Annotated in this window: 106 protein-coding genes, 1 tRNA gene and 1 CRISPR repeat array (1 of these 108 only partly in view); of the genes, 67 read left to right on the top strand and 40 right to left on the bottom strand. The window is 41.5% G+C overall.

Features of this window, described 5'->3' with window-relative positions; translation table 11 throughout:
- Together purL and F952_RS17135 are read left to right on the top strand one after the other, a co-directional pair.
- Positions 1–1,374: the end of a phosphoribosylformylglycinamidine synthase gene (gene purL / locus F952_RS13620; RefSeq protein WP_004928805.1), read on the top strand. 2,463 nt of this gene lie to the left of the window's left edge; the window shows 1,374 of its 3,837 coding nt (coding positions 2,464–3,837); the start codon falls outside the window, past its left edge; the stop codon is at positions 1,372–1,374.
- A gap of 123 nt (positions 1,375–1,497) precedes the next feature.
- A complete protein-coding gene (locus F952_RS17135) occupies positions 1,498–1,614 on the top strand; it encodes a KGW motif small protein (protein ID WP_004928803.1) in 117 nt (38 codons plus the stop codon).
- Here the strand turns inward: F952_RS17135 and F952_RS13615 are convergent.
- A complete protein-coding gene (locus tag F952_RS13615; RefSeq protein ID WP_004928801.1) occupies positions 1,611–2,807 on the bottom strand; it encodes a YbfB/YjiJ family MFS transporter in 1,197 nt (398 codons plus the stop codon). The genes F952_RS17135 and F952_RS13615 overlap by 4 nt on opposite strands.
- A gap of 125 nt (positions 2,808–2,932) precedes the next feature.
- On the opposite strand from F952_RS13615, the gene F952_RS13610 reads away from it, so the two are divergent.
- Positions 2,933–3,253, top strand: coding sequence for a YqfO family protein (locus F952_RS13610; RefSeq protein WP_004928799.1), 321 nt, complete (start codon positions 2,933–2,935; stop codon positions 3,251–3,253).
- A 1-nt stretch (position 3,254) separates the two neighbouring features.
- On the opposite strand, the gene F952_RS13605 is transcribed toward F952_RS13610, so the two are convergent.
- The gene (locus tag F952_RS13605) at positions 3,255–4,043 is read right to left on the bottom strand and encodes a nitroreductase family protein (RefSeq protein ID WP_004928796.1); all 789 of its coding nucleotides are present in this window, start codon (positions 4,041–4,043) and stop codon (positions 3,255–3,257) included.
- A gap of 108 nt (positions 4,044–4,151) precedes the next feature.
- Complete coding sequence (locus F952_RS13600) at positions 4,152–4,952, bottom strand: enoyl-CoA hydratase-related protein (RefSeq protein WP_004928795.1); 801 nt, start codon at positions 4,950–4,952, stop codon at positions 4,152–4,154.
- A 99-nt stretch (positions 4,953–5,051) separates the two neighbouring features.
- Here F952_RS13600 and F952_RS13595 point away from each other — a divergent pair, with 99 nt between their 5' ends.
- Positions 5,052–5,618 (top strand): nicotinate-nicotinamide nucleotide adenylyltransferase, encoded by a 567-nt coding sequence (locus F952_RS13595; protein ID WP_004928791.1) that lies wholly within the window; start codon positions 5,052–5,054, stop codon positions 5,616–5,618.
- Positions 5,619–5,666: 48 nt separating this feature from the next.
- Positions 5,667–6,242 (top strand): YceI family protein, encoded by a 576-nt coding sequence (locus F952_RS13590; RefSeq protein WP_004928790.1) that lies wholly within the window; start codon positions 5,667–5,669, stop codon positions 6,240–6,242.
- A 63-nt stretch (positions 6,243–6,305) separates the two neighbouring features.
- Here the strand turns inward: F952_RS13590 and F952_RS13585 are convergent, their stop codons facing one another.
- The 5 genes from F952_RS13585 to dapD all read right to left on the bottom strand — a co-directional run bounded on the left by F952_RS13585 (position 6,306) and on the right by dapD (position 9,576).
- Positions 6,306–6,767 (bottom strand): peroxiredoxin, encoded by a 462-nt coding sequence (locus F952_RS13585; protein WP_004928788.1) that lies wholly within the window; start codon positions 6,765–6,767, stop codon positions 6,306–6,308.
- A gap of 61 nt (positions 6,768–6,828) precedes the next feature.
- Positions 6,829–7,239, bottom strand: coding sequence for a hypothetical protein (locus F952_RS13580; protein ID WP_004928785.1), 411 nt, complete (start codon positions 7,237–7,239; stop codon positions 6,829–6,831).
- A 13-nt stretch (positions 7,240–7,252) separates the two neighbouring features.
- Positions 7,253–7,924, bottom strand: a complete 672-nt coding sequence (queC, locus tag F952_RS13575; RefSeq protein ID WP_004928782.1) for a 7-cyano-7-deazaguanine synthase QueC — start codon at positions 7,922–7,924, stop codon at positions 7,253–7,255.
- Between the two features lie 27 nt (positions 7,925–7,951).
- Positions 7,952–8,662 (bottom strand): 7-carboxy-7-deazaguanine synthase QueE, encoded by a 711-nt coding sequence (queE, locus tag F952_RS13570; protein WP_004928781.1) that lies wholly within the window; start codon positions 8,660–8,662, stop codon positions 7,952–7,954.
- Between the two features lie 92 nt (positions 8,663–8,754).
- Positions 8,755–9,576, bottom strand: a complete 822-nt coding sequence (dapD, locus tag F952_RS13565; protein WP_004928777.1) for a 2,3,4,5-tetrahydropyridine-2,6-dicarboxylate N-succinyltransferase — start codon at positions 9,574–9,576, stop codon at positions 8,755–8,757.
- 306 nt (positions 9,577–9,882) lie between these two features.
- On the opposite strand from dapD, the gene carO reads away from it, so the two are divergent.
- A complete protein-coding gene (gene carO, locus F952_RS13560; protein WP_004928775.1) occupies positions 9,883–10,623 on the top strand; it encodes an ornithine uptake porin CarO in 741 nt (246 codons plus the stop codon).
- A 59-nt stretch (positions 10,624–10,682) separates the two neighbouring features.
- Here carO and F952_RS13555 read toward each other — a convergent pair whose 3' ends face one another.
- The 6 genes from F952_RS13555 to F952_RS13530 all read right to left on the bottom strand — a co-directional run bounded on the left by F952_RS13555 (position 10,683) and on the right by F952_RS13530 (position 16,164).
- Positions 10,683–11,606 carry a CysB family HTH-type transcriptional regulator gene (locus F952_RS13555; RefSeq protein WP_004928773.1) on the bottom strand — a complete coding sequence of 308 codons (924 nt, stop codon included), beginning with the start codon at positions 11,604–11,606 and terminating at the stop codon, positions 10,683–10,685.
- A gap of 52 nt (positions 11,607–11,658) precedes the next feature.
- Positions 11,659–12,720: a sulfate/molybdate ABC transporter ATP-binding protein gene (locus tag F952_RS13550; protein ID WP_004928769.1), complete on the bottom strand. Its 1,062-nt coding sequence runs from the start codon at positions 12,718–12,720 to the stop codon at positions 11,659–11,661.
- Between the two features lie 9 nt (positions 12,721–12,729).
- The gene (cysW, locus tag F952_RS13545) at positions 12,730–13,620 is read right to left on the bottom strand and encodes a sulfate ABC transporter permease subunit CysW (protein WP_004928763.1); all 891 of its coding nucleotides are present in this window, start codon (positions 13,618–13,620) and stop codon (positions 12,730–12,732) included.
- Positions 13,617–14,450: a sulfate ABC transporter permease subunit CysT gene (gene cysT / locus F952_RS13540; RefSeq protein WP_004928758.1), complete on the bottom strand. Its 834-nt coding sequence runs from the start codon at positions 14,448–14,450 to the stop codon at positions 13,617–13,619. Before cysT ends, cysW begins: the two co-directional genes overlap by 4 nt.
- An 80-nt stretch (positions 14,451–14,530) precedes the next feature.
- Positions 14,531–15,136 carry an alpha/beta hydrolase gene (locus F952_RS13535; RefSeq protein WP_004928755.1) on the bottom strand — a complete coding sequence of 202 codons (606 nt, stop codon included), beginning with the start codon at positions 15,134–15,136 and terminating at the stop codon, positions 14,531–14,533.
- 26 nt (positions 15,137–15,162) lie between these two features.
- Positions 15,163–16,164: a sulfate ABC transporter substrate-binding protein gene (locus F952_RS13530; RefSeq protein ID WP_004928752.1), complete on the bottom strand. Its 1,002-nt coding sequence runs from the start codon at positions 16,162–16,164 to the stop codon at positions 15,163–15,165.
- 162 nt (positions 16,165–16,326) lie between these two features.
- Between F952_RS13530 and pabC the strand changes: the two genes are divergently transcribed.
- Genes pabC through tmk form a run of 3 tightly spaced genes read left to right on the top strand, consistent with a single transcriptional unit; the run spans position 16,327 to position 18,823 of the window.
- Positions 16,327–17,139: an aminodeoxychorismate lyase gene (pabC, locus tag F952_RS13525; protein WP_026056817.1), complete on the top strand. Its 813-nt coding sequence runs from the start codon at positions 16,327–16,329 to the stop codon at positions 17,137–17,139.
- A gap of 1 nt (position 17,140) precedes the next feature.
- Positions 17,141–18,205: an endolytic transglycosylase MltG gene (mltG, locus tag F952_RS13520; protein ID WP_004928746.1), complete on the top strand. Its 1,065-nt coding sequence runs from the start codon at positions 17,141–17,143 to the stop codon at positions 18,203–18,205.
- Between the two features lie 9 nt (positions 18,206–18,214).
- Positions 18,215–18,823: a dTMP kinase gene (gene tmk / locus F952_RS13515; protein ID WP_004928742.1), complete on the top strand. Its 609-nt coding sequence runs from the start codon at positions 18,215–18,217 to the stop codon at positions 18,821–18,823.
- A gap of 20 nt (positions 18,824–18,843) precedes the next feature.
- Here the strand turns inward: tmk and nadB are convergent, their stop codons facing one another.
- On the bottom strand, positions 18,844–20,484 hold the full coding sequence (gene nadB, locus F952_RS13510) for an L-aspartate oxidase (RefSeq protein ID WP_026056818.1): 1,641 nt from the start codon (positions 20,482–20,484) through the stop codon (positions 18,844–18,846).
- Between the two features lie 224 nt (positions 20,485–20,708).
- On the opposite strand from nadB, the gene F952_RS13505 reads away from it, so the two are divergent.
- The 11 genes from F952_RS13505 to miaE all read left to right on the top strand — a co-directional run bounded on the left by F952_RS13505 (position 20,709) and on the right by miaE (position 30,018).
- Entirely contained in the window at positions 20,709–22,091 is a 1,383-nt protein-coding gene (locus F952_RS13505) for a Do family serine endopeptidase (protein ID WP_026056819.1), read from the top strand.
- Positions 22,092–22,199: 108 nt separating this feature from the next.
- Entirely contained in the window at positions 22,200–22,649 is a 450-nt protein-coding gene (locus F952_RS13500) for an acyl-CoA thioesterase (RefSeq protein WP_004928733.1), read from the top strand.
- A gap of 255 nt (positions 22,650–22,904) precedes the next feature.
- Positions 22,905–24,722, top strand: a complete 1,818-nt coding sequence (lepA, locus tag F952_RS13495) for a translation elongation factor 4 (protein WP_004928731.1) — start codon at positions 22,905–22,907, stop codon at positions 24,720–24,722.
- An 18-nt stretch (positions 24,723–24,740) separates the two neighbouring features.
- Entirely contained in the window at positions 24,741–25,568 is an 828-nt protein-coding gene (lepB, locus tag F952_RS13490) for a signal peptidase I (RefSeq protein ID WP_004928728.1), read from the top strand.
- Between the two features lie 24 nt (positions 25,569–25,592).
- Entirely contained in the window at positions 25,593–25,970 is a 378-nt protein-coding gene (locus F952_RS13485; protein WP_004928724.1) for a DUF4845 domain-containing protein, read from the top strand.
- On the top strand, positions 25,942–26,634 hold the full coding sequence (rnc, locus tag F952_RS13480; RefSeq protein WP_004928722.1) for a ribonuclease III: 693 nt from the start codon (positions 25,942–25,944) through the stop codon (positions 26,632–26,634). Before F952_RS13485 ends, rnc begins: the two co-directional genes overlap by 29 nt.
- Positions 26,635–26,645: 11 nt before the next feature.
- Positions 26,646–27,677: a GTPase Era gene (gene era, locus F952_RS13475; RefSeq protein ID WP_171056927.1), complete on the top strand. Its 1,032-nt coding sequence runs from the start codon at positions 26,646–26,648 to the stop codon at positions 27,675–27,677.
- A gap of 12 nt (positions 27,678–27,689) precedes the next feature.
- On the top strand, positions 27,690–27,890 hold the full coding sequence (locus F952_RS13470; RefSeq protein ID WP_004928719.1) for an NF038104 family lipoprotein: 201 nt from the start codon (positions 27,690–27,692) through the stop codon (positions 27,888–27,890).
- Positions 27,891–27,901: 11 nt separating this feature from the next.
- Positions 27,902–28,612: a DNA repair protein RecO gene (recO, locus tag F952_RS13465; RefSeq protein WP_004928716.1), complete on the top strand. Its 711-nt coding sequence runs from the start codon at positions 27,902–27,904 to the stop codon at positions 28,610–28,612.
- A 13-nt stretch (positions 28,613–28,625) separates the two neighbouring features.
- Complete coding sequence (gene pdxJ / locus F952_RS13460; RefSeq protein ID WP_004928715.1) at positions 28,626–29,351, top strand: pyridoxine 5'-phosphate synthase; 726 nt, start codon at positions 28,626–28,628, stop codon at positions 29,349–29,351.
- A 10-nt stretch (positions 29,352–29,361) separates the two neighbouring features.
- Positions 29,362–30,018: a MiaE family protein gene (gene miaE, locus F952_RS13455; RefSeq protein WP_004928713.1), complete on the top strand. Its 657-nt coding sequence runs from the start codon at positions 29,362–29,364 to the stop codon at positions 30,016–30,018.
- Positions 30,019–30,124: 106 nt separating this feature from the next.
- On the opposite strand, the gene F952_RS13450 is transcribed toward miaE, so the two are convergent.
- Positions 30,125–30,200: transfer RNA gene (locus F952_RS13450), tRNA-Asn, on the bottom strand.
- Between the two features lie 238 nt (positions 30,201–30,438).
- Between F952_RS13450 and F952_RS13445 the strand changes: the two genes are divergently transcribed.
- Entirely contained in the window at positions 30,439–30,864 is a 426-nt protein-coding gene (locus F952_RS13445) for a hypothetical protein (RefSeq protein WP_004928710.1), read from the top strand.
- A 108-nt stretch (positions 30,865–30,972) separates the two neighbouring features.
- Here F952_RS13445 and F952_RS13440 read toward each other — a convergent pair whose 3' ends face one another.
- Entirely contained in the window at positions 30,973–32,205 is a 1,233-nt protein-coding gene (locus tag F952_RS13440) for a pyridoxal phosphate-dependent aminotransferase (RefSeq protein WP_004928707.1), read from the bottom strand.
- A gap of 213 nt (positions 32,206–32,418) precedes the next feature.
- Between F952_RS13440 and F952_RS13435 the strand changes: the two genes are divergently transcribed.
- Positions 32,419–32,601 (top strand): hypothetical protein, encoded by a 183-nt coding sequence (locus F952_RS13435; RefSeq protein ID WP_004928706.1) that lies wholly within the window; start codon positions 32,419–32,421, stop codon positions 32,599–32,601.
- Between the two features lie 323 nt (positions 32,602–32,924).
- Here F952_RS13435 and F952_RS13430 read toward each other — a convergent pair whose 3' ends face one another.
- Complete coding sequence (locus tag F952_RS13430; protein WP_026056820.1) at positions 32,925–34,349, bottom strand: sensor domain-containing diguanylate cyclase; 1,425 nt, start codon at positions 34,347–34,349, stop codon at positions 32,925–32,927.
- Between the two features lie 148 nt (positions 34,350–34,497).
- Positions 34,498–35,292, bottom strand: a complete 795-nt coding sequence (locus F952_RS13425; RefSeq protein ID WP_004928701.1) for an A1S_2505 family phage non-structural protein — start codon at positions 35,290–35,292, stop codon at positions 34,498–34,500.
- 221 nt (positions 35,293–35,513) lie between these two features.
- Here F952_RS13425 and F952_RS13420 point away from each other — a divergent pair, with 221 nt between their 5' ends.
- The 9 genes from F952_RS13420 (at position 35,514) to proB (ending at position 45,867) form a co-directional block, all read left to right on the top strand.
- A complete protein-coding gene (locus tag F952_RS13420; RefSeq protein ID WP_004928698.1) occupies positions 35,514–36,206 on the top strand; it encodes an SDR family NAD(P)-dependent oxidoreductase in 693 nt (230 codons plus the stop codon).
- An 86-nt stretch (positions 36,207–36,292) separates the two neighbouring features.
- Positions 36,293–38,314 (top strand): excinuclease ABC subunit UvrB, encoded by a 2,022-nt coding sequence (gene uvrB, locus F952_RS13415; protein WP_004928695.1) that lies wholly within the window; start codon positions 36,293–36,295, stop codon positions 38,312–38,314.
- 127 nt (positions 38,315–38,441) lie between these two features.
- Complete coding sequence (locus F952_RS13410) at positions 38,442–39,032, top strand: lipocalin family protein (protein WP_004928694.1); 591 nt, start codon at positions 38,442–38,444, stop codon at positions 39,030–39,032.
- A gap of 112 nt (positions 39,033–39,144) precedes the next feature.
- Positions 39,145–40,077 (top strand): EamA family transporter RarD, encoded by a 933-nt coding sequence (gene rarD / locus F952_RS13405; protein ID WP_004928692.1) that lies wholly within the window; start codon positions 39,145–39,147, stop codon positions 40,075–40,077.
- Between the two features lie 246 nt (positions 40,078–40,323).
- Positions 40,324–41,781, top strand: a complete 1,458-nt coding sequence (locus F952_RS13400) for a glyceraldehyde-3-phosphate dehydrogenase (protein ID WP_004928690.1) — start codon at positions 40,324–40,326, stop codon at positions 41,779–41,781.
- Positions 41,782–41,938: 157 nt separating this feature from the next.
- Positions 41,939–42,676, top strand: coding sequence for a hypothetical protein (locus F952_RS13395; RefSeq protein WP_004928688.1), 738 nt, complete (start codon positions 41,939–41,941; stop codon positions 42,674–42,676).
- An 8-nt stretch (positions 42,677–42,684) separates the two neighbouring features.
- Positions 42,685–43,365 carry a hypothetical protein gene (locus F952_RS13390; RefSeq protein WP_004928686.1) on the top strand — a complete coding sequence of 227 codons (681 nt, stop codon included), beginning with the start codon at positions 42,685–42,687 and terminating at the stop codon, positions 43,363–43,365.
- Between the two features lie 147 nt (positions 43,366–43,512).
- The gene (cgtA, locus tag F952_RS13385; protein WP_004928683.1) at positions 43,513–44,715 is read left to right on the top strand and encodes an Obg family GTPase CgtA; all 1,203 of its coding nucleotides are present in this window, start codon (positions 43,513–43,515) and stop codon (positions 44,713–44,715) included.
- A gap of 18 nt (positions 44,716–44,733) precedes the next feature.
- Positions 44,734–45,867: a glutamate 5-kinase gene (gene proB, locus F952_RS13380; protein ID WP_004928679.1), complete on the top strand. Its 1,134-nt coding sequence runs from the start codon at positions 44,734–44,736 to the stop codon at positions 45,865–45,867.
- Positions 45,868–45,894: 27 nt separating this feature from the next.
- Here proB and F952_RS13375 read toward each other — a convergent pair whose 3' ends face one another.
- Entirely contained in the window at positions 45,895–46,548 is a 654-nt protein-coding gene (locus F952_RS13375) for an HAD family hydrolase (protein ID WP_004928675.1), read from the bottom strand.
- Positions 46,515–47,726: a DUF1615 domain-containing protein gene (locus F952_RS13370; protein ID WP_004928672.1), complete on the bottom strand. Its 1,212-nt coding sequence runs from the start codon at positions 47,724–47,726 to the stop codon at positions 46,515–46,517. The genes F952_RS13375 and F952_RS13370 overlap by 34 nt, the downstream gene beginning before the upstream one ends.
- 82 nt (positions 47,727–47,808) lie before the next feature.
- On the opposite strand from F952_RS13370, the gene dusB reads away from it, so the two are divergent.
- Positions 47,809–48,834: a tRNA dihydrouridine synthase DusB gene (gene dusB / locus F952_RS13365; protein ID WP_004928667.1), complete on the top strand. Its 1,026-nt coding sequence runs from the start codon at positions 47,809–47,811 to the stop codon at positions 48,832–48,834.
- Position 48,835: 1 nt separating this feature from the next.
- Here dusB and F952_RS13360 read toward each other — a convergent pair whose 3' ends face one another.
- On the bottom strand, positions 48,836–49,876 hold the full coding sequence (locus F952_RS13360; protein ID WP_004928664.1) for an NAD(P)H-dependent flavin oxidoreductase: 1,041 nt from the start codon (positions 49,874–49,876) through the stop codon (positions 48,836–48,838).
- A 354-nt stretch (positions 49,877–50,230) separates the two neighbouring features.
- Between F952_RS13360 and F952_RS13355 the strand changes: the two genes are divergently transcribed.
- The 7 genes from F952_RS13355 to F952_RS13325 all read left to right on the top strand — a co-directional run bounded on the left by F952_RS13355 (position 50,231) and on the right by F952_RS13325 (position 57,692).
- Complete coding sequence (locus F952_RS13355) at positions 50,231–50,464, top strand: hypothetical protein (protein ID WP_004928660.1); 234 nt, start codon at positions 50,231–50,233, stop codon at positions 50,462–50,464.
- A 260-nt stretch (positions 50,465–50,724) separates the two neighbouring features.
- The gene (purU, locus tag F952_RS13350; protein WP_004928657.1) at positions 50,725–51,591 is read left to right on the top strand and encodes a formyltetrahydrofolate deformylase; all 867 of its coding nucleotides are present in this window, start codon (positions 50,725–50,727) and stop codon (positions 51,589–51,591) included.
- Positions 51,588–52,481 carry a bifunctional methylenetetrahydrofolate dehydrogenase/methenyltetrahydrofolate cyclohydrolase FolD gene (folD, locus tag F952_RS13345; RefSeq protein ID WP_004928654.1) on the top strand — a complete coding sequence of 298 codons (894 nt, stop codon included), beginning with the start codon at positions 51,588–51,590 and terminating at the stop codon, positions 52,479–52,481. The genes purU and folD overlap by 4 nt, the downstream gene beginning before the upstream one ends.
- Positions 52,482–52,522: 41 nt before the next feature.
- Positions 52,523–53,761, top strand: coding sequence for an FAD-dependent oxidoreductase (locus F952_RS13340; protein ID WP_004928650.1), 1,239 nt, complete (start codon positions 52,523–52,525; stop codon positions 53,759–53,761).
- A 12-nt stretch (positions 53,762–53,773) separates the two neighbouring features.
- Complete coding sequence (locus F952_RS13335) at positions 53,774–54,100, top strand: sarcosine oxidase subunit delta (protein ID WP_004928646.1); 327 nt, start codon at positions 53,774–53,776, stop codon at positions 54,098–54,100.
- Positions 54,097–57,018 (top strand): FAD-dependent oxidoreductase, encoded by a 2,922-nt coding sequence (locus F952_RS17130; RefSeq protein ID WP_004928642.1) that lies wholly within the window; start codon positions 54,097–54,099, stop codon positions 57,016–57,018. The genes F952_RS13335 and F952_RS17130 overlap by 4 nt, the downstream gene beginning before the upstream one ends.
- A 2-nt stretch (positions 57,019–57,020) precedes the next feature.
- The gene (locus tag F952_RS13325; protein WP_004928639.1) at positions 57,021–57,692 is read left to right on the top strand and encodes a sarcosine oxidase subunit gamma; all 672 of its coding nucleotides are present in this window, start codon (positions 57,021–57,023) and stop codon (positions 57,690–57,692) included.
- A gap of 125 nt (positions 57,693–57,817) precedes the next feature.
- Here F952_RS13325 and F952_RS13320 read toward each other — a convergent pair whose 3' ends face one another.
- Complete coding sequence (locus F952_RS13320; RefSeq protein ID WP_004928637.1) at positions 57,818–58,111, bottom strand: DUF1330 domain-containing protein; 294 nt, start codon at positions 58,109–58,111, stop codon at positions 57,818–57,820.
- 16 nt (positions 58,112–58,127) lie between these two features.
- Complete coding sequence (locus tag F952_RS13315) at positions 58,128–58,802, bottom strand: GntR family transcriptional regulator (RefSeq protein ID WP_026056822.1); 675 nt, start codon at positions 58,800–58,802, stop codon at positions 58,128–58,130.
- 151 nt (positions 58,803–58,953) lie between these two features.
- Here F952_RS13315 and F952_RS13310 point away from each other — a divergent pair, with 151 nt between their 5' ends.
- The 12 genes from F952_RS13310 (at position 58,954) to F952_RS13255 (ending at position 73,608) form a co-directional block, all read left to right on the top strand.
- On the top strand, positions 58,954–59,556 hold the full coding sequence (locus tag F952_RS13310; protein ID WP_004928631.1) for an amino acid synthesis family protein: 603 nt from the start codon (positions 58,954–58,956) through the stop codon (positions 59,554–59,556).
- A complete protein-coding gene (gene tgnD, locus F952_RS13305; RefSeq protein ID WP_004928629.1) occupies positions 59,525–60,316 on the top strand; it encodes a (E)-2-((N-methylformamido)methylene)succinate hydrolase in 792 nt (263 codons plus the stop codon). The genes F952_RS13310 and tgnD overlap by 32 nt, the downstream gene beginning before the upstream one ends.
- A gap of 29 nt (positions 60,317–60,345) precedes the next feature.
- A complete protein-coding gene (gene tgnA / locus F952_RS13300) occupies positions 60,346–61,278 on the top strand; it encodes a flavin-dependent trigonelline monooxygenase reductase component (RefSeq protein ID WP_004928626.1) in 933 nt (310 codons plus the stop codon).
- 2 nt (positions 61,279–61,280) lie between these two features.
- The gene (gene tgnB, locus F952_RS13295) at positions 61,281–62,363 is read left to right on the top strand and encodes a flavin-dependent trigonelline monooxygenase oxygenase component (RefSeq protein WP_004928624.1); all 1,083 of its coding nucleotides are present in this window, start codon (positions 61,281–61,283) and stop codon (positions 62,361–62,363) included.
- Positions 62,338–63,804 carry a (Z)-2-((N-methylformamido)methylene)-5-hydroxybutyrolactone dehydrogenase gene (gene tgnC, locus F952_RS13290; protein WP_004928621.1) on the top strand — a complete coding sequence of 489 codons (1,467 nt, stop codon included), beginning with the start codon at positions 62,338–62,340 and terminating at the stop codon, positions 63,802–63,804. Before tgnB ends, tgnC begins: the two co-directional genes overlap by 26 nt.
- 366 nt (positions 63,805–64,170) lie before the next feature.
- Positions 64,171–65,574, top strand: coding sequence for a purine-cytosine permease family protein (locus F952_RS13285; RefSeq protein WP_011182548.1), 1,404 nt, complete (start codon positions 64,171–64,173; stop codon positions 65,572–65,574).
- Between the two features lie 26 nt (positions 65,575–65,600).
- Complete coding sequence (locus tag F952_RS13280; protein ID WP_004928616.1) at positions 65,601–66,764, top strand: TonB-dependent receptor; 1,164 nt, start codon at positions 65,601–65,603, stop codon at positions 66,762–66,764.
- 152 nt (positions 66,765–66,916) lie between these two features.
- The gene (locus F952_RS13275; protein WP_004928612.1) at positions 66,917–68,368 is read left to right on the top strand and encodes an NAD-dependent succinate-semialdehyde dehydrogenase; all 1,452 of its coding nucleotides are present in this window, start codon (positions 66,917–66,919) and stop codon (positions 68,366–68,368) included.
- Entirely contained in the window at positions 68,368–68,754 is a 387-nt protein-coding gene (locus F952_RS13270) for a carboxymuconolactone decarboxylase family protein (RefSeq protein ID WP_004928609.1), read from the top strand. Before F952_RS13275 ends, F952_RS13270 begins: the two co-directional genes overlap by 1 nt.
- Positions 68,755–69,126: 372 nt before the next feature.
- The gene (locus F952_RS13265) at positions 69,127–70,428 is read left to right on the top strand and encodes an acyl-CoA dehydrogenase family protein (protein WP_004928606.1); all 1,302 of its coding nucleotides are present in this window, start codon (positions 69,127–69,129) and stop codon (positions 70,426–70,428) included.
- Between the two features lie 162 nt (positions 70,429–70,590).
- On the top strand, positions 70,591–71,982 hold the full coding sequence (locus tag F952_RS13260; protein WP_004928604.1) for an LLM class flavin-dependent oxidoreductase: 1,392 nt from the start codon (positions 70,591–70,593) through the stop codon (positions 71,980–71,982).
- 153 nt (positions 71,983–72,135) lie between these two features.
- A complete protein-coding gene (locus F952_RS13255) occupies positions 72,136–73,608 on the top strand; it encodes an MFS transporter (protein ID WP_004928601.1) in 1,473 nt (490 codons plus the stop codon).
- A 93-nt stretch (positions 73,609–73,701) separates the two neighbouring features.
- Here F952_RS13255 and F952_RS13250 read toward each other — a convergent pair whose 3' ends face one another.
- Complete coding sequence (locus F952_RS13250) at positions 73,702–75,012, bottom strand: ammonium transporter (protein ID WP_004928600.1); 1,311 nt, start codon at positions 75,010–75,012, stop codon at positions 73,702–73,704.
- A gap of 184 nt (positions 75,013–75,196) precedes the next feature.
- A complete protein-coding gene (locus F952_RS13245; protein ID WP_004928593.1) occupies positions 75,197–76,063 on the bottom strand; it encodes a LysR family transcriptional regulator in 867 nt (288 codons plus the stop codon).
- Between the two features lie 98 nt (positions 76,064–76,161).
- Here F952_RS13245 and F952_RS13240 point away from each other — a divergent pair, with 98 nt between their 5' ends.
- A complete protein-coding gene (locus F952_RS13240; RefSeq protein ID WP_004928590.1) occupies positions 76,162–77,313 on the top strand; it encodes an MFS transporter in 1,152 nt (383 codons plus the stop codon).
- A 97-nt stretch (positions 77,314–77,410) separates the two neighbouring features.
- Here the strand turns inward: F952_RS13240 and F952_RS13235 are convergent, their stop codons facing one another.
- The gene (locus F952_RS13235; protein WP_004928588.1) at positions 77,411–78,007 is read right to left on the bottom strand and encodes a helix-turn-helix domain-containing protein; all 597 of its coding nucleotides are present in this window, start codon (positions 78,005–78,007) and stop codon (positions 77,411–77,413) included.
- 288 nt (positions 78,008–78,295) lie between these two features.
- On the opposite strand from F952_RS13235, the gene glnT reads away from it, so the two are divergent.
- From glnT to F952_RS13210, 5 genes are all read left to right on the top strand, one after another.
- Positions 78,296–79,687 carry a type III glutamate--ammonia ligase gene (gene glnT / locus F952_RS13230; RefSeq protein WP_011182542.1) on the top strand — a complete coding sequence of 464 codons (1,392 nt, stop codon included), beginning with the start codon at positions 78,296–78,298 and terminating at the stop codon, positions 79,685–79,687.
- Between the two features lie 47 nt (positions 79,688–79,734).
- The gene (locus F952_RS13225; protein WP_004928583.1) at positions 79,735–80,658 is read left to right on the top strand and encodes a class II glutamine amidotransferase; all 924 of its coding nucleotides are present in this window, start codon (positions 79,735–79,737) and stop codon (positions 80,656–80,658) included.
- A 30-nt stretch (positions 80,659–80,688) separates the two neighbouring features.
- A complete protein-coding gene (locus F952_RS13220; RefSeq protein WP_004928580.1) occupies positions 80,689–81,417 on the top strand; it encodes a GltB/FmdC/FwdC-like GXGXG domain-containing protein in 729 nt (242 codons plus the stop codon).
- A 27-nt stretch (positions 81,418–81,444) separates the two neighbouring features.
- On the top strand, positions 81,445–82,779 hold the full coding sequence (locus tag F952_RS13215) for an FMN-binding glutamate synthase family protein (protein WP_004928578.1): 1,335 nt from the start codon (positions 81,445–81,447) through the stop codon (positions 82,777–82,779).
- A 426-nt stretch (positions 82,780–83,205) separates the two neighbouring features.
- Positions 83,206–84,387: an ABC transporter substrate-binding protein gene (locus F952_RS13210; protein ID WP_004928576.1), complete on the top strand. Its 1,182-nt coding sequence runs from the start codon at positions 83,206–83,208 to the stop codon at positions 84,385–84,387.
- Positions 84,388–84,402: 15 nt separating this feature from the next.
- On the opposite strand, the gene F952_RS13205 is transcribed toward F952_RS13210, so the two are convergent.
- Positions 84,403–85,404, bottom strand: a complete 1,002-nt coding sequence (locus F952_RS13205) for a GntR family transcriptional regulator (protein WP_004928573.1) — start codon at positions 85,402–85,404, stop codon at positions 84,403–84,405.
- A gap of 276 nt (positions 85,405–85,680) precedes the next feature.
- Between F952_RS13205 and F952_RS13200 the strand changes: the two genes are divergently transcribed.
- The 6 genes from F952_RS13200 (at position 85,681) to F952_RS13175 (ending at position 93,133) form a co-directional block, all read left to right on the top strand.
- Positions 85,681–86,610 carry a LysR family transcriptional regulator gene (locus F952_RS13200; protein ID WP_004928570.1) on the top strand — a complete coding sequence of 310 codons (930 nt, stop codon included), beginning with the start codon at positions 85,681–85,683 and terminating at the stop codon, positions 86,608–86,610.
- A 362-nt stretch (positions 86,611–86,972) separates the two neighbouring features.
- Positions 86,973–88,199, top strand: a complete 1,227-nt coding sequence (locus F952_RS13195; protein ID WP_004928569.1) for an NRAMP family divalent metal transporter — start codon at positions 86,973–86,975, stop codon at positions 88,197–88,199.
- 12 nt (positions 88,200–88,211) lie between these two features.
- Entirely contained in the window at positions 88,212–88,976 is a 765-nt protein-coding gene (locus F952_RS13190) for a LamB/YcsF family protein (RefSeq protein WP_004928566.1), read from the top strand.
- Positions 88,977–89,789: a putative hydro-lyase gene (locus F952_RS13185; protein WP_004928559.1), complete on the top strand. Its 813-nt coding sequence runs from the start codon at positions 88,977–88,979 to the stop codon at positions 89,787–89,789.
- A gap of 27 nt (positions 89,790–89,816) precedes the next feature.
- Positions 89,817–91,406 (top strand): 5-oxoprolinase subunit B/C family protein, encoded by a 1,590-nt coding sequence (locus F952_RS13180; protein WP_004928556.1) that lies wholly within the window; start codon positions 89,817–89,819, stop codon positions 91,404–91,406.
- Positions 91,403–93,133 (top strand): acetyl/propionyl/methylcrotonyl-CoA carboxylase subunit alpha, encoded by a 1,731-nt coding sequence (locus F952_RS13175; protein ID WP_004928552.1) that lies wholly within the window; start codon positions 91,403–91,405, stop codon positions 93,131–93,133. The genes F952_RS13180 and F952_RS13175 overlap by 4 nt, the downstream gene beginning before the upstream one ends.
- A 124-nt stretch (positions 93,134–93,257) precedes the next feature.
- Here F952_RS13175 and F952_RS13170 read toward each other — a convergent pair whose 3' ends face one another.
- From F952_RS13170 to F952_RS13150, 5 genes are all read right to left on the bottom strand, one after another.
- Positions 93,258–94,436 (bottom strand): thiolase family protein, encoded by a 1,179-nt coding sequence (locus F952_RS13170; protein ID WP_004928551.1) that lies wholly within the window; start codon positions 94,434–94,436, stop codon positions 93,258–93,260.
- Between the two features lie 56 nt (positions 94,437–94,492).
- Complete coding sequence (locus F952_RS13165; protein WP_004928545.1) at positions 94,493–95,902, bottom strand: short-chain fatty acid transporter; 1,410 nt, start codon at positions 95,900–95,902, stop codon at positions 94,493–94,495.
- Positions 95,903–96,009: 107 nt separating this feature from the next.
- Entirely contained in the window at positions 96,010–96,654 is a 645-nt protein-coding gene (locus F952_RS13160; protein ID WP_004928542.1) for a 3-oxoacid CoA-transferase subunit B, read from the bottom strand.
- A 2-nt stretch (positions 96,655–96,656) separates the two neighbouring features.
- Positions 96,657–97,361, bottom strand: coding sequence for a CoA transferase subunit A (locus tag F952_RS13155; RefSeq protein WP_004928540.1), 705 nt, complete (start codon positions 97,359–97,361; stop codon positions 96,657–96,659).
- Between the two features lie 178 nt (positions 97,362–97,539).
- Positions 97,540–98,442 (bottom strand): LysR family transcriptional regulator, encoded by a 903-nt coding sequence (locus F952_RS13150; protein ID WP_004928539.1) that lies wholly within the window; start codon positions 98,440–98,442, stop codon positions 97,540–97,542.
- Between the two features lie 464 nt (positions 98,443–98,906).
- Here F952_RS13150 and F952_RS13145 point away from each other — a divergent pair, with 464 nt between their 5' ends.
- Both F952_RS13145 and F952_RS13140 read left to right on the top strand, forming a co-directional pair.
- On the top strand, positions 98,907–100,325 hold the full coding sequence (locus tag F952_RS13145; RefSeq protein WP_004928537.1) for a GntP family permease: 1,419 nt from the start codon (positions 98,907–98,909) through the stop codon (positions 100,323–100,325).
- A gap of 74 nt (positions 100,326–100,399) precedes the next feature.
- The gene (locus F952_RS13140; RefSeq protein ID WP_004928534.1) at positions 100,400–101,185 is read left to right on the top strand and encodes a 3-hydroxybutyrate dehydrogenase; all 786 of its coding nucleotides are present in this window, start codon (positions 100,400–100,402) and stop codon (positions 101,183–101,185) included.
- 53 nt (positions 101,186–101,238) lie between these two features.
- Here F952_RS13140 and F952_RS13135 read toward each other — a convergent pair whose 3' ends face one another.
- From F952_RS13135 to F952_RS13110, 7 genes are all read right to left on the bottom strand, one after another.
- Positions 101,239–102,285, bottom strand: coding sequence for a dipeptidase (locus tag F952_RS13135; protein ID WP_004928533.1), 1,047 nt, complete (start codon positions 102,283–102,285; stop codon positions 101,239–101,241).
- Entirely contained in the window at positions 102,282–103,442 is a 1,161-nt protein-coding gene (gene pqqE, locus F952_RS13130) for a pyrroloquinoline quinone biosynthesis protein PqqE (RefSeq protein ID WP_004928529.1), read from the bottom strand. Before pqqE ends, F952_RS13135 begins: the two co-directional genes overlap by 4 nt.
- Positions 103,439–103,714 carry a pyrroloquinoline quinone biosynthesis peptide chaperone PqqD gene (gene pqqD / locus F952_RS13125; RefSeq protein WP_004928524.1) on the bottom strand — a complete coding sequence of 92 codons (276 nt, stop codon included), beginning with the start codon at positions 103,712–103,714 and terminating at the stop codon, positions 103,439–103,441. The genes pqqE and pqqD overlap by 4 nt, the downstream gene beginning before the upstream one ends.
- Positions 103,711–104,478 carry a pyrroloquinoline-quinone synthase PqqC gene (gene pqqC, locus F952_RS13120; RefSeq protein ID WP_011182533.1) on the bottom strand — a complete coding sequence of 256 codons (768 nt, stop codon included), beginning with the start codon at positions 104,476–104,478 and terminating at the stop codon, positions 103,711–103,713. The genes pqqD and pqqC overlap by 4 nt, the downstream gene beginning before the upstream one ends.
- Positions 104,468–105,382: a pyrroloquinoline quinone biosynthesis protein PqqB gene (gene pqqB, locus F952_RS13115; protein WP_004928517.1), complete on the bottom strand. Its 915-nt coding sequence runs from the start codon at positions 105,380–105,382 to the stop codon at positions 104,468–104,470. The genes pqqC and pqqB overlap by 11 nt, the downstream gene beginning before the upstream one ends.
- 73 nt (positions 105,383–105,455) lie before the next feature.
- A complete protein-coding gene (gene pqqA / locus F952_RS17190; protein WP_011182532.1) occupies positions 105,456–105,527 on the bottom strand; it encodes a pyrroloquinoline quinone precursor peptide PqqA in 72 nt (23 codons plus the stop codon).
- A 227-nt stretch (positions 105,528–105,754) separates the two neighbouring features.
- Entirely contained in the window at positions 105,755–107,377 is a 1,623-nt protein-coding gene (locus F952_RS13110; protein ID WP_004928514.1) for a purine-cytosine permease family protein, read from the bottom strand.
- A gap of 190 nt (positions 107,378–107,567) precedes the next feature.
- Between F952_RS13110 and F952_RS13105 the strand changes: the two genes are divergently transcribed.
- Complete coding sequence (locus F952_RS13105; RefSeq protein WP_004928507.1) at positions 107,568–111,032, top strand: hybrid sensor histidine kinase/response regulator; 3,465 nt, start codon at positions 107,568–107,570, stop codon at positions 111,030–111,032.
- Positions 111,029–111,991: a response regulator transcription factor gene (locus F952_RS13100; protein ID WP_004928503.1), complete on the top strand. Its 963-nt coding sequence runs from the start codon at positions 111,029–111,031 to the stop codon at positions 111,989–111,991. The genes F952_RS13105 and F952_RS13100 overlap by 4 nt, the downstream gene beginning before the upstream one ends.
- 79 nt (positions 111,992–112,070) lie before the next feature.
- Positions 112,071–115,337: direct repeats of the CRISPR family, unit length 28 nt; unit sequence TTTCTAAATCATCTATGCGATGACGAAC.
- Positions 115,338–115,343 lie beyond the last annotated feature (6 nt).

Raw genomic sequence — 115,343 nt, 5'->3', positions numbered from 1 at the left:
GTTCGTATCGATTTATCGAAAGGCCAGTTCCGTCTCGGTGCATCGATTCTCACTCAAGTATACAAGGCGATTGGAACGGTCACGCCAGATGTTGACAGTTTTGACGACTTAAAAGCATTTTTTGCGTTGGTACAAGACTGGAATAACCGCAGTTTAATTCAAGCCTATCACGATATTGGTGATGGTGGTTTGCTCGCAACGGTTGCCGAAATGATGTTTGCATCACGTTTGGGTGTTGCATTTGAACAGCAAAGCATTGAAAGCCTGTTTGCAGAAGAAATTGGTGCAGTGGTTCAGTTAAAAGCTGCAGATTGGGATGCTGTACAAGCTGAAATTGCGGCTTCTGGCCTTAAAGATGCGATTTCGGTGGTTGGCCGTGTGAACAGTTCAGATCAATTGAGTGTGAACGGTTTAACGTTTGAACGTGCCGAATTACAACGTGCATGGGCAGAAGTGTCTCATCAAATCCAGCGTTTACGTGACAACGTTGAAACTGCTGACCAAGAGTTTGCCTTGATTTCAGATCAAAACCACAAAGGTTTGATTGCACAAGCCACTTTTGATTTAAACGAACCAGTTGAAGCGCCTTTCATTGCGACACGTCGTCCAAATATGGCGATTTTGCGTGAGCAAGGTGTCAATGGGCACGTTGAAATGGCGGCGGCATTCGATAAAGTCGGATTCAACACCATTGATGTTCACATGAGTGACTTACTCGCAGGTCGTGTTGATCTTCAAGATTTTGAAGGTTTGGTGGCATGTGGTGGCTTCTCGTACGGTGATGTCATGGGTGCAGGTGGTGGCTGGGCGAAATCGGTGCTGTTTAATCCGAAATTACGCGATCAGTTTGAGAGCTTCTTCCATCGTGACAGTACCTTTAGCCTAGGGATTTGTAACGGATGCCAGATGTTGTCACAGCTTGCACCGCTTATTCCGGGTGCCGATGCATGGCCACGTTTCCACCGTAATGTTTCAGAAGTGTTTGAGGCGCGTAGCGTAAACGTGCGTGTTGAAAAATCGGTGTCGGTATTGTTGCAAGATATGCAAGGTTCGATCTTGCCAATTGCCGTTGCTCACGGTGAAGGTCGTGTGGTGACAACCGATGCTCATTTGGCGAGCTTAAATGCCAATCAGCAAGTCACTTTACGTTATGTTGACAGCTTAGGTAACCCAACTCAGCATTATCCGCTGAATCCGAATGGCTCACCAGAAGCTGTTACAGGTGTGACCTCTAAAGATGGCCGTGCAACAATTATGATGCCGCATCCTGAGCGTAACTTCCGTGCCATTCAACACTCTTGGTCACCAGAAAACTGGACTGAAGATGGTGCATGGTTACGTATGTTCCGTAACGCACGTAAATTTATTGGGTAATTAAGATAAGTGAAATAAAGCCACCAACGGGTGGCTTTATTTTTAGCTTTATATTTCTAAGTCATAAAATGGTACAGCTTTTGCTAGCAATTAAGATCATATATGGAGGATCTGGAGGTTGTCATGAATAAAAATCAACATCATCGCTCAAAAAAACAAAAGGGCTGGATGTGGTTTATGATGGTCATGGCTGCAGAAATGCTATGGATTTTAGGCAACTATATAGCGTTGCAAGCCTAATTTTGACTTGAATGCTTAAGTTTTCGATGGGGTGTACCAAGGGTCCAGAATAATCCCCAGATCAATGCGGCTAATCCAATATAAAAGCTTTGTATCAAGTGGCCACCATGATCAATCCATAACTTGACTAGCCATGGGCCGATCAGTTGAGTACCTGCATATAAGCTAATGAGCGCGGCGTAGAGTTTAGGTCCTTGATGTGGTTGAAATACACGTGCCATTCGTTGTGAACAGACCACGGTTCCCATAAAACTTCCGCCCATTAGAATGGCACATAACATTACACTAATCGCATTTTGAAACACCAATACAGCAACCAGGCTTAAAATTTGCACAATATAAGAGCAAATTAAGGCAAAACGATCATTGGTTTGTGCGCCTAATTTATTCCATAAGGGTAAAAAAACAAGACAAGAGATCGCTGTAATCAGCCAGATATTGGCCAAAATTTTAGGTTGCTGCTGAATCAGATCATGAGCAAGTGTGGGTAAGAATGTCATGGGTAAAACATAGCCCAAACCTGCACCCGCATAGCCAATAAATAAGGGTGTACTGTTCCGATCAAACAAAGGCGTATTTGAGCTTGAAGTGGCCACAGGCATATGGATACTTATTTTATTGATCTGCCAAATACTAAACAACATTAAGGGAATGGCAATCAGAGTGATCGGAATCCAGCGACCCTGACCATGAAAGAGATTTGACGACCAGTCAATGAGAAGACTGTCGAGAATGAGACCAATAGAAACACCTGTAAAAATAAGACCGCTCAATTGTGTTTTTTGATGATGTGCCAGCCATTCCAATATCAGTGCAGGTACTAAAACAAAGACAAGTCCATTGGTAATTCCATTTAATAATCTTAAGCAGATGAACAAGAAAAAATCATGGGTAAAGATTTGTAGAACAGTACAAAGTGTATTCACGATTAAGGCAATGATCAGATAGAACTTGGGGCTTGTGCTACGATTTAAATAGATTGCCCATAACGCACCAACCAGATAGCCAATATAATTCCATGTTGCGAGACTTGCGCCTTGAACCAGATCAATCACATGATCCTGAATCAAATAGGGAAGCAAAGGCGTAAAAGCAAAACGTCCCAAACCATGTACTACAATCAAACTTGCTATACCTGCAGCAATAACGAAGCGCGTTTGTGATGAAAGCTCATTGTTTTGCAGTTGGTTCATCTTAATCAACCATCCTGACAAGTGTGTTTTGTCGTTAAGACATAGTGTGGTTTGATCAGATTGACAAACATTAAGATCTCATAAACTATAAATGATCTTAATTGAAGATAAAGGATTCATTCGCCATGCTCAAGCTGATTTATTATGTACCTGAGTCACATCTAGAATTCACTAAAGAGGCGATCTTTAATGCAGGGGCGGGTGGAATTGGCAACTACGAGCATTGTGCATGGCAAGTCGAAGGAATAGGACAGTTTAAGCCAGTCAAAGGAGCAGATCCTTTTTTAGGGCAGTTAAATGAATTGGAACAACTTAAAGAGTGGCGTGTCGAAACCATTGTCTTAGAGAAAAATGCTAGTGCTGTCGCAAAAGCATTAAAGGCAAGCCATCCGTATGAAGAACCTGCCTTTGAATTTATTCAAATTTTAGAGATTAAGACAGATTGACTTAAACTTTCTGGATAAATAAATCGCGATCAAAACGATAGCGTGGGAAAAACACACCATCTTTGGCACGTTCACCTGCACCAATGACCATGACAGGAAACTGCTGATGATTTAAACCTAAAATTTTACATACTAAAGGTTCATCAAAACCTTCCATCATGCAGCTATCAAAGCCATAAGCACGAAGTGCCAAAACCAGATTCTCACAAGCTAATGCAGTAGTTTTGCTGGCCCAAAGCTGTGCATCGGCAGGATTAAATGCAGTCACGGGGAGTTGTTTATTTAAAGAACGGGCCACTTTAAAAGCAACTTTCTTAACGTTACCAATGGCATTGAAATACCCAGTTTTATAATTGTAAGGAATAAAACGGTAATATGTTTGAACAGCTTTGGGTGCTTCTGGAAAAGGAAACTCACTGATGTTTCTTTTTGCCATTTCATCAATACGATCTGTGCGTGCAACACACACAATGAGCTCCGAAGCTGTTTTGGCTGCAAGTTGATTCAGGCAAGCCTTGATTAACTGTTTTTTCTTGGCTGGATTTTGTACGACATAAAATGTCCAAGGTTGTAAATTGGATGAATTGGGTGCAAGTAAAGCCAAATCTAAACACGCATCAAGCACTTCGGCTGGAATTGTTTTGTCAGTGAATTTACGTACCGAGCGACGGCTTTCTATTACCTTACGAAAGTTTTCAATATCAATATCTTGTGGGGCTGGCTCGTAGTAGCGCTCTTTAAGCGTTGGGTCGCTTGACGTTGGATGTTGATGTGTTGTAGCCATAATCATGATTTCACATAGAAATTTAAAGCGAGCATATCATTCAATAAATCCTGTGTTGTTCAAAACATGTATCACAGGATTTATCCTTTGGTGGGTATGGTGTTAATCTCAAAACTAGCTAAATTGAGAAAAGTCTGGTTGACGTTTTTGCATAAAGGCCTGAACGGCTTCTTTCATTTCGGGTGAGCGTACACGTTGCATGAAAATTTCTGCTTCATCATCAATACATTTTATGATGTCGGCAAGATCCTGCTTCATTAAAGCTTTAGATTGTTTAATGGATGCTAAAGGTAAAGCAGCTAATTGCAACGCTATCTGATGGGCTTGTGTATAGACATCATCACTGATTTGATTGATTAAACCCGCTTTTTCTGCCAGTTCTGCATTAAATTTCTTTGCTGTAAATAGTAATTCTGCCGCGCGATGATAGCCTGCCTGTTTCACCAGTAAACGACTTGCTGCACCTTCAGGTGACAATCCTAAGCTGACAAATGGGATCTGGAACAAAGCAGTCTGATCGGCATAGACTAGATCGGCATGCAGCAAAATAGTGACTCCAATTCCGATAGCAACCCCCTGAATAGCGACGATCAGTGGTTTTGAAAATTTCGCTGCCGACTTTAATAATACAAATGGCGGCTGATCGCCAGCTTTGCCTTCATACGGCTTTTGAATAAATCCCATAAAGTCTTTCATATCATTGCCAGCAGTAAAATCACGATCTGCACCACGTAATATCACCACTCTCACATCATTCGATTGATCGGCATCATCAAGTGCTTGGGCAAGCCATAGATAGAGTTCGCCATAAAGCGCATTTTTAGTTTCAGCGCGATTCAATGCCAGTGTCAGCACTCCATTTTCTAAATTTGCATTTAAATGTGGGTGAGGTTGTTGAATACATTGTAGTGTCATCGTACTATCCTTGCTTGTTTCTCAAGATCATGTAACGCATTATGTCTTAAAACTGCTCTAAAAGAGCAACTGATGAGTTCATGGAAGTTAAGTTGATTTATGTACAAATTTGATTATCTCGTTTTTATTGGGCGCTTTCAGCCGTTTCATTTCGCACATTTGCAGACTATACAAATTGCATTACAGCAAAGTCGTGAGGTTATTATTGCATTGGGATCTGCTCAACCTGAGCGTAATATTAAGAATCCATTTCTTGCGGAAGAACGTCAAAAAATGATTCTGGCAAATTTTTCAGCAGAAGATCAGGCTCGGATTCATTTTGTAAATATTATTGATGTTTATAATGATCAGAAATGGGTAGAGCAGGTTAAGCAATTGGTCAACGCTATAATTGAATCAAGAAGTCATGTTGGCTTGATTGGACATTTTAAAGATGAATCTTCATATTATCTAAAACTTTTTCCAGAATGGACTATGGTCGAACTAGAAAGTTTAAAAGAGTCGATGTCAGCAACACCAATGCGAGAAGCTTACTATGAAGGTAAAATCATTGAGTCGGCATTTCCAGAAGGTACAATTCAGTTTTTAAAAACATTTCAAGATTCTGAAATTTATAAACAACTACAACAAAAATATCGAGCTCAAGATTCATCAAATTTGATCTAAATCATGCTAGATATAAACATGTAGTTATGACGAATAAAGGTTGCATTGATGCATACAGACAGAATCAAAACAAATATGCGTTTTGTCAGCTTGTTTACAGTAATGTTAGCAACAGCAAGTGCAGCAGAGACGTCCTGGATATTGACCCCTGACAGCGAGGTTGGTTTCCATATTGATTCTTTAGGCGTTAATATCGTAAAAGCTCGATTTAATACTGTTCAGTCATGGATGAAATTTGATCCTGCTGTGCTGCAAAATGCGAGTGTAAGGTTTGTGCTGGATGTGAATAGTCTCAGTTTTGACAAACCTGCCATGCGAAATATGATTTTGGGGCAAGATTTGTTTTATGCAGAAAAATATAAGACAGTCACCTTTAAAAGTAATAATTTTAAAGCGCTAGACGATTATAGGTATGTGATTTCAGGGCAGTTGACAATCCGTGGTGTGAGTAAGCCAGTCATTTTTAACGCCACACTCAAGCCAGTGAGCTATCGAAATCATTTGATGGATGTTTCAGCAACCACGACCATTGATCGAAGTGATTTTGGTATGAAGAAAGCATTTGGAGGAGTAGGCGAAAAAGTCAATATTCAATTGGTTGGACAATGGAAAAACTCGCCATAATCTGAAAAAAGGACTTATTCGAAAAAAGATAAGTCCAGATTCTTTCAGAAAAATAGATTAACTTTAATTCTGAAGGGCCTTTAAATCTTCTAGCACTTGTTCAGCATGACCAGCAGCTTTAACTTTTCGATAGCTTTTCACCAATTGTTTATCTTTGAAAATAAACGTTGAGCGTTCAATGCCCATCACTTTTTTTCCATACATATTTTTTTCTTTAATCACATCAAAATGCTGGCAAAGCACTTCGTCTTTATCACTGATCAGATCAATGCTAAGCGCCTGCTTTTCAGTAAAATTCTGGTGTGCTTTTACAGAATCTCGAGATACACCAATAATTTTTGCGTTTAATGCATCAAATTGATCTTTTAGACAAGAAAAACCAACTGCCTGTGTGGTACAGCCTGGTGTTGAGTCCTTTGGATAAAAATATAGTATTAGCCATTCTTTGCTGATTTCAGATAAATTGATTTCACCATGTGTGGTTGGGAAAATTTGATCGGGTAATTGAATATGTTCAGTGCTCATTGCTATCTCCATAAAAAACAAGCCACATAAAGTGGCTGGTTTAGTGATTTACAAAATCAATTTAGTTCTTGGCAGCTGGCGCAGCTTTCATTGCTTCTTCACTGAGCGTTTTCAGCTTGGTTGTAAGCTGTGGACCAAAACATGTCTGCAAGTTTTTATTTTGCTGTTGTACAAATGCGAGAGAGCTTGGGCTTTTCTTCGCATTGATTGCACTTTGAATTTCCCATTTTTGAGCATTTGTCATCTTGCCGTCTGCTTCAACAGCACATGTACAGTATTTGCTTACTTCAGCAGCGCTTAATTTATTGCCTTTTGCAGTTTCATCTTTACACAGATTGATCAAAGCGCCTTTTACATTGGTGCTTTTATAAGCCTGCTGGAGCTTGTTGTCGTCTGCATGGGTTACCGATGCAAACAAAGCAGCCGAAGCAAATACAGAAGAAAGAAGAAGTTTGCTATTTAAAAATTTCATAAATTGTACCTTGTTATTGCGGTATGTAGCGTGTTGGATCTGTGACACCAGCTTCAATAAAACCTTGTTTACGTAAGCGGCAACTGTCACATTTACCACAAGCACGACCTTGCGCATCTGCCTGGTAGCAGGAAACGGTTTGACTATAGTCTACGCCATGTTCGATGCCTAAACGTATAATATTCGCTTTGGATAAATGTAACAAAGGTGTTTCAAATGTAAGAGGTTTTCCCTCAACACCTGCTTTTGTAGCTAAGCGTGCCATATTTGTAAATGCTTGAATATATTCTGGACGACAGTCTGGATAACCCGAATAATCTACAGCATTGACGCCAATCACTATTGCTTCAGCACCAAATACTTCGGCTGCTGCAAGTGCATATGACAGAAATATCGTGTTTCGAGCAGGTACATAAGTGACTGGAATACCTTCTTGTAGCTGCTCAGGTACGTCAATATTATGATCTGTGAGTGCAGAGCCACCAAGATTCGCCAAATCAATATTAATGACTCGATGTTCAACACCTGCATTTTGAGCAATGGCTTTAGCCGCATCAAGCTCGGTGGTAGAGCGCTGACCATACATAAAGCTTAAAGCCATGCATTCATAGCGTGCTTGTGCCCAAGCTAAACAGGTAGTTGAGTCTAGGCCGCCTGACAATAAAACAATGGCACGAGGACGCATACCAAATTCTCCATTCATAAAAATAATTTAACGACCTGTTTCATCATTCCATAAAAGTTTATGGAGTTGTAACTGAAAACGAACTGGGAGGTGGTCGTCTAAAATCCATTGCGCTAAATCACGCGCAAGTTGAGGTAGTTTCACAGCACCTTTTTCTACCGCAAATGCAGGTGAGAACCATACAGTGCTCACTTTCTTTTCAAGTTGATATTCTACAACTTGCTGCTTAGACCATATATAGTCTTCATGATTACAAATCACAAATTTGATTTGATCATGTTGAGTCAAATAATCTAGATTACTCAGTAGATTACGCTTTTCTTCACCAGACGTAGGTGTTTTTAAATCCAGTACTTTAGATACACGCGGATCTACTTTTGAAACATCAAGTGTACCGCTGGTTTCCAATGATACCTGACATCCTAAATCGCTTAAACGAGAAAGCAAAATCAGACAATTGGGTTGTGCCAGAGGTTCACCACCAGTCACACAAATGTAAGGTGTTTTATAAGATAAAGCAGTGTTAATGATTTCATCTAACGAGAGACGTTCACCACCTTCAAACGAGTAGGTCGTATCACAATAAGTGCAGCGTAAAGGGCAACCCGTGAGACGAATAAAAACGGTTGGTAAACCTGCAGCATTGGCTTCTCCTTGTAAAGAGTAGAAAATTTCTGTAATACGTAATCCCGCCGCAGGGTCTGATACAGGAATTGTCGTTGAACGTAAAGAAGTCATTGCAGAATTACCAAGATTAGAAAACAAAAATCTCTACGACCATGACTGAGCGTAGAGACGAGAAGCGACTAAAGCTTCGCAAATAAATGGAATTAATCAGCGCGAAGCAAATCGTTCAAGCTGGTTTTAGCACGTGTTTGCGCATCCACTTTCTTCACAATAATAGCAGCGTACAAGCTATATTTACCATCTTTAGATGGTAAGCTGCCTGGTACAACCACTGAACCCGCAGGAACGCGACCATAATGGATTTCACCAGTTTCACGGTCATAAATACGAGTCGATTGACCAATATAAACGCCCATTGAAATCACGGCACCTTCTTCAACAATCACGCCTTCAACGATTTCAGAACGTGCACCGATGAAACAGTTATCTTCGATGATAGTTGGGTTGGCTTGAAGTGGCTCAAGTACACCGCCAATACCCACACCACCAGACAAGTGTACATTCTTACCAATTTGCGCACATGAGCCAACAGTTGCCCAAGTATCAACCATTGTGTTTTCGTCAACATATGCACCAATATTGACATATGAAGGCATTAACACCACATTTTTTGCCTGATAGCTACCACGACGTGCAACCGCAGGTGGAACAACTCGAACACCTGCTTCTTTGAATTGTTCTTCAGTCCAGCCTGCAAATTTGGTATCTACTTTGTCATAAAAAGCTAAGTCGCCTGACTCAATTGGTTTATTGTCATTGAGTTTAAACGATAAAAGAACAGCTTTTTTTAACCATTGGTGAACAATCCATTCACCATCAATTTTTTCAGCGACACGTAAAGTACCATTATCTAAACCAGACAACGCTTCTTCAACAGCTTGACGGATATCTGCAGGGCAATCAGCAGCTGTAAAGTTTGCGCGATTTTCAAACGCTTGCTCAATGATGGTTGAGAGCTGAGACATAGTTGTCCTTCCAAAAAAAATTTTAACGATTTTACACTAAATCAATGTAAGAATCTTGGAATAAGCGGATATCGTGGTTAAAAAATATGCGACGCGTCTTGCTTTATCCAGTTATTTAGAAATGATGATTTGAAATCATCAAAAATGATTTAAAAACAATATAAAACAGAATTTGTATCAAAACTTAACAGAAATTATGCAATTTTTGTATAAAAAGAAATCATAGTTTCTAATACTATGAGTTTACAGATAAGAACTCTCAGATTTATTAAAACAAACCTTACTCTATTTTTTGAGGAGATACAGATGAAAGTATTAAAAGTTTTAGCAGTTGCTGGCGCCCTAAGTGCAGTCGCTGGTGTAGCAATGGCTGACGATGCAGTCGTACATGATAGTTATGCATTTGATGCGCATCAGTTAGCACCAGTAGGTGTTCGTGCTGAAGTAGGTACAACAGGTTATGGTGGCGCACTGTTATGGCAAGCAAACCCTTATGTAGGTTTGGCACTTGGTTATAATGGCGGTGACATTTCTTGGTCTGATGATGTAAAAGTCAATGGATCAAAATATGATCTTGACATGGATAACAAAAATGTCTACTTAAATGCCGAACTTCGTCCTTGGGGTGCGAGTGATAACCGTTGGGCTCAGGGTTTGTACATGGCAGCTGGTGTAGGTTATCTTGACAATGATTATGGCCTAAAAGCACGTGCTGGTTCGGCGAATGATACAGTGACAATTGATGGTTGGCGTTATCAAGGACCTGGTGAAGTAAATGGTAAACTTGATTACAGCAATAAAATTGCACCATATGTAGGTTTCGGCTTCGCACCTAAGATCAATAAAAATTGGGGTCTATTTGGTGAAATCGGTGCTTACTATACTGGTAATCCAAACGTAAGTCTTCAAGCGACTGGTTTAACAGCTTTAGATCCTAATGCACCAAGCGCTCAGGATTCTGCAAATGCAGATGCTCAAAAGATCCGTAACGATGACAAATATAAATGGTTACCAGTAGGTAAAGTAGGTGTAAACTTCTACTGGTAAGATCCATCCAAATAAAAAAACGGGATTTCAATCCCGTTTTTTATGGCTTATTGTTTTGCTTAATCTTCAGGGTAGGCAATTTTTTTAAGCTCTTTAATATTGGCTTCAGGTGAGCATAGAGAAATGAACTCATAGCCATATCCACGCAAAAGATGTCCTTTGCGCACAGCAATCCAAGTGGTATTTAGACCAAAGATACCTGTCTTGATTTGATTGAGACGATAATCCCGTTCTTTGTCGTAAGCCACATCATTGACAATACCCACCCCCATATTTAGCTCTACATAGGTTTTGATCACATCCGCATCAAGTGCAGACATGACAATATCAACATCAATGCCTGCATCATCAAATGCTTTGTCAATTTTAGAACGACCTGTAAAGCCGCCATGATAGGTAATGATTGGATAATGCGCCAATGTTTCTAAGGTAATTTCAGGCACTTGGGTAAGGGGATGATTTTGTGGGGTAATAATACTGTGTTCCCACTGATAATAAGGAATGCTTGCCAAATTTTCTTCTGTAGTAAGAGATTCAGTTGCAATTCCAATATCTGCTTCCCCCTGTAACAGCATCTCTGAAATTTCGGTAGGGCTGGCCTGCTGCAAAATTAGATGAACTTTGGGAAACAGTTTTTTAAACTGATTGACAATAGGCGGAAGGACATAGCGTGCTTGAGTATGTGTAGTGGCGATAGTAAGAGTACCTTCATCGACTTTATTAAAATCATCAGCCAAACGTTTGATATTTTCTGCATCGACCAGCATACGCTCTACAATCCCCAGCAAGGATTGTCCAGGTTCGGTCAGGCCAAGTAAGCGTTTGCCTTTTCTGATGAACAGTTGTACACCTAGTTCATCTTCTAAGTCTTTAATGTGTTTACTTACCCCAGACTGAGACGTATATAACGCAGCAGATGCCTCGGTCAGATTAAAGTTTTGACGAACGGTTTCCCGAATAATTCTAAGCTGTTGAAAATTCATATTCTCTTTATCCTCTCAACGAGGATGGGGTTCATTACCCCATCAAATTTATTTAGGCAACATGATCTGCAAAAAGATGAAGCTGTGAAACACTAATCCATACCGTTTGATTAGGTCTAAATAGGTGTAATCTGGCTTCGTCTGGAGAAAGTGCAATCTCAATGAGTCTTCCGTTTCGATCCTGTAATTCAGCTACAACTTTACCTGCAATCCAGACTTCACGCAGGAAGGTCGCCTGAATAGTATTGTCTTGGGGTTGTGCATGAATGTGTAATTCATCTGGTCGAGCAAAGGCAATCACTTTACCATGAGGTACTTCAGATACATTCGGTAAAATAATCTGATCTTCCCCTAATTCAACTTTGTTTTCATGATATTGACCATCAAAACGGTTGGCCTGACCTAAAAAGTCAAATACGAAAGGCGTTGCAGGTTTTTCATAAACTTCGCGTGGAGAGCCGATTTGTTCAACATTACCTTTATTCATCACAATAATCTGGTCTGCGACTTCGAGTGCTTCTTCCTGATCATGGGTGACAAAAATTGAGGTAATGTGTAGTTCATCATGCAATGTACGTAACCAGCGACGCAATTCCTTACGAACTTTTGCATCAAGCGCACCAAAGGGTTCATCCAGCAATAAAACACGTGGTTCAACGGCCAATGCACGTGCTAATGCGATACGCTGACGTTGTCCTCCAGAAAGCTGTGACGGATAGCGATCAGCGAGGAAACCCAGCTGAACCAGATCGAGTAGGCGAGTGACACGTTTTTTGATTTCAGCTTCAGAAGGACGAGTGCTGCGCGGTCGAACACGCAAACCAAATGCAATGTTGTCAAATACAGACATATGACGAAACAGTGCATAATGTTGAAAAACAAAACCGACCTGACGCTCACGCACATGAATATTGGTTGCATCAGCACCTTCGAGTAAAATTTTTCCCTCATCGGCCGATTCAAGTCCAGCAATGATTCTTAATAAGGTGGTTTTACCACATCCAGATGGCCCTAAAAGCGCAACCAGTTGACCCTCTGGAAAGTCCAGAGAAATATTCTTAAGTGCATGGAATGCACCAAAATGTTTTTCAATATTTTTAACTTGAATACTCATGGCTATTCCTTAAGATGTGGTTGAATTCTGATGTTTATTCTGTTTTTCTTGGCGCGCTTCGACCCATGTTTTCAAGATCAACGTTACAATTGCCAGTAAAGCCAGAAGGGAAGATACTGCAAAGGCGGCGCTAAACGTGTATTCGTTATACAGAATCTCGACATGCAGTGGTAAAGTATTGGTTTCACCACGAATATGACCTGATACCACCGAAACTGCGCCAAACTCACCCATGGCACGTGCATTACATAGAATCACGCCATAAATCAATCCCCATTTAATATTGGGTAAGGTAACCTTCCAAAAGGTTTGCCATCCAGAAGCACCCAATACAATAGCAGCTTCTTCTTCTTCAATTCCTTGCGCTTCCATGAGCGGAATCAACTCACGTGCCACAAAAGGTACGGTAATAAAAATGGTTGCAATTACAATCGCAGGTACGGCGTATAAAATCTTAATGTCATGATCCATCAACCATGGACCAAACCAACCTTGCATACCAAAAATCAGCACTAACATTAAACCTGCGATGACAGGTGAAACTGAAAATGGCAAATCAATCAGCGTGGTCAGAAAAGATTTACCACGGAACTGAAACTTGGCAACTGCCCAGGCTGCTGCAACTCCAAATACGACGTTAAGTGGTACTGCAATAACGGCGGTAAGTAGTGTAAGTTTTACAGCTGATAACGTATCTGAGTTAGTTAATGCATTAATATAAACATCAATACCTTGTCTAAATGCTTCTACAAAGACCAACACTAAAGGCAGAATGAGGCAGCTCAAAAAGAAAAGCAGTGCAATGGTGAGTAAAAGGTATCTCACCCAAGTTGGCTCACGTGTCGCATCTCGACTTTGTAACTTTTCAGCTAATTCACTGTTATGGGTAATTAAGCTCATTTCACCGTTCTCCCTGTGCGACGGCTCGCCCATGCTTGCAATAAATTGATGAAAAGTAGAATTACAAAAGAAATCACCAGCATAATGACAGCAATGGTCGTTGCGGCGGCATAGTCATATTCTTCTAAACGCGAAATAATCATGAGCGGTGCAATTTCAGTTTTGAATGGCTGGTTGCCCGCAATAAAAATAACTGAACCATATTCACCCACACCGCGTGCAAATGCCAGTGCAAAACCTGTTAGAAGTGCTGGAAACAGAATCGGTAAAATGATTTTTCTAACGATCTGAAAGCGATTTGCGCCAAGTGCTGAAGCCGCTTCTTCAAGTTCAGTTTCAATATCACTCAAAACAGGCTGAACAGTTCGAACCACAAAAGGTAGTCCAATAAAAATTAAGGCCAGCGTAATCCCAAGCGGGGTATAAGCCACTTTAATACCCAAAGGTTCGAGGTATTGACCAATCCATCCTGTCGATGCATAGAGTGAGGTCAGGGCAATACCTGCCACAGCAGTGGGTAAGGCAAATGGTAGATCCACCAAAGCATCAACAATACGTTTACCTGGAAAGGTGTAACGAACCAGACACCACGCCAGCAATAATCCAAAAACAACATTAATCAATGCTGCAATTAGCGCTGTGGTAAAACTCAGTTGCAACGATTTAAGAATTCGTTGAGAACTTAAGATCTCCCAAAGACCTTCCCAGCCCACCCCTAAGGATTTAATAAAAACTGCTGATAAAGGAATCAAGACGATCAGGGATAAATACGCGAGGGTAAAGCCTAAAGATAGACCAAAACCTGGCAGCACTCGGGATCGCTGCGACATGATAACTCCTAAAAGAGAGCGTGTTTGCCAAAAGCAGCAAACGAATCAATAGAATAAAAACGAAATAATGTGAACTGAAACTAAAGTGCAAACTTGAACATTCGCTCAGAATAACCAGTTCGCATCAAGATAGAAGATTTACAGTCGGGTAGCATATAATCAAAAATTTCTGGAAACGGGCCAAAGCCTGAAGCGACATTGATATGGCCAACTTTGCCTAGATTGGTTGCTCTAACTTGCCAAGACTTTGCGAGCTGCAAGGCCTCTTCAAAATCGAGCCAGGGATCATTTTCACTGATAATGAGCTGTGTTTTGATACTTGGCTTTAATTGATGAAAATACGCGCGGTAATCTGTCTGGCTGTCGCGAGCAAAGCCAGCTTCGCCAAAACGTTCTGGATTGGCTGGTGCGACCAAAGTAATATGCTTGACCTGATTGATTAATTGAGGGTGTTGCTCTAATGCTGCCAGTGTTGTAAGGCAGCCAAAACTGTGAGCAACAATCTGAACAGGTTGTTCGAGCTGTTGCACATGAGAAATCAAATGACTTACCCAGTCGCTTAATACAGGTAAATTCCAATCATTTTGTTCGACACGGGAGCATGAACTTAGCTGACGTTGTAACCATGATTGCCAATGATGCTGTTCACTTCCGCCGACACCTGGAACAATTACAGTATGCGTCATGTCAATACTCCCTAGTGCGCTAACGATTATTTTGCGCTGTTTTCTTTAACGATCTGGTCAAATACACCGCCATTGCTGAAATGTTCTTTTTGAACTTTTTTCCAGCCACCAAACTCTTTATCAATTGTCACCAATTTGAGTGGTTTGAATGTCGTGCTATAACGTTTCAAGATTTCAGCATTTCGAGGACGATAGAAGTTTTTGGCTGCAATATCTTGCCCTTTAGGAGAATAAAGAAAGTTCAGATAGGCCTTTGCCAGATTCTCATTGCCATCCTTTTTCACATTTTTATCGACCACTGCGACAGGAGGCTCTGCCAGAATCGAAAGTGATGGGGTAATAATTTCAAATTTGCCAGGTTGTTCACGAACAGCCAGATAGGCTTCATTTTCCCAAGCAAGCAATACATCACCAATTCCACGTTCTGCAAATGTGGTTGTCGCACCGCGTGCACCAGAATCAAGTACTTTTGTTTGTTTATAGATTTGACGAACAAAATCACGCGCTTTGGCATCTGAGCCATATTTATGTTTTGCCCAAGCCCATGCTGCTAAATAATTCCAGCGTGCACCGCCAGAGGTTTTTGGGTTAGGGGTAATGATTTCAACGCCTGGTTTAACAATATCACCCCAATCCTTGATTCCTTTTGGATTATCTTTACGCACTAGGAAAACAATGGTAGACGTATAAGGTGTTGAGTTTTGTGGAAAGCGTTTTTGCCAATCTGCAGGCAATAATTTCGCTTTGTCTGCAATTTCATCAATATCAGCAGCCAATGCCAAAGTCACTACATCTGCCTGTAAACCATCAATCACAGCGCGAGCTTGTTTGCCTGATCCGCCGTGCGATTGTTTAAAATTGATATCTTGCCCTGTACGCTGTTTCCAGTATGCACCAAACTCCTTATTAAAGTTTTCATAGAGTTCACGTGTTGGATCGTATGAAACATTTAGAAAATCTTTCGCTGCAAATGACGATACAGAAATAAGTGCAGCAAGTACCCCGATTTTTAACTGTGCAAAACGCATATTTAATTCCTTAAATTGGATATTTCTCAAATATGAAGGCAGAATACTGCGACTTGTTATTCATAAAAAATAATAAAAAATGAATTTTATATGAATAAAAAAGAAATAAGAAAAGCTTATCGGTTTTTAAACTAAGTTTCTAAATCAAAAGGATGATTCATGATGTGGTGTTTTAAAAATGCACAACCTGTCAAAGAGGTCTCTATTCAAGACCGAGCCTTGCAATACGGAGATGGGTGTTTCACTACCGCACGAATTGAGGATGGAAAAATTCAGCTCATGCATCGTCATTTAGCACGGCTCAAGGAGTGCTGCGAACAATTAGACTTGTCAGTCAATTTAAACTGGATTGATGGAAGCCTTGAGCAGATGAAAACCCTGGGTTGCGTATTGACTGGTACCATTAAAATCCTGATCAGTCGTGGTGAAGGGCAGCGTGGTTATACGATGCCGTCGCATGCAGCAGATCTTTATATTTACTTTTATCCACAAAGCCATGCAATTGATCAACCTGCATACTTGAAAAGTGGTGTATTAAAAACACAGTTAGGCCTGTGTATGCCTAAACTTGCGGGGTTAAAAACACTTAATCGTCTTGAGCAGGTGATCTTAAAAAAAGAAGCTGACCAGCAAGGATGGTCAGAGGCTTTAACATTGGATATAAACAATGAGGTTGTAGAAGGTGTCAGCAGTAACTGTTTTATTTATTTAAATAACACATGGATTACGCCAGAACTTCGCTATAATGGCGTCCGCGGAGTGATGCGTGCTGAAATTATAGATAGAATGCAGCAGTTAGGTATTGAGTGTATACAACGCCCAGTACAGTTGACTGAATTATCGCAGGTACAGAGCCTGTTTTTCTGTAATGCACTGCATCCGATGAATATTGTCACGCATTTGCAGTCGCAGACTTTACAAACCAATATTTGTACTCAGCTCTACCACATACTCAACTTGAATCAGATTGATTGATATGCCCAAGCAGCCCACAAAACCCAAAATGAAGAAAAAACCGCAGCCTCAAACAGAGTCATGGTTTAAAACAAACAAATGGCTAATGGCAGCGCTCGTCTTGTTATGTGTGGTTGGTATTGTGCTATGGGCAAATTTGTTTAAGCCTTATCCGATTGATGGTAAAAGGCAGATGTTGGCGATTGCGCCAGGCGATACCTATACACGCTTTATAGATCGCATGGAGAAAGATGGAAAGATCAGTTTGCCGATTGTGCTTAAAATTTATCAAAAATTTCTCATTCATGACAGTTTAAAGGCAGGTGTGTACGAAATCCGTCAAGGGATGAGTATTCGCCAAGTGATGGTAATGCTGTCCAATGCAGAAAATGCGCAGATGAACCGAATTTTGGTGATTGAGGGAACAACATTCAAACAGTTGATTGAGAATCTTAAAAAAGATCCACTCGTGACCAAAACTGTAGTGAATTTACCGTATTCCGAGATGTTAAAAGCTTTGGATATTCCTTACCAACATCCAGAAGGCTTATTTGAACCGAATACCTACTTTTTTGCAAAAGGTGAGACGGATAAGAAAATTTTGACTGATCTGTATCGTTATCAAATGAAAACCCTGAATGAAGAATGGCAGAAGCGTGCTCGTGATCTTCCTTATAAAAATAAATATGAAGCATTAATTATGGCTTCGATTATTGAAAAAGAAACCAGTATCGATTCAGAGCTTGAACAGGTTTCGGGTGTATTTGTACGTCGTTTAAGACTCGGGATGCGCTTGCAAACGGATCCGACCGTAATTTATGGCATGGGCGATCGATATCAAGGCAAAATTAGCCGTGAGGATTTACGAACAGCAACGGCCTACAATACCTATACCATGGCGGGGCTTCCTCCAACGCCAATTGCTTTGCCAGGCAAAAAAGCAATTGCGGCTGCCATGCATCCAGATCAGTCAGACAATATTTATTTTGTGGCAACAGGTAATGGCGGACATAAATTTAGCGCCAATTTACAAGACCATAATCAAGCGGTTCAACAATACTTGTCCGTGTTAAGATCGAAAAATTAAGGAGCCTGCATGTTTATTAGTTTTGAAGGCACGGAAGGTGTAGGTAAAACCACGCTGATTCGTAAGTTGTATGAACATTTCGAAGCTTCAGGAAAACAGGTTGTTTTGACCCGTGAGCCAGGTGGAACACCGCTGGCAGAGCAGATTCGTAGTCTGTTACTTGCGGTAAATCATGATGAGCCGATGAGTTCAGATACTGAGCTATTACTGATGTATGCAGCGCGTGCCCAGCACTTACAGCAAGTCATTGTACCTGCATTGGCAGATGAAAAATTAGTATTGAGTGATCGCTTTACTGATGCCAGCTATGCCTATCAATGTGTAGGTCGGGGATTGAGTAAAGATAAACTGAATACCCTCAATCAGACTTTTGTTTCCCATATGCCAGACATTACCTTCTGGCTAGATGCACCCATTGAATTAGGCATGTCGCGAGCGCGTGAGCGGGGTGCTCTTGATCGCTTTGAGCAGGAAAAAGTTGAGTTTTTTCAACGTGTAAGACAGGGATATCAGCAGTTGCATGAATTATATCCCGAGCGTATCAAACGTCTGGATGCGACACAGGCCCCTGAAATTGTTTTTCAGGAAGCGCTTGAGCATATACAGGCACTGGTATAAATACAGCGCCTGTATATCCGTTAAAGCGTATTGACCGGAATTTGTTTAACTTCAAAATTTGGCGGTGTTAAAACCGTCTTTTTGAGTTGTTGTTCAAGCTCAGGATAGTCCAGTGTATAGTGCAAACCGCGGGACTCCTTGCGTTGCATGGCACAACGTACAATCATCTCTGATACAAGTACTAAATTGCGCAATTCAATCAAGTTCTTGCTGACACGGTAATCCTGATAGTATTCGGTGATTTCACGCTTTAGCATTTCGATACGATGTAATGCGCGTTGTAGACGCTTGGTGGTGCGTACGATCCCCACATAGTTCCACATGGTGGAACGTAATTCATCCCAGTTTTGTAGAATGACTACATCTTCATCGGCATCTGTAACTTGAGAGTCATCCCACTCTGGAATGTTAGGTAAATTAAAATCCTGCTCAAACTTTTGTTGAATATCTTCTGCGGCACTCAAGCCATAAACAAAGCATTCCAATAAAGAGTTACTGGCCATACGATTTGCACCATGCAAACCAGTGTAGGATGTTTCACCGATAGCATATAAGCCTTCGATATCCGTCTGGCTCTGTGCATTTACCACGACCCCACCACAGGTATAATGCGCGGCAGGTACAACAGGGATCATATCTTTGGTGATATCGATGCCAAGTTCTAATAGCCGTGTATACAGGGTTGGAAAATGTTGCTGAATAAATTCAGCAGATTTGTGTGTAATATCTAGCCACACATGGCGGATGCCTAGGCGTTTGATTTCATAATCAATTGCACGAGCTACAATGTCGCGTGGTGCAAGTTCTGCCCGCTCATCAAAGCGGAGCATAAATCTTTCGCCATCTGGCAAGCGCAAGTAAGCACCTTCGCCACGCATGGCTTCGGTAATTAAAAATGAACGCGCTTGTGGGTGATATAAACAAGTCGGATGGAATTGATTAAATTCCATATTTGCGACTCGGCAACCCGCGCGATAGGCCATCGCAATACCATCACCTGTTGCAATATCAGGATTTGATGTATATAGATAAGCTTTCATCGCGCCGCCACAAGCCAGAGCGATAAAAGGAGCTAAGAAGGTGTGGACTTTTTCATTTTGTTCATCCAGTACATATAAACCGACAGCACGATTATCTTGCTGGATATGGCCTAGTTTATGTAATGTAATGATATCAATTGCAATAAAATTTTCAAAAATCGTCAGATTGGATGCTTCTTTGGCACGTTGCACCAATGTGGTTGAAATTGCTTTTCCCGTAGCATCTGCTGCATGAATAATACGTCGCTGCGAGTGACCACCCTCACGTGTCAAATGTAATTGATCATCTTCATCAAGTGTGAATTCCACACCATGCTTCAATAAAAAATTGACTGATGGACGACCACCTTCCACGGTTTGTTTGACCGCATCAAGCTCACATAAATGAGCACCTGCAATCATCGTGTCATCAATATGCTGTTGAATAGAGTCGGTTTTATCCAAAACCGCCGCAACACCGCCTTGTGCATAAAAGGTGCTTGCTTCAGTAAGGGAAGATTTCGCTAATATTGCGATTTTATAATGGCTTGGCAATGAAAGAGCAAGACTCAGACCAGCCCCACCACTTCCAACAATCACCACATCAAAATGATGAGTGGAATCTAAATTAGACATGTCCATCAGCTAATTTTAAAAAAGTTTGTTAATAACACCGCTTTTTTTTGAAAAAGGCAAGACACAATAGACTTAAATATGAGTCAAATTTTCAATAATATTTCAGTTTTGTAACGGAAAACTAAGGTGTTGTTTTGTCGATACTAATTAAACATATTATTACGGAAATGAATGAAATCTTATGATAAAAACAATTTCAATCAAGTAAATTGTGCATGGGTATGGTTTTTATGAAAAGCGGTTTTCTACAAAAAGGGATGTATGCGGTTGCTTTCACCATGGTCACTGTACAGGCCGAAGCAGCAGCACCAGTTGACTTTTCAAATTTGGTTGAGCAGGTGAGTCCTGCGGTGGTCAGTGTCAGTGTTGTCAAAAAAATGACCCAAGAAGAACTATTACAGCAGCAAGTTCCTGAAATATTACGTCGTTTTTTTGGCAATCAGGTTGTGATTCCACAGCAGCAAGCACCTCAAGAAAAAACAGGTTATGGCAGTGCCTTCTTTATTAGTAAAGATGGATATTTGCTCACCAATCATCATGTTGTAGAAGATGCTTCACGTATCACCATTACTTTAAATGACCGTCGCGAAATAGATGCTAAAGTTGTGGGAAGTGACGAGCGTACAGACGTTGCATTACTTAAAGTCGAAGGAAACAATTATCCTGCTTTAAAAATTGGCAATGTGGATCAATTAAAAGTCGGACAGCCCGTTTTGGCGATTGGTTCGCCTTTTGGATTTGACTACTCTGCATCGGCTGGAATCGTGAGTGCTAAATCAAGAAATATGATTGGAGAAACCTCAGTTCCTTTTATTCAAACTGATGTTGCTTTAAACCCAGGTAATTCGGGGGGGCCGTTGTTTAATCAACAGGGTGAAGTGGTTGGTGTGAATTCCAGAATCTTTAGTGGTACTGGTGGGTATATGGGACTTTCGTTTTCTATCCCAATCGATGTGGCAATGGATGTTGCGCAACAGTTAAAAACTACGGGTAAAGTGACGCGTTCGTATTTGGGTGTGATGCTGCAAGATATTGATCGCAATTTGGCAGATGCCTACAACTTACCGAAACCAGAAGGTTCACTGATCAATCAGGTCGCGCCAAACTCTCCAGCAGCCAAAGCTGGTCTAAAAGCAGGCGATATTATTATGAAATATAATGGTAGCCCAATTTCAAGAACATCACAGTTGTTAAATTATCTAAATCGTACCATGCCAAAACAGGTGATACAGCTAGAAATACTGCGTGATGGTAAACCATATAATATTTCCGCAACATTGACCACAGCACCTGATGACACACCAGCGACAGGTGAAAAAGCATCTGCTGCAAATGGCCCGCTGTTGGGTATGGCAATCCGTAATCTGACTGAAACCGAACAGGCGCGCCTGGATGTTCGGGGAGGAATCTTTGTAGAGGATGTCACACGTGGTGGTTTAGCTGCAATGTCTAATATCATGCCTAGGGATGTAATCACGCAAGTAAATAGTACCGCGATTCTTAACACCAATGATTTTTCTAAAGCAGTGGCGACTTTACCCAAAAATTCAGTAGCTCGTATCGCCTTAATTCGTCAGGGACAAAGGGCAATGCTCGGTTTACGTATCAAGTAAATATGTGTATTCAGATGAAAAAGCCACTTTTAAAAGTGGCTTTTTCATAAAAAAAATCGCGTAAGATAGTGCTCAGTTATAAAGTTTACCAAGCGATAGATGTAAAACATGAGTGCTATTTTTGATTTACGGTTAGAAGTACGTCCCGAACATATTGATCAACTTGGTCATGTAAATAACGTAATATACGTGCAATGGATGCAAGACGTTGCAACTCGACACGTTGATGTTTTGGGTCTTGGCTTAAAACAATATCTGGAATTGAACCATGCGATGGTGGCGGTAGAACATCATGTGCAATATCGTAAGGCTGCTTTTGAAGGAGATCAGCTGATTTTACGTACATGGCTCGATGCAATTGATAGTCTTTATTTATCACGACAATACGTATTTTATCGTCCAGAAGATCACAGTGTTTTATTTGTGGCTAAAACTAAATGGGCATGTGTAGAAATAAATACGGGACGTCCAAAAAGAATGTCCCCTACGTTTATGCACGCCTATCAGCCATTATCTGCTCAGGTTAATCCTCTCGATTTTACACATGATTATACTTAAACCCTCATTGATTAAGATGGAGTAAGGTTACGGCTGCTATTCAATATATGTAAATCATGTAAGCGTGAATTGATTAGAGCAAAGTTCGGGAGTAGGGCGGCTTGTGAGGATTACTTTGTGAAATGCACTTGTTCACACTATATTTTTAATGTGTGGTTGCTTATACTGTGCAGCAATTCAGGACAGTCCTCTTTTACATCTTGCATGCTGTGTTAAGTATTGCGTTTTAAGGTGTACTTTTTTTCAGAGTAATCTATGGCATCGGCTAAAAAATCCGTTGATATCAAAAATATTCGTAACTTCTCGATCATTGCTCACATTGATCACGGCAAGTCCACTCTTGCTGACCGGTTTATTCAAATGTGTGGTGGTCTTCAAGATCGGGAAATGCAGGCTCAGGTATTGGATTCAATGGAACTTGAGCGGGAACGTGGGATTACCATTAAAGCAGCATCGGTAACGCTCTATTACACGCATCCGAATGGGCAAGAATATCAGCTTAACTTTATTGACACGCCAGGACACGTCGACTTTTCATATGAAGTGTCACGTTCACTCGCAGCTTGTGAAGGCGCACTGCTGGTGGTGGATGCAGCTCAGGGCGTTGAAGCTCAATCTGTAGCCAACTGCTATACCGCTATTGAGCAAGGACTCGAAGTTTTACCTATTTTAAATAAAATTGATTTGCCTCAGGCCGAGCCAGAACGCGTTATCCACGAAATCGAAGAGATTATTGGTATTGAAGCCACTGATGCACCAACTTGTTCAGCGAAAACTGGCCTCGGGGTTGAAGGTGTACTTGAGCGCTTGGTGGATGTGATTCCAGCGCCAGAAGGTGATCGTGATGCACCATTGCAAGCCCTGATTATCGATTCATGGTTCGATAATTATTTAGGCGTTGTGTCTTTGGTACGTATCAAGCAAGGTCGTATTCGTAAAGGCGACAAAATGCTGGTGAAGTCGACAGGCCAAGTACATCCTGTTACTTCGGTTGGTGTATTTAATCCGAAGCATAGCGAAACCGATATTCTTGAAGCGGGTGAGGTTGGTTTTGTAATTGCAGGTATTAAAGATATTTTTGGTGCACCAGTGGGTGATACCATCACACTTTCTTCTACACCTGAAGTGAAAACCTTACCTGGTTTTAAAAAGGTGAAACCACAGGTGTATGCGGGTCTTTTCCCGATTGACTCAAGTGATTTTGAACCATTCCGTGAAGCCTTACAAAAACTGCAAATCAATGACTCCGCGCTATTTTTTGAACCTGAAAGTTCAGATGCGCTTGGCTTTGGTTTTCGCTGTGGCTTCCTGGGTATGCTGCACATGGAGATTGTACAAGAACGTCTTGAGCGTGAGTATGATCTTGATCTGATCAGCTCTGCACCAACCGTAGTTTACGAAGCACTGACCAAGAAAGGCGATACAATTTACATTGATAGCCCATCTAAAATGCCAGATGCCAGCACTGTAGAAGACTTGCGTGAGCCGATTGCGGAGTGTCATATTTTGGTTCCTCAGGAATATCTGGGCAATGTGATGACCTTGTGTATCGAGCGTCGTGGTGTTCAAAAAGATATGAAGTTCTTGGGAAATCAGGTTTCAGTGACCTTCGAAATTCCAATGGCAGAAGTGGTCATGGATTTCTTTGATAAATTGAAATCATGTTCACGTGGCTTTGCATCGTTGGATTACAACTTTGTACGATTTGAAAGTTCATCTTTGGTTAAGGTAGATGTGCTAATTAATGGCGAAAAGGTCGATGCTTTGGCTATGATCTGTCACCGTCAAGATGCACGTCATCGTGGTATTGCACTGGTTGAAAAGATGAAAGATCTGATTCCACGTCAAATGTTTGATGTTGCGATTCAGGCTGCAATTGGTGCACAAGTGATTGCGCGCTCTACAGTGAAAGCAATGCGTAAAAACGTATTGGCGAAATGTTATGGTGGTGACGTTTCTCGTAAGAAGAAATTGCTTGCGAAACAAAAAGAAGGTAAGAAGCGTATGAAACAGGTGGGAAGTGTTGAAATCCCGCAAGAAGCCTTCTTAGCTGTACTTAAAGTAGAGAGATAACCCGTTTAGGATTCGCCCATGGATTTTGATTTTAATTTGATTCTCGTTCCAGTCACGCTACTGTTTTTTATTGTGTGGCTTTTGGATAAGCTGGTTTTAAAACAACGCGCCACAAAAGGACGAGACAACGAAAACTTTATCATTACTTGGGCGTATGACTTCTGGCCTGTTTTGGCTGTGGTATTGGTACTTCGTTCGTTTATTATCGAGCCGTTTAATATTCCTTCGGATTCGATGGTGCCAACACTAGAAACTGGTGATTTTATTCTGGTTAACAAATACGATTATGGTGTGCGTTTGCCGATCATCAACAAAAAAGTGATTGATGTGGGTGAGCCAGAACGTGGTGATGTAATTGTTTTCCGTTATCCGCCACAACCGACCATTAGTTACATCAAGCGTGTTATTGGTTTACCTGGAGATCATATTGTGTATGATCACGGTCAATTAAGTATTAATGGACAAAAAGTTGCTAAAGTGCCGACGCAGTTTAGCCGTCCTAAAGATATTCAAGATACTCCAACCTCGATTTATCACAAAGAAACCATTGGCAAGCATACTTTTACCATGCGTGAACTAGAAGGCGTCAATATTGCGCGTCAGGCACCTTTTATTAATTATATTGACAATGGTAAGTATTCAACTGAAGATGGTTTGTATTGGGAAGTGACTGTACCAAAAGGACATTATTTTGCGATGGGTGATAATCGCGATCAGAGTGCGGACAGTCGTTTCTGGGGATTTGTACCTGAAGAAAATCTGACTGGTCGTGCATTCTATATCTGGATGCATAAAGAGCCAGGCTTTAAGATTCCATCTTTTAACCGAAATGGTACAATTGACTAAAACTAAAAATCAGGAAAATAACAAATGCGGAAGTCTCAGCGGGGTGCTTCGTATTTAGGAATTTTTTTTGGGGTTATTGTATTTGCTTTGGTTGTAAAAGCAGCCATTGCACTTGCGCCTGCCTATTTGGATGATCGAATCATCAACAATCAGATTGAAGAGCTTTTGCAAGAAAGCTCTGGCAATACTACGGTTGAAAAGTTTGATTCGCAAATGAATCAACGCCTTGATATGAATAACATTCGTGATTTGAATTTTAGGGAAATTGCGAAAGTTACCATTAACAAAGGTGGTTTACATATCGTAAAACAGTATGAAGTGAGGAAGTCTTTCTTGCTGAATATTGATTTAGTGTTAAAGTTTGAGAAAAGTTTTGATCAAAACTCAGTCCAAGCTCAGTGATCCTCGATTACAGAGTCGGATCGGTTATGAGTTTAAGCAGTTGGAACTACTTCAACTCGCGTTGACTCACCGGTCTGTTAGCCATAAATACAATTATGAGCGCCTAGAGTTTCTGGGCGATTCATTGTTGGGGATGATTATTGCCAATTATCTCTATCAAGCCTATCCGCATGAAAATGAAGGCCGTTTGACGCGTATGAGAGCGACTCTCGTTCGTCAGGAGGCACTTGGTAAGATTGCAAATGATTTGAAACTTAGTCGCTGTTTAATATTAAGCACGGGTGAATTAAAATCAGGGGGACATCATCGTGAGTCGATTCTTGCCGATACGGTCGAAGCGATTATTGGTGCGATTTATGTCGATAGTAATGATTTGAATTTATTAAAAAATATTGTACTAAAATGGTATATACCATATTTAGATCATATTGAACCAACGGATCAGTTAAAAGATCCAAAATCACGCTTACAAGAGTATTTACAAGCACGTAAAAAACCTCTCCCTGTTTACGAGGTTGTAGATATTCAAGGTGATGCACCAAACCAGCACTTTAAAGTGGTATGCTTAGTTGAAGGATTACCACGTGTGATGGGTGAGGGCTCAAGTCGTCGTTTTGCAGAGCAAACAGCAGCGGCGGAAATTTTAAAGTTATTGGAGCAGTAAGTTGCATGTCGATGCATTCTGATCAAGTCAATCCAGATTCTCATGAGAACAATGACGAAACTCAATCACCAAATATGATTGATCAATTTTTTAGCGCTGCCGGAACGGAAATTCCTTCCGACTTCAGAAGTGGTTTTGTCGCTATTGTCGGACGTCCAAATGTTGGAAAGTCTACATTGATGAACCACTTGCTTGGACAAAAACTATCCATTACTTCACGTAAGCCGCAAACGACACGTCACAAGATTGTAGGTATTGATTCTCGTGAAAAGTCTCAGGCAGTATATGTAGATACGCCAGGGATGCACAAAAAAGAAGTGCGTGCGATCAACAAAATGATGAATCGTGCTGCACATTCTGCACTTCGTGACGTCAATCTAGTGTTATTTGTGGTCGATATTCATAAGTGGACACAGAATGATGATTTGGTACTAGAAAAACTGAAAAATGCAGAAATGCCAGTGATTCTTGTGATTAATAAAGTCGATACGCTTGAAGATAAAAAGAGCTTGTTACCTCTCATTCAAGAGCGTACCAAGCTCATGAATTTTGCAGAAATTATTCCAGTTTCGGCCTTGCGCGGTGCCAATCTTGATCAATTGCGCGATACTGTAGAAAAATATTTGCCATTTCAGCCACCATTATATTCACTTGATCAAATTACAGATCGTTCAGAGCGTTTTCTTGCCAGCGAAATTATTCGTGAAAAAATCATGCGACAGCTTGGTGAAGAACTCCCTTATGATTTGACAGTACAAATTGAATCATTTAAGACAGAAGAACCGACCGTCAGTGAAAAGACAGGGCGCTTAAAACCTGCCTGTACTTATATTGATGCGACGATTTTTGTTGAACGTGCAGGTCAGAAGGCCATTGTGATTGGTGAAAAGGGCGCGAAATTGAAGCGGATTGGAATGGAAGCGCGTACAGACATGGAAAAAATGTTTGAACAAAAGATCATGCTCACGCTTTGGGTGAAAGTCAAAGGTGGTTGGTCTGACGATGAGCGTGCGCTTAAGAGTCTTGGTTATAGCGACATTTAAAGAGAACACAAGATGACAGTCATGATTCGTTGTATTGCAATACTTGGTTGTGTTTTACTCTTACAAGGATGTATTACCAAAATCGTGACTGTTCCAGTCAAGGTCGCTTACAAAACCACTAAAGGTGTTGTAAAAGGAACTGCTGCGGTAGTTGGTGCAGTTATTCCTGATGGAGATGATGACGATGCAAAAGATCAGAACAAAAAGGATTAATCGTCTTTTTTATGCGAAATGAAGTTCTGCATGGCTATTTGATTCATCATCGTCGATATCGAGAAAAAAGCCATATTGTTCATTTGTTTACCGAAGAATATGGTCGTATCGACGGGATTTTGAGGCAAATACCTCCACCGCAATATCAACCTATTACCTTACAGGCTACAGGCAAAGGTGAGCTTAAAAACTTTACCAAGCTGGAGATTATGAATTATCCAGTATTTTTTCATGGTGATGCTTTTTTTGCTGGTTTTTATTTAAATGAAGTGCTGCTGCGTTTGTGCCCGCTTGAAGAGGCAATGCCCCAGACTTTTCAGCAATATCAGATCATTTTGCAACAGCTTCAGTTGCTTAACCAACATCAACAACCAGCCATTTTTTTAAAGCAAATTTTAAGACAATTTGAACACGTACTCTTACAAGAACTAGGATATGCCATCGATTTTGAAATAGATTGTAATCAGAATCAAATTAACCCATTAGCGTCATATCAATTTCAACCGACAGAAGGTTTCTTACCTGTTTCACAGCAGAGCCATTTGACTGTGTCAGGACAATTGATTTGCTGCATGCAAAATTATCAGGCAGGACAAGAATTTTCTACGGAACAATTACAATTATTGGGTAAACTATACCGTCAAATGATTACATCTTTGTTGGGTGATCGACCTTTAAAGAGTCGCCAACTTTGGATTCAAAATACTCAATCTCATTCGTAAATAGGATTTTTTTATGGCTGCATTGCTTGGTGTCAATATTGATCATGTAGCGACCTTGAGACAGGCGAGAGGAACACGTTATCCAGATCCAGTGAGTGCTGCTTTGGTATGTGAGCAGGCAGGTGCTGAAGGAATTACTTTGCATCTACGTGAAGACCGTCGTCACATTCAGGATGATGATGTGCGTCGTATGCGTCCATTGCTTAAAACACGCATGAATCTAGAACTGGCAGTGACTGATGAGATGATTGCCTTTGCCAAAGAAATTCAGCCACAGCACGTCTGCTTTGTACCTGAGCGTCGTCAGGAAGTCACCACAGAAGGTGGTCTGGATGTAGTCGGCCAGTTTGAAAAAGTCAAAGCGGCAACTCAAACGTTAGCGGCAGTGGGATGTGATGTTTCCCTATTTATTGATGCTGATCTTGCGCAAATTGATGCTGCGATTGCATGTGGTGCGCCAACCATTGAGTTACATACGGGTGCATATGCAGATGCTGAAACTGAAGAGCAGCAACAGGCAGAGTTGCAACGTATCATTGAAGGGGTTGAGTATGCAGCCAGCAAAGGATTGGTGGTTAATGCAGGGCATGGTCTGAACCTTGATAATATCACGCCAATTGCAGCGATTCCGCAAATTCATGAGCTGAATATTGGTCATTCAATTATTGCGGATAGTGTGTTTGTTGGATTGGCGCAAGCTGTACAGCATATGAAAGCTGCGATTCAGGCAGCACGATAAGAGATTGAAGATGTCGAATCCGAACTATGATGAATTGATGCAACCTGTAATCGCATTTTTGGGTTGTGAAACACCTCAAGCATGGTTAGATGAAGCGGTGAATAATCTTGAGCTATTAATGCAGGATCATGCCAATTGCGAAAAGAAGGCAGCAGGTACAGCCATGAACCTGATGTTCCGTTATAGTTTTTTTACCGACTTGCAGGTGAAGCTGGCTCAGCTTGTACGCGAAGAAATGTTGCATTACGAGCAAGTGCTTGAGTTTATGAATAAGCGTGGACAAGCATGGAAAGCGGTAAGTGCTGGTCGTTATGCAGGCGAGCTACGTAAAGAAATTCGAACCTATGAACCAGAAGCTTTGATTGATGTGTTGGTGGTGGGTGCATTTGTAGAAGCACGCTCATGTGAACGTTTTCATGCATTAGCACCTTTGGTTGATGAAGAACTCGGACGTTACTATCGTTACTTGCTCAAGTCTGAATCACGGCATTTTGAAGACTATTTGGCCTTGGCACTTGAAGTTGCCAAAACCGCAAAAATGAAAAATCCAGAAGAAGATATCGAGCAGCGTATTCAGCGTATTCGTGAAGTAGAAAATAATCTAATTTCAACGCCTGATGATGTTTTTCGTTTTCATAGTGGCGTGCCTCCATTTAAGGCGGCTTAACTATTTAGTTTGATTAAAATCTCTGCATGTTTGCAGGGATTTTTTATGTGTTTAATTTAAATAAGCAAAAAAAAGCCCGCTTTAATGCTGCGGGCTTCTTTGAATTTGGCTCTCCCACCTGGGCTCGAACCAGGGACCTGCGGATTAACAGTCCGTCGCTCTACCGACTGAGCTATGGGAGAATCTGAATGCGATTATAAGGGGATTTTAATTGTGGTCAAGCCAAATTTGTCATCTTTGCTTCATTTAAGGTGTGTATGCTTTTTATTTGAGCAAAACGGCTCAAAATATGAATACCGCTTGCACAGCACGAAAATCACTGATATGTTTTATTCAAAAGAACGTTCAGATGGTCATCTGAACAGTGTGGATTTAACCAACTTGCCAGCACTTAAATGGCTAAACCGGAGGGCGATCTCTATGCCAAATCTTCAAATCGAACATATTTTTTCTCAATTTGCCTTTTATCAAAAAAATTACCTGAATATTATCCAGGATCCTGATCAATACTACCAATGTGTATCTGATGCACATATTCATTTTTCTGTATTCAGTGAAGAAAAAATTTATTTAGGTGATTTATTGCAGCTATGGTTTGGCGATAAATGGACCGAACATCAAGTTAAGACATTACATGATGCCAAAGATCATTTATGGGAGCGTGCTTCTGAAAGTTGGCACAATTCACTTTTCCTATTCAGTATAGAACGTCCAGGGCTTTTTTCTTCGGCACATGCTTATGCGTGGAGTACCGAAGAACAGCAGATCAAACAGATTTCGATTGATCATACCTTTCCCTATTATTGTCATTATTTGAGTTTGTCTCGTCCAAAACGCTATAGCTAAGGTGTTATATACCTGTGTGCCATACAAAATTGAGTCGTACAGAATAGTTTGAACAAAATATGAAATAAAAAAACCTATCCGAAGATAGGTTTTTTTATTTAGATACGATTAAGCATTCTTTTCAGCTTCGATGGAAGCAATTGCAGCATCAATACCTTCAATTGAGTCTGCCGCTTTTTTGATACGTGCTAGCGCATCGACTAAAACGTCATCTGCTGTTGCATACGAAATACGCATAAAGCCACCCAAACCAAATGCATCACCTGGTACTACGGCTACGCCTGTTTCTTCGAGTAACCATTCAGAAAATTCTGTGCAAGATTTCAAACCTTTCGCACGAATGAGAGGGCGGATATTGGCATAAGCATAAAATGCGCCGTCTGCTGGTAAGCAAGAAATACCATGAATTTCATTTAAACCGTTTACTACGAGGTCATGACGACGTTTAAATGCTTCAATCATTGGCTCAAGAACATCTTGTGGGCCATTCAATGCAGCTTCAGCAGCCACTTGTGAAATTGACGTTGGATTAGATGTCGATTGAGACTGGATTTTTTTCATGGCACCAATGATTTTTGCAGGACCTGCTGCATAACCAATACGCCATCCTGTCATCGCATAGGCTTTAGATACGCCATTTAATACCAGTGTACGATCGTAAAGATCTGGTGCAACAGTGGCAATGTTGTAGAACTCATCTTCCCAGCGGATTGGTTCATACATGTCGTCAGATGCGATATATACTTGTGGGTGCTTACGCAAAACGTCAGCCAATGCTTCAAGCTCAGCTTTGGTGTAAATCATACCTGTCGGGTTTGAAGGGCTGTTTAATACCAATAAGCGCGTGTTTGGAGTGATTGCTGCTTCAAGCTGTTCTGGCGTGATTTTAAAACGTTGATCTTCACCACATTTCACAATAACAGGGGTGCCTTCCGCAATAATTACCATATCTGGATAGCTGACCCAGTAAGGTGCAGGAATAATGACTTCATCACCTTTATTTAACAATGCTAATGCAAGGTTAAAGAATGATTGCTTACCACCACATGAAACCAGAATCTGGTTTGCTTGGTAGTCAAGATTATTATCACGTTTAAATTTTGCAATAATTGCTTTTTTCAGGCCTGGCGTACCATCAACTGCTGTGTATTTGGTAAAACCATTATTAATGGCTTCAATAGCAGCATCTTTGATGTGTTGCGGGGTATCAAAATCTGGTTCACCTGCGCCCAAACCAATCACATTTTTACCCGCAGCTTTAAGCTCAGCCGCTTTATTGGTAACAGCAAGAGTTGGGGACGGTTTGATGGCATTCACACGATCAGACAGACGTACGTCCACGGCAATATTCCTTCTTATGGGATTAAAAAATAAAAGCACACTATCTTAGCCCAAAATGAGTTACTGGTGTCTCATTATCAAAACAAAAATCAAAAAATCTCGTTTCATTTGAATCAAATTACATATCTAAGCCCACCTTTTAAGATTTTTAAAAGCATCAAGTCGCAAAATCATTTAAAATAGAAAAATATCAAGAAAACTTGAGTAACAAACATGAGTGAAGCGAAGCCAACAGCCAAAAAAGCTTTGGTAAAATTACCATTCCCAATGCCTAAAGCAGATGAGCAAGACGGAGAGGATGCAGTGCATAACCAAGTCCGTCCTAAGCCAGAGCAATATGCAGATCGTACATGGATGCCACCACGTGGTACACGTCGTTCAATGGGTAAGCGTTAAATAAATAGATCGATTGTTAATCACAATCTGTCAATTTAAAAACTCCAGCGCATTGCGTATGGAGTTTTTTATTGGGAAATATTCTTGAAGATATTCCATGCTAGAGTGATATAATATAACAATAAAGCTTTTGTCGTATGTAGGTTGTTTCTTCGTTTAAAAGTCCAAAAAACATGCTTTTACTAATTGTTAGATTGTACGCCGTTACTGCAAATTGTATGTGATCCAAATCAAATCGATGTTTTAAAGCAGGTTAAGAATAATCGTTTGTTTATAGTGTGCTACAACATTTGTTTTTAAGGCAAATGCTATAGCATATTGGTTTACTGGATATGATAGTCCCTTTTCTTTTTATACATGTCTTGATCGGCACGCTTTAGCATATCTTCTATACTTTCGTTGTGCTGAGTGGTCGCATATCCAATTGCAATACTAATGGGTTGGCTTGAGTAAAATTGGTTATCGATATTAAGCAACTCATAAATGGTTTGTAAGATCTGCATTACTGCAGTTTCTTCGGTACCAGGCATGAGAATCACAAATTCATCTCCCCCAATACGTGAAGCGGTATAAGAGGTTTGCTGAATGGCTTGAGTCAAGATATGACCAACACGGCGCAATAAATCATCGCCTGCATCATGCCCAAGATGATCATTGACGTCTTTTAGCCCATTCATATCCAAAAAGATACACGAAACAGGACGTACAATACTTCGTTCCAGGCGGTTAATCTCTTCTGTGTAGAAAGAACGGTTGTGTAGTTTGGTCAGCACATCATGTTTGCCAAGATATTCCAGATAATTTTCAGCTTTCTTGCGCGCTGTAATATCTGTAAGCGCCACCTGCACCACACTCCAGTTGTGTTCATAACCTGGAAAGACGGTAAATTGAAGTAAAACATTACGGATACTTCCATCGAGTGCATAATTGATGGCTTCACGCTGATGATGGATATTACCTTTCCATAGTTCTATTAATTGTTCTCTAAATGTTGATGCCATTTCCTTGGCGAAGATCTTGTGAGTGTTTTTAAGTAGTGTGGCTTTATCTGGTGCTTGAAAGAGATCAAGCGTGGCCTGATTGACATCCAGAATAAGAATATCTTCGACGCATTGGTTGACAAATTCTGGATGAACGTCCAGAAAGGTTCTGAAATCATCAATACCAATATCACGTAACTGATCAAGACGCATTTTTACCCGAGTAAAATCTTCGACCCAAAGCGATGTAGGCGAGTAGTTAAAGCGTGATTCTGCCAAACGCCGATTTTTTTCTTCAAGTCGAAGCGCATTTTGATAGTTGGTCACATCTTCTGTGGTGAGTAAAACCCTTGAGAGACAATTTTCATAGCCTGGTAAAATCTGACCATGTAATTGAATGTCCAGCCGTTTTCCTGAAAGGGTATAATTGACCGCCTGACTCGAAAATTGAGTTTTTCCATCCCATAAATCGACCAGTTCATATAAATGCGAGTGTAGCATATCTTGCTGAAAAATCTGATGAAGCTGTGAACATAGTTCTTGCTGAGAAGATGCTTCAAACAGATCAAGCGTTTTTTGATTGATTTTTATTACTTTAATTTTATGGGCGCATGATCTTACCCGTTCCAAATCTTCACTTAAAAAAGCCTTTAAATCTACAACACCTTGTGATCGCCATAGATCAAACTGGATTTTGATCTGGCTATAATCCTCAAGCCACATAGGGATAGGAGCAAGATCAAAAATAGAGGCATCCAAATTTTGCATTGAGTTTATATCTTTAAGCATGAATGCTAGGCAGTATAAAGTGAAGCTTTTGGCTTTAAAATAGCCAGATGAAGATTAGTGACTAAGAATAATATTGTGTAATAAATTACAACACTATTCTTTATTTTTTTCTCCTCTGACTCAAAGATTAGATCCGTCGAACAGGATGTTGGATTTCAATCTCGTCGCGCCAGAGTTTAATGAAATCTTGTTCATCAAAATCATAAAGTTCCATCAGGGCAACAATGACACTCACAAAAGTCATGGCACCTTCGGTATTACCATGAAAATTAAAAATCTTGCCATTCAGCTTACCCAGAATATCCTGAAGTTCGTATTCTCGCCCACGGCCATAACGGTCTCGTGGATATAAATCTTCATTCAACACAATTAAGGCAATTGCTTTTTCAGCAGGATCCAGATCAGTTTTATCGAGCGCTTGTTCAAAGGATTCACTGCCATGATCGAAATAGAAAATGACATCATCATTAATAAATGCTCTAACCATATGCGCAGTCAAATTAGGAAATTGTGAAATCGCATTTTCATCAATATAGGGTTTAAATGATTCGGGGAAAATCACATTGTTTTGGATGCCTTTAAATAAAGGTGCAATCTCGGACACTTTATAACCTGCGATACCACAACCCAAAGCGGTGAGGAAGTATTTCATTTTTACATGATTGGCCGCATAGATTTTAAAATCGTCAATATAATGTTCAATCTGTGATAACGGCATCTGTTGCTCGTGTTCATTTAAAGTTGGAATGGCAAAACTTTGTCCAGCCCAACCTCGACCAACACCTGTGACTGCACCAAAATGCTGATAGGCAACCCGTGCTGCGCCATGTGTATGCTGTCCTGCCATGTTACTCCCAAACACAAAAACAGTGTCTTCTGGAAGTTCAGTTACGATGCTTTCATCATGGTATTGGTAAGTCATAGGAAATACATTGTTATTGATCTTATTTTCATGTTGCAACTGATTTGAGATAGGGTCAAGTAAAAAGATTTGGGTTCTATCTTATAAATTTTATTTTTGTTTGTTCATTTTGAAATATTGCAATAGATGAGAATTCAGCCATTTTGATGAGTGACATAAATTTCACATCGATTCATCTAAAATGTACCCAAAATTTATGAATACAAGAACAAGAGAGATTTATGAGCATTGTTATTGCAGGTGCATCAATAGGAATAGGACAAGCGCTTTATCAGCAATTGAAACGCGAGTCTTTAGATGCCGTTTACACAATTAGCCGTCGGAATACAGGAAGCTCGAATTTACAGGCGGATTTGTCTAATCCTGCTGATATCGCGCGTGTACGAGAATTTTTACAGGAGATTCAACCTTCACAGGTTTTTTGTTGTGCTGGACAACTACATGATCAAGATCATATGCCAGAGAAGCGTTTAAGCCAGATAAATGATGAGTGGATATTCCAGTCTTTGAGGGCAAATCTTTTAAGTCATATTCACTTGGCTCAGGCGCTTGATCCAATCTTGACCAGAAAGCATGCTTTAAAATGGATATCGCTTTCTGCAAAAGTTGGAAGTCTTGATGATAATGCCTTGGGTGGTTGGTACAGTTATCGAATGAGTAAAGCTGCGTTGAATATGTTTATTAAAAACTTGAGCATTGAGTGGGCGAGAAAATCATCTGATATTCTGGTGGCAAGTGTACATCCTGGTACCACGGATTCTGAGTTGTCTAAACCTTTTCAGTCTCATATTGTGTCTGATCGGCTTTACACGCCTCAGCAAACGGCAATACGTTTGATTTCGATTATGCAACGTTTATCTTCAGCACAGCATGGTAAATTACTACATTGGGATGGCAGTGTTATTGCATATTGAATGCGATGGCTAAGCCTTGAAAAATCAGAATTTGACCAGATTAATGTTATAAATCCAATTTAATTTTTTAATCATAGAGAGTGCGTGTGAACGACAACCAACCTTTTGATTTAGTCACAAACTACCAACCTGCTGGTGATCAGCCACAGGCAATTAAAAAGTTGGTCAGCGGAATTGAGCAGGGCAATCGTAATCAGCTTTTGCTGGGCGTTACAGGTTCGGGTAAGACCTATACCATGGCCAATGTTATCGCACAGACTCAGCGTCCGACCATTGTCATGGCACACAACAAAACTCTGGCTGCACAGCTCTATGGCGAGTTCAAGGCATTTTTTCCAAATAATGCAGTGGAATACTTTGTCAGCTATTACGATTATTACCAGCCTGAAGCCTATGTACCATCTTCAGATACTTTTATCGAAAAAGATGCTGCCATCAACGATCATATCGATCAAATGCGACTTTCTGCAACACGTGCCTTACTTGAGCGCCGTGATGCCATTATTGTGGCATCGGTTTCGGCCATTTATGGTTTGGGTGATCCAGAAGCCTACATGAAAATGTTACTGCATGTAGTGGAGGGTGATCGTATAAATCGTGATGATTTGATTCGCCGTTTGGTCGAAATGCAATATACGCGTAATGAACTTGAATTTTTACGCGGTACTTACCGAATTCGTGGCGAAATACTGGATGTATTTCCTGCCGAATCTGATCAATTTGCCATTCGGATTGAACTGTTTGACGATGAGGTCGATTCAATTCGCTGGTTTGATCCTCTGACTGGAAAGATGCAACGTAAAGTACCGCGTGTCACGATTTATCCAAAAAGTCATTATGTGACGCCCAAAGATAATCTTTCCAGAGCAATTGAAACCATTAAGGATGAGTTGCAGGATCAGCTTAAATTTTTCCGAGAGCATGACAAATTGCTTGAGGCGCAGCGAATAGAGCAGCGTACACGTTATGATCTGGAAATGATGCAACAGCTTGGCTATACCAACGGTATCGAAAACTACTCCCGTCATTTATCTGGCCGAAGCCCTGGCGCAGCACCGCCGACATTATTTGATTATATTCCAGAAGATGCATTGCTCATTATTGATGAATCTCATGTGACCGTACCGCAAATTGGTGCAATGTATAAAGGTGACCGTTCCCGTAAAGAAAATCTGGTGAATTACGGCTTTCGTTTACCCAGCGCACTTGATAACCGACCAATGAAATTCGAAGAATGGGAACGAATTGTTCCAACCACGGTATTTGTGAGTGCGACACCAGCAAAATATGAGCTTGAAAAATCAGATCAAATCGTAGAGCAAGTGGTTCGACCAACTGGATTGATTGACCCTGAAATCGAGATTCGACCCGTCTTGACCCAAGTGGATGATGTGCTGTCTGAAATCAATATTCGTAAAGAAATGGACGAACGCGTATTGATTACCACGCTAACAAAGCGAATGGCAGAAGATCTGACTTCATATTTGAAAGAATATGGCGTTAAGGTGGCTTATCTACACTCAGATATTGACACGGTCGAGCGCGTTAAAATTATTCATGAACTACGCACTGGTGTTTATGACGTATTGGTTGGCATTAATTTGCTACGTGAAGGTCTGGATATGCCAGAAGTGTCACTGGTCGCCATTTTGGATGCAGATAAGGAAGGATTCTTGCGTTCGGAGCGGTCTTTAATTCAGACCATTGGTCGTGCTGCGCGTAATATTAAAGGCAAGGCAATTTTGTATGCAGACCGAATGACAGACTCTATGCAAAAAGCGATTGATGAAACTGAACGACGTCGTGAAAAACAAATCGAATTTAATAAAATTCACGGCATTACCCCACGCAGTGCTGTACGTCAAAAAGTAAAAGAAATTGACACTGGCGAAGTCTTTAACGACGATGACATTGAAGGCAAGATTTCGGAACAGGCGCGAGCACTAAGTGCAGATGAGCGCCATATTTTGGCTGATCCTAAGTTGTTTGCAAAACATATGAGCAAACTTGAGAAGGAAATGCTAAAAGCATCTAAAGAATTACAGTTTGAGCAAGCTGCGCGATTACGTGATGAAATTTTACGCCTGAAAGCACAAATGCTGCATTAATCTGCTCATGATGTAGAAATAACGTTAAGTGCTACATATTTCTACATTATCTGCATAAAAAACAAGCTAATGTAGCAACTAGATCTTTATAAGATATGGTCAGTATATAAATTCTGAGGAAATTATAATGCCATTATATAAAAATGTCCCGAAAGGGAGTTGGCGTTTAGCAAAAATTATATTGGGTGGAGCTGCCTTAACAGGTTTGGCTGTTGCAACTGTTGCCTATGCACAAAATAAACCGCTTCCAACAGTTGAGCGTGTTGAACTGGATAAGTATCTGGGGGTTTGGTACGAGATTGCGCGTAAACCACTTTACTTTGAAAATAAATGTGCAAAAAATATTACCGCCACATACACCTTGAACGAAAATGGCAATATTGTGGTAGATAACCAGTGTGTTGGGAAAGATGGTCAGCAGCATCAGTCACTGGGTGAAGCCTTTGTTGTTAATCCGCCTTACAATTCAAAACTTAAAGTCAGCTTCTTACCTGAAGTGGTACGTTGGGTACCTGTTGCGCGCGGCGATTACTGGATTTTAAAGCTCGATGAGCACTATCAAACCGTGCTGGTTGGTGAGCCTTCTAGAAAATACTTGTGGATTTTATCCAGAACGCCTCAACCTTCTGAAGAGGTGATGAATGAATACCTGAGTTATGCCAAATCACTTGGATATGATCTTAAAGATTTAATCCGAGCAGAACATACTTCGGAATAACGAATTTTGGTAAACAAGAAAAACCATGCTTTGCATGGTTTTTCTTTAACTGAGGTCTTAAATTCAGTATGGTACAGGTTGTTTTTTTATTATTTGGTCAACTGGGGGCTAGATGTTTCAGGGCGTGTGTTTATCGGTTTTGGCATCAGTCACCTTTGGGGTACTTTACTTTTATACGCAACTACTAACAGGCTTTGGCTCCGAACAAACATTTGGCTGGCGTATGATTTCAACCCTGCCTTTTTTAACGCTGTTAATGTGGATGATTGGCGATTTACATTACATCAAACAGGTCTTAACTCAAATCAAAAAAAATCCGTGGTTTATTTGGCTTTTAATCGTGTCATCTGTACTGGTGTCTTTGCAACTCTGGTTGTTTTTGTGGGCACCCATGAATGGCCGTGGCTTAGAGGTATCATTAGGATATTTTTTATTGCCTCTGGTTTTAGTGCTGATAGGCAGTCTGTTTTATAAAGAGAAACTATCTCGATTTCAACAAATCGCAGTGCTCTTGGCGATATTAGGTGTAGCGCATGAAATTTGGCAGCAGGGCACAATCGCTTGGGAGACCGCACTGGTTGCAGTAGGGTACTCGGCTTATTTCTTTTTACGCAAAAAAATGAAAACAGATCATTTAGGTGGGTTTTGGTGGGACATTGTGATTATTCTCCCAATCGCTTTTTATTTTGTATTCATGCCAACCGATATTTCCCAACCATGGCCGCTTTCTTGCTTGGTCTGGATTCTGGCTGGTCTTGGTTTTTTAAGTGCGCTGGGGTTGGGAAGCTATATTCTGGCAAGCCGTTTTTTACCCATGGTGCTTTTTGGTCTTTTGAGCTATTTGGAACCTATTTTACTGGCGTTAGTGTCTCTAATGCTGGGAGAAAAAATCTCGTCTCAAGAGTGGTTAACCTATATCCCGATCTGGGTTGCGGTATTGTTATTGGTGATTGAGGGTGCAATTCATTTATACCAACAGAAACAAAAATCCATAATGCTTGAGCGAAATCTGGAATGCTATCAGAACCGAATTGATGAAAAATAATGGATAAGATGGAAAAATGACCATATTTATCTATTTTAGTCAAATTTTAAACAGAGGATGATTTTTTTAAAAAATATTAGTAATAAATTCTAAAAAATATTTTCAATCATTTTATAAATTTATACCAAATATATAAAAAAATATAGGCATATCGTTAAGTGCTGGATTTAATCTTGGCGCTATTTGATTTACAATTATCGCGTTTTCAAATTCACGCCTAGATAACATTAATTAGAGGACGTATCTGTGAGCAAAGAAACCATCATCGCCCTACATGCAGACCATCAAGGACGTTGGAAGAATCGCGAAGAAATTGCAGAGCATATGATCGCCTTGATCGGTCAGTTATATCGCGAAAAGAATATTGTTGTTTCTGTTTATGGTCGTTCTTTAATCAACCGTTCAGTGATTCAGATCCTGAAATCTCATCGCCGCACACGTGTGGTGGATGTTGAACTTTCAGTGGTAAATACTTTCCCTATTCTTGAAGCATTGGCAAAAGTAGATAACATTGGTTCAGCAGAAGTAGATATCGGTAAATTGGCTGTTGAATACAAACAGCATGGTGGCGATATTGATGCTTTTGTTGCTCAAGCTGTTGAGTCAATTAAAGGCAATGCATGCTCTGAAGAGCCAAAAGATGTGGTGCTTTATGGTTTTGGCCGTATTGGTCGTATCTTGGCACGTCTCATCATTAGCCAGTCTGGTATGGGTCGTGGCCTAGGGCTTAAAGCAATTGTTGTGCGTAAAAGCTCAGATGGTGATTTGGCAAAACGTGCGTCATTACTACGTCGTGACTCAATTCATGGTTCATTTGACGGTACAATTTCAATTGATGAAGAAAATGAAGCAATCATTGCAAATGGTAACTTTATTAAAGTCATTTATGCCTCTAGCCCGTCTGAAGTTGACTATACCGCCTATGGTATTGACAATGCACTTTTAATTGATAATACAGGTAAATGGCGTGATCTTGATGGTCTAAGCCAGCATCTTAAATGTCCTGGCGTTGCACGTGTTGTGTTGACTGCACCAGGTAAAGGTGACATGAAAAACGTTGTATTTGGTGTAAACCAAGCTGATATTTTAGATGAAGACAAAATCATCTCTGCGGCAAGCTGTACAACAAACGCAATCACTGGTGTACTCAAAGTGATTGATGATAAATATAAAATTTTAAATGGTCATGTTGAAACTGTTCATTCATTTACCAATGATCAGAACCTGATTGATAATTACCACAAGGCAGATCGTCGTGGTCGTGCTGCAACACTGAACATGGTGATTACAGAAACGGGTGCAGCGAAAGCAGTTGCTAAGGCTTTACCAGCGCTTAAAGGTAAATTGACAGGTAATTCGGTACGTGTACCTACACCAAACGTATCTTTAGCCATTCTGAATTTGACACTTGAAAAAGAAGTTGATCGCGACGAAGTGAATGAATACATTCGCCAGATTTCAATCAATTCAAATTTACAAGGTCAGATTGGTTATACCAATTCAACAGAAGTCGTTTCAAGTGACTTTATCGGTTCGCGTACAGCAGGTGTATATGATGCACAGGCAACGATTGCCTCTGGTACTCATTTGACCGCTTATGTGTGGTATGACAATGAAGTAGGCTATAGCTGTCAGGTTCTACGCATTGCAGAGAAAATGTGCGGCGTAAGCTATCCAAAAGTACCTACGCAAATGACAGCTTAATCACGTAATCAATAGATTTAAAAGCTCAGTTTCGACTGAGCTTTTTTGTCAAATGTACATAGTCCTTCATATTTGACACAAAACCCAAGCTGAAACGCCATTAACAATTATGGATAATCTGGCTAAAGTAAAATAAAAAGTCGCAAAGGATATCGCGTTGCAAGTTAAAAAATTGCTCATTGGATTGGCATTTATTGTGTTTGCAAGCCTGATTGGCGTCATGATCGCTATTTGGGTATTTAAACATTTTAATATTTATATACCGCTTGAAAATCAAGCTGTCAGTATTGATTTACAAGAACCTTTACAGGCCAAAGTAAAAATTCAGGATGCACTGGATGTTGATGTCAGTGGTCGTGTCAATGCCACTATTCCAATTCGGGAAGAACTGAATATTCCGCTTACCCAGACGTTAACGCCGCGTGTGTATTTTGATAATCAGGTTCCAATTAAGACGGTCATTCCTGTACAAGAAACACTGAAAGTCGATCAGAACTTACCAATTGACACCAAAGTTCAGGTCAAAATATTAGGAAAAGATATTACTCTGCCACTAAAAGGAACCATTCCAATCAAATTGGATGTACCTTTAAATATTCAGGTACCTCTTGATCAGAGTGTCCATCTTAAATTTGATGCGCCTGTTAAAACTGTATTAAAAGAAAATTTGCATATTCCTCTGGATGCCACCTTAAAAACCAATATTCCAATTCAAGGGCATTTAAATGTGCCAATTAAAACCGCATTGGCTGCATCGGTCGATGTACAAAATACCTTGCCTATCAAAATTAAACAGGGCGAATTAAAAATTCCACTTTCAAGTATTACCCTGCAAAAAGATCAGGCATCTTCAAATAATGTGGCACAAACGCCACCAGCCTCTAAAACAGAGTAGGTGGCAATATGTGGTTATTGGGTTCTGTAAAACGTCTGATGATCAGTTTTTTGGGCATTGTGTTATTGGTTGCGATCCTGTTCTGGCTGTATCTCAATATTCAGGCATCGCTCTTAGTATCTGCACATCACGCTCAGATTCATTTACCTGAGGAACTTCCAACCAAAATACATGTAGGAAATTTTCTGGAAACTCAGTCTGTGGGTAAATTAGATACAGATATTATGATTGACCGATCATTATCATTACCTTTGAAAGGCAAGTATCTTGCCAATTTGGCCTTTACAGTTGAAACGCCTGTTAAAGTCGATATTGATTATTCGACCACCATCAAAATCAATGAGCTTATGCCGCTTGAAACGACCACAGACTTAATCTATCAGAACAAATTATTGCCTAAATTTCCATTGAAACTGGATATTCCTGTTCAGCTCGATGTTCCATTTCAATTAAAAAGAACTTATGTTCTACCGATCAAAATTATATTTGATGGGCCAGTTTATTTCGGTTTTGATGAAAGTGTTCATTTACCTGTTAAACATCAATTCAAACCGACATTAAATATTAATGATCCGATCACTCTGCGTAAAATCGCAACGTTTAATGCCATTATGTACAATACAGAGCGCAATACTAAGGCTAACTTAGACATGCAGATGACACTTCCGCTTAAAAATATTCATCCTTAAAAAGAAATAGAGTCATGGACTGTATCGTTTTTTCAGGTGAGATTGCTGCATTGCAGCAGTCACTGATAAATAGTCTGATTTTCTATTCGAGAAATCTATTAAAATATGGCAGAATAGGCGGTTTTAGAGATTTTAGAGGATTGGCAAATGCGCTTTGTTGATGAAGCAGTCATTACCGTAGAGGCTGGCGACGGTGGCAATGGCGTGGCCAGTTTTCGCCGTGAAAAATTTGTACCATTTGGTGGTCCAGATGGTGGAGATGGTGGGCGTGGCGGCAGTGTCTATATTCAGGCAGATGATGACACTGGGACGCTGGTTGACTATCGTTATACCCGTAAATTCCGTGCTGAACGTGGTAAAAATGGCGCAGGCGCAAACTGTACAGGCCGCGGTGGCGAAGATGTTGTACTTAAAGTACCTGTAGGCACAACCATTGTCGATGTAGAGTCAGGCGATATTATTGGTGACTTGGTTGAAGATGGCCAGCGTGTCATGGTTGCCACTGGCGGTGATGGTGGCTTGGGAAATACGCACTTTAAATCATCGACCAACCGTTCTCCACGTAAGTTTACAACGGGTGTCAAAGGCGAATTCCGCGAGATTCGTTTAGAGCTTAAAGTACTTGCAGATGTGGGGCTATTGGGAATGCCGAATGCAGGTAAATCGACCTTCATTCGTGCAGTCAGCGCAGCAAAACCAAAAGTTGCAGATTATCCGTTTACAACGATGGTTCCAAATTTAGGCGTTGTAGATGCAGACCGTCATCGTTCGTTTGTCATGGCGGATATTCCTGGTCTGATTGAAGGTGCAGCAGAAGGTGCTGGACTGGGGATTCGTTTCCTTAAGCACTTGGCACGTACCCGTATTTTGCTGCACATTGTAGATGTTCAGCCAATTGATGGTTCTGACCCAGTACATAATGCTAAAGCGATTGTAGGTGAGTTGAAAAAATTCTCTCCAACACTTGCAGAACTTCCAGTGGTACTTGTACTGAACAAGCTTGATCAGATTGATGAAGCAAATCGTGAAGAATGGTGTCAACACATTCTGACTGAGCTTGAGTGGACTGGTCCAGTGTTCCGTACTTCTGGCTTATTGCTTGAAGGAACCAAAGAGGTTGTCTATTACCTCATGGATCAGATTGAACAACAGCGTGAGCTTGAAGCTGAAGATCCTGAATATGCACGAAAAGTGAAAGCATTCCGTGAGCAGCTTGAAGCAGAAACACGTGAACAAACCATCGCAGCAAAAGAAGCATACCGAGCTATGCGTAAAGCACAGCGTGAAGCAGATCAGGATGATGATTTTGACGATGATGATGACGAAGTGGAAGTAATTTACGTTCGTTAAGTAGAACTCGAGGAAAAAATGATAGAAGTGATCGATGGGCAACGACAGCTCAAGGCGTGCAAACGTATCGTTGTTAAAATCGGATCATCTCTACTGACAGCCAATGGACAAGGTTTAGATCTGGATGCGATTTCGCATTGGGCAATGCAAATTGCTGATCTACACAATGCTGGACACGAAATTATTTTGGTGTCTTCAGGGGCTGTAGCAGAAGGGATGGTGCGTATGAAACTAACGAGTCGACCCACCGATCTACCCAGTTTGCAAGCCTGTGCGGCGATTGGTCAAATGGGCCTGATTCATACGTGGTCGAGTGTCCTTGAAAAGCATACGATTCAGACTGCTCAAGTACTGCTCACACATGATGATCTGGCAGATCGTCGTCGTTATTTAAACTCGTGTGATGCCTTACAAAACTTGATTGAGTGGCGAGTGATTCCTGTTATCAACGAAAATGATACAGTATCTACTGATGAAATTCGTTTTGGTGATAATGATACACTCGCTGCGATGGTGGCAGGTCAGGTTCATGCTGATTTGCTGATCATTCTGACTGATCAGCAAGGGATGTTTGATTCAGATCCACGTAGTAATCCGAATGCAAAATTACTCACTACTGTTAATGCGATGGATGATGCGTTGTTTGAAATGGCAGGTGGCGGCGGTGTACTCGGACGTGGTGGTATGGTCACCAAGGTTCGTGCTGCACGTCTGGCGGCAAAATCTGGTTGTCCAACCTTGATTGCAAGTGGTGAAAGTGATCATGTTTTATCACGCCTGATGTCAGGTGAGTTACTTGGTACTTTATTTAGCACTGATAAAGATCGGATTACAGCGCATCAGCAATGGCTGGCTGCCCATCTTCAAACTGCGGGTCGTCTGGTGATTGATGCAGGTGCAGTTGAAGCGATTAAGCAACGACATCGTAGTTTATTGCCAGTTGGGGTGAAGGCTGTTGAAGGTCATTTTAACCGTGGCGATGTGGTCGAATGTGTTGATCAGTCTGGGCAGCGTGTTGCAGTCGGGCGCGTGAATTTTAGTTCACGTTCGGCTGAGATCATTAAAGGTTTGGCTTCAGATAAAGTACATCAAGTGTTAGGTGAAGCACGTTCTCTGGAAATGATTCATCGCAATCATATGGCGATTTATTAATTGGATTAAGTCCTGTAAAAAGCTCGCTTAGGCGAGCTTTTTTACAGCTTGAAGTAAAGGTAAGCTTTGATCTTCACCGACCATATACGACGTATCAGCCAGGGAAAGCATATCTAAATCTTCGTGGCTATTGCCATAGGCATAAACATGACGATAGCTGGATAAATCGTAGCGCTCAGAGACACGAATTTTTTTCTGCTCAGAGCTACAGTCAGGGGTGGCATAATCCCCCGTAATTTTTTGATCCTTAATTTCAACTACTGTACAAATCAGATCGACATCAAGTAAATCACATAACGGTTTCAAATATAGGTCAATCGAAGCAGAAACAATGACAACTTTATCTCCTTGTTGTTGGTGCTGTTTGAGTTGCCAAAAGAGTGCGGGATCAAGTTTATTGAGTAAGGTTTGTGCGTATTCTTTACCAAGATCTTGAAACGGTTGAGAGGGCGCACCGCGAAACATGCTTCCAAATAGCTTTAGGCGCATGGAATGAGCGGGATAAAGCTTAAGATAATAAGCCTGAATCCAGGGTAGTATTTTAATACCCTGACGCACAATGTGCCGTTTTGACAGGGTATAAAAAATGAAACTCGTGAAACTATCCTTAGTACATAACGTTCCATCAAAATCGAATAAAGCCAGATTTACAGCTTGATTCGTTTCGCTCGTTGCATGCATGTCTGATATCTTCCGTTTACGCGAGAGGCATACCAATTTGTATTGTAGTCGCGGCTTAGTTTAGGGCCAGAAATAATCACTTGCGGCATCATGGCATAGGGTGCTTCTTTTCCAGTTTGCTTCTGATACAGTTTGGTAATCGCAATATAAGTTGGCGTTTGTTCAAAGCTTTGACTTTTTTCCTGCTTTAAATCTGTCCGAATCTGATTTGGGGTTAGGAGTACATTGTTAAGCGTAAAGATCTTGATCAGGGCTTTTTCAGAACTACTTCTGGTGCTCTGAATCGACCCGTCTTTGTTGTAAAGAAGCAAATCACCATCTTCAGTTAATTGCTCATCGCCAAGTTTGTTTAGCATGGATTGTAATGCAGCATTACGACTCGAATACATACCTGAGTTATAATCTGCAAAACGATAGATTGGCTTATCATAACTTGTCTGATATAACATTAAACGATGAATCCCATAGTAAAGACCACCGTATTGTGTATATAAATCGTCACGTAAGTTATTGACGCTTTGTAGCTTGACGCGTTTATTTTCTTTGGCGTAGACGATATTGACCTGCATGGAACCCAGTGTGGTAATTGGATTCATCTTTTCGGCAATATCTTGTCCGACTAACTTGGCTGCACCCGTCAAGGCACTAACATGATAATGGCTCGCCATATAGTCAAATATCTGGCGATAGAGTACATCCAGATCTTTTTCAGTTCTGACCCGACGCATTTGACTCATGTAGTTGTCATCGGGTGTTGGTTGATTTTTCAAAACATCTTCAAAATATCCTGCAACCTGCCCACCAATGGTCGTTCCTAATTTTTCTTCAAATTTTTCGTTAAGGCGCGTGCTAACTTCTTTGACTGCCTTCTCTCCCAAACCAGCCACGACAGGGTTGGCTACAAAATTAGATTCCTGATCAACAATTGCAACGACTGAGCATACATTGTCTTTGGTTTTAGGAATTTTCAGCTTTTCCATAATATCGTTGATATCATTGGCCCATGACTGACGATCATGTACACGTGAGGGGATCAGTTTGCGGATCTGTTCTGATTTTAATTCTGGATCATCATTTTTTGACCACCATGAAGTATCACCACACCCAGCGAATGCGACACAGATTGCAAATAAACCGAAAGGTTTAAGCAAACGACAAGAAATAGATGAATTATTCATGCAAGCAAAACACCTTGATAAAAAGATGAGTCAAAAAGGCGGATGAAGTATACTATGTCGATCTTAAAATGTATGAATATATATGTATATTGGGTCTTATCAACTGTCAAATAATTTAATTGTAGCTCCTATGGCGGGAGTGACAGATCGCCCGTTCCGTACACTGTGTAAATATTTTGGTGCAGGGCATGCGGTAAGTGAAATGATGACCGCAGATAAGACTTTAAGAATGAGTAAAAAAAGCCTGTATCGGGCCAATTTTGATGGAGAACTCGCACCGATTTCAGCACAAATTGCAGGTTCTGACCCAGAGCAACTCGCTGAAGCTGCACGCTATCAGGTCGCAAATGGCGCCCAGATTGTGGATATCAACATGGGCTGTCCTGCCAAAAAAGTCTGTAACAAGCTTGCTGGTTCTGCACTTTTACAAGATGAAGACTTGGTTGCTCGTATTCTGGATGCAGTAGTTGCAGCGGTGGATGTTCCTGTGACGCTAAAAACCCGTTTAGGTTTCTTAAATGGGCAGGAAAATATTCTTAGAGTTGCCAAGCAAGCTGAGCAGTCTGGTATTGCTGCACTGGCACTCCATGGTCGTACACGTGAAGACATGTATTTAAGTACTGCGCGTTATGATTTGATCAAACAGGTGAAATCGATTTTAACTATTCCTGTGATTGCAAATGGGGATATCGACAGTCCGCAAAAAGCCAAATATGTTTTGGATTATACAGGTGCTGACGCCATTATGATTGGTCGTGCTGCGCAAGGACGCCCTTGGATTTTTCGTGAAATTGCACATTATTTGAAAACAGGCGAGCATCTGGCTGCACCTGATATTGCAGAAGTGAAAGAGGTTTTACTGGGACATTTGTCCGAGTTATATAGGTTTTATGGTGAATATTCAGGATGTCGAATCGCTCGAAAACACATTGCCTGGTACACCAAAGGTCTGCATTCAAGCAATGAGTTTCGTCAAAACATGTATCAAGTGGAAAGTACGGCTGAACAAGCTCGCCTAGTTGAAGCTTATTTCAATCATTTATTGATGCAAGGCCAGTTAATGAGCGATGTTCAGACCGAACACGTCGATTTGTTGTCGATTAAATAATTTAGGCACTCATTTCCAAAAGCAATTGATTAATGAGATCAGTTGCCTCTAGCTCGCGAATTTGTGCTACATGACTTCCAGCCCAAAAAGCACCAAAGCCATGTTCACCATTCTGGCTGGCAATCTGGTGCAACTGTTTGGCAATATCATAAGTATAGGGATACGCTGGAACACATGGACGATCAGGATGATCAAATAAGCTTTGCCACTGATTGATGATTCCACGTGCTGGACGTCCCGAAATACTCGATGTAATTTGTGTAAGTGGCTGATTAAATAGTGCCTGACGATAGGCTGCACTTGCATTTGAACTCTTGCACTGAATGAAAGCCGTACCAAGCTGAACAGCTTGAGCACCCAATTTCAACAACTGCTTGGCTTGCTGACCATTCATAATTCCACCAGCGGCGACCACGGGGCACTCGCAATGATGTGAAATCAACTGAACCAGATCTGAGGTTTTGATTGCACCATCTAGTTTAGGATTGAAAATTCCGCGATGCCCACCAGCCTCAATGCCTTGAGCAACAATAATATCAATGCCCGCATGTTCAATGGCTTTTGCTTCTGGCAAATTGGTTGCCGATACCATGGTTAAAATATTCGCATTCTTTAGTGCCTGAATCTGGTGGGGATGTGGAATCCCAAAATGAAAACTGACCGCTTTAGGGCGGGTTTCCAATACCAGTTGTAAAAAATCATCATGATCTAAAAAACTGGGATAAATACAATTTAAATGAGAGGGCACTTGCGCATTAAACTTTGAAAATGCTGGGCCAAGATAGTTAATCCATGTTTGAGCATCTTGTTGATTTAATTCAACAGATTGATGACAAAAGAAGTTGACCTGAAATGGCTGATCCGTCAGTTGTTGTGTTTTAAGGATTTGTTCGCGTGCATTATCGATAGAGCTTGCACCCAGACCGAGTGCACCTAATCCACCTGCATTGGAAACTTCTGCTGCGAGTTCAGGTGTTGATGTTCCTGCCATGGGAGATACAAAAATAGGATGTCTGATTTCGAGTTTTTTTAAAATGGACATAATCTAATCACTTTTAAAGGCTTCTCTAAAGTAGCGCGAAAAAATGAGGAAAACAAATCTTTAGCAAGGTAATGATAGAGTTTCGCCCATCTCATTTGATAAGTTCAAAATGACAAAACAGACGATATAAATAGGACACTTTGAAGGTTTATTATATCCAAAGACGTATGATTTTTGTGATGCCTCAAAATTTATCAACATCTTGCTAAAATGTATTTTTATGATGCAAAAAAAATTCCTATAAGGAATATTTTGGTTTTTAATATTATAAGATTATGAAATTTAATGATTTTTAAAAATGGCACAATCTTTGCTCAATATATTCGTGTTATTCACGCACGTAGGAGAGAGATGATGATCGAAGCCAGTATATTTAAAATCAAAAATATACGTTTGATTGGACAAAGAACCTGTGAACTGTATATGGAAAATGTTGAAACTGCATCAGTGAAAGGTTGGATTATTAACTGTAATGACGTTTTTATTCATCAATTTCATGAACAGCTCAATCATTTATGTAGTTCTGAAAATCCATTCGACTCACTTTTACAGCTTAAACAGTATCATAAAGTAGAAGTTCTATGTTAATCCAGTTTTAAGCACGGGTAATACATCAACTGTATTGCCCGTGCTTTGGCACATCTAAACAATTATAAAGCATTGATAAATAAAATAAAAAATAGTTTCCTGACAGGAAAAATATTTTCAAAATAACTAGACGTAGCAACTAAATTCTTATATAAATTACCAAAAGGAAAATAAATTTCTTAACAGTAAACTTACCGATGTCTTTAGATTTCTTTCACTACATCGCTAAGTGTCTTGAATCTGTACATTGAGGAAATATCATGGCTAACGATCTTGTCGATCAGTATGTTCTAAAAATCTCTTGTCCTGCTGCCTCAGGTATTGTGGCTGCTGTGTCAAATTGTCTTGCTGGAAATGATTGCTACATTAGCGAGATGGCACAATATGATGATGAAATTACAGGACGTTTCTTTAGCCGTATTGTATTTCGTTTCAATGAAGGTCAGGGCGATTTAGAGTTACTCAAAGAAAAATTTGCAGATGTCACTGCCAAGTTTGCAATGAAGGCAGATTTTTACGAAAAGAAAAATCCAATGAAAGTGCTGATCATGGTCAGCAAATTTGATCACTGTTTATTGAACTTGCTATATCGACATCATAAAGGTGAGCTGGATTTCCAGATTACTGCCATTGTATCGAATCATCTGGATTTACGTGCGATTGCCGAGCGCGAAGGGATTCGCTTCATTTATTTGCCCGTAAGTAAAGACACCAAGCAACAACAAGAACAAGAATTGCTGAAGATCGTGGATGAAACCAAAACTGAACTGGTGATTTTAGCGCGCTACATGCAGATCTTATCGAATAACTTATGTACTCAATTATCTGGACGCGCAATCAATATTCATCATTCATTTTTGCCAGGGTTCAAAGGCGCTAAACCTTACCATCAAGCCTTTGAACGAGGTGTCAAACTGATTGGTGCGACCGCACACTTTGTCACCAGTGATTTAGATGAAGGTCCGATTATTGAGCAGGAAGTACAACGTGTAGATCATGCCTATATGCCAGATGATTTGGTCTCTGTGGGACGTGATACCGAAACCGTCGCACTTTCTAAAGCAGTGAAATACTTTGTAGAGCATCGCGTCTTTATGAATGATGATCGTACGGTGGTGTTCAAATGAGTCTTGCCTTATTACAACAGCACAGTCCCAAAATTATTGATGGTAAAGCCATTGCTCAAAGCGTACTTGAGGAAGTCAAGCTAGAAGTTGAGCGTTATAAAGCTCAAGGCATCGAGCCATGTCTGGCCGTTGTACTGGTTGGAGAAGACCCAGCAAGTCAGGTGTATGTGCGTAATAAAGTTCAAAAAGCGGCATTTGTTGGGATTCGTTCACTCGAATTTCGCTTCGATGCTGACCTGAGTGAAGATGAACTGCTTACGCAAATTGATCGGCTAAATACAGAGCGCGGCGTACATGGCATTTTGGTGCAGTTACCTTTACCCAAACAGATCAATGAAACCCGCGTACTTGAACGGATTCACCCTCAAAAAGATGTGGATGGTTTTCACAGTGAAAACGTGGGGGGACTAAGTCAAGGACGTGATGTTTTGACACCATGTACACCAACCGGCTGTATTCGTTTACTTAAGGACAGCTTGGGTGATGATTTAAGTGGTTTACATGCGGTCGTGATTGGGCGCTCTAACATTGTAGGTAAACCGATGGCGGCATTACTGCTTAAAGAGAGCTGTACAGTTACAGTGGTTCATTCCAAGACCCGAAACATTGAGCAGGTCTGTCAACAGGCTGACATTGTGGTGGCGGCTGTGGGCAAAGCCAATATGATTAACGCATCGTATTTAAAAGCCGATGCCGTAGTGATTGATGTGGGCATTAATCGAATTATGACACATGAAAAAACACGCTTGGTGGGTGATGTCGATTTTGAAGATGCCTTGCCAATGGTCAGTGCGATTACGCCTGTACCTGGTGGTGTTGGCCCAATGACCATTGCGTATTTGATGAAAAATACCTTGCAGGCGGTACGTTTGCAGCATCCACAAATATAAATGATGAAAAGGCGTTATGACACGCCGCGGAGAAATACACCATGCCTTTGAGTCTGCTGAAGTATGGATTAAGTGATGAGTATCCTGTGGAAGTGGATTTGCCACCACCCAAGGAACTTAAGTCTCATTATGACGTTGTGATTATTGGTGGAGGTGGACATGGTTTGGCGATTGCCTACTATTTATCGAAATATCATGGCATCAGTAATGTAGCGGTACTGGAAAAATCATATTTGGGCGGCGGCAATACGGCACGTAATACCGCAGTGATTCGTTCCAATTATCTGACTTCCGACGGTGTGAAGTTTTATGCCGAGTCGGTTCGAATGTTTAAAAATCTATCAAATGAATTTGATTTTAACATTATGTACTCCGAGCGTGGTCAATTGACCTTGGCGCATACAGATTCGACAGTTCGAGCATTTCGCCAGCGTGCAGAAGTCAACAAGCATTTCGGTGGCCGCACCGAAATGATTGATCGAAAGCAAATTAAGGAACTGGTGCCATGTCTCAATCTGGATCCTGCGCATTTACCTGTATTGGCTGGGTTGTGGCATATCGATGGTGCGACTGCACGTCATGACGCCGTCGCGTGGGGATATGCCAAAGAAGCGGCAAAGCGTGGTGTGGAAATTCATCAGCTCACCGAAGTTCAAGATTTTGTGGTGCAAGGCAATAAGGTCACAGCAGTCAAAACCAATCGAGGTATGGTGCAATGTGGTTGTGTGGTTCAGGCGATTGCGGGCGCATCTTCCATTTTAATGAATAAGCTCAAGATCCGCGCGCCGATTCATACCTATCCTTTACAGGCCATGGTGTCACAACCGTTTAAGCCATTTATCAATCCGCTGGTAAGTTCTTCTGCGCTACATTGTTATGTGCAGCAAACCAGTCGGGGAGAAATTGTGTTTGGTGGGGGATCAGACCCGTATCCGTTGTACAACACACGCTCAACCTTAGATTTAAAAGAAAGCCTGCTTGCCCATGCGATTGAAATGTTTCCGTTTATGGCCAATGTCAAGCTGATGCGTCAATGGGCGGGAATGACCGATATGACGCCAGATTATAGTCCGATTATGGGGAAATCGCCGTATGACAACTATTATCTGGATGCAGGTTGGGGCACTTGGGGCTTTAAATCGACACCAATTTGCGGCAAAACCATGGCAGAGCTGGTCGCAACGGGGCGTACGCCAGATTTGATCAAGCCATTTGAGCTGTCGCGCTTTAGTCGTTTTCAACAAGTTAATGAAATGGGCGCAACTGCGGCGAGCCATTAAGGAGAATATGAAATGAAAATTATGCATTGTCCTTTAAATGGGCCACGAAATATCAGCGAATTTACCTATGGTGGTGAGTTTAAAGACATGCCGGATCAGAATACGTGTAGTGATCTGGAGTGGGCAGATTATGTATTTAATACCGACAATATTGCTGGTGTGGTCTTGGAGTGGTGGATGCATACCCCGAGCAGTTATTGGTTCATTGCACAAAGACATACCGTGACCGATGAAATTATAAGAACCTTTGATCCTAAGGAAATTTTTGATCAGCGCGTTGACTTTTCTGCCGTAAAAAACAGTTCATCATCTGAACCAGTGAAGGAGTCTTTCACATGAGCAATTCAGTTTTACAACGACTCCCACATCCTTATGGCAGTATGATTGATCGTACCCAAGTGATTGAGTTTGAATTTGATCAGCAAAAATATCAAGGCTTTGCAGGCGATACGATTGCCAGTGCCTTAATTGCTAATCAGCGCTGGGTCATGTCGCGCTCTTTTAAATATCATCGTCCACGTGCGCCATTGACCATGGCTGGACAAGATGCCAATACCCTTATTCAGCTTCCAGAAGAAGCCAATGTTTTGGCAGATACCACAGAGATTCAACCGCAATTACGTGCCGCTGGACAAAACTTTTCAGGCTCGTTATTGAAGGATTCTGATGCCTTTCTAGGTAAGTTTTCTAAATTTATGCCAGTCGGCTTTTACTACCGTGCATTTTACAAACCAAAAGGCGTGTGGAAACTATGGGAACCGCTAATTCGTAAAAAAGCAGGTTTGGGTGTTCTGGATTTGAATTTTGAACCAGAATATTACGACAAAGCCTATCTGTTTCACGATGTGGTCGTGGTCGGCGGCGGGCCAGCAGGTTTGCAGGCGGCATTGTCTGCTGCCGAACAAGGCGCCAAGGTACTCTTGGTCGAGCAAGAGAAATTGTTGGGCGGCAGTCTAAATTATGCACGCTTTGATGTTGAAGGAGTGGTGGCCGATCAGCTACGTGAGCAACTGGTGAACGCCGTCACTGCACATGCCAACATTCAAGTCATGACGCAGGCAGTCTGTAATGCATGGTTTACCGACCATTATTTGCCTGTGATTCAGGGCAAGCGCATGTATAAAGTGCGCGCCAAGCAATGTATTGTGGCCAGTGGTAGCTTTGATCAACCCGTAATCTTTAGAAATAACGATTTGCCAGGGGTGATTCTAACCAGCGCAGTACAACGTCTTATTAAATTATATGCAGTTAAACCTGGCCAAAAAGTTGTCATTTTGACTGGTCATGATGATGGTTATTTGGCAGCACTGGACATGCTTGAAGCAGGCATAGACGTGGTTGCGGTGGTCGATTTACGTGAAATTCCAAGCAATAAAGAGGCTTACGGTGCAGTCAAGGCTAAAAATGTGGCCTGCTATCTGGGCAGTACTGTCTTTGAAGCTTTGCATGACAAAACCATGCATCGCGTTCATGGCGTTGATATCCGAAAAATCGTCTCTGAAGGTCAAGTGGCTGAAGACGCCAAAAAGCTGGATTGCGATGTACTGTGTATGTCTTCTGGTTATATGCCCGTGTATCAACTGCTCTGTCAGGCAGGTGGAAAGCTGAGTTATAACGATCAAAAAGCTGAGTTTCATCTTTCAGGCTTACCTCAAGGTTTACATGTTACAGGTTCAGTCGAGGGTATACATGCCATTGAGCAGGTGGTGGAGCATGCGAAATATACGGGCACACTGGCTGCACAGCATGCTTTAGGGCAGCCGCTTAATGTTCAATCCTCTTCAAATACTGTATTAAAGAACAATCCAGTCAACTTTCCTTGGCCAATTTTTGCTCATCCTAAAGGCAAAGAGTTTGTCGATTTTGATGAAGATTTACAAATTCGAGATATCGTGAATGCCACCAAAAGTGGTTACCGCGATGTACAACTGGTAAAGCGTTTCTCTACCGTTGGCATGGGGCCATCGCAAGGTCGGCATTCGGCATTGCCCACCGCACGTCTGGTGGCAAAATCGACCCAACGCAGTGTGAGTGAAACAGGTGTGACCACAGCCCGACCTCCATTTACTGTGGAAAAACTGGCGCATGTGGCAGGGCGTAGTTTTGATCCGTATCGCCAAACCCCAATGCATGCACAGCATGTCGAAGCGGGTGCTACCATGATGCCAGCAGGAAATTGGCAACGACCAGCCTTTTATGGTGATGCGGCACATCGATTACAACATATTGAAAATGAAGTGAAACATGTACGCAATCAAGTGGGCATGATTGACGTTTCTACACTGGGCGGGCTTGAAATTCGTGGGCCAGATAGCGCCGAATTCATCAATCGACTCTATACCTTTGGCTTTACAAAGTTGCCAGTGGGAAAAACTCGCTATGCCGTGATGTCAAATGAGCACGGTGTGGTGATTGATGACGGTGTTGCCGCACGCTTGAGTGAGCATCACTTTTATGTGACCGCCACCACCAGTGGTGTCGACCGTATTTACCAACAAATGCTGAAATGGAATGCCCAGTGGCGTTTAAATCTGGATATTACCAATGTGACCACTGCATTAGCTGCGGTAAATATCGCAGGCCCACAGTCACGCGCCGTGATGCAAAAAGTGTGTCACGATGTTGATTTGTCAAATGCAGCATTTTCATATTTAGGCGTAAGAGAAGGAAGTATACAGGGCATTCCTGTGCGTATCTTACGGGTTGGATTTGTCGGCGAGCTGGGTTATGAAATCCACTTTCCTGCACGCTATGGCGAGTTTATGTGGAATCACCTGATGCAGGCTGGTCAGGCATTTGATATCAAACCTTTTGGTGTAGAGAGTCAGCGTCTGTTACGTCTGGAAAAAGGTCATATCATCATTAGTCAGGATACCGATGGCATGACTCATCCGCAGGAGGTTGATCTAGGTTGGGCCGTTGCCAGAAACAAACCTTGGTTTGTGGGTAAGCGTTCGATTGCAATCCTTGAGCAGCAACCCTTGAAGCGTAAATTGGTGTCATTTGTACTGGATAAATCACAGGAAAAACCTTTAGAAGGGCATATTGTGCTTGAGGGTGAGGATATTTCTGGAAATATCACCTCATGTGAATACTCACCTACGCTCGATAAAATTATTGGAATGGCTTATGTCGGAATTGGGCAAAGTGAGGTTGGACAGCAATTTCCAATTCGTGTTGAGAAAGGCGCAATGGTGCATGCCACTGTAGTGAAAGCGCCATTTTATGATCCAGCAAATCGACGTCAGGAGATTTAACCATGCAGTCACTCTATCAGGCAGAACGTAGTCCCATTGAAATAGGTGGATCTCAAGTTGCATATCAAAGCTTTGGTTTGGGAAAACGCTTTTTACATGATCAGACGCCTTCCAGTCCAATAAATATCAGCCAGTGCACAATGATTGATTTGACCAATCTATCCCGTGTGGGCTTTAGAGAGCAAGATGCTGCTGCCTACTTGAGCAGTTATGGATTTCAATTACCGCAGCAACCCAATCAAGCCATACAGCAAGAAGATGGATGCTGGGTCATGCGCTTGTCATTAACCGAGTATTGTGTACTTGGATCGCTTCAGGATTTTGGTGAGCGAGTGAGTCATCTAGAGCAGGGGTGGCAAATGGATGAGCGTGCCAATTATCTACTCCCACGCCAAGATAGTCATGCATGGATTCAATTAACAGGTGCGCCTATTGCTGAGGTCATGGCAAAGTTATGTGCTGTAGACATGCGACTTAACGTATTTCAGGTGGGACAAATTGCGCAAACCTCTGTCGGACGCATTAATGCCATTGTCGTGAATGTCAGTGATCCAAGTATCCAGAAGTTTAATATTTTGTGTGATCGTGCAGCCGTACTTTATTTATGGGGCGTCTTACAAGATGCGATACAGGAGTTTGATGGAAAAATCGCTGGAATCAATACGTTGTTGTAACGCGGGAAGGTCATTGAAAGCGTTCATCACTTCCCCATTAAAATGATGAACGCGATTGACTCGCTTTTGGACAAATATCTGCCCAATATATTTGTCCTTTTTTTGATTGGCATTTGGGTTTTATATTAGTTTGTTGGCAAGCCTTCCACGAAGCTGATCATCACATCGGCACATCCTTCACGGGCTAAACGCGCCTGTTTATATTCTTCTGAGTCATAACATTGCTGTGCAGTCGCCAGATCTGGAAATTCAATAATGACATGACGCTGATAAGCTTGTCCTTCTACACAAACAGATTCACCTCCGCGTGCCAAAAACTTTGCACCATATTTTTGAAAAGCCGCAGGGGCAAGTTTCATATATTCCTGATATTGCTGCATATCATGGATAGTAACGTGTGCGATCCAGTAAGCTGTCATCTATAACTCCTTAAATTTAATCATCTTGTGTTTGATTTTCAAGAATTTGCTTGGCGATTGTCGACGCTTCTTGTAGATGTGCAGCAACGGCTGCTTTGGCTGCATTGGTATCCTTTTTTAAAATCGCTTCAACAATCGTACAAATGCGTTCATAACCCGATACCGCACGATGTGGTGAATTAATGGTCATGGCACGTAAGCGACTGATTCGTCCATTGAGGCGCTCAACCACTTCCCAAGCAATGTCATGATTGGCGATTTCAAAAATAAAACGATATAGATCTCTGGAAACACTGAGTAAATCCTGCATTTTTCCGTCTTCAAACGCGTCATGCAATTTTTGTAGATGGCTTTGAAGCTTCTGGCTGTTTCGTTCGTCAAGTTTTTCAGTACAGTCAACGACTGCACTTTGTTCAAGTAATAAACGAATATCATAGATTTGCTGTGCAACGTGCCAGTTTAATACCGATACAATCGGGCCTTTATTGGGCAAAGTTTCGACTAATCCTTCTGCTTCCAGATAACGAATCGCTTCACGTACCACCGTCCGACTCACCCCTAATTCTTCACAGAGGACACGTTCAACCAGTCTTTTTCCAGCTGGGAAATAGCCTGTAATGATGGCATTGCGCAGATTGGTCAATGCCATCTCTCTTAATGTAATAGGCGGCTGTTCGATTTTTAGATTCAAGGTCATATACTCACTCAAAATTTATTTGTGTAATTTTTAGTTACATTTATAAGCATCAATATTAGCAAAAAAAATGGTATCTGAGTAGTCTGTACTATTGTATACCATAATATTGTGTTCTATATTGGTTTAAAACAAGGGAGGATAATCCGTGAGCCTAATTCGAAAAACAGTATTGCATGTAGAAACAATTTATGTGGATGGTGGTAAAGATGCCCCAACACCATTGAAAATGGTTGCTGCTGCTGCGGTGCTTAAAAACCCATGGGCTGGACAAGGATATGTCGAAGATCTTGCTCCAGAAATCCGTCGCATTGCGCCTGAGCTGAGCAAGCACTTAACCAAAATGATTATTGATGAAATCGGGTCTGGTGAAGCAGTCGAAGCATTTGGTAAATCTGCTGTCGTGGGACTTGATGGTGAACTTGAACATGCTTCTGCACTCATTCATACGCTGCATTTTGGTAATACCTACCGTAGTGCAGTAGGCGCGAAATCTTACTTGGCATTTAACAACACACGTGGACCTGCAAATGCACCGATTTTGGTGCCAATGATGGACAAAAATGATGAAGGTCGTCGTTCACATTATTTGACGGTTCAATTCGCGATTGCCGATGCGCCAGCTGCAGATGAACTGGTCGTTGTGATTGCAGCCTCAACCGCAGGTCGCCCGCATCACCGCATTGGTGATCGTTATAAAGATTTAGAAGAGTTAGGCCATGATCTCAAAAACCCTGCAGCTGTCAAATAATCGTACCGCTCATTATTTTGAGCAAGGTGAAGGAGAACCACTGGTTCTCATTCACGGTGTGGGTATGCAGGCCGAGGCATGGTATCCACAAATTGAGTATTTTTCAAAACATTACCATGTGATTTCTCTGGATATGCCAGGGCATGGGCAGAGTACTGCACTTGCAGCCGATGCACAGTTACAAGATTTTGTAGACTGGGCTATCGAATGTATTCATACGTTAAATCTGGGACCTGTCAATCTGGCAGGACATTCGATGGGATCACTCATCACCACAGGTGTAAGTGTGACCCGACCAGATTTAGTGAAGCGTATGGCAGTACTCAATGGAGTTTACAAGCGTACCCATGCGGCTCGGGAAGCTGTGATTCAACGAGCTGAAGCGTTAAAACAGGGTCATCTTGATATCGAGACCCCATTACAGCGTTGGTTTGGCCAAAGCGAAATTGAAAAAATCGCATCTGAACGGGTCAAATTATGGCTCGAAAACGTAAATATGTCTGGATATACCACCGCCTATCGTGCTTTTGCACAAGGTGATCTGGTCTATGCAGATGGCTGGTCAGACATTGAGTGCCCAGCATTGGTATTAACTGGAACAGATGATCCAAACTCAACCGCAGAAATGACTATACAAATGGCACATCAGGCCAAGCATGGCACTGCAATTGTGATTGAAAATGAACGGCATATGGTAAATCTCACCGCGCCTGAAAAAGTCAATCAAGCCATGCAAGCGTGGTTGGAAACAACCCCCTAATTTGTTCCAGAGATTGAAGGAGTATTGAAATGAGCGAAATGGATGCAGTGAATAAAATACGTGAACTACGTGATGCCTTTGGATCATTTATGACAGGCGTGACGGTCGTGACCACGTGTAAAGATGACGGGACGCCACTTGGTTTCACCGCAAACTCTTTTGCTTCGGTGTCTTTGGACCCAGCTTTGCTTTTAGTCAGCATTGCCAAGACATCAAGCAATTATCATAACTTTGCAGATGCATCACACTTTGCCATTAATATTTTGGCCGAAGAACAAAAAGATGTATCCAACATATTTGCTCGTCCAAGTGATGATCGCTTTGCTCAATTGGTCTGGGCAAAAAGTGAATATCAAAATCCATTAATTGACGGGGTCAGTGCTTGGTTCGACTGTACAACCTATCAGGTGGTTGATGCAGGTGATCACGCGATTTTAATTGGTAAGGTTGAAAACTTTACTTCGGCAGGTTTTGCAGGTCTTGGTTATTATCGTGGCGCTTATTTCACGCCAGCCAAATCCTCTACAGATGTCATTTCAAGCATGAAAGTCATGATGATGGCATTGATTGGGCACGAAAATAAAATCTTGCTCGAACAGACAGCCGATCATAAATGGGCCTTGCCGCATTTGATGGTCGAAAAAGACGGTGCAGAAAAAGCCTTGGAAAAGATCTTTGCAACCTATCAACCAGAGGCATCACCCAGCTTTATCTATTCTGTCTATGATGATGTGACGACGCAGCAGCAATATATTGCATTTTTATGTAATACCCCTGTTCCAACCGCGCATAAAGGTCAGTTTGTCGATTTAAATGATCTTGAAAAACTTACTTTTACGGATAGTGCCTTACAAAGCATGTTAATGCGCTATCGCAAAGAAAATTATCTGAAAACCTACGGTGTTTATTACGGTAATCATACCAGCGGCACAGTTCGTCAAATTGTTAAAGAGGGAGTTTAACCATGCGTTTTTCACTATTTGTACATATGGAACGTGTCTCGGATCAGCAAACCCAGAAACAGCTTTACGATGAAATGATTGAGCTATGTCAGATTGCAGATCGTGGTGGTATGCATGCGATCTGGACAGGTGAGCATCATGCCATGAATTTCACCATTGCGCCGAACCCCTTCTTAAATATCGCTGATCTAGCCAATAAAACTAAACATGTTCGTTTGGGTACAGGCACCGTGGTTGCACCATTTTGGCATCCAATCAAGCTAGCTGGTGAAGCGGCTATGACTGATATCATTAGTAACGGCCGTCTCGATATCGGGATTGCGCGTGGCGCGTACTCATTTGAATATGAGCGTATGGTGCCAGGTATGGATGCATGGAGTGCAGGTCAGCGTTTACGTGAAATGATTCCAGCCATTAAAAACTTATGGAAAGGTGATTACGAACACAACGGTGAGTTTTGGCAGTTTCCAAAAACCACATCTGCACCTCAACCTTTACAGCAGCCGAATCCACCAATCTGGGTAGCAGCACGCGATCCAAACAGTCATGAATTTGCTGTGCAAAATGGTTGTAATGTACAGGTCACACCGCTTCATCTCGGTGATGAAGAAGTCGAAAAATTGATGGGACATTTCAACAGTGCATGTGAAAAGTTTCAGGATATTGAACGCCCTGAAATCATGTTGCTACGCCATACCTATGTGGCAGATAGCGAAGAAGATGCTCAAGTTGCTGCCAATGAAATGAATGTGTTCTACAACTATTTCGGTGCATGGTTTAAAAATGAACGTGAAATTAACCAAGGTTTGATTGCGCCACTGTCTGATGAAGAAATTGCAGCACATCCTTTTTATACGCCTGAAGCCATGCGTAAAAATAACGTGATTGGTCAGGCACAAGAAGTGATTGATCGTTTAAAAGCCTATGAAGCGATGGGCTATGACGAGTATTCATTCTGGATTGATACTGGAATGAGTTTTGAACGTAAGAAAGCCTCTCTTGAACGTATGATTAATGAAGTCATGCCAGCATTTTCTGAATCAAAAGTGGATCGCCGTCATGCAACAATTTCAGCTGTATATTAATGGAAAATTTGAGGATGGCGCTGCGCAATTTGACAGCATCAATCCTGCCACAGGTGAAATCTGGGCAAAAATGCCAGAAGCACGTACAGATCAGGTCAATCGTGCTGTAGATGCCGCTGAGCAGGCATTTTATGATTCAAGCTGGTCTGGATTGACAGCTTCCCAGCGTGGCAAATTACTGTATAAACTTGCTGACCTCGTTGAAAAATCTGCGCCACGACTTGCGGCTTTAGAAACCACAGATACCGGCAAGATTATTCGTGAAACCTCCAGCCAGATTGCCTATGTGGCAGAGTATTATCGCTATTATGCAGGACTCGCCGACAAGATTGAAGGCAGCTTTATTCCTGTCGATAAGCCAGATATGCAGGCATGGCTGGTACGTGAGCCAGTGGGTGTGGTTGCGGCGATTGTACCGTGGAACAGTCAATTATTTTTGTCTGCGGTTAAAGTTGGCCCGGCACTGGCTGCAGGTTGCACCGTCGTGCTTAAAGCTTCTGAAGAAGCACCAGCCCCTTTGCTTGAATTTGCCAAATTGATTGATGAAGCAGGCTTTCCTGCTGGTGTGGTCAATGTGATTACAGGCTTTGGGCCAGAATGCGGTGCAGTATTAAGTGCACATCCTAAAGTTGCCCATATTGCATTTACGGGTGGCCCAGAAACAGCCAAACATATTGTGCGTAACAGTGCAGAAAATCTGGCAAAGGTTTCACTTGAGCTTGGTGGTAAATCTCCGTTTATTGTGTTTGCAGATACGGATATTAATAGTGCATTGAATGCGCAGATTGCAGCAATTTTTGCCGCAACAGGCCAAAGTTGTGTAGCGGGTTCACGTCTTTTGATTGAAGAAAGTATCAAAGATGAATTTTTACAGCGTTTGGCTGAACGTGTTCAAAGTATCAAGATGGGCTTACCCGATGATATGCAAACCGAATACGGCCCACTGTGTACCCTCAAGCAACGTGAAAAAATCCAGCAAGTGGTGCAGCGTTCAGTTGAACAAGGTGCAAAACTGATCACTGGTGGTCAGGTTTGTGACGGTGCAGGTTACTACTATCCACCGACCATTCTGGATTGCAGTGGTGTTTCTGATGCTCAAAGCATTCATACCGAGCTATTTGGTCCGGTGTTATCGGTTGATACTTTTAGTACTGAAGCAGAAGCAATTCAGAAAGCCAATAGTACGCCTTATGGTTTAGCGTCTGGTGTGTTTACCAGTAATTTGACCCGTGCACATCGTATGACCCGTGCCATTCGATCAGGAATTGTCTGGCTCAATACTTATCGGGTCGTTTCTCCATTGGCGCCATTTGGTGGCTATGGACTTTCAGGGCATGGACGTGAAGGTGGTTTGAGTGCTGCACTTGAATATACCACCACAAAAACAGTTTGGCTTCGAATGTCAGATCAGCCAATTGATGACCCTTTTGTTATGAGATAGGCCATCCAATAAAAGTAATTTTGATATCGTAAATTTATTTGATTATTCAAGTAAATTAAATAAATGGATTAACGAAAGAAAATGGATTTTCTTTAGCTGAACTCGATGTCGAGATTGGTTTGGCTAGGTTTTATTTTGAATAAAAAATATTTAAAAACAAAACACTGAAAACTCCATTGAACTTAATCACCATTTTTAGCTGTTGAAAAGGAAGCGTAAAGATGACCTCCTTCATTTAAAGAAATTTTTAAAATCCGCATAAAAAATGGTCTAAAAATTGCTTTGAATTAAAGGAATAAAAAATTCCTATCAAGAATGATTGGAATTGTCATCTGGGTCAGTTGTCTTAAAAGTGAGACTAAGGAAATGAGTCAAAATGCAACATCAAACAAAGCGTTTGAAATAGAAAGCAACAGTATCGATTATGTTGATGCCTCTCAACGTAACGGTCATGTCAAAGATTTATTTACATTGTGGTTTTGTACCAATATTGCACCTCTGGCTGTTATTACAGGTGCGATGTCTGTACAAACTTTTCACCTGAATATCATGAGTGCATTGACCGCAATTATTTTCGGTCACTTCTTTGGTGCCTCTATTTTGGCCTTGACCTCTGCACAGGGGCCGCAGGTGGGCATTCCACAAATGATCCAAAGTCGTGCACAGTTTGGACGTTATGGTGCTTTACTGGTCGTGATCTTCACCACCTTTATCTATCTGGGTTTTTTCACTTCAAACATTATTTTGTCAGGGAAAACGCTGCATACCGTGATTCCTGCCATCCCAGTACCGACAGCGACTGTAATCGGCGCGATTACAGCGACACTGATCGGTATTATTGGTTATCATTTTATTCATAAGTTTAACAAGATTGGGACATGGTTTATGGGTGGTGCTTTGCTCATTGGCTTTGTACTCATGATTCCACATGTCACGGCAGATGTATTGGCAAAAGGCTCCTTTAACTTAAAAGGCTGGTTTGCAATGTTCTGTGTGTGTGCGATCTGGCAAATCAGTTTCTCGCCATACACCTCAGACTATTCACGTTATTTGCCTAAAGAGATTGGAATCTTCAAACCGTTTATTTATACCTATCTGGGTGCAGCTTTAGGTACGGTCGTCGCGTTTTGTTTTGGTATGCTTGCTGTGAGTTTGTTTACGATCAGTGATGCCATGGAAGCCGTGAAAACCGCCACAGGTGGTTTTGGTATGGTGCTGATGATTTTGTTTTTATGCAATATCATCGGACACAATGCCATGAATCTTTATGGTGCTTCGCTTTCATTTATTACCGCGATTCAAACATTTGCGGGCAAGTGGATTCCAACCAAATCGACACGTATTATTCTCTCGATTTTTGTGCTCATTCTTGCAACCAGTACAGCACTTTGGGCCTCAAGCAGCTTTATCAGCTATTTCCTCAACTTCATTTTTGCTTTGCTTTTCATTTTGGTGCCTTGGGTGGTGATCAACCTGATGGATTTCTATTACATCAATAAGATGCAGTACGACATTGCTTCAATTTTTGATGAACATGGTGGCCAGTATGGTAAGTACAACATGAAAACATTGGTGACGTACTTTGTCGGAATTGTGGTTCAAATTCCATTTCTTACCAATTCGTTTTTTACAGGACGATGGGCCAATGTCATACAGGATGTCGACATCTCATGGATTGTGGGCATTATTGTAACTGCCATTATTTACTTTGTATTTAACCAGTCTAAAGTGACTGCGCGTAACTACAGTGTTTCCACCAAAAAATGCTAAGCCAAAATGAAAAGTGAGAAAAAGTGATGAAGAAGCAATATTTAAGCATTTGCGTGGGGCTGATCAGTACGTCAATCGCTGTACCATGTTTTGCAGGTCTTACGTTTGGTGATGCAAAAACGGATACGGGTGCATTAACCATCTCGGGCTATGTGCGTGCCAACTATCAGGATAAAAACTACGGATCGGATAACGATCACAAACTTCAGTTCAATGCTGCAAAGTTGGCACTGGATTATGATTCGCCCCAATGGTTTGGTCATGCCGAGTATCGCTGTTATCAGTACAGTACCTTATGTGATTTCTCAACATTGGTCGATGCCTATGCAGGATATCGTTTTACTGACAAGCAGACACTGACTCTAGGTTTACAACCTGTTCCATTTGGCATTGGCCGTTTTTGGGAAAGCTCACTCTATGGTGGGATTAATAACACCATGGGGCTGGAAGATGCACATAATTTGGGCGCAAATTATCATCATGAAATCGGTTCGACCAAAATTGATCTAGGCTACTTTGCAACCGATGGTGGAAACTATACGGGCGATAGCCGTGATTCGGCGCGCTATACTGCAAACTTTGTAAAAACCAGCGATCCCACTCAATCGACATTAAATGAAAAAAATATGTGGATTGCGCGGGTGAGCCAGGATATTAAACTGTCACCCGATATGAGTATGAATGTTGGCGGCTCTTACTGGTATTCTGACGTTGAAAATAAAACCACAGGTTTGGATGGCAATCGTAAAACTTGGGCTTTATTTACGGGGTTAAATTACAAAGATTTGGCGTTAAGTTTCACGGGTGGTCAAAATGACGTGACCAATAAAGATGCATTGCATCCTGATTATTCGGTGATGGGCTCTTATGACGGTGAATATTATGTCGCCAATAAAGGCCAGTTCTATACCGCTGATGTTCGTTATACCTTTAAAGATGTGTATAAAGGCATTAATATTACACCTTACGCCGCCTATACCAGCTATATCAAAGATGCAGACGGGTATAAGAACTCGACACGTAACTTTCTAGGTGCTTCATTTGATTATAAAAAAGTGTCGTTAATTGCTGAATATATTATCAGCAAAAATGATCCATTTATTGGTGGTGATTCGACCTCACTGGCGCAAGGAGATAATGTAACCAAGTCGAACCGATTACTGAATTTGACCTTGTTCTATTATTTCTAAGCAATCATATTCATGAGCAGAAGTGCTCAAAAATTTTTCACTATTTTTATGGTATACCATATGTGTAAGATATGGTATCCATTACTCATCCAGGTTATAGCGTGAATTTTTATAGCCTGTCTATACATTAAGATTGAATAGGATCGGCAAACATGGATCTTCAACAACAGCCTTTATTTCGGCAGAAAGCTTTAGTCGCTGGACAATGGTGCGATGCCGATAATGCTGAAAAAACGCCCATTTTTAATCCTGCCACCCAAGAATTGATTGGATATGTTCCCAATATGGGGCGGGCTGAAACAGAGCGCGCGATTGAAGCGGCTTATGCGTCGTGGGAAATGTGGAAAACAAAGACAGCAAAGGAAAGATCAGCTTTACTCAAAAAATGGTATGACCTGATTTTACTCAATCTTGATGTTCTTGCAGAAATTCTGACAACTGAGCAGGGGAAACCATTTAACGAAGCAAAAGGTGAAATCATCTATGCGGCAAGCTTTATAGAATGGTTTGCAGAAGAAGCCAAACGTATCTATGGCGACATCATTCCAAGCCCTTATCCAGATGCACGAATTGTGGTCAACAAACAGCCGATTGGCGTGGTGGCTGCAATTACACCTTGGAATTTCCCTGCTGCCATGATTACCCGAAAAGTGGCGCCAGCATTGGCGGCAGGCTGCCCATGTATTGTAAAACCAGCACCTGAAACGCCATTTACAGCATTGGCATTGGCTGATTTGGCGATACAGGCAGGAATACCTGCGGAAATAATGAGTGTGGTGACGGGTGATGCAGCTCAGATTGGTGATGCGATTTTTGCCAGCGATCATGTACGTAAGTTCACTTTTACTGGCTCAACCCCGATTGGCAAACTTTTACTGGAAAAATCTGCAAAAACTCTGAAAAAAGTCTCGCTTGAACTGGGCGGCAATGCACCATTTATTGTGTTTGATGATGCAGATATCGAAGCAGCGGTTGAAGGCGCGCTTATTGCAAAATTCAGAAATGCAGGACAAACCTGTGTATGTGTCAACCGTTTCTTGGTTCAATCTGGTGTTTATGAAAAGTTCATTCAGGTGTTTAAAGCCAAAATTGAAAGTCTCAAAATAGGAAACGGGCTTGAGGCGGGCAGTGAAATCGGTCCTTTGATTAATGCACAGGCAGTAGCAAAAGTACAATCTCATATCGAAGATGCACTGAGCAAAAATGGTCGATTGATTACAGGTGGTCAAGTACATGCCACAGGCGAATTATTTTTTGAACCGACGCTGATTGCTGATGCCAATACTGAAATGATGGTTGCAACGCAGGAAACCTTTGGCCCATTAGCTGCAATTTTCAAATTCGACACAGAACAGCAAGCAATTCAGATGGCCAATGATACCGAATTTGGTCTTGCAGCCTATTGTTATACACGCGATTTAGGTCGTGCATGGCGGATGAGCGAACAGCTTGAATACGGTATGGTGGGCATCAATAAAGGACTGATTTCAAATGAAGTTGCACCTTTTGGTGGAATCAAGCATTCTGGTCTGGGGCGTGAAGGCTCAAAATATGGCATCGAAGATTATCTTGAAATCAAGTACACACTATTTGGAGGATTATGATGAGCAATGACAGATTTGAGAAGGGTTTAAGTATTCGTAAACAAGTCTTGGGCGAAGAATACGTCAACAATTCGATCAATAATGCAGACGATTTTAATCTGCCGTTGCAGGAACTCGTTACTGAGTATTGCTGGGGTGCAGTTTGGGGGCGAGAAGAACTGTCGAAGCCAGAAAGAAGTTTGATTAATCTGGCGATGATTTCTGCACTGAATCGGCCACATGAATTAAAACTGCATGTGAAGGGCGCGCTACGTAATGGTGTGCCCAAAGAAAAAATTCGTGAAGTATTGCTACAAGTCGCGATTTACTGTGGCGTACCCGCAGCTGTGGATAGTTTTCGTATTGCCAAAGAAGCAATTAAGGAATACGAAGCAGAAAATATTTGAAATGAGTTGTAGCGTGCAAATCTAGCTCAGCGATATCAAATTATCTTATTTATGGTGAGATCAGAATCTTTTGCTTAACTTAAGGGAAGAAGGTTCTGCACCATGCTTTATGTGTTTATTTTTCAATGATCATTGGTTCGGTTGGCCGTACCGCGTTTTATCGATAGCATTATGATGGACTAAGTGTTTTTTGATGAAATACAAATTTTTAGAGACATGTTTTAAAATATAAAATGTAATTTGTTGACTAAATTAAAATAAGAGAAATTTTCTATTTTTTATGAGAAAAAAAGCTTTTCATAGATTTTTTTGTTTTTTTGAAGTTCATACATTTTAAATATGATAAAAAAATTATGAATTTTGGAATATATAATGACCAATCTAAATGTTCACGCTTTTATCACAGAGCTTTCGCATCAGCCTGAATTAGACACCGCAACCATTTATCGTGTATGGGGGGAACCAGTTTCAGATCGTTATGATGATTTAGCACAACATTTCCGTCCCGTATTTCAAAAAATAAAACAGGGTACTTTAGCCAGAGAGCAGACACATCAATTACCATTTGAACAGTTAGCATGGCTTAAAGACAGTGGATTTACTCGTTTGCGTTTGCCTAAACAATATGGCGGTTTTGAGGCGAGTATACCTGAATTATTTGCCCTATTAATTGAGCTTGCCGAAGCAGATTCCAATTTACCGCAAATTTTACGTATTCACTTTGGTTTTACCGAAGATGTACTTATCTCCAAAAACCAAAAGTTTAAACAACGCTGGCTAAAGCGTATAGCACGTGGTGAAACCATTGGTAGTGCTTGGTCCGAAGGTGGTCAGCAATCAATTCATCAGTTTCAAACGCATTTAAGTAAAGATCATGATGATCAAATTCTGGTGACGGGAAAAAAATACTATACTACTGGGAGTTTGTTTGCCGATTGGATCGACGTTGGAGTAACCGATTTTGAGGGCGAATCGGCATCTGTCATTATTGCAAGAGAAGCAAAAGGCGTCGAAATTATAGATGATTGGAATGGATTTGGTCAGCAGTTGACTGCAAGTGGTACGGCTATTTTTAAAGAGGTACAGATAGATGCTAACGAAATTTTGAATGATGAATTACGTTTTAAATATTCGTCTGCCTTTTATCAATTGGTACAGCTTGCCATTATCACTGGCTTGGCACGTGCAGCAACCTATGATGTTTCTGCTGCTGTTGCTAAACGAACCCGTAACTACTCTCATGCCAATAGTCAATTTATTCAAAATGATCCACAAATTTTGCAAGTGGTAGGACAAGTTCGTACCGCTGCATACAGTGCTGGGGTTTTAGTTGAAAAAGTTGCTCAAAGTTTACAGCGTACGTATTTAGCTGCATTGCAAGATAATGAACAAAAAGAAGCCGATCTAAATGCATTGACAGAATTAGAAAGTGCTCAAGCACAAGGTGTTATTACCACATTGGTGCTTAATGCATCTACACTTTTATTTGATGCACTGGGGGCATCAGCATCAGATAAAAAATATGGTTTTGATCGCTATTGGCGTAATGTGAGAACCTTGTCTTCACATAATCCTCGTATTTTTAAAGAACGAATTATTGGAGATTTTAGTGTCAATGGGAAATTACCTCCTTATCAATGGCGAATTGGGAATGCAATAGAACTAAATAAATAGAAAAATATAGAATTAAAATGAATATCATGATCCATTATTAAGATAATGGATCTATTTGTTATTATAGTTTGATATATGAATAAGCTCAGAAATTATTATGATAAAAAAGTGATAAAAAATAATTTAAGATGAAATCAAGTTGTTTAATTTAAAAAATCAATTATGTCTAAGCAAATTAGTTTTAATGCATTTGAAATGAATTGTATCGCCCATCAATCTCCTGGATTATGGCGTCATCCTCAAGATCGCTCTACACAATATAAAGATATTGAATACTGGACTGATCTTTCAAAAATTTTAGAGAAAGGATTATTTGACGGTATTTTTATTGCAGATGTTTTAGGAATTTACGACGTTTATCATAATAGTGCAGAGCATGCCCTTACGGGTGCTGTGCAAGTTCCTGTCAATGATCCCTTACAAATTATACCTGCAATGGCTGCTGTAACGAAGCATCTGGGCTTTGGACTCACAACGTCTATTTCTTTTGAGCATCCTTATCCTTTCGCCCGCCGAATCAGTACTTTAGATCATCTGACTAAAGGGCGTGTGGGCTGGAATATTGTCACATCTTATCTTGAAAGTGGTTCTAAAAATCTGGGATTAAAAACTCAGGTTAATCATGACAATCGTTATGATATTGCAGATGAATATTTAGAGGTTCTCTATAAATTGTGGGAAGGATCTTGGGAGAACGATGCAGTATTGCGTGATAAAGAAAAGGGTATTTTTGCCGATCATCGCAAGGTCCATCCAATTGATCATCAAGGAAAATACTTTACAGTACCGGGTATTCATATTTGTGAGCCGTCGCCACAACGTACACCTGTACTTTATCAAGCAGGCGCATCTACGCGCGGACAAAAATTTGCAAGCCAGAATGCCGAATGCGTGTTTATTGCAGCGCCTTCAAAAGTTGCAGCAAAGAAAGTTGTACAAGGTATTCGAAAAAAATTGATTGAAGAAGGGCGTGATCCTTACTCGGTCAAAATTTATACCTTACTTTCTATTGTTACAGATGAAACAGACCTTAAGGCTCATGAAAAGTTTAAAGAATATCAGTCTTATGGTAGTTATGATGGTGCATTGACCTTGCTCTCAGGCTGGTCTGGTGTCGATTTTTCACAATATCAACCAGCCGATAAGGTAGAGTATATTCATACCAATGCGATTCAGTCGTTGCTGGATTCTTATGTAAATGCTGATCCTGATCGAGTTTGGACCATTGAGGAAATTGCAAATTGGAATAGTCTTGGAGGTAATGGCCCAGTTGTTGTTGGTTCAGCCAGCACCGTTGCAGATCATTTGCAGCAATGGATTGAAGATACCGATATTGATGGTTTTAATTTGGCCTATATTTTAGCGCATCAAAGTTTTATTGATGTTGTTGATTATATTGTTCCTGAATTACAAAAACGTGGTGTATATAAAACTGAATATCGTGAGGGAACTTTACGCGAAAAATTATTTGGAAATAGTGCACATTTACCCAATAACCATAAAGGGGCTTCTTATCGCTATAATCATTCAATCCAATTTTCTCATGCAGTTTAACGAATGATTAATTAAATAAAAACAAGGACGTTAAATTTAATTATAGAAAATGATTAAATCATAAAAATGAATTTATTATAAATTTTTAATTATTTTATTTATTTATATCTCAACCTATATATTAAGTTATACGAATAATGGGTTGTGTTTAAAATGAGTCAAATCAATTCGATTGATGCCAATCGATATGAAATTAAAAGTTCAGCCGATGTTTCAAGATTGGTCTCAAAATTTGCTGGACAGGGGAAAAGTAATAAAGTGATTTGGTTGGCATTGATTGGGGTATTTATCGATGCATATGATCTTACCACCTTATCTTTTGGTATAGATCAAGTGGTACAAGAGTTTTCACTGACTCCTGTTATGACTGGTGTCGTTGCCTCTGCCATTATCTGCGGAACCATTGTGGGTAATCTTGTTGGTGGCTGGCTAACCGACAAAATCGGACGCTATCGAGTCTTTATGGCCGATATGGTGCTGTTTGTCATTGCGGCTATTGTTGCAGGTTTTGCACCCAATGTATGGGTTTTGATTATTGCACGATTTATTATGGGAATTAGTGTTGGAATAGATTTACCTGTTGCCATGTCTTATCTTTCAGAGTTCTCAAAGTTTAGTGGTAAAAGTAACAAGGCTGCACGTTTAGCGGCATGGTGCCCAATGTGGTATGCAGCTTCTTCGGTATGTTTTGGAATTGTCTTGGCATTATATTTTTTATTACCACCCGAACATATCAATTGGTTATGGCGTGCTTCTCTAATTTTTGGTGCTGTTCCTGCTTTGTTTATTATTTTTATTCGAAGTAAATACTTGACTGAATCTCCTATTTGGTTAGCCAATCAAGGCAATTTGGCAGGAGCTGCCAAAATTTTACGTGAATCGTATGATATCAATGCTTTTGCAAGCCCTGAACCTGTAATAAAAAAAGCAGCAATTAAACCACCTAAACTCAGTTTCAAGGTGCTATTCAATAAGACCTATTTGCCGAGAACTATTGTTTCTTTAGTGATTCATGTTTCGGTCGCTTTTCAATATACAACGATTGCCTTCTTTCTACCGTCAATCTTAATGCGCTTTTTTCATACAGATGTGTTAACTACCATTACAACAACGTTAGGATTAAACCTGCTTTTTGCATTTACTGGTGGTTTACTCGGTATATATGTTGCGAGCCGCTTGACATCTAGACATATTTTACTTGTGGGATTTTTCTTGCAATTCATCGCTCTAATTGTTTTATCGTACATTGGAGAGCCTCAGAATCCTTATCTGGTATATACCGCGATTATCATGTTGGGATTATGGTTGTTCGCAGAAGGTTTTGGGCCTGGCGCACAAATGATGGTTTATCCAACTATGGCATATCCCGCCGAAATCCGTGGAATTGGCGTTGGTTTTAATCGTGCTGTAACTGGCGTGGCACAGGCCAGTGCGATGTTTTTACTTCCTATCTGGATGGCACGTTATCAAACCGATGTGTTTTTAATCATCTCTATTTTTGCTGTTATTCCGCTGGTTGTGATTGGACTGCTGATTAAGTATGAACCTACTGCACAGGATATTGATGCGAAAGATCCTGAACATGATAAAAAGTCAGGTTTGGATGCTGTAGCTGTGGCAGATTAATCATTAAAACCTGCAAAAAATAAGAACCTAAATTTAGGTTCTTATTTTTGATGGATCTGGATAAATATAACCGTCAATTATCACATAGCGTATTTAATTGTAGGCACGTTCATTATGATCACTGACATCGAGTCCTTGTTGTTCCTGTTCAGATGTAACGCGTAAACCAATAGTTTTGTCGATAATCTTCATAATAATCCAAGTGAATACACCACAGTAAATGACGGTTAGAGCAATACTGGCAATTTGAGCTGTGAGCTGTTTAACCAGATCAACATCCTGATTGCCGCCCAGTGCAGGAATGCAAAAGATTCCGGTCAGAATACAGCCCGCCATTCCCCCAATACCATGTAGCGCAAATACATCCAAAGCATCATCGAAACCAAATTTGCGTTTGAGCCCTGTTACGGCAAAGAAGCAACATAAGCTGGTTATCAAACCGACTGCGATTGCACCAAAAGGGCCAACATAAGCAGCTGCAGGGGTAATACCAACCAAACCTGCAATGACACCAGACGCAAGCCCCAATGAGGTCACTTGTTGAGTCATGATTTTTTCAATCATTATCCAGCCTACAATTCCACCGCAAGTTGCAATGGTGGTGGTCATGAGTACCAGTCCCGCTGTGGTATTTGCTGCCAGCGCTGAGCCGACATTGAAGCCGTACCAGCCTGCCCATAATAGAGCAGCGCCCATCATGGTAAACACCAGATTGTGAGGAGGCATGGCTGTGGTCGGCCAACCACGACGTTGCCCAACAACGATTGCACCTACCAGAGCAGCAACACCCGAATTGATGTGTACAGCCGTTCCACCTGCAAAATCAAGTACGCCCCAGTTATGCATAATCGCGCCTGGACCGCCCCAGACCATATGTGCCAAAGGCCCATAGACCAAAACCAGCCAGAGTGCACCAAACAACACCACAGCACCAAACTTCATTCGTTCTGCAAAACCACCAAGGGCAATACAGGGTGTAATCATGGCGAAGGTCAAACCAAAAATACACACCACGTATTCTGGTACTCCAGCAATGAGAGTCTGGTCTGTAATTCCTGCCATAAATGCTTTGCCAAAGCCTCCTATAAAGCTATTCAGATTAAGGCTGCCTTCACTCATATGCGTAGTATCTGCCACAATGCTATACACAATTGCGATCCATAAAATACCGACGGCACCTGCAACGGCAAAAAACTGGGAAAAAATAGACAGCACATTTTTTGCTCTGAGCATTCCGCCATAAAACAGTGCCAGACCAGGAATAAACATGATCAGCACCAAAATTGCAGAAACCATGAGCCATACAGTCGAAGCAGCATCAAAAGGCGTATCGGCAGCACATGCATAAGCAGGCATAAGCGTTAACAGACACAATCCTAATTTTTTGAGTATATCGGAGGACATGATGGAGACTCCTAACGGGAAAAGAAAATGAAAAAATCTTTTTATTCCTAATGGGAATATTAATTTCATTTTATTAAAGCAATTCTTATACCATGATGGTTTTTTGCACTAAATTTTCTCAGTGTCAGACCTGATCAAGTTGCCTAAATAGCCGTTAGTAGATGCAATGAGGATTTTGATTTGATTACTGAAATGAAGGATGCTCTGCAAAGAGCTGGATCAGATGATCCATCACAGTTCTGATTCTTTTGGCTGTAATCAAGTTACTGTGTGCCACCAACCAGATGGGTTGTTCAACTAGAGTGTTATCATTGATTTGAACAAGTCCTAATTGATTTGCAATAAAGTCTGGCAACAGACCAATACCTAAGCCAGATTTCACAGCATCGATTTGTGTGGAAAGACTATTGGTTTCAATCTTAAAATTTTGGTTTCGTGTAAAGTCTTTCATCCAGTGTGCAAGTGACAAATGTTGATGGGTATCTGCCCAACCTACATAATGACATTGATCAGGATGAAGATCATGGTCTTGAATAAACTTCATGTAAGACGTGGCGGCATAGAGTCCAAAACGAAGTGTTCCTAAGCGTTTAATGGTGAGATTACCAACGTCAGGTTGAATCGTTCTAATGGCTAAATCGGCATCTCGACGATGCAAGTTAGTGAGTTGAACGCCACTGTTAATTTCAATACGTAACTCGGGATGGCGAGAGAAAAGCGACTGTAAGGAAGGAATTATCAAACCATTGGCCAGATTTTCTGAAACGGCTAAACGAACCAATCCCTGTGCTTGTGCATGATTCTGTCCACTTTCTGTCAGGCTGAGTGCTGCATTTTCGAATGCTTCTGCATTACTAAGTAAGGCTTCACCTTCGAGTGTAAGTTGATAACCTGTTTGATGTCGCGTAAACAGCGTCATGGCCATATCTTGCTCTAGGCGCTCCAAACGCCTCGATACGGTGGCAATACCTAAATTTAATTTTTCGGCAGCGGTGGTGAGTGTGCCTGTTCGGGCAACTGCAAGAAAAACTTTCACATCATCCCAATGCATATATTTTCCAAAAATGAAAAACTGATTTCAATTATTATCTATATAAATTTCAATCATGGAAATAGATACTTCGGCTTTCGCATATTGAGGATACATAAATGTCTTTAAAATTATGGATAGCTTTGATTGTTTTAAGCCTGAGTAGCTTTGCCATTGTCACAACCGAATTAGCGCCGATAGGTTTACTTTCCGCCTTGGCACATGACTTGAATCAAAGCGAAGCCATCACTGGACTGATTGTGACGGGATATGGCTGGGTGGCGGCTATCTCGGCGCTATGCTCGATCGTTTTACTAATTCGGTTTCCACGAAAAATGGTCTTAATGGCCATGCTGCTGATTTTGGCAATTTCGAATATCATCGTGGCCTATAGTTCATCCTTTAATATGATTTTTTCTGCGCGTATTGTCGGTGCAATTGCGCACGGTAGCTTTTGGGCCTTGATTGGAGCTGTTGCTTATAGTCTGGTTCCGAAACATAAACTGGGTTTGGCTACATCAATTATTTTTTCAGGTGTTTCAGTTGCGAGTATTTTGGGTGTACCTCTGGCGAGTTATCTGACTCAACTGAGTAGCTGGCGGTTGGCGTTTGAATTTCTGGGCCTTTTATCTTTCATTATTTGTATTTTAATTCTACTTTTTGTTCCTAAAATTCCAGATCAAGCCCCTTTAGCATCAGGCTTTTTTAAAAAAGTGCTCCAGCATTCGACTTTAAATCGTTTATTTATTCTGACAGCACTGATCATTTCTTCACATTTTGCTGCATTTACATTTATTGAACCCTTTCTGAGTCAAATCGCACATCTTGCATCGGGTCAGATCACATTACTTCTTCTTGTTTTTGGTTCGGCAGGTTTGGTGGGGAATATCCTTGCTGGAAAATTCATGGATCAACATTTACAGACAATCATCTTGGTCAGTTTAGTATTCATTTCGGGGAGCGTGTTTGCCTTTGGATATTTGGGAGATCAGGTTACTTTTAGCATTGCGGTCACCTTTTTGGCGTTGTGGGGTGTTTCGATTGCAACTATATTTGTAGGATTACAAACTTGGGTTTTAAAGCAGGCAGGTGATTTGGCAGGTGCAGCCTCGGCAATCTATGTTGCAGTTTTTAATGCCAGTATTGGTCTGGGTGCACTAATGGGGAGCTTCATGCTGCAATATGCCACGCTTAATCGGGCATTTGAAGTCATTGCAATCTTTCTAATTTTTAGTCTTTATCTTCTGCAAAAATTTAACCGAACGCATTAATTAAAAATTGAATCGTATCTCTATTTCTGATGTTATCTAACTATGAGAACGCTATAGAGAAATAGAAGATACGATTGCTTCAGGTCATGAAAAGCAATTACTCTTCGCTGCTTCCATAATTCATTACAGACAAGAGACGAATAGGCACCTGCACTAGTTTCTCTGGTCCATGAGGAATTTCACCTTCCAAAGTCAGGCAATCTCCTGGCTGCATGTGAAAAACTTCCTGTCCATGTCGATAAATCAGCTCTCCTTCAACTAGATATAGCATTTCTGTACCTGGGTGAGCGAAGGTCGGGAATTCTTCACTGGCGTCATCCATACTTACCAGATACGCCTCAAAGTTCTTTCTTGGGCCTCTAGAATGCGTTAATAGACGATAAGTATGGCCTTTTTCAGTACCGCGGCGTACCACCTCCATACCATCTCCAGATTTAACCAGCATGGCATGACTTTCCTGTTGGTCATATTGACTAAATAAAGTTGACATTGGAATACCGAGTACGTCGCAAAGACGGCTCAAGGTTTCTAGGCTGGTAGACACTTGTGCATTTTCAATTTTACTGAGCATGCCCTGACTGATTCCCGCGATTTGAGCAACCTCTGAAAGTTTGAGGCCTTGTTCCTGACGATGGCGTTTAATTTGAATGCCAATATATTGTTCCAGCTTCACGCTGTTCTTGGTTTGTCTCATTATGGTTCAACTCTGCACTATTTTGATCATGATTGATTGAAGATTTTACTTAAAACAAAAAATAGATGTGATAAATTTAAAAAAATCTTGTGGTGAAATATATATTCTTGATGGGAATATATGGTTTTCAGGCTCCTGATGAAAAAAATGAAGGAATTTTAAAAGTTGGCAAGAGATTTGCTTTCTTAATAGGAAATAAAGTTTCTTATACTGAAAGATGAATCATGTAAGACCACGATGCATTTTTCAAGCCAAATACAGTTTTGCCATATTAGGAGTATGTCAATGATGTTGCAGCAAGCCGTGAAGGAGATGTTTGATCATCATGAATTGACCAGTCAACCCATGTACCGACCAGAAGTACAAAAGGTCATTGATCAGCATCATTTAAAATATGTTTTGGCGCAATTTGTTGATATTCATGGTGCTGCCAAAACCAAGTCGGTTCCCATTTCAGGTTTGAAAGCGATTGAAAAAGACGGTGTTGGATTTGCAGGTTTTGCTATTTCTGGTATGGGAATGCAACCCCATGGTCCTGACTTTATGGTGAAAGGCGATTTATCCACTCTAACTCCTGTGCCTTGGCAACCGGGTTACGGACGTGTAGTTTGTGAAGGCTATGTTAACGGCAAGCCGCATCCTTACGATTCACGCTATGTATTACGTCAGCAAGTAGAACGTTTGAGTGCGCAAGGCTGGACCTTAAATACTGGGCTTGAGCCAGAGTTTAGCCTGTTTCGCCGTAGCGAAGATGGCAAACTGAAAATGGTCGATGACTCCGATAATCTGGATAAACCTTGTTATGACTATAAAGGCTTGTCTCGTTCACGTGAGTTTTTAGAGCGTTTAACCGAAGCTCTCATTCCAGTCGGGTTTGATATTTACCAGATTGATCATGAAGATGCCAATGGTCAGTTTGAGATCAATTATACCTATGCAGACGCCATGAAGTCGGCAGATATGTTTACCTTTTTCCGTATGGCTGCGGGTGAAATCGCCAATGATTTGGGCATGATCTGTTCATTTATGCCAAAACCTGATCCAAAACGTGCGGGCAATGGTATGCACTTCCACCTATCAATTGGCAGTGATGAATGCAGCAACCTGTTCCATGATGCCAGTGATCCAAGTGGGATGGGCTTATCCAAAATGGCCTATCACTTTATTGCAGGTTTACTTGAGCATGGTCCAGCACTCTGTGCTTTTTGTGCGCCCACGGTAAATTCTTATAAACGCCTTGTGGTGGGCCGTTCACTCTCTGGCGCGACATGGGCACCTGCGTTCATTGCTTATGGTGGCAACAACCGTTCAGCCATGGTGCGTATTCCATATGGTCGTATCGAGCTGCGCTTACCCGATGCAGGCTGTAATCCTTATCTGGTGTCGGCTGCCATTATTGCAGCAGGGCTTGACGGAATCGAACGTGAATTGATGCCACCAACTGCATGCAATGAAAACCTCTATAGCCTTGGGCTTGAAGAGATTGCAGCACGCGGCATTCAAACCTTACCGCAGTCACTCAAAGAAGCCATTGATGCACTTAAGGCAGATCCATTGTTTGCACAGAAAATGGGATCTGAAATTGTGAATGAGTTTATTGAACAAAAAAGCATGGAGTGGGTGGAATACTGCCGTCATGTGTCCGACTGGGAAATTCAGCGTTATACCGAGTTTTTCTAAAGCATTAAACAACAGACAGATTAAAAATTAAATTTTGGAGACATCCTATGTGTGGAATCGTTGGTTTATATCTTAAAAATCCTGCGCTCGAATCTCAGCTTGGCAAATTGTTTGAACCGATGCTAGAAGCGATGACTGGTCGTGGCCCTGATAGTGCAGGCTTTGCGATTTATGGTGATGAAGTTCAGGATGGCTGGGTCAAATTAACCTTGCAAACGACAGATGAAACGTTTAACTGGCAAGGATTTGCAGAAAAGCTTCAAGCTAAATTATCTACAGGTTTTGACTGGTTTCAAAATGCAACTGCTGCCGTTGTAAAAGTTGAAGCAGATGAAAATACAGTACGTGCTGCCATCACTGAAATTGCACCTGAACTAAAAATAATGAGTGTCGGGCAAAGTATCGAAATTTTAAAAGGCATGGGTTTACCTGTGGAAATTTCTGAACGCTTTGGTCTGGTCAATATGAAAGGCAGCCACATTATCGGGCATACCCGTATGGCCACTGAAAGTGCTGTGACCATGGAAGGGAGTCATCCATTTTCAACAGGTGCAGATTTGTGTCTGGTTCACAACGGCTCGCTATCGAATCATGCACGTTTGCGTCAAGAGCTTAAACGCGAAGGCATTAGCTTTGAAACAGATAACGATACCGAAGTTGCAGCAGGTTATCTGACTTGGCGCTTACAGCAGGGTGACAACCTAGAGCAGGCACTGAATCATGCACTCGATGATCTGGATGGTTTCTTTACCTTTGCCATTGGAACCCGTGATGGCTTTGCTGTTATTCGCGATCCGATTGCATGCAAACCTGCGGTATTGGCCGAGACCGATGACTACGTTGCAATGGCCTCTGAGTATCAGGCACTGGCTTCTTTGCCTAACATTGATCAAGCCAAAGTGTGGGAGCCAGAACCAGCAACTTTATATGTGTGGGAACGTTCAACAGCCAAAGCTGACACAGCGGCATAAGTACACGGTTAAGATTGAGGAATAAATAAGATGAATAGCACTGTATTGGCAGACAAAATCGACACAACATTATTAAAAGATACTTATGATTTGAGTGTGGACAGCGTTCGCGATCTCAATCAGGCATTGCATAGCAAAGAAGTGGTTGCAGAAATCTCACATTGGACAGTGAAAAAACCAGCAGGTTTACACAATATTGCTGTAGGAATTAAAGCACCGATTTCGGTCACCATCGATGGTCATGCAGGGTATTACTGTGCAGGCATGAATCAGGAAGCAGATATTGTCGTAAACGGTAACGTTGGGGTAGGCGTTGCAGAAAACATGATGTCTGGCTCTGTGCGTATTAAAGGCAATGCTTCACAGGCTGCGGGAGCAACTGCACATGGTGGATTGCTGGTAATTGAGGGTGATGCAGGCGCACGCTGCGGTATTTCTATGAAAGGCGTAGATATTGTTGTAGGTGGCAGCATTGGACACATGAGCTGCTTTATGGGCCAAGCGGGCCGTTTGGTGGTCTGTGGTGATGCAGGCGATGCACTGGGCGACTCTCTTTATGAAACCCGTATCTATGTGAAAGGAGCCGTAAAATCTTTAGGGTCAGACTGCATTGAAAAAGAAATGCGTGCTGAACATCTTGCCGAATTGGCGGAGCTGCTGGCTAAAGCGGGTTTTAACGAATCCCCAACCTCGTTTAAACGCTATGGCTCAGCCCGCCAACTTTATAACTTCAAAGTAGACAATGCATCTGCTTACTAAGATCAAACGTAGATCGGAGAAATAACCATGACACAATCAGCTACTCAATTTGAACCAGTACTACGTGAATCGGCTACGTTTGATCGTTTGACCATTCAGGAAATTCAACGTGCTGCCGCGACAGGCATCTATGATATTCGCGGTGGAGGTACCAAACGCCACTTGCCACATTTTGATGATTTACTATTGCTGGGTGCGAGTATGTCTCGTTATCCGCTTGAGGGGTATCGAGAAAAATGTGGTACCGATGTGGTTTTAGGCACACGCTTTGCCAAAAAGCCAATTCATCTTAAAATTCCTGTGACCATTGCAGGAATGAGCTTCGGTGCGCTTTCTGCCAATGCCAAGGAATCTTTAGGCCGTGGTGCCAGTATGGTCGGTACGTCTACCACCACAGGCGATGGCGGCATGACGCCTGAAGAGCGTGGCCATTCAGAAACGCTGGTATATCAGTACTTACCATCACGCTATGGTATGAACCCAGACGATTTACGTAAAGCCGATGCCATTGAGATTGTATTGGGGCAAGGGGCCAAGCCTGGGGGGGGCAGTATGCTGCTCGGAATGAAAGTGACAGAGCGTGTGGCGGGAATGCGCACTTTGCCTGTCGGCGTCGATCAACGGAGCGCCTGCCGACATCCAGACTGGACTGGACCAGATGATTTGGCGATTAAAATTGCCGAAATCCGCGAGATCACAGACTGGGAAAAACCAATTTATGTCAAAATTGGAGCAAGTCGTCCTTATTATGATGTCAAGCTTGCAGTTAAGGCAGGTGCAGATGTGATTGTACTCGATGGCATGCAAGGCGGAACAGCCGCGACCCAAGAAGTGTTTATCGAGCATGTCGGTATTCCGATTTTATCTGCCATTCCACAAGCGATTCAGGCCCTACAGGAAATGGGCATGCACCGTAAAGTACAACTGATTGTCTCTGGTGGTATCCGTACTGGTGCCGATGTTGCAAAAGCCATGGCACTGGGTGCCGATGCGGTCGCAATTGGTACGGCGGCATTGATTGCGTTGGGAGATAACCATCCTCGCCTTGATGATGAACTGAAAAAAATCGGTTCGGCATCGGGTTATTATGACGATTGGCAAAATGGCCGTGATCCTGCTGGGATTACCACGCAAGACCCAGAACTTGCCAAGCGTCTTGATCCAATCGAGGGTGGGCGTCACCTAGCCAACTACTTACGTGTACTGGTTTTGGAAGCTCAAACCATGGCGCGTGCTTGTGGTAAATCACATCTACATAACCTCGATCCGGAAGATCTGGTTGCTCTGACAGTAGAAGCCGCTGCCATGGCACGTGTACCATTGGCTGGAACCAACTGGGTACCAGGGCAGCTTCAATATTAAGCAATTGAAACAGTCATCTTAATATGAGAAAAAGCATCCAAAAGGGTGCTTTTTCTTATTTTTATTTTGTAGTTTTCTCAAAATGCTATAAATTTAATCAGTATAAATGTATTTTAAATAATAATATACTTTTTAAAAAAAATAGGTAATATATACTCTTATAATAAAATTTAATTCAATTTGTATATAAAGTAATAAAAATCAAAAAATATTTATATTTAAAATGTATAAAATTAGAAAATATTCATTCTAATTATGTGCTTTTATTTTTAATATAAATATATGATAAGTCTTAATAAATTTATTTTTTTTATTTATTCTTGATGATATAAGATTATTATGATGGTTATTTTTGATGGGATAAAAAATCTATTTTCATAAATCCATTCACTTTTTTAAGAATTACATAAAAAGAGGTTTATTTTTATGGGTGATACAAAGCCAAAATTAAGGATATTAGGTACATCGGTAACACTCATTGAAAAGATTAAATTACGAGCGGAACAAGATTTAGGGATTCAACTCGAATATATTATTTGTGACCCGCAAACTGCTCAGCAAAGAGCGATTCTATATCCTGATCAATATGATATTTACGATCACTGGTTTCATAGTATTGATCTATTATGGCCCGTTCTTTCGATTCAGCCTATTGAAACTAAGAGAATTAAATACTGGAACGAAATTAATGATTTACCTAAAAAGGGAAAATTAATCAAGGAGCAGAAAATTGCATCGGGTGGGGTGCCCAGCAAACGCTTATATGTGCAGGATAATGGAACATTATCTGATAAAGAAACACAACTGATTAGCATGTTGCCATTAACACATAATGTCGATAGTTTTATTTATTCGCCAAAATTATTGCCTTATGGTCTGAATCAGCAACAAGAGAGCTGGTCATGGTTGCTCAATCCGCATTGGGCTGGAAAGATTGCCATTCAGAATGATGCTGCAATTGGTGTGTTAGATCTCGCGATGGCGTTACAAGCGAGTCAGCGTATTGAGTTTGAAGACATTGGTAATCTTACCGTGTCTGAAATTGATCAGATGACCAAAGTATTGATGGAATATAAACAATTACAGCATTTTAAACATTTTTGGTCGGATACATCGCAAGTTTATCAATTATTAAGTAGTGGCCAAATTAATCTTGCAAGTATTTGGTATACAACGATTATTGAATTGGCGAAGACTCAAAAACTAACGGAATTTAAGGTTGCACGCCCGGTAGAAGGTTATCGTGCATGGTTTGGTGGGCTGGCACTCTCGCGCAATGTTTCGGGACGAACCAAAGATGTGGCCTATGAATATTTGAACTGGTGGCTGGATGGCTGGGCTGGTGCTGTCATGGCACGACAGGGATTGTATATTTCAAATCCTTCACGAAGCCGTAATTTTTTGAGACCTGAAGAATGGGATTTCTGGTATATGGGCAAACCTGCGAGTCAGGACCTTTTAGGTGTTGATGATGAAATTCTGATACCTCAACACCATACACGATTTGGTGGATCATATTTAGAACGAATGGGACACATCGGAGTCTGGAACTCAATTATGAATGAACATAATTATCTAGTACGTAAGTGGCATGGTTTTGTCAAATAAAACATCCCGCACATTCTAGGTCAGTCTTTCAAGATAAGGCGCAATATGGGGCTCTGGAATAATTGAAAATACTTTTAAATAATCTACGGAGCGTTTCTGAGCGCTCTGTATATGTTTTTCAAGTGCCTGAGCTGCATCGTTTACCGAACCATAAAATAATGCTTCAAATACCTGTGCATGCTCGTTGAGCATGAGATGATAGTCATTGACATGAATCGCCTGATGTAAAAGTTGGCTAATCAGGATTGAACTTTGAGCATGAATAAGAATGTTTCCCATTTTTTCATTAAAAGTGGATACATTACAAATGGTCTGGTGTAAGTCTTTCTCGATTTGCTGGATGAGTTGAAAATTGATTTGATCTGGATGATGTTGTACCTGCGTAATACGACTCGACATTTCGGTCAGTTCTGCAACAGACAACTTCACGATATTCTTTTTGAGTGCGACAGGTTCTAAAACTGATCGAATCTCATAATTTTCATTGACAGATTTTGCTGTAAGTGGTCCTGCCAGCCATTCGCCATAAGGCTCTTTTTCGATGAGACCCTGAATATGCAAACTTTTTAGCGCTTCACGAACCACGCTTCGGCTCACATTGAAAAAATCAGCAATAATGTGTTCATCTAAACGATAATGACCATATAAAATGATATTAGAAATGGTCATGTGCAGTTGATCGTAAATTTTTTCGCTCAGAAGCCGTGTGTCTAATAATCTATGTTGATCTGTACCCAGCATTTCTCTGGTAATGCTGACCCGTAGAGGCGGGATCTGTTGTTGATTGGGATTAACCAGATAGCCACGTCCTTCGAAGCGAGTAATAAGTTGTTTTTCACAGAGTAATTGTAATGCCTGACGTACAGGGACTCGGCTAGTATTGAATAATTTAGCCAGAGGGGCTTCAAGTAAGACCGTGCCGTAGTTTAAATGATTTTTGGTAATCGCAGTTTTTATAATCTCGTAAATGGTTTGATAGCGTGGAGATGTAGGTTGAGTGATTAATTTGGTTGGCATATGGAGTTAGACTTTCTATGGGAGAAGTAATTTACTTAATATTTTCAATCTATTGCCCGAATAATTTTAACGTTGATTAAATGCAACAAACAAGTATTTTAATTTGAAAAACTGCTGAATAAAATTATCGCTTTTTAAATTTAAATGAATGATATTGATAGTGATTAACCTGATACGTTGACGTTATAGCGTTTTGGCACAATTTTAGATAAGGGATAGATATTTTAGATCCAGCCAGAAGCGATCAGTGACATAAGGATATAATGGTTTTACGTCATGAATTTTAAAAGTATCGAAAATTTTTATTGGGTGGCACGTTTAAATAGTTTTAATAAGGCTGCGGTCAAGTTAAATACAACCCAACCAGCAGTTTCCCAGCGTTTGAACAGTTTTGAACAAGAACTGGGGGTGAAATTATTGGAACGTACATCTCGAAGCCTGCAACTGACTGACAAAGGCAAAGTGGTATATGAATATGCTGAAAAATATATTCAACTGAATCAGGATTTGTTAAAGGCCTTGTCTGAAAATAAAGCGATTCAAGCCACGATTCGTCTTGGGGTTGCAGAAACGATTGTACATACTTGGCTGGTTGATTTTATAGAACAAGTTCAACTGGAATTTCCGCAAGTCACCATTGATATTGTGATTAATATTACGCCAGTATTGAAGCAGGCAGTCCAATCGGGTGAGCTTGATATGGCCTTTTTACTCGAATCTGGCTGTGATTTTGATTGTATAGAATTGCCCTTATGTGAATTCCAGCATAGTTTTTTAATCGCACCTCGTTTTCATAAACGATTTATGTCAAGGCAGCTTTCACTCAAAGATATTTCTCAAACGACAATTTTGACTTACCCTAAAACCACGTATCCCTATGTCGATTTAAAAAAACAGCTCACTTTACATCAGTTTAAAGAGCCAAAAACCATTACCAGTTACTCATTGGCCACCTTAATTAAGATGACAGAAGAAGGGATGGGGATTGGTATTATTCCGCACTTGTCTGTTATTCATGAATTGCGAGAGCGACGCTTACAAATTTTACCTGCCGAACTCACTCTCAAGCCTTTTCGTTTTTCCTGTATCTATGTCGCGGGTAAAGATGATTTGGTCAAGCAGCAGCTTTCTAAAATGGCTTATCAGATTGCTCAGCAATCTTTACGCAAATTGAATAATCAATTTGATGGTGATCATTATGTATAGCAAATAAATCCCTCTACTTCTCAATCTTGCTTTTTAAATTTAAGCAGGATATTGGTGCAATATATGCCCAGTATTTGTGCATGATGCACCAATAACATATTGTTTTTATTTAAAATATTTTTGTATATATAAGTAAACATAATCACTATCCATAAGCATAGATTATTAATCTAAAACAATTTAAATATCTTATATAAATCAATTGCTTATATTTTTATAAAAAAACTGGTTAAAGATTGTACCAAGTCGTTGTGCTGTGATTAATTAAATAAAAGCCACAAGCTGTATCACAGCTTAAAACTGCTTCTACTTTAGGTCAGAGAGCTTCTGGTTTCAGGCACAGCAAAGAGCGAACATATTCTATGGAAAAAAAATCTTTTTTTAGTGAACGGCAATGGGCGATTGTTGCTTCGATTTTTTTAATGGCAACGTCAGCCATGGGGCCAGGGTTTCTTACCCAAACAGCAACCTTTACTGTAAAAATGGGTGCTGCTTTCGGTTTTGGAATTTTACTCTCAATCATCATTGATTATGTGATGCAGCAGAATATCTGGCGTGTCGTGACGCTGACACAAAAGTGCGCGCCAGATGTAGCCAATTTAGCATTGCCAGGTAGTGGTTATGTACTGGCCGTTTTGGTGATTTTTGGCGGCTTCTTTTTTAATATTGGAAACATCGCCGGTGCAGCGTTGGGATTAAATGCTTTATTTGGACTAGATACCAAGTGGGGAGGTGTGATTAGTGGTGCTTTAGCCATTCTGATTTTTGCGTCGCGTAAAGCCAGTCTGGTTGTAGACAAAAGCATGATTATTCTGGGTATTTTAAAAATTGCAATTATTGTGATTGTCGCGTTTATTGTCGCACCACCAATGGCGGATGCCTTTCATCAAACCATTCTGCCCAGTCATATCGATTTTGCCAGTATTACCACCATTGTAGGGGGAACAGTGGGTGGATATATCTGCTATGCCGGTGCGCACCGTTTACTCGATAAAGGGACAGTGGGGCCTGAACATATTGACGAAGTTGCCCGTGCTGCCACCAAAGGCATTGTGGTGGTGGGTATTATGCGTTATGTCCTGTTTTTGGCGATTTTGGGTGTAGTCGTCAGTGGTGCAACAATTGATCTGGCTTCACATAATGCCAATCCAGCCGCACAGGCATTTCAGTATGCGGCAGGTGAGTTTGGATTTAAACTTTTTGGTTTGATCTTCTGGGCTGCGGGTATCAGTAGCTCAATTGGTGCTGCCTATACCTCAGTATCATTCTTTACAGTATTTAAAAAAGATCTCAATCTGAAGCAACGTAATGTATGTACCATTATTTTTATTGCACTGGCACTTCTCATTTATGTACTGATTGGTGCAACGCCAGCCAGCCTGTTGGTGTTCGTTGGGGGCTTAAACGGTTTGGTATTACCGATTGGTCTCACCTTATTTGTATATGTGGCAGCGTGTCGTAAAGATCTGCTGGGAGGCTATCACTATCCAATCTGGTTAACCGTTTTAGGGGTACTGACGTGTTTACTTACATGGTATATGGGGTATGTCTCTTTTAATACGATTTTCAACTATCTCAAAACGTTATAAGGACGAAATAACATGCGTATCGACTTAAACAGTGATTTGGGTGAAAGCTATGGGTCATGGATAATGGGAAATGATGAGCAGATTTTACCCATGGTCAGCAGTGCCAATATTGCCTGTGGCTTTCATGCAGGTGATCCGCTTGGGATTTTTAAAACCTTAAAGCAAGCTGCTAAACTGGGTGTAACCGTTGGTGCACATGTCTCCTATCCAGATTTGGCTGGATTTGGTCGCCGTAATATGCAGCTTTCATATGATGAATTACTTACCGATGTAATGTATCAAATTTCTGCATTACAGGGTTTAGCCAAAGCTGCGGGAACAACGGTCAAATACGTTAAGCCTCATGGCGCGCTTTACAATACCATTGCCACTGATTTGCAACAGGCTCAGGCAGTGCTTGATGCAATCAAATGCCTTGATTCAGATTTGATATTGGTGGGGTTAGCGGGTTCTCCACTCATCACTTTTGCACAGCAAAATGGACTAAATGTAGTGGCTGAAGCTTTTGCAGATCGCGCCTACAATGCAGATGGTTCTTTAGTCTCACGACGCTTGGCAGGAGCGGTGCTGCATGATCCAGATTTTGTGGCAAAGCGTGTGGTGAAGATGATTCAGGAGGGCGGCGTGATTTCAATTGATGGTCATTTTACCCCAATATCTGCACAAAGTATTTGCTTGCATGGTGATACGGACGGCGCGTTAAGCATGGCAGCAGCCATTCGAAATGCTTTGCTTACCGAAGGCATTGAAATCCGATCATTCTGTGAGGTGAATTAAATGAATACATCCATTTTGGCACCCCCAGAATCTTTACTTGAGGCGCAGAAGGTACGGCTAGCAATCCGTGAAGGTTATGATCGACCTACGGCTGGCATGGCGAATGGTTTGACGCAAGTAAATATGATCTCTGTTCCTCAGGATTGGGCTTACGACTTTCTGCTTTACACCCAGCGTAATCCACAAAGTTGCCCTGTACTCGATGTCATAGATGCAGGTCAGTTTCAATCCAGACTGATTCAGGATAAACAGCATGATATCCGAACAGATTTTCCTCGTTATCGGATCTGGGAGTATGGCCAATGCGTCGATGAAGTCAATGATGCAACATCAATCTGGAACAATCATCCAGATCTGGTGACTTTCCTGATCGGTTGTAGCTTTTCTTTTGAAAGTGCTTTACTCAATGCAGGAATTGAGGTTCGACATATTACAGATCAACGTAATGTCCCGATGTATCTGAGTAATATTCCTTGTGCGTCTGCGGGTCGTATCTCTGGAAATATGGTGGTTTCAATGCGTCCAATTCCCGCTGCTCAGGTCAGTCAGGCAGTACAAATTACTGCCAAAATGCCAAGAGTACACGGTGCACCTGTACATATTGGTGACCCCAAAAGTTTAGGAATTGCCGATCTTTCCAAGCCAGATTTTGGTGATTTTCCACGTATATTGGACGGTGAGATTCCCGTATTTTGGGCATGCGGTGTGACGCCACAAGCAGCAGTCATGCGCTCTAAAGTACCTTTTGCGATCAGCCATGCACCTGGATATATGCTGATTACAGACGTGCCAGATCAAGCATGGATGCTATAAACCAGAGGTCAAGGGAGATTGCAAAATATGCGTTTTTTAGCCGTCAATCTGGACAGTTTTTTAATTGAACTGAATGATCCTGAACATACTGTTGCGTTGTTTCGTCATTTAGAAACTATCAAACATCCTCATATTGTAGAAATGATTCCTGCTGCCACCACTATTTTGGTTTATTTTGATCGATTAAATACCGAAGTCAGTGCACTTATCCGTTACATCAAATCACAAAGGATTGAGAGGCAGCAACGGCATTCTGTAGCCAAAGTGGTGATTGATGTGACCTATGATGGTCCAGATTTGCATCATGTTGCTGAATTATTGGGTGTAACGGTGTCTGAAGTGATTTATCGGCATAGTAATACCTGTTGGAACGTTGCATTTATTGGTTTTGCACCAGGGTTTGGTTATCTAAACAGTCCAGATCATCCATTTGGGAGCATTCCACGATTAAGCTCACCACGTAAAAAAATTCAGGCAGGTTCTGTTGCATTGGCAGGGGAATATACAGGTATCTATCCTAAAGATAGCCCTGGTGGATGGCAGTTGATCGGATCTACTCCCCAACAGATGTGGGACATACATCGTGATCCACCTGCACTATTACGGGCTGGCGCTCAGGTGATATTCCGTGATATTACACGCCAGCCCAGCCATGTGGTCGTACCCGAAATTAAAATACCTAGGCAGCCTGAGCAACATCTTCAGCCTGTTTTTGAATTATTACAAACTGGTTTGCAAAGTCTGGTTCAAGATCAGGGGCGAACACATCAAGCTGCACTTGGCGTGGGGCGTTCGGGGGCAATGGATCAGACTGCATTGTCTCAGGCAAATCGTATTGTGGGAAATCCTGATCATGCTGCGGTCATTGAAATCCTGAACGGTGGCTTAAAGCTAAAAGTGTTGCAATCTACTGTCGTTGCAGTCACGGGAGCAGCAAGTCATATTGGGGTGAGCTATGCAGGTCAGGCCCAGGTCAAGGTGCCCGATTATTCACCTATTGCACTGGATTGTGGTGATCTGCTTTATATCGATTCCCCGCATGCGGGCTTACGCCATTATCTTGCCATTCGCGGCGGCATTAAAACAGAAAAAATACTCGGCAGTGCAAGTTTTGACACGTTGGCAGAACTAGGTACGCCACCTTTAAAACCGCATGATTTTATTTATTCAGCAGAATTATCGGTTGGCAGTGTCTTACTTCATGAAAAATGCGCACAACAGCTTCCAAAAATAGGCGATGTAGTTGAAGTAGATGTAATCCTCGGCCCACGTACGGACTGGTTTGAGCCAGAAAGTCTAACTCAGTTTTTTCAACAGCAATGGTTGGTGACGCAGGAAAGTAATCGGATTGGTTTACGTTTAAGTGCCGGGTTACCGCTTAAACGTCAGATTCATGGTGAGCTTGCCAGTGAAGGAACCTGTACAGGTGCCTTACAGATCCCGCCGAATGGACAGCCTGTTTTATTCATGAATGATCATCCACTTACGGGTGGTTATCCGGTACTAGGTGCTATTGCCATTGACCATCTAGACCGTGTTGCCCAGATTCCGCCAGGTTGTTTGATACAGTTTCGTCAAAAGTCAGAAATTTTAGATTTGGATAAAGAGTCAACATGAACAATCAAAAACATAAAATTTTAATTGCCAACCGTGGTGAAATTGCAGTGCGAATTATTCAGGCGTGTAAAGATCTGGATATTGGATCTGTGGCAATTTATGCCGACGATGATATTCAGAGTTTACATGTCAAACTGGCCGATGAAGCATGGTCATTGTCAGGCATCACTGCCAAAGACACTTATTTGAATATTCCACGTATTATTGAGATTGCCCAAAAATCTCAGGCAACCATGATTCATCCAGGCTATGGTTTTTTGTCTGAACGGGCTGAATTTGCTCAGGCTGTCCTGGATGCTGGATTGATCTGGATTGGACCTTCACCACACAGTATTCAAAAACTCGGCGATAAAATTGAAGCGCGTAAAATTGCTGCTTCTGTAGGGGCACCCTTGGTACAAGGAATCTCTGAACCGTTGCAAAACTCAAAACAAGCGCTGGATTTTGCCAAGGCAGTAGGTTTGCCTATTGCCATTAAAGCAGCTTATGGCGGTGGTGGACGTGGTCTGAAAGTGGTTTGGACACTTGAAGAAGTCGAAACGTTATATGAGTCGGCAGTGCGTGAAGCGGTCACTGCTTTTGGACGTGGTGAGTGTTTTGTCGAGCAATATCTGGATAAGCCACGGCATATTGAAGCGCAAATTATTGCAGATCAACATGGCCATGTCGTGGTGGTTGGTACACGTGATTGTTCTCTGCAACGCCGTAATCAAAAGTTGGTTGAGGAAGCGCCTGCACCGTTCATTGACGACACGATTTATCAGCAAATTTTAGAATCGTCTCGTAACATCTGCCGTGCGGCTGATTATGTTGGTGCAGGAACCGTCGAATATCTGCTGAGTCGTGATGGCAAACTCTCGTTTTTAGAGGTGAATACGCGATTACAAGTTGAACATCCAGTAACAGAACAGACCTCAGGCATGGATCTGGTTGCAGAGCAGATTTCAATTGCTTTGGGTAATCCGCTGAGCGTTCAAACAACACCTGTAGCACAAGGCCATGCCATTGAGTTTCGGATGAATGCCGAAGACCCAGCAAGAGGATTTATCCCTGCGTTTGGGCAGATTAAAACCTTTACACCACCAACGGGTTTAGGTGTACGGGTGGATACAGGCGTGTTTTCGGGTAGTCTGGTATCTCGGCACTTCGACTCACTCATGGCTAAACTGATTATTTCTGGCCCGACACGTGACATTTGTTTGCAACGTGCCAAACGTGCTTTGGCCGCTTTTGAAATTGACGGGGTTGCTTCAGTTTTAGCATTTCATCGTGCGATAGTGAACGAAGCAGATTTTGTTGATGATTTTCAAGTACACACACGCTGGATCGAGGAGAATTTTCAGCAGCAATTTGAGCCTCAGCCACGTAGCCAGTTTACTCAGGATGCCAATTTGCAGCGTTATCCGATTGAGATTGACGGCAAAATGCACGTTGTGGGATTACCCGCAGGTTTATTCAATACCATTGCCACTCAACCCATTGAAACCAGTTCTGAAAAAACAGCCAGTTTGACTACGAATGATTTACGTGCGCCGATTAACGGGGTGATTAGTACATGGAAAATACAGGAAGGGGATCAGGTCGAGCAGGGGGCTGTTGTGGCGATTATGGAAGCCATGAAAATGGAAATTCCAGTGGTTGCTCATCAGGCTGGAAAAATCCAGCATTTGGCAGTGCCAGGCATGACCTGTCATGCTGATCAAAAAATTGCTGAAATTCTCCAATAAAGCCAGAGGATGAGTAAACTGATTCGATAGGACTTTGTGAGCCTGTAGAAACTTATCAGTTGAACGATTGAATTAAATCCATATCAGGACGGATCATGACATGTTCCGTCCTTTATATTTGGGTTTAATCGACAAGTTCTATGGCAAGGGCAGTGGCTTCACCGCCGCCGATACATAGTGCTGCAATCCCTTTACGTTTGCCCAGACGTTTTAGCGCATGAATAAGCGTGACAATGATTCTGGAGCCCGATGAGCCAAGCGGATGACCTAATGCACATGCGCCACCGTTGATATTGACCTTCTCTGCGTCGAGCTTGAAAGCATCAATCGCGGCCATGGTGACCATGGCAAAAGCTTCATTGATTTCCCACAGATCGACCTCTTCTGCTGTCCAGCCAATTTTTTTAAGTAATTTTTCAATCGCTCCGACAGGTGCGATGGTAAATTCGGCGGGAAGCTGTGAATGAGTGGTGTAACCCTTAATTTCTGCTAATACTTTGAGGCCACGCTGCTCTGCTTGTTGTTCTGAAGTAATGAGCAAAGCAGATGCACCATCACTGATGGAGCTGGAATTGGCAGCAGTAATCGTTCCATCTTTAGCAAACGCTGGACGCAAGCTCGGAATTTTATCTATTTTTGCATTGCCTGGATTTTCATCCTCAGATACGGTTATGTCGCCTTTACGGGTAGCTACGGTGACTGGTGCAATTTCAGATTGGAAATGGCCTGCTGTAATGGCGTGTTGCGCGCGAGTCAGCGAGCGAATCGCAAACGCATCCATCTGTTCACGGGTGTAACCTTTTTGATTTGCCATGTCTTGGGCAAAAGAACCCATGGCACGGCCTGTATAAGCATCTTCCAAACCATCTAAAAACATATGATCGAGTACTTGTCCGTGACCCATACGATAGCCAGATCGAGCTTTAGGCAACAAATAAGGCGAATTGGTCATGGATTCCATACCGCCAACCACCGCAATCTGAATACTGCCTGCTAGAATTGCATCGGCTGCAAACATAGTCGCTTTCATACCAGAGCCACAGACTTTATTGATGGTTGTCGCCCCCACATGGTCGGGCAAGCCTGCTTGACGCATGGCCTGACGTGCTGGAGCCTGTTTGAGTCCTGCTGGCAAAACACAACCCATAATGACTTCATCAATATCTGCTGCTGGAATTTGTGTTTGTTCTAATACGCGCTGAATGACGACGGCACCCAGATCAGGTGCAGTTAAGCCAGCAAGACTTCCCTGAAAACTTCCCATCGGGGTTCGGGCTGCTGCTGCAATCATAATTTTTGACATATCCAAAGTCCTTCTTAAATGGATGTGATTTTAAGACACCACATTTATGCTCATCGTTAAAATACGGGTGGGGTATAGCTCAGTGTTTTTCCAAGAATCCATAATAAAAACATCACCAGCGGTAAATGTACCACCAGTTGCGTTACGGTAAACCCAATGACATCTTTGGGTTTGAGTTTAAGAATGCCTAGCATGGGCAACATAAAAAATGGATTGATCAGGTTGGGTAAGGCTTCGGCTGCATTGTAAATTTGAACTGACCAACCCAAATGATACTGAAGATCGTTTGCAGCCTGCATGACATAAGGTGCTTCGATAATCCATTTGCCACCGCCAGAAGGTACAAAAAATCCCAGAATGGCAGAGTAAATTCCCATCACCACTGCAAAAGTATCATGTGATGCAATCGAAACAAAAAATTCAGCAATATAATGAGAGAGCGAAAAGTCCTGAGCATTGACCGCTTGCGTCATAATGAAAGCAATGCTGCCATACAGTGGAAACTGGATCAGCACGCCTGAAACCGCAGGAACGGCCTTGCTCACGGCATTGAGGAAATTACGGGGTGTCCGATGCAACGCCAGACCGAGCATCAAAAAGATAAAGTTGTAAGTATTCAAACTAGAAATTGCAATAATAGGATTGTTTTTGGAAAATTCCATAAGCATCCAGCCCAGCCCAAGTACCACAATTAAAATGGTTAAAATAGGCGAATTTTCTAGCCAGTCACCAGGGCGGGTCGATTTGGGTTCAGCTTTTTCTTCATCTTCAAAATCCAGATGAAAATCCTGCATGGTTTTGACATTTTGACCTTTAGGTGCCGACCAATATGCAATCACAATAGACACAATCACCAGCACCAGTGTCATGACCAGTGATTGCCATAAGAAAATAGTTTGGGTAAATGGAATCACACCTGTCAGGTTATAAATGGATTCTGGCAAACTGGTTTTATTGGCCTGCAACTGTGCAGCCGATGAGCTAATACCGAGTGCCCAAGTGGCGCCCATGCCAATAATTGCGGCAGCGGCAGCAGCACGATAATCCATGTTGAGTTCTTTGCGTTTTGCCAGCGCAATGACCAGTAATGCTGTCAAGATCGTACTAATTGCCCAGTTGACCAAAGAAATGAGCAAACTCACGGTGGCCACCATTACAATGGCACCGCGACCTGAATGTGGCAAACGTGCCATTTTCTGAATGAGTTTTTTCACAGGTGCAGAAACAGAAACCACATAACCGACAATAATCAGCATGGTCATTTGCAGTGTAAACGGGATGAGACTCCAAAAACCGTTTCCAAATGCGCCTGCCACATCTTTGACTGGCGCACCAATGAAAATTGCGGCAAGCGACACAATAATGACGCCAAGTAGCGCAAAAATATAAGAATCAGGAAACCATTTTTCTGACCAGTCACTGACTTTTAAGGCAAAACGCTCCAAAAGCGCAGGTTGTTTATCCATAATTAAAATCCGTCTTTTATTGTATTTTGAGTGATCAGTCTCATTGAGCCGATCACGCTTTATTTTTAGGTTCCTTCATGGAACCTTATCTGTTCTAACTTTATAATTTAAGCAAGGGCAGCGTGCTGTAATAACTCAACGCCCGAGGCAGCTTGAATCTGTTGCAAGGTAACGCCATCTGCCAGCTCAACCAGTTGTATACCTTCGGGTACAATGTCCATAACACCAAGATCGGTAATAATGCGGTGTACGACACCTTGACCTGTCAGTGGCAGTGAGCATTCAGATACAATTTTGGCTGAGCCATCTTTGGCACAGTGTTCCATCAGTACCACGACACGTTGCACACCGACCACGAGATCCATTGCACCGCCCATACCTTTGACTTTTTTGCCTGGAATCATCCAGTTGGCCAAATCTCCTTTTTCAGAAACTTCCATTGCGCCTAAAATCGCGATATTGACATGACCGCCGCGAATCATGCCAAATGATTCACTACTTGAGAAAAATGCAGCACCCGCACGAGCAGTGACGGTTTGTTTCCCTGCATTAATCAGATCTGCATCTACAGTGTCCTCTGTCGGAAATTCTCCAATCCCCAGCAAGCCATTTTCAGATTGCAACCAGACTTCTACATCGGCGGGAATATAATTGGCGACTAGCGTCGGTAAGCCAATTCCAAGATTGACATAAAAACCATCTTGCAATTCCTGTGCGGCACGTTGTGCCATTTGTTCACGTGTCCATGCCATGATTATGCTCCCTGTGCTTTTAAAGTTTTTTGTTCGATACGTTTTTCTGGTGCACTATTGAGCACAACGCGATGTACAAAAATACCTGCTAAGTGAATTTCATCTGGATCAAGTTCGCCTGTTTCAACGATCTGCTCAACTTCGGCAACGGTAATTTTTCCAGCCATAGCACATTCAGGGTTAAAATTACGCGCGGTTTTACGAAACACCAGATTGCCTGCTCTGTCTGCTTTATAAGCTTTCACCAATGCAATATCAGCAGTTAAGGAGGGTTCTAAAATATAGGTTTTCCCATCAAATTCTCGTTGCTCCTTGCCTTCGGCAATAAGAGTTCCTACACCTGTTTGCGTGTAAAAAGCAGGGATGCCTGCACCACCAGCACGCAGCTTTTCGGCCAACGTACCTTGAGGTGTCAATTCAACTTCAAGCTCGCCATTGAGATATTGGCGTTCAAATTCCTTATTCTCTCCTACATAAGAAGAGATCATTTTCTTGATTTGTTTGGTTTGCAATAACAAACCTAAACCAAAATCATCCACGCCAGCGTTGTTGGAAATACAGGTCAGATGTTTGACTTGTGTATCTTTCAATGCACCAATTAACGCTTCGGGAATACCACAAAGCCCGAAACCGCCTACTGCCAAGGTTTGATGATCTTTAACAATATCCTGTAGTGCGAGCGCTGCACTTTTATATACTTTATCCATCTTGATGACTCAAAATCCCTGTGTGTTTTTATTATTAGCATTCTGAATTTATTTAAAGAAGTTGAAAATTTTAAAGATTTGATGAGTAAAATTAATCAATCAGAACGTTTCCATCAATGGATTCGCGCAACCCTGCTTGCTCTGATCAAATCAAGAGCATTAAAACTTATGACTATGGCTACTGGTTTTTTAAAATAGAATCATATGGAAAGCGTGTGAGCGCTTGCATAAACTGGACTGAAATATTAGAAAGTTCAAAATCTTTTTTATAGACAATACCTACTGCCTGATGCACTTCACTATTTTCAATTTCGAGTAAGACATTATGTTCTTTGTCTACAAAATGCTGAAAGTGACGTGGAATTGCACTGACGCCAATTCCGAGTGCGACCAGACTGGAAAGAGAACTGATTTGATGACATTCAACTTTCAAATCTAAAATCAGGTCGTGCTGTTGTGCATTTTGTTCAAGCAAATAACGAACAATAGACGGATGCTGCAATGTTACAAAGGGATTGGCATAAAGCTCTGGCCATTGAACTGTTTTTTGTTGTGCTAAAGGATGAGACTTGGGCAAAAGCGCGAGAAAGTCTTCATCAAACAGGGGCTTGAATTCCAGTTGTTCGTGTAAGACGGGTTGAAAACAGAGCCCGAGTTCAAAAATTCCATCCAGCACATTTTCAATAATACGTTCGTTGGGAATGTCATGAATTGAAAAACTTAAATTCGGATGTTCACTCGAAAAAATTTTAATCACTTCTGGCAAAATGGCATGGGTCACAAATGGCATGGATGCAATGCTTAAGGTTCCTCTGTTGAGCTTAAAGCGCTGTTTAACATCTTTCTCCATATCTTCCCAATTTGCCAGCAACTTGCGCGCCAGTGGAATCAGAGATTGGCCTTCATTTGTCAGTTCAACTCGTCTGGTGTTACGTTTAAACAGCTTGCCACCGAGTTCCTCTTCAAGCGATTTGATACTCAAACTCAGCGCAGACTGACTCAAATGCAACTCGGCAGAGGCATTGGCATAGTTCAGATTACGAGCCAGCACGAGAAATGCTTTAAGTTGCTTGAGCGTCATAGGTGTCATCCTGATCAAAGTTTTTGATTTTAAAGCATAATGATAAAAAATATATTCGATCTAAGTCTTGTTTTTTTGTAAAAGCTAAATTTTCACTTATCTATTTTTAAATGTTTAATTAATTCTCATTTAAATCATTGGCAAATTTAATTAATTGATTTATTTTTTAGAATAAATAACATTAATGAGTTTTTTAAAATAAATAATATATTTTTTAAATAAATAATTTTGTTTTTATAATATTGAATTTTAATAATATTTTTTTATTTTTAATATTTAAAAATAATCATCTTGTGTTTTTAAAATTTATTGATATTTTAAAATAAATACTCAATCTTATTTTTAATTTTGCGTCTGGTGTTTTAGAAAATAAACCAATTAAAGTCAGGTGAGCCGTTATCAAATATTAGGCATGATATTTGGGTAAGACCTGACATATATTCTTTGTAATGGAGTAAAAGAATATGTGGGAACTGTTTGTCATTTTACTTTCGTTAAGTTTGCTCATGTATACGGCCTATCGTGGATTTTCTGTGATCTTGATGGCGCCCATTTGTGCATTGCTGGCTGTTCTTCTGATCAATCCTGCAAATGTATTGCCATTTTATTCTGGTGTATTCATGCCGAAAATGGTCAATTTTATTAAAGACTATTTTTTGGTATTTTTGCTGGGTGCTATATTTGGTAAAGTCGTCGAAATGTCGGGCATCGCCGAGTCGATTGCCAAAACTATTGTGAATTTGATTGGCGCCAAAAAAGCCATTTTGACCGTGGTATTGCTGGGTGCGATTCTGACCTATAGCGGTGTTAGTTTATTTGTTGCCGTGTTTGCAATCTATCCATTTGCCAATCAATTGTTCCAGCAAGCCAATATTCCAAAACGTCTGATTCCAGGCACGATTGCGCTGGGTGCGTTTACCTTCACCATGGATGCCTTGCCAGGTACGCCACAAATTCAAAACGTGATTCCAACTACCTTCTTTGGCACCAATATCTACGCAGCACCATTTCTCGGTATTATTGGTGCAATTTTTGTATTGTGTATGGGATTGAGCTATCTGGAATGGCGCCGTCGTGTTGCTGCACGGGCGGGTGAAGGCTATGCAGGTTTTGACCAAGCGGCATTCTCAGATGTTCAAAATACCATTGTTGATGCAAATGAAAATAGGACATTTCTTAGACAATGTCTTGCGTTTGTTCCACTTATTTTAGTGGCTGTGATGAATAAATATTTATCGACAGCCATCAAAACCTGGTATCCAAATGGCTTTGATTTCAACGCAATTGGCTTAGCCAATTATACTGTCGATGTCGCCAAAACAGGCGCAATCTGGGCTGTTGGACTCGCACTAATTGTGGGAATTATCACAGCCATTTTGTTTGATTATCAGCGTGTCATGAGCCAGTTCAAGGAAGGCGTCAATGCCAGTATTGGCGGTTCACTTCTGGCTGTGATGAATACTGCCTCCGAATATGGTTTTGGTGCGATTATTGCGGCATTACCAGGTTTTGCCTTGATCAGCCATGCCTTAAGTCATACCTTTACCAATCCATTGGTGAACGGGGCTGTGACCACCACCACACTTGCAGGAATTACAGGTTCTGCTTCGGGCGGGATGAGTATTGCTTTGAGTGCGATGGCAGAACAGTACAATGCTGCAATTTTGGCAGCAGGTATTCCGCCAGAAGTGATGCACCGTGTGGTTGCCATGGCTTCAGGAGGTATGGATACACTCCCGCATAATGGCGCCGTGATCACGTTACTTGCGGTAACAGGTTTAACACATAAACAGTCTTATAAAGATATTTTCGCTGTGACCATCATTAAGACGATGGCTGTGTTTGTCGTGATTGCAGCCTTTACATGGTTTGGTATCGTTTAAGTCGAGATAGATCCATCAAGATTAGACCTTGCATTTTTGACTGCAAGGTTTTTTAAAATAGACAGGAGAATACGGTGAGTAAACAATTAGACACTAAGGTTGCATTTATTACAGGTTCTGCAAGTGGAATTGGTCTCGAAATTGCAAAAAAATTTGCAGCAGAAGGTGCCAAAGTGGTCATCTCGGATGTCAATGCAGAAAAATGTGAAGATGCAGTGAAACAGCTTAAGCAACAAGGTTTTGACGCGCTTGCCGCTCCATGTGATGTAACAGACGAGCAGGCTTATCAAGCGGCAATCGAACTGACCCAAAAACACTTTGGAACCGTCGATATTTTGATCAATAATGCAGGTTTTCAGCATGTAGCAGCAATTGAAGATTTCCCAACTGAGGTGTTTCAAAAGTTGATCGCTGTGATGCTTACAGGGGCATTCATTGGCATCAAGCATGTATTTCCAATCATGAAAGCACAGAAGTCTGGACGCATTATCAATATGGCATCAATTAATGGCCTGATTGGTTTTGCTGGAAAAGCAGGTTATAACAGTGCGAAACACGGAGTTATCGGGCTGACCAAAGTGGCAGCGCTTGAATCTGCCAAAGATGGTATTACCGTCAATGCGTTGTGTCCAGGCTATGTAGATACACCGCTCGTTCGTGGACAAATTGCCGATCTGGCCAAAACACGCAACGTCAGTGAAACCACAGCATTGGAAGACGTGATTTTGGCAATGGTGCCCCAAAAACGTTTACTTACAGTTGAAGAAATTGCAGATTATGCAATTTTCCTATGTAGTGACAAGGCTGGGGGGGTAACAGGTCAGGCTGTGGTCATGGATGGTGGATATACCGCACAATAAGTTTGTTATCTTTTCAAAGACGGTATTGACGGCCGTCTTTTTTTTGCCAAAATTTAGCAAGCTGGATGCCAAACTCGCTGTAGCGCACTCAACCAGTTTTGATGACAGAGTTTTTCTTGCAGTGCTTGTGAATAGCCACGTCGTTCAAATGCTTGTTGTAGATGAATCAGACCTGTAACATCTTTTAGGTGATCGGAAATAAAACCACCATCAAAATCTGAACCAAACGCAACCTGATCTTCACCTAGCTTGTGCATCAGGTATTCGATATGTTCCAGAATTAAATCAAGTGAAGTCGCTGCATTACGCTGCCCATCTGGGCGTAAAAATGCTGTATCAAAATTGACCCCAACACAGCCTTGACTGGCCTGAATGGCTTCAAGCTGTGCATCGGTCAGGTTGCGTGGCTGCGGACACAGTTGATGTACATTGGAATGCGTGGCAATCAGTGGAAGCTCACTTATCTTGGCTGTATCCCAAAAGGCTTTTTCATTCATATGTGATACATCAATCATGATCCGTTTTTCTGAACAGAGTTGAATTAAGGCCTTGCCCTGATCGGTCAGACCCAGCCCTGTATCTGGCGAATGTGGAAAACTGGCTTGCAAACCATGCCCAAACTGATTGGGCAGATTCCATAAGGGGCCAATACTCCTTAGGCCACGTGCATGTAGTTGTTCAAGTACACCAAACTCTGAATCAAGGACTTCGGCACCTTCCAGATGAATCACTACCGCCATGATATCCTGCTGTAAACAGAACTGGATATCTTCAACACTTAAACAAATCTGGATACGCCGATCTGAACGTGATGCAATCTGTTTGATATAATCAAGCTGGGTAAAAACAATATGGTGTATGTCTTGAGTATCAAAACCCGCTTGTGCAGATTTGCGGAGTTTATATGGATGGTTGTTTTTGACATAGTCGAACGGCGGTACAAAGATTGCAAATAATCCGCCCGCAAATTGCGCCTGTTGGCAACGTGCAAAATCCAGATGTCCAGGCAATTGACCCTTTAAGAACATGCCGACAGGATCAGGATGTTCGCTTAACCAAAGCCGTGCCAGTAAGTCATTATGTCCATCAAAGCTTTTCATAATAAGCTATCTGCATCTGATGCGCGTTTAAAAAATAATTTAGAATTTTGTGGATTACGAAGTTTTAGATCGCTGATATCAGGCTTTGAACACTGGGTTTGTAATCGTGCTTCCACAATCTGATGATGCACAGGAGATTTACTACACACGGGGTCTGTGGCGTACATGTTTTTGGTCAACATGTATGCCTGACAGCGACACCCACCCAGATCTTTGTCTTTGTCTGGGCAAGAACGACAAGGTTCCTGCATCCAGTCTGTACCACGAAAGGCATTGAAGGCAAAGGCCTCATTCCAGATCGTCTTTAACGATTGATCCTGAATCGTTGGAAATTCCAAGGGTAAGTCTTTGGCACTTTGACACGGTAAAACCGTTCCATCTGGACTCACCGTGATAAAAATCTGTCCCCAGCCACCAATACATTTTTTAGGGCGTTCCTGATAATAATCAGGTGCCACCAAGAGTAATTTAGTTTTGAGGTGATGCTGATCGATATATTGACGATAGGCCTGAACGCGCGCTTGCGCATAACTGATTTGTTCAGGCGTAGGAAGTAAGGCAGCTTGATTGAGTTTGGCCCAGCCATAAAACTGGCAGGTTGCCAATTCGACATAATCTGCGTTGAGTTCAAGACTGAGTTCAATAATCTGATCAATCTGCTCGATATTAAAACGGTGAATTACAAAGTTTAGTACCATCGGATAGCGATGTTTTTTGACCGCTAAAGCCATAGCCTGTTTTTGCTGAAAAGCTTTACGCGAGCCAGACAAAATTTCACTTAAAGCAGGGTCACTGGCCTGAAAGCTGATCTGAATATGATCCAAACCAGCTTCGCTGAACTCGGCAATTTTCTGTTCGGTTAAACCAATGCCTGAGGTAATCAGATTGGTATAAAAACCTAATTCATGTGCATATTTGATGAGTTCAGATAAGTCTTGACGTAGTAATGGTTCACCACCAGAAAAGCCAAGTTGTACACTTCCCATGGCTCGTGCCTGACGAAATACATCTTTCCATTCATCGGTACTCAGTTCTTGCTTGACTGCGGCATAATCCAAAGGATTTGAACAATAAGCACATTGTAATGGACAGCGATAGGTCAGTTCTGCCAGTAGCCAGAGTGGTGGCTTGCTCTGGAGTGAAACAGGAATGTTCATTGCAAGCAAATCCACTGCCGAGATTCGGCCTGTTTTAAAAACTCTACGATGTCCTGATCGAGTCCTGTCGCATCTGGAAATTGCGCACTTAAATTCTGAATGATGTCATGCACAGTAAGCTTGCCATCGATCTGTTTTAAGATCAGCGTTGCGCTTTCATTTAAACGTACCAAACCTTCAGGATACAAAATCACATACGATTGCTGGGCTTGTTCCCATTGAAAACGATAACCGCGATTAAATACTGGCGTGGTATGCAATAAGTCACTCATCCTAATAATCCTTTTTGATGCCAAACCGCTTCTTGAGTAACCGTGTGATATGGTGCACGCTCAAGCACATAGGCCATGCTCATACCATCAAGGATCGTCCACAAAATATCCAGTTTGAACTGTAAAATATTCAACATACGCTGCTGGCGATCTACGGTATTGCAGTACTCAAGTGCCAGTTCCAAACCATGCTCAACGTCACGATTGGCCTGACTCAAGCGTCCTCTAAAATAGGCGTAACCTTCTGCATCAATCCATGGGTAATGTGTAGGCCAAGTATCCAGACGTGATTGATGGATGGCAGGTGCAAAAAGTTCGGTAAGCGAACTACATGCAGCTTCTTGCCAGCAGGCACGACGGGCAAAATTGACATAGGCATCTACCGCAAAACGTACACTGGGCAAAACCATCTTTTGTGACAAAATAGTCTCACGGTCTAGGCCAACGGCTTCACCCAGACGCAACCATGCTTCAATTCCGCCATGGTCGTCATGTTGACCATCGTGATCCAAAATACGTTGCACCCATTTACGGCGTGTCGCAGGATCTGGGCAATTGGCCATGATGGCCGCATCTTTTAAAGGGATATTGACCTGATAATAAAAACGGTTGGCGACCCAGCCCTGAATTTGTTGCTTAGTGGCATGCCCATCATTCATCATGATGTGATAGGGATGATGAATATGATAGTAGCGACCTTTGTCACGCAGGGCTTGTTCAAATTCCGCAGGAGAAAATAATGTTGTGGTCATATTAAACCTCAATCAGCATACCATCATAACTCACCTCAATCTCAAGCTGCTTGAGTGTGGCACGTTCGACAGAATCTTCGTTTAAGATCGGATTGGTATTGTTGATATGAATGAGAACTTTACGCTGTTTTGGAAATTGACTGAGTAAATGAATCAGCCCACGTTCTTCCTGCAATGCGAGATGTCCCATATCTTGCCCTGTGTTTTTTCCTACACCCAATAATGCCAGTTCTTGATCTTTCCACAAGGTTCCATCGACCAGCAGGCAATCCGCACGTTGCATATACGACAAAATGCTGTCATCCATCTGGCCTAAGCCTGGCGCATAAAACAAGGAATGACCTGTGCGGGTATCTTCAATCCAGAGCGCAATATTATGCCCAGGTAAAGGGCGATGACGATAAGGCGAATAGGGCGGGGCATTACTTAAAATAGGTACTGGGGTAAAACGGATCGCTTCACATACAGCCACCTGAAAAGATGTCTGAATGTCGATCGGATGATGAACCAATCCACCATTCCAGTGCTTGAGCATATTGAAAATTGGAAACCCTGTGCTGAGGTCTTCATGCACCTCGGGTGTTGCCCAAACTTGATGCGGACAGCCTTCTCTCAAATTGAGCAGCCCTGTGGTATGGTCAATCTGGCTATCAGTTAAAATAATCGAGCCGATGGATGTACCACGTCGAATTGAAGATGGGGCTTGTAGTTCGGGATTATGTGCAATCTGCTGAGCAATATCAGGAGAGGCATTACATAAAATCCAGTCCTTACCGTTGTCACTAATGGCAATTGATGATTGCGTACGGGCTTTGGCCTGAATTGTACCTTGCTTCAGACCAAGACAATTTTCACAATTGCAATTCCATTGCGGGAAGCCACCACCTGCGGCAGAACCTAAGATTTTTATCAACATGAGCGGTTTAAAAAATAAAGAGTTAAAATGAAAAACATCCACAAAAATGTGGATGTTTCAGAAAACTGTCCGATTATTCAACCGCAGCATACATTGTGATTTCAAAACCAAGACGGATATCTTCAAAAGCAGGTTTGGTCCACATTGGTAAATCTCCATTTAAAAACCATATAAGGCGTGAAGCATATATTATTTTTATTTTGGAAAAGCAGTTTTTTTACAGTAATCACATAAATTTTGTGCGCTTATCGTATTCGGCCAGATTGCAAGCCAATACAGTTAAAAATAAAAATGACCAGTTTCTTGTTTTTCAAATCACTTGCTACAACTGAGCCACGCTGTATAGCGCGGCTCAGTTGTCTTCAATAAAATCTATTTATCCATGGTTTTACATAATGAGCAGATGGTGCCGTTATGTTTATGAGAGAACATCACATCTGGACGCTCATAGTCCTGTTCACAGACCAAACATTGATACACGGTTGCTACAGGTGTGCCTTCTGCATCATAGCGTGGCTCATTAATCCCATCATGTGATTGTTTAATATAATATTTGCCCTTGGTCAGAATACCCATTAAAGGGGTCATTACAAACGCGACGATCAATGCAATTAGTGGAGAGTAGGATGCAAGGAAGCTACCCAGTAATCCAAAAAATGCTGCAATAGAGAGACCTGCTGCTGCAAGGAATGAGATGAGGCCAACAGGATTAATGTTGTGTAGCATGTCACGACGATATTCTGGCTCTTTTGGTGAAAGTTTAAGTAAGTATTTGTTGATTGAAATATCCGTTGCAACCACCACCACCCAGGCAATCGCAAAGTTGGAATAGAAACCCAGAATTTTGCCAAGTACTGCAAACATATTGCCTTCCATCAAGGCAAGAGCAATCACGAGATTGACAATCACAAACACAATACGTCCAGGGTAATGCTTGGTAATGCGAGTATATGCACTTGTCCATGCCAATGAGCCTGAATAGGCATTGGTCACGTTAATCTTGATTTGTGAAATTACCACTAGAATCACAGCCAAGCTCAATGCCAGCCAGCCTGGAAGCATGTCATGAAATGCTGCATTAAACTGTTGCACAGGTTCTGTCGAATTGACGCCAGGAATTTTGGTCAGTAAATAAAAACCCAGAAATGCACCAATGATTTGTTTGATTGCGCCTAAAATTACCCAGCCTGGTCCTGCAGAAATGACTGCTGCCCACCATTGTTTACTATTTTCTTTGGTCTTGGCTGGCATAAAACGCAGGTAATCGATTTGTTCACCAATTTGCATAATTAAAGATAAACATACGCCTGCGCCCAGCATAATTGCTGCCATATCCATAGGTGCAAAGCCTCCCGCACCTGTATACGTGGCAAATTGACCCACCAGATTGGGTTCTTTATGGATGAGATAAGCTACAGGGCCAACCATTAGAATGAGCCAGATAGGTGTGGTCCACACCTGTAAGGTACTTAGGGCTTTCATGCCATAAATGACCAAAGGAATCACCATGAAGGTCGAAATCATGTAGCCTAGCCAGAGTGGGATGCCCAAACCGAGCAGTAAGCCTTGCGCCATGATGGAGCCTTCTAGCGCAAAAAAGATAAAGGTGAAACTGGCGAAAATAATACTGGTGAGTACCGAGCCAATATATCCAAAACCTGCTCCACGTGTAATCAGATCAAGGTCAATGTTATAACGTGCTGCATAATAGGCCAGTGGAATACCCGTTAAAAAGATAATAATGGCAGCAAATAAGATTGAAAAAATGGCATTGGTCGTACCATAGGTCATACCAATACTGGCACCAATTGAAAAATCTGCCAGATACGCAATCCCGCCCAACGCTGTAATCGCAACAACTTTCGGACTCCAGCGACGAAAACTGTGTGGTGCATAACGTAAGGTATAATCTTCGAGTGTTTCATCCACTGCCTTGCGTGAATCTGCATCACTGTCATCGATTGTGCCTATATTTGAGTGTTCTGATACGCGCATAATCTAAATCTCCCCACTAACCCAATAACTGCAATAGTTCATTGCTTGATGCAAGCAGTCTGTTATTTTTGCGGCAAATAGAAAATACGTTATTTTGCGTATGTGGTGATGCATCTTAAAGATAGCAATCTGCGTTAAGTTTTGGCACAGTGACAGTTCAGGTTACCTCTGATTCACCAAAAGCCAGTTTATGCCAAATACCTCCAAGCCTCAGCAAGCACCGCAACGCGTGATCAAGACACGCCGTGAATACAATCTCTGGGTTGCAGATCAGAGTATTGAAGATTTTGCTTTACGCTATGCACCGCAATCGGTACGTAAATGGTCGCCCTGGACAGTGACCAATACTGCCATTTCGACGGTAAGCTTTTTGGCGATGGAAGCGATTGGGGCCACCATGCTATGGCAATATGGTTTTACCAATGCCATGCTTGCTGCCATTGTGGTGTGCTGCATTATTTTTGTCACCAGTTGGCCCATCAGTTATTACGCCGCCAAATACAATGTCGATGTTGATTTACTCACTCGCGGTGCAGGTTTTGGATATATTGGTTCAACCATTACCTCGCTGATTTATGCCAGTTTTACCTTTATTTTACTGGCTTTTGAAGCTGCGATTATGGCAATGGCCTTGGAGCTGGCCCTCAATATTCCACTGAGTATCGGTTATCTGTTGTCGGCACTGGTAATTTTGCCACTGGTGGTCAAAGGCATTGGATTTATTAATAAAGTACAGGCTGTGACCCAGCCACTATGGTTATTGCTGTTGCTTTTACCGTGGTTTTTTGTGCTCTGGAAGCAGCCACATTTACTCACCGATAGCGTTCATTTTGTGGGAACAATTTCGCAATCCAGTGGCTTCAATCTGTATTATTTTGGCGCAGCCTGTACACTTATTTTTGTATTTATCATTCAGATTGGTGAGCAGGCCGACTATTTACGTTTTTTGCCGCAACAGGAAAAAAATAAAACCACATGGCATCTGGCTGTATTTCTGGGTGGGCCATCCTGGATTGTTGCTGGCTTTCTTAAGGTTTGTATGGGCATGCTGCTGATGCTTCTGGCATTTCAAGCATTTGTTCCTATTAGTGAGATTGATAACCCGACTTATTTGTACTGGATTGCGTATCAGCAATTTATTCCATCACCGCAAATTGCACTACTACTTACATTGGCACTGGTGTGTCTGGCGCAAATCAAAATTAATGTGACCAATGCCTACGCGGGTTCTTTGGCGTGGTCAAACTTTTTTGCCCGTCTCACCCATAGCCACCCAGGGCGTATTGTGTGGTTAATTTTTAATGTGATGATTGCCATTGTACTGATGGAGATGGGCATTATTCATGCGGTCGAACGCATTCTGGGTTTATACAGCAATATTGCACTGGCATGGATTGGGGCAGTGGTCGCCGATCTGATCATCTGCAAGCCTCTAGGTTTGAGTCCCAAAGGAATCGAGTTTAGGCGTGCTTATCTCTACGACATTAATCCAGTGGGTGTCGGTGCTCTATTCATTGCTTCTGCCGTATCCATTTTAAGCTACTTGGGTTTTTTAGGCGTGACCGCCAAAGGACTGGCCAGCTTTATTGCACTTGGAACTGCGATTTTTTGCGTGCCAGTCATCGCTTATGTCACCAAAGGAAAGTACTATATTGCTCGTCAGCCTGAGCAGATTGCGGCGACACATGTCGCGACCTGTGTGGTGTGTGAGCGCGACTATGAACTGGCAGATATGGCGTATTGTCCTGCTTATACGCATTCGATTTGTTCATTATGCTGCTCGCTGGAAGCGCGATGCCATGATCTATGCAAGCCACATGGTCGTTGGTCTGTACAGCTCAAACAATGGATCGAACGCTATTTGCCACAGCGCTGGGCTGGACGTCTGAATACGCGTTTGAGTCAATATATTTTATTGATGCTTTCGCTCGGTATTATTTTGGCAGTATGTTTAAGTCTGGTTTATTTGCAAGAAAAGACTTATCTCGAAACCGTAAATGAACAGGCCATTCAGCAACTATTTACGCTGTTTTTAAAAATTTACACCATCTTGTTTTTACTCATCAGTGTGGCGGCGTGGTGGCTTGTACTTAATGATGAAAGCCGCCGCAAAGCAGAGCAGGAAACGCAGCAGCAGACCAGTTTGTTAATCGATGAAATTGCTGCACACGAACAGACCTCCCAGCATTTACAGGATGCACGAATACTGGCAGAGCGAGCCAATGAAGCAAAAAGCCGTTATGTGGTAGGAATTAGCCATGAGCTGAGAACGCCGCTCAATAGTATTTTAGGATATAGCCAGCTTTTACAGAAGCAGGAACAGTTATCCGCGCAGGGGCAAACAGCATTGGGCGTGATTAGCCGAAGCGGTCAACACCTTACTTCACTCATTGACGGTTTACTTGATCTCTCACGTATCGAGACGGGTAAAATCAGTCTAAATATGGTGGATGTGCATTTCCCAAATTTTATTGAACAAATGATTCAGATGTTTAAACCTCAAAGTGAGCAGAAGGGGCTTAAATTTATTTGTGATGTGAGTGAGCATTTGCCGCAATATGTACGTACCGATCAAAAACGTTTAGAGCAGATCCTGATTAACCTGTTGGGCAATGCATTAAAATTTACCAATAAAGGCAGTATTTATTTCAAAGTGGGCTATCGTTTTCAGACGGCCTATTTTGAAATTAATGACACGGGCTGCGGGATTGCCCATCACGATTTGGAGCGTATATTTAATCCATTCGAGCGGGGGAGCAATGTCGTGCAGGGTGGTTTTACTGGTACAGGACTCGGCTTGCCGATTGTGAAATTGCTGGTCGATTTATTGGGTGGTCAACTCACTGTAAATAGTGAATTAAATCAGGGGTCACAGTTTAAAATCAAACTCTATTTACCTTCTAAAGCAGTGGTTCACCCAATTACAAATGTACAATCCAATCAGATTACAGGCTATAAGGGCGAGCAGAAACGAATTTTGGTGGTTGACAATGAAGCCGTAGATCGTGGCCTTGTGGCAAATTTTTTACGACCGCTTGGATTTTTGCTTAAAGAGGCAGAATCTGGGATTGAGTGTTTACGTCAGGTGCCTGCTTTTCAGCCCGATCTGATCTTAATGGATTTAAATATGCCAATGATGGGCGGTTGGGAAACTGCGCATCTACTGCGTCAAAACAATATTACCAACGTACCTATCCTGATTATTTCGGCCAATGTAAATGAACGTGAAGGCAATCCACAGGATGCTGTGCTCAGTGAAGATTTTATGCTTAAACCGATTGATTTGAATCTTTTACTGAGCAAGATTGGCGATAAACTTGGATTATCATGGATCAGTGACTCTGGACAAGATCAAGTACAACAGCCCACTCAGATTCATCCCTCAGTTGTAGCAGATCAAAATCGTGTAATGCTGCATCAACCTGTCGTTTCATATCAAGATTGCCCTCATGTTTCTCCAAATGAAAGCATCGAGCAGGCATTTGTCGAGCTAGATCGACTAATCGGGCAGGGCTACATTCGTGGAATTCAGCAAGCGTTGCAGCAGTATCAACATGATTTTCCAGAATATGCAGAACTATGGGGACAATTGAGCCAATCTGTGCAAAAATTCGATCTGAAACATGCCAGACAATTGCTTCAGGATGCTCCATGAGTCAAGACGCGCATCATACTCACTTACCTATATCACATGATCAGGCTGCTATCTTGATTGTGGATGATGTTCCTGAAAACTTGGGATTACTCCATGAAAGTCTGGATCAGGCAGGTTATCGGGTACTGGTGACTACTGATGGATTAAGTGCAATTGAGATCGCACATCGTTGCTTGCCAGATATGATCTTGCTCGATGGCAATATGCCACATATGGACGGTTTTGAAAGTTGCCTGCAACTCAAAGCAAGTCCGATCACCCAGCTTATTCCAGTCATCTTTATGACGGGTCTTTCAGAAACTGAACATATTGTTAAAGGCTTTCAGGTGGGTGGGGTGGATTATGTGACCAAACCGCTGAATATCGAAGAAGTTTTGGCACGGGTAAAAACGCATCTGGCCCATGCCAAATTGCTACAGCAGCAAAAACAGGTAATTGATGCAACCGAAGTCGCCATTATTGCACTAGATATACAAGGGGAAATGGCTTGGCAAACCGATAAGGCCACACTATTTTTGAATCAGTATTTACAGGATCAATCGGGCTTTAAGTTGGGCTTAAAGCAATGGTTTGCAGACATTAAAAAAGACAAAGACAATAAAAAACGTATGAGCTGTACTTACTCTACCTCGACACAGCAACTTCAGTTAATTCTTTTGACCCCTTGGCAAGATGATTTAAGCACGACCAAAAATTATCTGGTGCAAATCAAAATTTCCAGTACAGCATTGAGTATAGAAGATATTTTAAAATACTGCCCGCAATTGACTCAACGTGAAGCCGAAGTATCGCATTGGCTTGCACTGGGTAAAACCAATAAAGACATTGCCGAGATTTTGGAATTAAGCCCAAGAACGGTGAATAAACATTTAGAACATATTTTTGAAAAGCTTTGTGTCGAAAACCGTACTGCTGCGGTGGCATATATGAATAGTTTAGTACAAGATCAGAGTCTGTAAAAAAATTTGAAGTAAAGTTAGTTTTGAATCAACTTTTGATAGTTTGGACAGCTAGATCTTATCGATGTTGCTTTTAATATTTCTAAATCATCTATGCGATGACGAACGAGCGATCTTAACGGTCATGGCTTTTACTGCTTTTCTAAATCATCTATGCGATGACGAACATACACTCTAACGAAGAATTGGCAGCGTGTGTTTTCTAAATCATCTATGCGATGACGAACGCTTTACGAACAGCCTTAATAGTATTTCAATCTTTCTAAATCATCTATGCGATGACGAACTGACTGATGTTGCTGTGGTTCCTGCACCATCATTTCTAAATCATCTATGCGATGACGAATGTAAATCCCTCATTGGGCAGGATCAGGTGCATTTTCTAAATCATCTATGCGATGACGAACATGGCGGAAGTTAAAAAACGGCGTGTTCAGCTTTTCTAAATCATCTATGCGATGACGAACAATGGTGCAGTTGACCTACGCACAGGCGATCTTTTCTAAATCATCTATGCGATGACGAACACGCTGCAATCGACTAATCCTGATTACATTTGTTTCTAAATCATCTATGCGATGACGAACGGCAATTTTGTTGTATGCATCAAGGCATGCTTTTTCTAAATCATCTATGCGATGACGAACTTTTAACGACACATAGCTCAGTAACGCCTGTTTTTCTAAATCATCTATGCGATGACGAACTTTAGAATTGATGGTTATCCGATCCTGGTTGATTTCTAAATCATCTATGCGATGACGAACGGCATTCGTAACGAAGCGCAAGCGAAAGTAAGTTTCTAAATCATCTATGCGATGACGAACTGGTATGTATATTATGCTGTTGTTGCAATTATTTTCTAAATCATCTATGCGATGACGAACCCCACTCGCTCACTGTAGACGCGCCACTGATCTTTCTAAATCATCTATGCGATGACGAACGTGTCGGTGAAGCTTATGATTATGATTCCACGTTTCTAAATCATCTATGCGATGACGAACATGTTGCATCTTTAAAGAAGTTTGAACTCGCATTTCTAAATCATCTATGCGATGACGAACGGCAATTTTGTTGTATGCATCAAGGCATGCTTTTTCTAAATCATCTATGCGATGACGAACTTTTAACGACACATAGCTCAGTAACGCCTGTTTTTCTAAATCATCTATGCGATGACGAACTTTAGAATTGATGGTTATCCGATCCTGGTTGATTTCTAAATCATCTATGCGATGACGAACGGCATTCGTAACGAAGCGCAAGCGAAAGTAAGTTTCTAAATCATCTATGCGATGACGAACTGGTATGTATATTATGCTGTTGTTGCAATTATTTTCTAAATCATCTATGCGATGACGAACCCCACTCGCTCACTGTAGACGCGCCACTGATCTTTCTAAATCATCTATGCGATGACGAACGTGTCGGTGAAGCTTATGATTATGATTCCACGTTTCTAAATCATCTATGCGATGACGAACATGTTGCATCTTTAAAGAAGTTTGAACTCGCATTTCTAAATCATCTATGCGATGACGAACGGCAATTTTGTTGTATGCATCAAGGCATGCTTTTTCTAAATCATCTATGCGATGACGAACTTTTAACGACACATAGCTCAGTAACGCCTGTTTTTCTAAATCATCTATGCGATGACGAACTATTTGGACAATGTGATTTCTGCAGAGATCCATTTCTAAATCATCTATGCGATGACGAACTGTTGCGCGTCAATGGTACGTTCTATGGAATCTTTCTAAATCATCTATGCGATGACGAACAAAAAGATTGGTGGGACAAATTGGGCGCGGATTTTCTAAATCATCTATGCGATGACGAACACGTAGCTACGGCAATGAAAGCAATCACTGACTTTCTAAATCATCTATGCGATGACGAACCTTTTTGTGCGTCAAAAGTTGGGCTCGGCTTTTTTCTAAATCATCTATGCGATGACGAACACAAAGCCACGCGTTAAATTTAGAGACAATCTTTTCTAAATCATCTATGCGATGACGAACTATTGCTAAACGCAAGTGTCAAAATTTCTGGCTTTCTAAATCATCTATGCGATGACGAACTATCGTGCCCGATGTTTATGATAAATCGACCTTTTCTAAATCATCTATGCGATGACGAACTGTGCTTGACCTTCTGACGTAGCTCCGATACATTTCTAAATCATCTATGCGATGACGAACTCATTGAAAATGATACTTTCGCTTTGGTAGACTTTCTAAATCATCTATGCGATGACGAACGATCAGCCACTTTTTGAGCGCTCGCAACGCTTTTTCTAAATCATCTATGCGATGACGAACCGCTGCTACGCGGGTTCTACTGGTTAGCGATTTTTCTAAATCATCTATGCGATGACGAACTTTATTAAAGTCCCAGAGCTTGTGCAGCTAACTTTCTAAATCATCTATGCGATGACGAACACTATCTTTAGCTTTGGGCTTAAATAAAACTTTTTCTAAATCATCTATGCGATGACGAACACAAGTTACTTTAATAAGCCCTGTTGTCTCTTTTTCTAAATCATCTATGCGATGACGAACGATAAAATTCAGCAGCTTGGACTGAGGTATCTTTTCTAAATCATCTATGCGATGACGAACGGTTGGTAAAAGGCCGTTCTGCTGCTCAACAATTTCTAAATCATCTATGCGATGACGAACTTACCGTCGAAATCATCATTCCAATTTCCGTGTTTCTAAATCATCTATGCGATGACGAACGTGGCGGTAGATCCAAGTTACCTTTTGCTCTTTTTCTAAATCATCTATGCGATGACGAACATCTGGGGCGTACAGCTACAACCCCGAACCATTTTCTAAATCATCTATGCGATGACGAACTGACATAACAAATCTGCAGGCGGCTCAAGAATTTTCTAAATCATCTATGCGATGACGAACTTGCGCTCACACCTGGTCAATACATCCCTTGTTTTCTAAATCATCTATGCGATGACGAACTCGGCATCATTGGTACGCTTGTTGTTTTGATCTTTCTAAATCATCTATGCGATGACGAACTTATTTACAAAAGTTAACAATTCTATATGGTTTTTCTAAATCATCTATGCGATGACGAACTCTTCAGGATCACTTGGGCGCGGGTATTTTTTTTCTAAATCATCTATGCGATGACGAACAGCCAATGCACTATTCAAATATACGAAGGGCTTTTCTAAATCATCTATGCGATGACGAACGCTTCGCTTCAATACTGCGGTCGATGATGATTTTTCTAAATCATCTATGCGATGACGAACAAATGATTTTTCTCAATGTATGTTTCGATGAGTTTCTAAATCATCTATGCGATGACGAACAAAAGC

The organism is Acinetobacter baylyi DSM 14961 = CIP 107474 (genome assembly GCF_000368685.1).
Lineage (GTDB): Bacteria > Pseudomonadota > Gammaproteobacteria > Pseudomonadales > Moraxellaceae > Acinetobacter > Acinetobacter baylyi.
The sequence above is the reverse complement of the archived record's forward strand: the minus strand, read 5'-3'. Positions and strand labels throughout refer to the sequence as shown.

Coding starts and splice junctions, on each gene's coding strand:
- F952_RS17135 (WP_004928803.1), top strand. CDS start 1,498: ATGAATAAAAATCAACATCATCGCTCAAAAAAACAAAAGGGCTGGATG.
- F952_RS13615 (WP_004928801.1), bottom strand. CDS start 2,807: ATGAACCAACTGCAAAACAATGAGCTTTCATCACAAACGCGCTTCGTT.
- F952_RS13610 (WP_004928799.1), top strand. CDS start 2,933: ATGCTCAAGCTGATTTATTATGTACCTGAGTCACATCTAGAATTCACT.
- F952_RS13605 (WP_004928796.1), bottom strand. CDS start 4,043: ATGATTATGGCTACAACACATCAACATCCAACGTCAAGCGACCCAACG.
- F952_RS13600 (WP_004928795.1), bottom strand. CDS start 4,952: ATGACACTACAATGTATTCAACAACCTCACCCACATTTAAATGCAAAT.
- F952_RS13595 (WP_004928791.1), top strand. CDS start 5,052: ATGTACAAATTTGATTATCTCGTTTTTATTGGGCGCTTTCAGCCGTTT.
- F952_RS13590 (WP_004928790.1), top strand. CDS start 5,667: ATGCATACAGACAGAATCAAAACAAATATGCGTTTTGTCAGCTTGTTT.
- F952_RS13585 (WP_004928788.1), bottom strand. CDS start 6,767: ATGAGCACTGAACATATTCAATTACCCGATCAAATTTTCCCAACCACA.
- F952_RS13580 (WP_004928785.1), bottom strand. CDS start 7,239: ATGAAATTTTTAAATAGCAAACTTCTTCTTTCTTCTGTATTTGCTTCG.
- queC (WP_004928782.1), bottom strand. CDS start 7,924: ATGCGTCCTCGTGCCATTGTTTTATTGTCAGGCGGCCTAGACTCAACT.
- queE (WP_004928781.1), bottom strand. CDS start 8,662: ATGACTTCTTTACGTTCAACGACAATTCCTGTATCAGACCCTGCGGCG.
- dapD (WP_004928777.1), bottom strand. CDS start 9,576: ATGTCTCAGCTCTCAACCATCATTGAGCAAGCGTTTGAAAATCGCGCA.
- carO (WP_004928775.1), top strand. CDS start 9,883: ATGAAAGTATTAAAAGTTTTAGCAGTTGCTGGCGCCCTAAGTGCAGTC.
- F952_RS13555 (WP_004928773.1), bottom strand. CDS start 11,606: ATGAATTTTCAACAGCTTAGAATTATTCGGGAAACCGTTCGTCAAAAC.
- F952_RS13550 (WP_004928769.1), bottom strand. CDS start 12,720: ATGAGTATTCAAGTTAAAAATATTGAAAAACATTTTGGTGCATTCCAT.
- cysW (WP_004928763.1), bottom strand. CDS start 13,620: ATGAGCTTAATTACCCATAACAGTGAATTAGCTGAAAAGTTACAAAGT.
- cysT (WP_004928758.1), bottom strand. CDS start 14,450: ATGTCGCAGCGATCCCGAGTGCTGCCAGGTTTTGGTCTATCTTTAGGC.
- F952_RS13535 (WP_004928755.1), bottom strand. CDS start 15,136: ATGACGCATACTGTAATTGTTCCAGGTGTCGGCGGAAGTGAACAGCAT.
- F952_RS13530 (WP_004928752.1), bottom strand. CDS start 16,164: ATGCGTTTTGCACAGTTAAAAATCGGGGTACTTGCTGCACTTATTTCT.
- pabC (WP_026056817.1), top strand. CDS start 16,327: ATGTGGTGTTTTAAAAATGCACAACCTGTCAAAGAGGTCTCTATTCAA.
- mltG (WP_004928746.1), top strand. CDS start 17,141: ATGCCCAAGCAGCCCACAAAACCCAAAATGAAGAAAAAACCGCAGCCT.
- tmk (WP_004928742.1), top strand. CDS start 18,215: ATGTTTATTAGTTTTGAAGGCACGGAAGGTGTAGGTAAAACCACGCTG.
- nadB (WP_026056818.1), bottom strand. CDS start 20,484: ATGGACATGTCTAATTTAGATTCCACTCATCATTTTGATGTGGTGATT.
- F952_RS13505 (WP_026056819.1), top strand. CDS start 20,709: ATGAAAAGCGGTTTTCTACAAAAAGGGATGTATGCGGTTGCTTTCACC.
- F952_RS13500 (WP_004928733.1), top strand. CDS start 22,200: ATGAGTGCTATTTTTGATTTACGGTTAGAAGTACGTCCCGAACATATT.
- lepA (WP_004928731.1), top strand. CDS start 22,905: ATGGCATCGGCTAAAAAATCCGTTGATATCAAAAATATTCGTAACTTC.
- lepB (WP_004928728.1), top strand. CDS start 24,741: ATGGATTTTGATTTTAATTTGATTCTCGTTCCAGTCACGCTACTGTTT.
- F952_RS13485 (WP_004928724.1), top strand. CDS start 25,593: ATGCGGAAGTCTCAGCGGGGTGCTTCGTATTTAGGAATTTTTTTTGGG.
- era (WP_171056927.1), top strand. CDS start 26,646: ATGCATTCTGATCAAGTCAATCCAGATTCTCATGAGAACAATGACGAA.
- F952_RS13470 (WP_004928719.1), top strand. CDS start 27,690: ATGACAGTCATGATTCGTTGTATTGCAATACTTGGTTGTGTTTTACTC.
- recO (WP_004928716.1), top strand. CDS start 27,902: ATGCGAAATGAAGTTCTGCATGGCTATTTGATTCATCATCGTCGATAT.
- pdxJ (WP_004928715.1), top strand. CDS start 28,626: ATGGCTGCATTGCTTGGTGTCAATATTGATCATGTAGCGACCTTGAGA.
- miaE (WP_004928713.1), top strand. CDS start 29,362: ATGTCGAATCCGAACTATGATGAATTGATGCAACCTGTAATCGCATTT.
- F952_RS13445 (WP_004928710.1), top strand. CDS start 30,439: ATGCCAAATCTTCAAATCGAACATATTTTTTCTCAATTTGCCTTTTAT.
- F952_RS13435 (WP_004928706.1), top strand. CDS start 32,419: ATGAGTGAAGCGAAGCCAACAGCCAAAAAAGCTTTGGTAAAATTACCA.
- F952_RS13430 (WP_026056820.1), bottom strand. CDS start 34,349: ATGCAAAATTTGGATGCCTCTATTTTTGATCTTGCTCCTATCCCTATG.
- F952_RS13425 (WP_004928701.1), bottom strand. CDS start 35,292: ATGACTTACCAATACCATGATGAAAGCATCGTAACTGAACTTCCAGAA.
- F952_RS13420 (WP_004928698.1), top strand. CDS start 35,514: ATGAGCATTGTTATTGCAGGTGCATCAATAGGAATAGGACAAGCGCTT.
- F952_RS13410 (WP_004928694.1), top strand. CDS start 38,442: ATGCCATTATATAAAAATGTCCCGAAAGGGAGTTGGCGTTTAGCAAAA.
- rarD (WP_004928692.1), top strand. CDS start 39,145: ATGTTTCAGGGCGTGTGTTTATCGGTTTTGGCATCAGTCACCTTTGGG.
- F952_RS13390 (WP_004928686.1), top strand. CDS start 42,685: ATGTGGTTATTGGGTTCTGTAAAACGTCTGATGATCAGTTTTTTGGGC.
- cgtA (WP_004928683.1), top strand. CDS start 43,513: ATGCGCTTTGTTGATGAAGCAGTCATTACCGTAGAGGCTGGCGACGGT.
- proB (WP_004928679.1), top strand. CDS start 44,734: ATGATAGAAGTGATCGATGGGCAACGACAGCTCAAGGCGTGCAAACGT.
- F952_RS13375 (WP_004928675.1), bottom strand. CDS start 46,548: ATGCATGCAACGAGCGAAACGAATCAAGCTGTAAATCTGGCTTTATTC.
- F952_RS13370 (WP_004928672.1), bottom strand. CDS start 47,726: ATGAATAATTCATCTATTTCTTGTCGTTTGCTTAAACCTTTCGGTTTA.
- dusB (WP_004928667.1), top strand. CDS start 47,809: ATGTATATTGGGTCTTATCAACTGTCAAATAATTTAATTGTAGCTCCT.
- F952_RS13360 (WP_004928664.1), bottom strand. CDS start 49,876: ATGTCCATTTTAAAAAAACTCGAAATCAGACATCCTATTTTTGTATCT.
- F952_RS13355 (WP_004928660.1), top strand. CDS start 50,231: ATGATCGAAGCCAGTATATTTAAAATCAAAAATATACGTTTGATTGGA.
- purU (WP_004928657.1), top strand. CDS start 50,725: ATGGCTAACGATCTTGTCGATCAGTATGTTCTAAAAATCTCTTGTCCT.
- folD (WP_004928654.1), top strand. CDS start 51,588: ATGAGTCTTGCCTTATTACAACAGCACAGTCCCAAAATTATTGATGGT.
- F952_RS13340 (WP_004928650.1), top strand. CDS start 52,523: ATGCCTTTGAGTCTGCTGAAGTATGGATTAAGTGATGAGTATCCTGTG.
- F952_RS13335 (WP_004928646.1), top strand. CDS start 53,774: ATGAAAATTATGCATTGTCCTTTAAATGGGCCACGAAATATCAGCGAA.
- F952_RS17130 (WP_004928642.1), top strand. CDS start 54,097: ATGAGCAATTCAGTTTTACAACGACTCCCACATCCTTATGGCAGTATG.
- F952_RS13325 (WP_004928639.1), top strand. CDS start 57,021: ATGCAGTCACTCTATCAGGCAGAACGTAGTCCCATTGAAATAGGTGGA.
- F952_RS13320 (WP_004928637.1), bottom strand. CDS start 58,111: ATGACAGCTTACTGGATCGCACACGTTACTATCCATGATATGCAGCAA.
- tgnD (WP_004928629.1), top strand. CDS start 59,525: ATGATCTCAAAAACCCTGCAGCTGTCAAATAATCGTACCGCTCATTAT.
- tgnA (WP_004928626.1), top strand. CDS start 60,346: ATGAGCGAAATGGATGCAGTGAATAAAATACGTGAACTACGTGATGCC.
- tgnB (WP_004928624.1), top strand. CDS start 61,281: ATGCGTTTTTCACTATTTGTACATATGGAACGTGTCTCGGATCAGCAA.
- tgnC (WP_004928621.1), top strand. CDS start 62,338: ATGCAACAATTTCAGCTGTATATTAATGGAAAATTTGAGGATGGCGCT.
- F952_RS13285 (WP_011182548.1), top strand. CDS start 64,171: ATGAGTCAAAATGCAACATCAAACAAAGCGTTTGAAATAGAAAGCAAC.
- F952_RS13280 (WP_004928616.1), top strand. CDS start 65,601: ATGAAGAAGCAATATTTAAGCATTTGCGTGGGGCTGATCAGTACGTCA.
- F952_RS13275 (WP_004928612.1), top strand. CDS start 66,917: ATGGATCTTCAACAACAGCCTTTATTTCGGCAGAAAGCTTTAGTCGCT.
- F952_RS13270 (WP_004928609.1), top strand. CDS start 68,368: ATGAGCAATGACAGATTTGAGAAGGGTTTAAGTATTCGTAAACAAGTC.
- F952_RS13265 (WP_004928606.1), top strand. CDS start 69,127: ATGACCAATCTAAATGTTCACGCTTTTATCACAGAGCTTTCGCATCAG.
- F952_RS13260 (WP_004928604.1), top strand. CDS start 70,591: ATGTCTAAGCAAATTAGTTTTAATGCATTTGAAATGAATTGTATCGCC.
- F952_RS13255 (WP_004928601.1), top strand. CDS start 72,136: ATGAGTCAAATCAATTCGATTGATGCCAATCGATATGAAATTAAAAGT.
- F952_RS13250 (WP_004928600.1), bottom strand. CDS start 75,012: ATGTCCTCCGATATACTCAAAAAATTAGGATTGTGTCTGTTAACGCTT.
- F952_RS13245 (WP_004928593.1), bottom strand. CDS start 76,063: ATGCATTGGGATGATGTGAAAGTTTTTCTTGCAGTTGCCCGAACAGGC.
- F952_RS13240 (WP_004928590.1), top strand. CDS start 76,162: ATGTCTTTAAAATTATGGATAGCTTTGATTGTTTTAAGCCTGAGTAGC.
- F952_RS13235 (WP_004928588.1), bottom strand. CDS start 78,007: ATGAGACAAACCAAGAACAGCGTGAAGCTGGAACAATATATTGGCATT.
- glnT (WP_011182542.1), top strand. CDS start 78,296: ATGTTGCAGCAAGCCGTGAAGGAGATGTTTGATCATCATGAATTGACC.
- F952_RS13225 (WP_004928583.1), top strand. CDS start 79,735: ATGTGTGGAATCGTTGGTTTATATCTTAAAAATCCTGCGCTCGAATCT.
- F952_RS13220 (WP_004928580.1), top strand. CDS start 80,689: ATGAATAGCACTGTATTGGCAGACAAAATCGACACAACATTATTAAAA.
- F952_RS13215 (WP_004928578.1), top strand. CDS start 81,445: ATGACACAATCAGCTACTCAATTTGAACCAGTACTACGTGAATCGGCT.
- F952_RS13210 (WP_004928576.1), top strand. CDS start 83,206: ATGGGTGATACAAAGCCAAAATTAAGGATATTAGGTACATCGGTAACA.
- F952_RS13205 (WP_004928573.1), bottom strand. CDS start 85,404: ATGCCAACCAAATTAATCACTCAACCTACATCTCCACGCTATCAAACC.
- F952_RS13200 (WP_004928570.1), top strand. CDS start 85,681: ATGAATTTTAAAAGTATCGAAAATTTTTATTGGGTGGCACGTTTAAAT.
- F952_RS13195 (WP_004928569.1), top strand. CDS start 86,973: ATGGAAAAAAAATCTTTTTTTAGTGAACGGCAATGGGCGATTGTTGCT.
- F952_RS13190 (WP_004928566.1), top strand. CDS start 88,212: ATGCGTATCGACTTAAACAGTGATTTGGGTGAAAGCTATGGGTCATGG.
- F952_RS13185 (WP_004928559.1), top strand. CDS start 88,977: ATGAATACATCCATTTTGGCACCCCCAGAATCTTTACTTGAGGCGCAG.
- F952_RS13180 (WP_004928556.1), top strand. CDS start 89,817: ATGCGTTTTTTAGCCGTCAATCTGGACAGTTTTTTAATTGAACTGAAT.
- F952_RS13175 (WP_004928552.1), top strand. CDS start 91,403: ATGAACAATCAAAAACATAAAATTTTAATTGCCAACCGTGGTGAAATT.
- F952_RS13170 (WP_004928551.1), bottom strand. CDS start 94,436: ATGTCAAAAATTATGATTGCAGCAGCAGCCCGAACCCCGATGGGAAGT.
- F952_RS13165 (WP_004928545.1), bottom strand. CDS start 95,902: ATGGATAAACAACCTGCGCTTTTGGAGCGTTTTGCCTTAAAAGTCAGT.
- F952_RS13160 (WP_004928542.1), bottom strand. CDS start 96,654: ATGGCATGGACACGTGAACAAATGGCACAACGTGCCGCACAGGAATTG.
- F952_RS13155 (WP_004928540.1), bottom strand. CDS start 97,361: ATGGATAAAGTATATAAAAGTGCAGCGCTCGCACTACAGGATATTGTT.
- F952_RS13150 (WP_004928539.1), bottom strand. CDS start 98,442: ATGACGCTCAAGCAACTTAAAGCATTTCTCGTGCTGGCTCGTAATCTG.
- F952_RS13145 (WP_004928537.1), top strand. CDS start 98,907: ATGTGGGAACTGTTTGTCATTTTACTTTCGTTAAGTTTGCTCATGTAT.
- F952_RS13135 (WP_004928533.1), bottom strand. CDS start 102,285: ATGAAAAGCTTTGATGGACATAATGACTTACTGGCACGGCTTTGGTTA.
- pqqE (WP_004928529.1), bottom strand. CDS start 103,442: ATGAACATTCCTGTTTCACTCCAGAGCAAGCCACCACTCTGGCTACTG.
- pqqD (WP_004928524.1), bottom strand. CDS start 103,714: ATGAGTGACTTATTGCATACCACGCCAGTATTTAATCGCGGTTATCGT.
- pqqB (WP_004928517.1), bottom strand. CDS start 105,382: ATGTTGATAAAAATCTTAGGTTCTGCCGCAGGTGGTGGCTTCCCGCAA.
- F952_RS13110 (WP_004928514.1), bottom strand. CDS start 107,377: ATGCGCGTATCAGAACACTCAAATATAGGCACAATCGATGACAGTGAT.
- F952_RS13105 (WP_004928507.1), top strand. CDS start 107,568: ATGCCAAATACCTCCAAGCCTCAGCAAGCACCGCAACGCGTGATCAAG.
- F952_RS13100 (WP_004928503.1), top strand. CDS start 111,029: ATGAGTCAAGACGCGCATCATACTCACTTACCTATATCACATGATCAG.